This window comes from Mesorhizobium sp. WSM4842 (genome assembly GCF_055901575.1).
Genome location: NZ_CM148372.1, coordinates 4,546,882 through 4,658,676, shown reverse-complemented (window position 1 = coordinate 4,658,676; position 111,795 = coordinate 4,546,882). Strand labels below are relative to the sequence as shown.

117 protein-coding genes, 1 tRNA gene and 2 pseudogenes (2 of these 120 cut by a window edge) are annotated in these 111,795 nt (G+C 61.0%); 61 read left to right on the top strand and 59 right to left on the bottom strand.

The genetic code is table 11. The features are described from left to right. The 13 genes from kdsA to AC0NIE_RS22520 all read left to right on the top strand — a co-directional run. Positions 1-162: the 3' portion of a 3-deoxy-8-phosphooctulonate synthase gene (gene kdsA, locus AC0NIE_RS22580; protein ID WP_473487449.1), read on the top strand. The gene continues 669 nt to the left of window position 1, outside the view; only the last 162 of its 831 coding nucleotides appear in the window; its start codon lies beyond the left edge, outside the window; its stop codon occupies positions 160-162. 102 nt (positions 163-264) lie between these two features. Beyond that, positions 265-468: a dodecin family protein gene (locus AC0NIE_RS22575; protein WP_095494875.1), complete on the top strand. Its 204-nt coding sequence runs from the start codon at positions 265-267 to the stop codon at positions 466-468. 95 nt (positions 469-563) lie between these two features. Beyond that, a complete protein-coding gene (locus AC0NIE_RS22570; RefSeq protein ID WP_095494874.1) occupies positions 564-929 on the top strand; it encodes a PRC-barrel domain-containing protein in 366 nt (121 codons plus the stop codon). A gap of 404 nt (positions 930-1,333) precedes the next feature. Continuing rightward, on the top strand, positions 1,334-2,608 hold the full coding sequence (eno, locus tag AC0NIE_RS22565) for a phosphopyruvate hydratase (protein ID WP_473487450.1): 1,275 nt from the start codon (positions 1,334-1,336) through the stop codon (positions 2,606-2,608). Between the two features lie 170 nt (positions 2,609-2,778). After that, on the top strand, positions 2,779-3,102 hold the full coding sequence (locus tag AC0NIE_RS22560; protein WP_473487451.1) for an FtsB family cell division protein: 324 nt from the start codon (positions 2,779-2,781) through the stop codon (positions 3,100-3,102). Positions 3,103-3,275: 173 nt separating this feature from the next. Next, positions 3,276-4,322, top strand: coding sequence for a pyruvate dehydrogenase (acetyl-transferring) E1 component subunit alpha (gene pdhA, locus AC0NIE_RS22555; RefSeq protein WP_473487452.1), 1,047 nt, complete (start codon positions 3,276-3,278; stop codon positions 4,320-4,322). A 15-nt stretch (positions 4,323-4,337) separates the two neighbouring features. Beyond that, positions 4,338-5,723 (top strand): pyruvate dehydrogenase complex E1 component subunit beta, encoded by a 1,386-nt coding sequence (locus AC0NIE_RS22550; protein ID WP_473487453.1) that lies wholly within the window; start codon positions 4,338-4,340, stop codon positions 5,721-5,723. Between the two features lie 18 nt (positions 5,724-5,741). Next, positions 5,742-7,112, top strand: coding sequence for a pyruvate dehydrogenase complex dihydrolipoamide acetyltransferase (locus tag AC0NIE_RS22545; protein ID WP_473487454.1), 1,371 nt, complete (start codon positions 5,742-5,744; stop codon positions 7,110-7,112). Between the two features lie 145 nt (positions 7,113-7,257). Beyond that, positions 7,258-7,896, top strand: a complete 639-nt coding sequence (locus tag AC0NIE_RS22540; RefSeq protein ID WP_473487455.1) for an SGNH/GDSL hydrolase family protein — start codon at positions 7,258-7,260, stop codon at positions 7,894-7,896. Positions 7,897-7,913: 17 nt separating this feature from the next. Further along, positions 7,914-9,377, top strand: a complete 1,464-nt coding sequence (gene lpdA, locus AC0NIE_RS22535) for a dihydrolipoyl dehydrogenase (protein WP_473487456.1) — start codon at positions 7,914-7,916, stop codon at positions 9,375-9,377. A gap of 96 nt (positions 9,378-9,473) precedes the next feature. After that, the gene (locus tag AC0NIE_RS22530) at positions 9,474-9,731 is read left to right on the top strand and encodes a GlsB/YeaQ/YmgE family stress response membrane protein (protein WP_473487457.1); all 258 of its coding nucleotides are present in this window, start codon (positions 9,474-9,476) and stop codon (positions 9,729-9,731) included. 133 nt (positions 9,732-9,864) lie between these two features. Further along, the gene (gene lipA / locus AC0NIE_RS22525) at positions 9,865-10,830 is read left to right on the top strand and encodes a lipoyl synthase (RefSeq protein WP_473487458.1); all 966 of its coding nucleotides are present in this window, start codon (positions 9,865-9,867) and stop codon (positions 10,828-10,830) included. A 12-nt stretch (positions 10,831-10,842) separates the two neighbouring features. After that, positions 10,843-11,301, top strand: coding sequence for a type II toxin-antitoxin system RatA family toxin (locus AC0NIE_RS22520; RefSeq protein WP_123151468.1), 459 nt, complete (start codon positions 10,843-10,845; stop codon positions 11,299-11,301). Here AC0NIE_RS22520 and AC0NIE_RS22515 read toward each other — a convergent pair. Both AC0NIE_RS22515 and AC0NIE_RS22510 read right to left on the bottom strand, forming a co-directional pair. Next, positions 11,277-11,786 (bottom strand): CinA family protein, encoded by a 510-nt coding sequence (locus AC0NIE_RS22515; RefSeq protein ID WP_473487459.1) that lies wholly within the window; start codon positions 11,784-11,786, stop codon positions 11,277-11,279. The two genes, AC0NIE_RS22520 and AC0NIE_RS22515, sit on opposite strands and share 25 nt — an antisense overlap. Continuing rightward, a complete protein-coding gene (locus AC0NIE_RS22510; RefSeq protein ID WP_473487460.1) occupies positions 11,783-13,012 on the bottom strand; it encodes a bifunctional 2-C-methyl-D-erythritol 4-phosphate cytidylyltransferase/2-C-methyl-D-erythritol 2,4-cyclodiphosphate synthase in 1,230 nt (409 codons plus the stop codon). Before AC0NIE_RS22510 ends, AC0NIE_RS22515 begins: the two co-directional genes overlap by 4 nt. A 236-nt stretch (positions 13,013-13,248) precedes the next feature. Here AC0NIE_RS22510 and dusB point away from each other — a divergent pair, with 236 nt between their 5' ends. From dusB to hflX, 8 genes are all read left to right on the top strand, one after another. After that, positions 13,249-14,277: a tRNA dihydrouridine synthase DusB gene (dusB, locus tag AC0NIE_RS22505; RefSeq protein WP_473487461.1), complete on the top strand. Its 1,029-nt coding sequence runs from the start codon at positions 13,249-13,251 to the stop codon at positions 14,275-14,277. After that, positions 14,274-15,416 carry a two-component system sensor histidine kinase NtrB gene (locus tag AC0NIE_RS22500; protein WP_473487462.1) on the top strand — a complete coding sequence of 381 codons (1,143 nt, stop codon included), beginning with the start codon at positions 14,274-14,276 and terminating at the stop codon, positions 15,414-15,416. The genes dusB and AC0NIE_RS22500 overlap by 4 nt, the downstream gene beginning before the upstream one ends. Continuing rightward, positions 15,413-16,873: a nitrogen regulation protein NR(I) gene (gene ntrC, locus AC0NIE_RS22495; RefSeq protein ID WP_023799224.1), complete on the top strand. Its 1,461-nt coding sequence runs from the start codon at positions 15,413-15,415 to the stop codon at positions 16,871-16,873. The genes AC0NIE_RS22500 and ntrC overlap by 4 nt, the downstream gene beginning before the upstream one ends. Before the next feature lie 222 nt (positions 16,874-17,095). After that, on the top strand, positions 17,096-19,381 hold the full coding sequence (locus AC0NIE_RS22490) for a sensor histidine kinase NtrY-like (protein WP_473487463.1): 2,286 nt from the start codon (positions 17,096-17,098) through the stop codon (positions 19,379-19,381). After that, the gene (ntrX, locus tag AC0NIE_RS22485; RefSeq protein WP_123151463.1) at positions 19,371-20,732 is read left to right on the top strand and encodes a nitrogen assimilation response regulator NtrX; all 1,362 of its coding nucleotides are present in this window, start codon (positions 19,371-19,373) and stop codon (positions 20,730-20,732) included. Before AC0NIE_RS22490 ends, ntrX begins: the two co-directional genes overlap by 11 nt. A 190-nt stretch (positions 20,733-20,922) precedes the next feature. Then, positions 20,923-21,783 carry a D-amino-acid transaminase gene (locus AC0NIE_RS22480; RefSeq protein ID WP_473487464.1) on the top strand — a complete coding sequence of 287 codons (861 nt, stop codon included), beginning with the start codon at positions 20,923-20,925 and terminating at the stop codon, positions 21,781-21,783. 145 nt (positions 21,784-21,928) lie between these two features. Beyond that, positions 21,929-22,174 (top strand): RNA chaperone Hfq, encoded by a 246-nt coding sequence (hfq, locus tag AC0NIE_RS22475; protein WP_006202172.1) that lies wholly within the window; start codon positions 21,929-21,931, stop codon positions 22,172-22,174. Next, on the top strand, positions 22,175-23,566 hold the full coding sequence (hflX, locus tag AC0NIE_RS22470; RefSeq protein ID WP_473487465.1) for a GTPase HflX: 1,392 nt from the start codon (positions 22,175-22,177) through the stop codon (positions 23,564-23,566). Between the two features lie 6 nt (positions 23,567-23,572). Here the strand turns inward: hflX and mazG are convergent, their stop codons facing one another. From mazG to AC0NIE_RS22455, 3 genes are all read right to left on the bottom strand, one after another. Further along, on the bottom strand, positions 23,573-24,397 hold the full coding sequence (mazG, locus tag AC0NIE_RS22465) for a nucleoside triphosphate pyrophosphohydrolase (protein WP_473487466.1): 825 nt from the start codon (positions 24,395-24,397) through the stop codon (positions 23,573-23,575). Positions 24,398-24,533: 136 nt separating this feature from the next. Then, a complete protein-coding gene (locus AC0NIE_RS22460) occupies positions 24,534-25,718 on the bottom strand; it encodes an amino acid aminotransferase (RefSeq protein ID WP_473487467.1) in 1,185 nt (394 codons plus the stop codon). Between the two features lie 202 nt (positions 25,719-25,920). Next, complete coding sequence (locus AC0NIE_RS22455) at positions 25,921-27,075, bottom strand: OpgC family protein (protein WP_473487468.1); 1,155 nt, start codon at positions 27,073-27,075, stop codon at positions 25,921-25,923. 386 nt (positions 27,076-27,461) lie between these two features. Between AC0NIE_RS22455 and AC0NIE_RS22450 the strand changes: the two genes are divergently transcribed. The 4 genes from AC0NIE_RS22450 (at position 27,462) to AC0NIE_RS22435 (ending at position 30,154) form a co-directional block, all read left to right on the top strand. Beyond that, entirely contained in the window at positions 27,462-27,980 is a 519-nt protein-coding gene (locus AC0NIE_RS22450) for a sigma-70 family RNA polymerase sigma factor (protein ID WP_473487469.1), read from the top strand. An 8-nt stretch (positions 27,981-27,988) separates the two neighbouring features. Then, positions 27,989-28,762 (top strand): anti-sigma factor family protein, encoded by a 774-nt coding sequence (locus AC0NIE_RS22445; protein ID WP_473487492.1) that lies wholly within the window; start codon positions 27,989-27,991, stop codon positions 28,760-28,762. 21 nt (positions 28,763-28,783) lie between these two features. After that, the gene (locus AC0NIE_RS22440; RefSeq protein WP_029352369.1) at positions 28,784-29,500 is read left to right on the top strand and encodes a Bax inhibitor-1/YccA family protein; all 717 of its coding nucleotides are present in this window, start codon (positions 28,784-28,786) and stop codon (positions 29,498-29,500) included. A gap of 123 nt (positions 29,501-29,623) precedes the next feature. Continuing rightward, positions 29,624-30,154, top strand: coding sequence for a DUF2076 domain-containing protein (locus AC0NIE_RS22435; protein ID WP_473487470.1), 531 nt, complete (start codon positions 29,624-29,626; stop codon positions 30,152-30,154). A gap of 188 nt (positions 30,155-30,342) precedes the next feature. Here the strand turns inward: AC0NIE_RS22435 and AC0NIE_RS22430 are convergent, their stop codons facing one another. Then, on the bottom strand, positions 30,343-31,290 hold the full coding sequence (locus tag AC0NIE_RS22430) for a homocysteine S-methyltransferase family protein (protein WP_473487471.1): 948 nt from the start codon (positions 31,288-31,290) through the stop codon (positions 30,343-30,345). A gap of 245 nt (positions 31,291-31,535) precedes the next feature. On the opposite strand from AC0NIE_RS22430, the gene AC0NIE_RS22425 reads away from it, so the two are divergent. Beyond that, positions 31,536-32,189, top strand: coding sequence for a TetR/AcrR family transcriptional regulator (locus AC0NIE_RS22425; RefSeq protein ID WP_473487472.1), 654 nt, complete (start codon positions 31,536-31,538; stop codon positions 32,187-32,189). A 58-nt stretch (positions 32,190-32,247) separates the two neighbouring features. Here AC0NIE_RS22425 and AC0NIE_RS22420 read toward each other — a convergent pair whose 3' ends face one another. From AC0NIE_RS22420 to AC0NIE_RS22385, 8 genes are all read right to left on the bottom strand, one after another. After that, entirely contained in the window at positions 32,248-32,718 is a 471-nt protein-coding gene (locus AC0NIE_RS22420) for a YbaK/EbsC family protein (protein ID WP_473487473.1), read from the bottom strand. Between the two features lie 15 nt (positions 32,719-32,733). Continuing rightward, a complete protein-coding gene (locus tag AC0NIE_RS22415) occupies positions 32,734-33,552 on the bottom strand; it encodes an MBL fold metallo-hydrolase (RefSeq protein WP_473487474.1) in 819 nt (272 codons plus the stop codon). Positions 33,553-33,555: 3 nt separating this feature from the next. Then, the gene (locus AC0NIE_RS22410; protein WP_473487475.1) at positions 33,556-34,350 is read right to left on the bottom strand and encodes a TatD family hydrolase; all 795 of its coding nucleotides are present in this window, start codon (positions 34,348-34,350) and stop codon (positions 33,556-33,558) included. Then, on the bottom strand, positions 34,350-35,903 hold the full coding sequence (gene metG, locus AC0NIE_RS22405) for a methionine--tRNA ligase (protein WP_473487476.1): 1,554 nt from the start codon (positions 35,901-35,903) through the stop codon (positions 34,350-34,352). Before metG ends, AC0NIE_RS22410 begins: the two co-directional genes overlap by 1 nt. 81 nt (positions 35,904-35,984) lie before the next feature. Continuing rightward, positions 35,985-37,040, bottom strand: a complete 1,056-nt coding sequence (locus AC0NIE_RS22400) for a DNA polymerase III subunit delta' (protein WP_473487477.1) — start codon at positions 37,038-37,040, stop codon at positions 35,985-35,987. Continuing rightward, positions 37,037-37,708, bottom strand: a complete 672-nt coding sequence (tmk, locus tag AC0NIE_RS22395) for a dTMP kinase (RefSeq protein WP_473487478.1) — start codon at positions 37,706-37,708, stop codon at positions 37,037-37,039. The genes AC0NIE_RS22400 and tmk overlap by 4 nt, the downstream gene beginning before the upstream one ends. A 62-nt stretch (positions 37,709-37,770) precedes the next feature. Then, complete coding sequence (locus AC0NIE_RS22390) at positions 37,771-38,937, bottom strand: D-alanyl-D-alanine carboxypeptidase family protein (protein ID WP_473487479.1); 1,167 nt, start codon at positions 38,935-38,937, stop codon at positions 37,771-37,773. 116 nt (positions 38,938-39,053) lie between these two features. Beyond that, positions 39,054-40,274: a septal ring lytic transglycosylase RlpA family protein gene (locus tag AC0NIE_RS22385; protein WP_473487480.1), complete on the bottom strand. Its 1,221-nt coding sequence runs from the start codon at positions 40,272-40,274 to the stop codon at positions 39,054-39,056. 36 nt (positions 40,275-40,310) lie between these two features. On the opposite strand from AC0NIE_RS22385, the gene AC0NIE_RS22380 reads away from it, so the two are divergent. Further along, positions 40,311-40,583 (top strand): hypothetical protein, encoded by a 273-nt coding sequence (locus tag AC0NIE_RS22380; protein ID WP_473487481.1) that lies wholly within the window; start codon positions 40,311-40,313, stop codon positions 40,581-40,583. Between the two features lie 445 nt (positions 40,584-41,028). Here the strand turns inward: AC0NIE_RS22380 and AC0NIE_RS22375 are convergent. The 6 genes and pseudogenes from AC0NIE_RS22375 to AC0NIE_RS22350 form a co-directional block, all read right to left on the bottom strand. Next, positions 41,029-41,233 (bottom strand): annotated as a pseudogene (locus tag AC0NIE_RS22375) (cation efflux transmembrane domain-containing protein); the annotation flags it as partial. A gap of 237 nt (positions 41,234-41,470) precedes the next feature. Beyond that, the gene (locus tag AC0NIE_RS22370; RefSeq protein ID WP_473487493.1) at positions 41,471-41,674 is read right to left on the bottom strand and encodes a hypothetical protein; all 204 of its coding nucleotides are present in this window, start codon (positions 41,672-41,674) and stop codon (positions 41,471-41,473) included. Next, positions 41,625-41,993 carry a GFA family protein gene (locus tag AC0NIE_RS22365; RefSeq protein ID WP_473487482.1) on the bottom strand — a complete coding sequence of 123 codons (369 nt, stop codon included), beginning with the start codon at positions 41,991-41,993 and terminating at the stop codon, positions 41,625-41,627. The genes AC0NIE_RS22370 and AC0NIE_RS22365 overlap by 50 nt, the downstream gene beginning before the upstream one ends. A 77-nt stretch (positions 41,994-42,070) precedes the next feature. Beyond that, on the bottom strand, positions 42,071-42,463 hold the full coding sequence (locus AC0NIE_RS22360) for a hypothetical protein (protein ID WP_473487483.1): 393 nt from the start codon (positions 42,461-42,463) through the stop codon (positions 42,071-42,073). A 226-nt stretch (positions 42,464-42,689) separates the two neighbouring features. Beyond that, positions 42,690-42,968: pseudogene (locus AC0NIE_RS22355) on the bottom strand (hypothetical protein); the annotation flags it as partial. Positions 42,969-43,017: 49 nt separating this feature from the next. Further along, on the bottom strand, positions 43,018-43,200 hold the full coding sequence (locus AC0NIE_RS22350; RefSeq protein ID WP_473487484.1) for a hypothetical protein: 183 nt from the start codon (positions 43,198-43,200) through the stop codon (positions 43,018-43,020). Positions 43,201-43,441: 241 nt separating this feature from the next. Here AC0NIE_RS22350 and AC0NIE_RS22345 point away from each other — a divergent pair, with 241 nt between their 5' ends. After that, complete coding sequence (locus AC0NIE_RS22345; protein ID WP_473487485.1) at positions 43,442-43,588, top strand: hypothetical protein; 147 nt, start codon at positions 43,442-43,444, stop codon at positions 43,586-43,588. A gap of 235 nt (positions 43,589-43,823) precedes the next feature. On the opposite strand, the gene AC0NIE_RS22340 is transcribed toward AC0NIE_RS22345, so the two are convergent. Next, complete coding sequence (locus AC0NIE_RS22340; protein ID WP_473487486.1) at positions 43,824-44,093, bottom strand: hypothetical protein; 270 nt, start codon at positions 44,091-44,093, stop codon at positions 43,824-43,826. Between the two features lie 16 nt (positions 44,094-44,109). Here AC0NIE_RS22340 and AC0NIE_RS22335 point away from each other — a divergent pair, with 16 nt between their 5' ends. Then, positions 44,110-44,451 (top strand): hypothetical protein, encoded by a 342-nt coding sequence (locus AC0NIE_RS22335; RefSeq protein ID WP_473487487.1) that lies wholly within the window; start codon positions 44,110-44,112, stop codon positions 44,449-44,451. Positions 44,452-44,493: 42 nt separating this feature from the next. Then, a complete protein-coding gene (locus AC0NIE_RS22330) occupies positions 44,494-45,147 on the top strand; it encodes an outer membrane protein (RefSeq protein WP_473487488.1) in 654 nt (217 codons plus the stop codon). Between the two features lie 68 nt (positions 45,148-45,215). Here AC0NIE_RS22330 and AC0NIE_RS22325 read toward each other — a convergent pair whose 3' ends face one another. The 5 genes from AC0NIE_RS22325 to AC0NIE_RS22305 all read right to left on the bottom strand — a co-directional run bounded on the left by AC0NIE_RS22325 (position 45,216) and on the right by AC0NIE_RS22305 (position 48,683). Next, on the bottom strand, positions 45,216-46,067 hold the full coding sequence (locus AC0NIE_RS22325; RefSeq protein ID WP_474044063.1) for an ATP-dependent DNA ligase: 852 nt from the start codon (positions 46,065-46,067) through the stop codon (positions 45,216-45,218). Positions 46,068-46,302: 235 nt separating this feature from the next. Continuing rightward, positions 46,303-46,602 (bottom strand): DUF982 domain-containing protein, encoded by a 300-nt coding sequence (locus AC0NIE_RS22320; protein WP_473487305.1) that lies wholly within the window; start codon positions 46,600-46,602, stop codon positions 46,303-46,305. Positions 46,603-47,450: 848 nt separating this feature from the next. After that, positions 47,451-47,651 (bottom strand): hypothetical protein, encoded by a 201-nt coding sequence (locus AC0NIE_RS22315; RefSeq protein ID WP_473487403.1) that lies wholly within the window; start codon positions 47,649-47,651, stop codon positions 47,451-47,453. Between the two features lie 75 nt (positions 47,652-47,726). Then, positions 47,727-48,026, bottom strand: coding sequence for a DUF1236 domain-containing protein (locus tag AC0NIE_RS22310; protein ID WP_473487306.1), 300 nt, complete (start codon positions 48,024-48,026; stop codon positions 47,727-47,729). Positions 48,027-48,317: 291 nt separating this feature from the next. Further along, positions 48,318-48,683 (bottom strand): hypothetical protein, encoded by a 366-nt coding sequence (locus tag AC0NIE_RS22305; protein ID WP_473487307.1) that lies wholly within the window; start codon positions 48,681-48,683, stop codon positions 48,318-48,320. 226 nt (positions 48,684-48,909) lie between these two features. Here AC0NIE_RS22305 and AC0NIE_RS22300 point away from each other — a divergent pair, with 226 nt between their 5' ends. Continuing rightward, positions 48,910-49,794, top strand: a complete 885-nt coding sequence (locus AC0NIE_RS22300; protein WP_473487308.1) for a class I SAM-dependent methyltransferase — start codon at positions 48,910-48,912, stop codon at positions 49,792-49,794. 155 nt (positions 49,795-49,949) lie between these two features. Here the strand turns inward: AC0NIE_RS22300 and AC0NIE_RS22295 are convergent, their stop codons facing one another. The 4 genes from AC0NIE_RS22295 to AC0NIE_RS22280 form a co-directional block, all read right to left on the bottom strand. Beyond that, complete coding sequence (locus tag AC0NIE_RS22295) at positions 49,950-50,078, bottom strand: hypothetical protein (protein ID WP_473487309.1); 129 nt, start codon at positions 50,076-50,078, stop codon at positions 49,950-49,952. Positions 50,079-50,086: 8 nt separating this feature from the next. Next, entirely contained in the window at positions 50,087-50,335 is a 249-nt protein-coding gene (locus AC0NIE_RS22290) for a DUF982 domain-containing protein (RefSeq protein ID WP_473487310.1), read from the bottom strand. An 83-nt stretch (positions 50,336-50,418) separates the two neighbouring features. After that, complete coding sequence (locus tag AC0NIE_RS22285; RefSeq protein ID WP_473487311.1) at positions 50,419-51,354, bottom strand: hypothetical protein; 936 nt, start codon at positions 51,352-51,354, stop codon at positions 50,419-50,421. Positions 51,355-51,374: 20 nt separating this feature from the next. After that, complete coding sequence (locus AC0NIE_RS22280; protein ID WP_474044060.1) at positions 51,375-51,734, bottom strand: hypothetical protein; 360 nt, start codon at positions 51,732-51,734, stop codon at positions 51,375-51,377. Between the two features lie 266 nt (positions 51,735-52,000). Between AC0NIE_RS22280 and AC0NIE_RS22275 the strand changes: the two genes are divergently transcribed. From AC0NIE_RS22275 to AC0NIE_RS22255, 5 genes are all read left to right on the top strand, one after another. Beyond that, positions 52,001-52,369 carry an HAD family hydrolase gene (locus tag AC0NIE_RS22275; RefSeq protein ID WP_473487313.1) on the top strand — a complete coding sequence of 123 codons (369 nt, stop codon included), beginning with the start codon at positions 52,001-52,003 and terminating at the stop codon, positions 52,367-52,369. A gap of 140 nt (positions 52,370-52,509) precedes the next feature. After that, positions 52,510-52,875, top strand: a complete 366-nt coding sequence (locus AC0NIE_RS22270; protein ID WP_473487314.1) for a VOC family protein — start codon at positions 52,510-52,512, stop codon at positions 52,873-52,875. Positions 52,876-52,970: 95 nt separating this feature from the next. Beyond that, complete coding sequence (locus tag AC0NIE_RS22265; protein ID WP_473487404.1) at positions 52,971-53,567, top strand: tyrosine-type recombinase/integrase; 597 nt, start codon at positions 52,971-52,973, stop codon at positions 53,565-53,567. 73 nt (positions 53,568-53,640) lie between these two features. After that, positions 53,641-53,730 (top strand) — tRNA-Ser (locus AC0NIE_RS22260). A 288-nt stretch (positions 53,731-54,018) separates the two neighbouring features. Then, positions 54,019-54,180, top strand: coding sequence for a hypothetical protein (locus tag AC0NIE_RS22255; protein ID WP_473487315.1), 162 nt, complete (start codon positions 54,019-54,021; stop codon positions 54,178-54,180). A gap of 384 nt (positions 54,181-54,564) precedes the next feature. On the opposite strand, the gene AC0NIE_RS22250 is transcribed toward AC0NIE_RS22255, so the two are convergent. From AC0NIE_RS22250 to AC0NIE_RS22200, 11 genes are all read right to left on the bottom strand, one after another. Next, positions 54,565-55,365 carry an endonuclease/exonuclease/phosphatase family protein gene (locus AC0NIE_RS22250; protein ID WP_473487316.1) on the bottom strand — a complete coding sequence of 267 codons (801 nt, stop codon included), beginning with the start codon at positions 55,363-55,365 and terminating at the stop codon, positions 54,565-54,567. Positions 55,366-55,519: 154 nt separating this feature from the next. Next, entirely contained in the window at positions 55,520-56,980 is a 1,461-nt protein-coding gene (locus tag AC0NIE_RS22245; RefSeq protein ID WP_473487317.1) for a phospholipase D-like domain-containing protein, read from the bottom strand. A gap of 224 nt (positions 56,981-57,204) precedes the next feature. Beyond that, complete coding sequence (locus AC0NIE_RS22240) at positions 57,205-57,423, bottom strand: DUF3072 domain-containing protein (RefSeq protein WP_473487318.1); 219 nt, start codon at positions 57,421-57,423, stop codon at positions 57,205-57,207. 245 nt (positions 57,424-57,668) lie between these two features. Then, positions 57,669-58,256 (bottom strand): ATP-dependent DNA ligase, encoded by a 588-nt coding sequence (locus tag AC0NIE_RS22235; protein WP_474044056.1) that lies wholly within the window; start codon positions 58,254-58,256, stop codon positions 57,669-57,671. A 377-nt stretch (positions 58,257-58,633) separates the two neighbouring features. After that, a complete protein-coding gene (locus tag AC0NIE_RS22230; RefSeq protein ID WP_473487320.1) occupies positions 58,634-58,972 on the bottom strand; it encodes a slr1659 superfamily regulator in 339 nt (112 codons plus the stop codon). 18 nt (positions 58,973-58,990) lie between these two features. Then, positions 58,991-59,551 (bottom strand): slr1658 superfamily regulator, encoded by a 561-nt coding sequence (locus AC0NIE_RS22225; RefSeq protein ID WP_473487321.1) that lies wholly within the window; start codon positions 59,549-59,551, stop codon positions 58,991-58,993. A gap of 2 nt (positions 59,552-59,553) precedes the next feature. Continuing rightward, positions 59,554-61,938 carry a SpoIIE family protein phosphatase gene (locus AC0NIE_RS22220; protein ID WP_473487322.1) on the bottom strand — a complete coding sequence of 795 codons (2,385 nt, stop codon included), beginning with the start codon at positions 61,936-61,938 and terminating at the stop codon, positions 59,554-59,556. Further along, positions 61,935-63,113 carry a class I SAM-dependent methyltransferase gene (locus AC0NIE_RS22215; RefSeq protein WP_077383357.1) on the bottom strand — a complete coding sequence of 393 codons (1,179 nt, stop codon included), beginning with the start codon at positions 63,111-63,113 and terminating at the stop codon, positions 61,935-61,937. The genes AC0NIE_RS22220 and AC0NIE_RS22215 overlap by 4 nt, the downstream gene beginning before the upstream one ends. Further along, positions 63,110-63,631, bottom strand: a complete 522-nt coding sequence (locus AC0NIE_RS22210; RefSeq protein WP_123151430.1) for a ubiquinone biosynthesis methyltransferase UbiE — start codon at positions 63,629-63,631, stop codon at positions 63,110-63,112. The genes AC0NIE_RS22215 and AC0NIE_RS22210 overlap by 4 nt, the downstream gene beginning before the upstream one ends. 172 nt (positions 63,632-63,803) lie before the next feature. Further along, positions 63,804-65,471, bottom strand: coding sequence for a putative bifunctional diguanylate cyclase/phosphodiesterase (locus AC0NIE_RS22205; protein WP_473487405.1), 1,668 nt, complete (start codon positions 65,469-65,471; stop codon positions 63,804-63,806). Positions 65,472-65,774: 303 nt separating this feature from the next. Next, on the bottom strand, positions 65,775-66,917 hold the full coding sequence (locus AC0NIE_RS22200; RefSeq protein ID WP_473487323.1) for a helix-turn-helix domain-containing protein: 1,143 nt from the start codon (positions 66,915-66,917) through the stop codon (positions 65,775-65,777). A 230-nt stretch (positions 66,918-67,147) separates the two neighbouring features. On the opposite strand from AC0NIE_RS22200, the gene AC0NIE_RS22195 reads away from it, so the two are divergent. From AC0NIE_RS22195 to nuoG, 19 genes are all read left to right on the top strand, one after another. Continuing rightward, on the top strand, positions 67,148-67,450 hold the full coding sequence (locus tag AC0NIE_RS22195) for a hypothetical protein (RefSeq protein ID WP_473487324.1): 303 nt from the start codon (positions 67,148-67,150) through the stop codon (positions 67,448-67,450). 1,489 nt (positions 67,451-68,939) lie between these two features. Next, positions 68,940-70,988 (top strand): family 16 glycosylhydrolase, encoded by a 2,049-nt coding sequence (locus tag AC0NIE_RS22190; protein ID WP_473487325.1) that lies wholly within the window; start codon positions 68,940-68,942, stop codon positions 70,986-70,988. Between the two features lie 520 nt (positions 70,989-71,508). Continuing rightward, a complete protein-coding gene (locus tag AC0NIE_RS22185; RefSeq protein WP_123151427.1) occupies positions 71,509-73,095 on the top strand; it encodes an adenylate/guanylate cyclase domain-containing protein in 1,587 nt (528 codons plus the stop codon). Positions 73,096-73,415: 320 nt separating this feature from the next. Continuing rightward, the gene (locus AC0NIE_RS22180) at positions 73,416-73,778 is read left to right on the top strand and encodes a ParB/Srx family N-terminal domain-containing protein (RefSeq protein WP_342211006.1); all 363 of its coding nucleotides are present in this window, start codon (positions 73,416-73,418) and stop codon (positions 73,776-73,778) included. A 424-nt stretch (positions 73,779-74,202) separates the two neighbouring features. After that, positions 74,203-74,634 carry a CBS domain-containing protein gene (locus AC0NIE_RS22175; protein WP_473487326.1) on the top strand — a complete coding sequence of 144 codons (432 nt, stop codon included), beginning with the start codon at positions 74,203-74,205 and terminating at the stop codon, positions 74,632-74,634. Between the two features lie 278 nt (positions 74,635-74,912). Then, entirely contained in the window at positions 74,913-75,413 is a 501-nt protein-coding gene (locus AC0NIE_RS22170; protein WP_473487327.1) for an NADH-quinone oxidoreductase subunit J family protein, read from the top strand. Then, the gene (gene nuoK, locus AC0NIE_RS22165; protein WP_473487328.1) at positions 75,413-75,715 is read left to right on the top strand and encodes an NADH-quinone oxidoreductase subunit NuoK; all 303 of its coding nucleotides are present in this window, start codon (positions 75,413-75,415) and stop codon (positions 75,713-75,715) included. The genes AC0NIE_RS22170 and nuoK overlap by 1 nt, the downstream gene beginning before the upstream one ends. Before the next feature lie 4 nt (positions 75,716-75,719). Then, entirely contained in the window at positions 75,720-77,183 is a 1,464-nt protein-coding gene (locus AC0NIE_RS22160; RefSeq protein WP_473487329.1) for a monovalent cation/H+ antiporter subunit D family protein, read from the top strand. Further along, positions 77,180-77,434, top strand: coding sequence for a hypothetical protein (locus AC0NIE_RS22155; RefSeq protein ID WP_473487330.1), 255 nt, complete (start codon positions 77,180-77,182; stop codon positions 77,432-77,434). The genes AC0NIE_RS22160 and AC0NIE_RS22155 overlap by 4 nt, the downstream gene beginning before the upstream one ends. Then, positions 77,427-79,187, top strand: coding sequence for a Na(+)/H(+) antiporter subunit D (locus tag AC0NIE_RS22150; RefSeq protein WP_473487331.1), 1,761 nt, complete (start codon positions 77,427-77,429; stop codon positions 79,185-79,187). Before AC0NIE_RS22155 ends, AC0NIE_RS22150 begins: the two co-directional genes overlap by 8 nt. 6 nt (positions 79,188-79,193) lie before the next feature. Continuing rightward, positions 79,194-80,669, top strand: a complete 1,476-nt coding sequence (locus AC0NIE_RS22145; protein ID WP_473487332.1) for an NADH-quinone oxidoreductase subunit M — start codon at positions 79,194-79,196, stop codon at positions 80,667-80,669. Beyond that, entirely contained in the window at positions 80,666-82,105 is a 1,440-nt protein-coding gene (locus AC0NIE_RS22140) for an NADH-quinone oxidoreductase subunit N (RefSeq protein ID WP_473487333.1), read from the top strand. The genes AC0NIE_RS22145 and AC0NIE_RS22140 overlap by 4 nt, the downstream gene beginning before the upstream one ends. A gap of 152 nt (positions 82,106-82,257) precedes the next feature. After that, positions 82,258-82,623, top strand: a complete 366-nt coding sequence (locus tag AC0NIE_RS22135; RefSeq protein WP_023800384.1) for an NADH-quinone oxidoreductase subunit A — start codon at positions 82,258-82,260, stop codon at positions 82,621-82,623. Then, the gene (locus AC0NIE_RS22130) at positions 82,611-83,114 is read left to right on the top strand and encodes a NuoB/complex I 20 kDa subunit family protein (protein WP_027152448.1); all 504 of its coding nucleotides are present in this window, start codon (positions 82,611-82,613) and stop codon (positions 83,112-83,114) included. Before AC0NIE_RS22135 ends, AC0NIE_RS22130 begins: the two co-directional genes overlap by 13 nt. Then, a complete protein-coding gene (locus tag AC0NIE_RS22125) occupies positions 83,111-83,647 on the top strand; it encodes an NADH-quinone oxidoreductase subunit C (RefSeq protein WP_128179632.1) in 537 nt (178 codons plus the stop codon). Before AC0NIE_RS22130 ends, AC0NIE_RS22125 begins: the two co-directional genes overlap by 4 nt. A 28-nt stretch (positions 83,648-83,675) precedes the next feature. Then, on the top strand, positions 83,676-84,890 hold the full coding sequence (gene nuoD, locus AC0NIE_RS22120; RefSeq protein WP_473487334.1) for an NADH dehydrogenase (quinone) subunit D: 1,215 nt from the start codon (positions 83,676-83,678) through the stop codon (positions 84,888-84,890). Positions 84,891-84,908: 18 nt separating this feature from the next. Next, the gene (locus AC0NIE_RS22115) at positions 84,909-85,421 is read left to right on the top strand and encodes an NADH-quinone oxidoreductase subunit NuoE (RefSeq protein ID WP_065007026.1); all 513 of its coding nucleotides are present in this window, start codon (positions 84,909-84,911) and stop codon (positions 85,419-85,421) included. Between the two features lie 5 nt (positions 85,422-85,426). Beyond that, a complete protein-coding gene (gene nuoF / locus AC0NIE_RS22110; protein WP_128245415.1) occupies positions 85,427-86,692 on the top strand; it encodes an NADH-quinone oxidoreductase subunit NuoF in 1,266 nt (421 codons plus the stop codon). A gap of 31 nt (positions 86,693-86,723) precedes the next feature. Beyond that, complete coding sequence (nuoG, locus tag AC0NIE_RS22105) at positions 86,724-89,330, top strand: NADH-quinone oxidoreductase subunit NuoG (RefSeq protein WP_473487335.1); 2,607 nt, start codon at positions 86,724-86,726, stop codon at positions 89,328-89,330. Positions 89,331-89,359: 29 nt separating this feature from the next. Here nuoG and AC0NIE_RS22100 read toward each other — a convergent pair whose 3' ends face one another. Genes AC0NIE_RS22100 through nuoH form a run of 3 tightly spaced genes read right to left on the bottom strand, consistent with a single transcriptional unit; the run spans position 89,360 to position 91,421 of the window. Then, positions 89,360-89,800 carry a CBS domain-containing protein gene (locus AC0NIE_RS22100; protein ID WP_473487336.1) on the bottom strand — a complete coding sequence of 147 codons (441 nt, stop codon included), beginning with the start codon at positions 89,798-89,800 and terminating at the stop codon, positions 89,360-89,362. 39 nt (positions 89,801-89,839) lie between these two features. After that, positions 89,840-90,406 (bottom strand): NADH-quinone oxidoreductase subunit I, encoded by a 567-nt coding sequence (locus AC0NIE_RS22095; RefSeq protein WP_292396800.1) that lies wholly within the window; start codon positions 90,404-90,406, stop codon positions 89,840-89,842. A 28-nt stretch (positions 90,407-90,434) separates the two neighbouring features. After that, on the bottom strand, positions 90,435-91,421 hold the full coding sequence (nuoH, locus tag AC0NIE_RS22090) for an NADH-quinone oxidoreductase subunit NuoH (RefSeq protein ID WP_123151391.1): 987 nt from the start codon (positions 91,419-91,421) through the stop codon (positions 90,435-90,437). 757 nt (positions 91,422-92,178) lie between these two features. Here nuoH and AC0NIE_RS22085 point away from each other — a divergent pair. Further along, positions 92,179-93,429: a hypothetical protein gene (locus tag AC0NIE_RS22085; RefSeq protein ID WP_473487337.1), complete on the top strand. Its 1,251-nt coding sequence runs from the start codon at positions 92,179-92,181 to the stop codon at positions 93,427-93,429. On the opposite strand, the gene AC0NIE_RS22080 is transcribed toward AC0NIE_RS22085, so the two are convergent. The 6 genes from AC0NIE_RS22080 to AC0NIE_RS22055 all read right to left on the bottom strand — a co-directional run bounded on the left by AC0NIE_RS22080 (position 93,410) and on the right by AC0NIE_RS22055 (position 97,037). Continuing rightward, entirely contained in the window at positions 93,410-93,970 is a 561-nt protein-coding gene (locus AC0NIE_RS22080; RefSeq protein ID WP_473487338.1) for a hypothetical protein, read from the bottom strand. The two genes, AC0NIE_RS22085 and AC0NIE_RS22080, sit on opposite strands and share 20 nt — an antisense overlap. Beyond that, a complete protein-coding gene (locus AC0NIE_RS22075; protein ID WP_473487339.1) occupies positions 93,946-94,539 on the bottom strand; it encodes a hypothetical protein in 594 nt (197 codons plus the stop codon). The genes AC0NIE_RS22080 and AC0NIE_RS22075 overlap by 25 nt, the downstream gene beginning before the upstream one ends. Continuing rightward, entirely contained in the window at positions 94,536-95,117 is a 582-nt protein-coding gene (locus tag AC0NIE_RS22070; RefSeq protein WP_473487340.1) for a hypothetical protein, read from the bottom strand. The genes AC0NIE_RS22075 and AC0NIE_RS22070 overlap by 4 nt, the downstream gene beginning before the upstream one ends. Positions 95,118-95,385: 268 nt before the next feature. Next, positions 95,386-95,742 carry a VOC family protein gene (locus tag AC0NIE_RS22065; protein WP_473487341.1) on the bottom strand — a complete coding sequence of 119 codons (357 nt, stop codon included), beginning with the start codon at positions 95,740-95,742 and terminating at the stop codon, positions 95,386-95,388. A 29-nt stretch (positions 95,743-95,771) separates the two neighbouring features. After that, a complete protein-coding gene (locus AC0NIE_RS22060) occupies positions 95,772-96,170 on the bottom strand; it encodes an SRPBCC family protein (RefSeq protein WP_292178882.1) in 399 nt (132 codons plus the stop codon). Positions 96,171-96,239: 69 nt separating this feature from the next. Continuing rightward, a complete protein-coding gene (locus AC0NIE_RS22055) occupies positions 96,240-97,037 on the bottom strand; it encodes a helix-turn-helix domain-containing protein (RefSeq protein ID WP_473487342.1) in 798 nt (265 codons plus the stop codon). A gap of 271 nt (positions 97,038-97,308) precedes the next feature. On the opposite strand from AC0NIE_RS22055, the gene AC0NIE_RS22050 reads away from it, so the two are divergent. Next, positions 97,309-97,995 carry a TerC family protein gene (locus AC0NIE_RS22050; protein ID WP_473487343.1) on the top strand — a complete coding sequence of 229 codons (687 nt, stop codon included), beginning with the start codon at positions 97,309-97,311 and terminating at the stop codon, positions 97,993-97,995. A gap of 151 nt (positions 97,996-98,146) precedes the next feature. Beyond that, on the top strand, positions 98,147-99,460 hold the full coding sequence (rimO, locus tag AC0NIE_RS22045; RefSeq protein ID WP_473487344.1) for a 30S ribosomal protein S12 methylthiotransferase RimO: 1,314 nt from the start codon (positions 98,147-98,149) through the stop codon (positions 99,458-99,460). A 170-nt stretch (positions 99,461-99,630) separates the two neighbouring features. Here the strand turns inward: rimO and AC0NIE_RS22040 are convergent, their stop codons facing one another. The 8 genes from AC0NIE_RS22040 to AC0NIE_RS22005 all read right to left on the bottom strand — a co-directional run bounded on the left by AC0NIE_RS22040 (position 99,631) and on the right by AC0NIE_RS22005 (position 107,925). Further along, positions 99,631-100,698, bottom strand: coding sequence for a BMP family ABC transporter substrate-binding protein (locus AC0NIE_RS22040; protein WP_473487345.1), 1,068 nt, complete (start codon positions 100,696-100,698; stop codon positions 99,631-99,633). 51 nt (positions 100,699-100,749) lie between these two features. After that, entirely contained in the window at positions 100,750-101,670 is a 921-nt protein-coding gene (locus AC0NIE_RS22035; protein WP_029352466.1) for an ABC transporter permease, read from the bottom strand. Continuing rightward, entirely contained in the window at positions 101,670-102,782 is a 1,113-nt protein-coding gene (locus tag AC0NIE_RS22030; RefSeq protein ID WP_473487346.1) for an ABC transporter permease, read from the bottom strand. Before AC0NIE_RS22030 ends, AC0NIE_RS22035 begins: the two co-directional genes overlap by 1 nt. Continuing rightward, positions 102,779-104,356: an ABC transporter ATP-binding protein gene (locus tag AC0NIE_RS22025; protein WP_473487347.1), complete on the bottom strand. Its 1,578-nt coding sequence runs from the start codon at positions 104,354-104,356 to the stop codon at positions 102,779-102,781. Before AC0NIE_RS22025 ends, AC0NIE_RS22030 begins: the two co-directional genes overlap by 4 nt. A 229-nt stretch (positions 104,357-104,585) precedes the next feature. Beyond that, the gene (locus tag AC0NIE_RS22020) at positions 104,586-105,563 is read right to left on the bottom strand and encodes a quinone oxidoreductase family protein (RefSeq protein WP_473487348.1); all 978 of its coding nucleotides are present in this window, start codon (positions 105,561-105,563) and stop codon (positions 104,586-104,588) included. A 35-nt stretch (positions 105,564-105,598) separates the two neighbouring features. Continuing rightward, positions 105,599-106,366, bottom strand: a complete 768-nt coding sequence (gene pcsA / locus AC0NIE_RS22015; protein ID WP_246684285.1) for a phosphatidylcholine synthase — start codon at positions 106,364-106,366, stop codon at positions 105,599-105,601. Between the two features lie 35 nt (positions 106,367-106,401). Continuing rightward, entirely contained in the window at positions 106,402-107,016 is a 615-nt protein-coding gene (locus tag AC0NIE_RS22010; protein ID WP_473487349.1) for a DUF1326 domain-containing protein, read from the bottom strand. Between the two features lie 12 nt (positions 107,017-107,028). Beyond that, complete coding sequence (locus AC0NIE_RS22005; RefSeq protein ID WP_473487350.1) at positions 107,029-107,925, bottom strand: DUF2182 domain-containing protein; 897 nt, start codon at positions 107,923-107,925, stop codon at positions 107,029-107,031. A 102-nt stretch (positions 107,926-108,027) separates the two neighbouring features. On the opposite strand from AC0NIE_RS22005, the gene AC0NIE_RS22000 reads away from it, so the two are divergent. Both AC0NIE_RS22000 and hspQ read left to right on the top strand, forming a co-directional pair. Beyond that, positions 108,028-109,239, top strand: coding sequence for a UbiH/UbiF family hydroxylase (locus tag AC0NIE_RS22000; RefSeq protein WP_473487351.1), 1,212 nt, complete (start codon positions 108,028-108,030; stop codon positions 109,237-109,239). Positions 109,240-109,459: 220 nt separating this feature from the next. Next, positions 109,460-109,783, top strand: a complete 324-nt coding sequence (hspQ, locus tag AC0NIE_RS21995; RefSeq protein ID WP_473487406.1) for a heat shock protein HspQ — start codon at positions 109,460-109,462, stop codon at positions 109,781-109,783. 110 nt (positions 109,784-109,893) lie between these two features. Here hspQ and AC0NIE_RS21990 read toward each other — a convergent pair whose 3' ends face one another. Next, positions 109,894-110,523, bottom strand: a complete 630-nt coding sequence (locus AC0NIE_RS21990) for an invasion associated locus B family protein (RefSeq protein WP_473487352.1) — start codon at positions 110,521-110,523, stop codon at positions 109,894-109,896. A 231-nt stretch (positions 110,524-110,754) separates the two neighbouring features. Here AC0NIE_RS21990 and AC0NIE_RS21985 point away from each other — a divergent pair, with 231 nt between their 5' ends. Beyond that, positions 110,755-111,795 carry the 5' portion of an extracellular solute-binding protein gene (locus tag AC0NIE_RS21985; RefSeq protein ID WP_473487353.1) on the top strand. 780 nt of this gene lie beyond the right edge of the window, so only the first 1,041 of its 1,821 coding nucleotides appear in the window; it begins with the start codon at positions 110,755-110,757; the stop codon falls past the right edge of the window.

The window sequence follows — 111,795 nt, the reverse complement described above, 5'->3', positions numbered from 1 at the left end:
CTGGCGCGCGCCGCGGTTGCGGTCGGTGTCGCCGGCGTCTTCATCGAGACGCATCAGGATCCCGACAATGCCCCCTCCGATGGTCCCAACATGGTACCGCTGAAGGACCTTCGGGCGCTGCTCGAAAGGCTGATGGCATTCGATCGCGTCGCCAAGGGCTGAGCAAGCTGAGGGGCCGGGCCTAAGTCCCGGCCCCTAAACTTGTGGTCAACAGGTGCCGGTTGTACGCTGCCCAGGCAACAGAGTGCATTGGAGGAGGAAGCCATGTCCGTCGCCCGCGTCACCGAGATCACATCATCGTCTAATAAGAGTTTTCAGGAAGCCATCGAACTGGGAATTGCGCGCGCCGCAAAGACCTTGAAGAACGTCGAAGGCGCCTGGATCCAGGACCAGAAGGTGGTCGTCGAGGACGGCAAGATCTCCGCGTATCGCGTCAATATGAAGGTCACCTTCATCCTCGCTGAGTGATCAGCCCTGCACGTATGGCCGCGTTCATAAAGTCGGGAACCTTCGCAGCCCTCTCCTCATTGTCGACCTGAAGTGAACGACAAAAGGAGCACATCATGACAACCCAGACAGGACACACTGAAGCCATCGCTGCCTCGCGGGTCATCGGCACATCCGTCTACAACACGGAAGGCACGCACATCGGCGACATCGAGGATGTCATGCTCGACAAGTTGTCGAATGGAATCATGTTTGCCGTGATCGGCTTTGGCGGATTTCTCGGCATCGGCGAGAAGTACCACGCCATTCCGTGGGCGAGCCTCGACTATGACGAGAACAAGGGCGGCTATGTCGTGCCGTTCACGAAGGAGCAACTGAAGGCTGCTCCCGCCTATTCGATCAACGAATTGACGGGCGCCGACGGCGAGGCCGCGCGTGATGCTTCATACAGCTACTACAAGGTGGAGCCTTATTGGCATTGACCTTGCTCTGCCGGAATCAAAAAAAGCCCCCGGTTGGACCGGGGGCCTTTTTTTGGGGATATCTACTCCGCCGCAAGGGTCGACAACTCTACCGCGCCCTGCTGAGGCTGCTGAGTGTCACACGACGTGAGAAACGCCGCCGCGATCAGGAACAAACTCACGATACCGCTCAACTGAGACATGGCGAAACTCCTCCTGTTTCGCCCCGCGCAGCGCGAGCATAAACCAGAAAGCCGTATGCCGCCAAGACTTATGACTGACATGACTTATGATGACAGCAATTCGTGCTTCGTGAACCGGCATGGCGGAGGTGGCGGCACTATTTGCGGACGCCCCGATTGCGTTTTGCAGCGCTTTGGCTAAGAGGTGCCCGACGCTTCGTCGGATCAATCGGGGACATCGCAATGACTGCCATCATCGACATTGTCGGGCGTGAAATCCTGGACAGCCGCGGAAACCCGACCGTCGAGGTCGACGTCGTGCTCGAAGACGGCTCGATGGGCCGCGCTGCGGTGCCCTCCGGCGCCTCGACCGGCGCGCATGAGGCGGTCGAACTGCGCGACGGCGGCGCACGCTACCTCGGCAAGGGGGTCCTGCGGGCGGTAGAGGCCGTCAATGGCGAGCTGTTCGAGGCGATCGGCGGTATGGAAGCCGAGAACCAGATCCACATCGACCAGACCATGATTGAGCTCGACGGCACGCCCAACAAGAGCCGGCTCGGTGCCAATGCCATCCTCGGCGTCTCGCTGGCTGTCGCTAAGGCTGCGGCGGAAGCGGCCGGCCTGCCGCTCTACCGCTATGTCGGTGGCAGCAAGGCGCATGTGCTTCCAGTGCCGATGATGAACATCATCAACGGTGGCGCGCATGCCGATAACCCGATCGACTTCCAGGAATTCATGATCCTGCCGATCGGTGCGCCGACACTGCGCGACGGGGTGCGCTGGGGCTCGGAAATCTTTCACACATTGAGGACGCGGCTGAAGGACGCCGGCCATAACACCAATGTCGGCGACGAGGGCGGCTTCGCTCCTAACTTGAAAAGCGCGCCCGCTGCGCTCGATTTCATCATGGAATCGATCGAGAAGGCTGGCTTCAAGCCGGGCGAAGAGGTTGCGCTCGGCCTCGATTGCGCCGCGACCGAATTCTTCAAGGACGGCAACTACGTCTATGAAGGCGAGAAGAAGACCCGCGATCCTAAGACCCAGGCCAAGTATCTGGCCAAGCTCGCCGCGGACTATCCGATCATCACCATCGAGGACGGGCTGGCCGAAGACGATTGGGATGGCTGGAAAACGCTGACCGACCTCATCGGCAAGAAGACGCAGCTGGTCGGTGACGATTTGTTCGTCACCAATACGGCGCGGCTGCGCGACGGCATCCGCATGGGCGTCGCCAATTCTATCCTGGTCAAGGTCAACCAGATCGGCTCACTGACCGAAACGCTCGACGCCGTCGAGACCGCGCACAAGGCCGGCTACACCGCTGTCATGTCGCACCGCTCGGGCGAAACCGAAGATTCGACCATCGCCGATCTCGCCGTTGCCACCAATTGCGGACAGATCAAGACGGGCTCCCTGTCGCGCTCGGATCGCATGGCCAAGTACAACCAGCTCATCCGCATCGAGGAAGAGCTCGGCAAGCAGGCGCTCTACGCCGGCAAGTCGATCGTGAAAGGCTGAGTCCACATAAATAACCCGAATGAAAAGGCGGGGCATTCCCCGCCTTTTCAAATCCGGTCGTCCGTAACCGTCCATTAAGCACAATCGAGCGAGAAAGGGCGAGGTCGCAGAGTGTTAGAGCGTCCTTTGCGCGTCCAAGAGGACGCGCGGCGCTCTAAGGGATTTGGATCATGTGGACACGTCAGCACAAGCAGAGAAATACCGGTCGGCTGATCATTCCCTCGCTCTGTGTGGCATTCCTCGCCTATTTCGGCTTCCACGCCTATCACGGCGAATTCGGCATCTATTCCAAGTATCGGTTGCAAGCCGAAACCGTCGATTTGCAAAGTAAGCTCGATGCCGTCAAGGCGCGCCGGATCGACCTGCAGAGACGCGTTCAGCTGATGCATCAGGGCACGATGGAGAAGGACATGCTCGACGAGCAGGCGCGTAAGGCGCTCAATATGTCCCATGCCGACGAAATCACCATCATGTTACCGCCACCGGCAAGATAACCATTTTCAAGTTAATCGTCGATATTTTCAATGATTTTAATCGCTTAGATGCATGTCAGCCATGCATTTTTCAGCATGGCGAAACGCTTTCCCGCGTGTTAGCCTTTCCCAAATCGGTGGGGAGAACTGATCTTCCCTCAGTGTCCGCAAGAGACGCCAACAGGGAGTGATGCATGGCCACCGCCGCCAGAAAAGCGCCTGCCAAAACCAAATCCAGATCCGACGGCAAATCAGTGGGGCTTTCAGCCCCCAAACCTGTCGACTTCACCAAGGACGAGGAGCTTGACGCCTACCGGCGCATGCTGCTTATCCGCCGCTTCGAGGAAAAGGCCGGCCAGCTCTACGGCATGGGCTTCATCGGCGGCTTCTGCCATCTCTATATCGGCCAGGAAGCAGTTGTCACCGGCATGAAGATGGCGCTGATCGACGGCGACCAGATGATCACCGCCTACCGCGACCATGGTCACATGCTGGCGATGGAACTGTCGCCGCGCGGCGTCATGGCCGAATTGACCGGGCGCCGCGGCGGCTTGTCCAGGGGCAAGGGCGGCTCCATGCACATGTTCTCCAAGGAGAAGCATTTTTACGGCGGCCACGGCATTGTCGGCGCGCAGGTTTCGCTCGGCACCGGCCTCGCCTTCGCCAATCGCTATCGCGGCAACAACAATGTGACACTGACCTATTTCGGCGACGGCGCCGCCAATCAGGGTCAGGTCTATGAGAGCTTCAACATGGCCTCGCTGTGGAAGCTGCCAGTGATTTATATCATCGAGAACAACCGCTATGCCATGGGCACCTCGGTATCGCGTTCGTCGGCCGAGACGGATTTTTCGCACCGCGGCGCCTCCTTCAAGATCCCCGGCATCCAGGTCGATGGCATGGACGTCCGTGCAGTCAAGGCAGCCGGCGATCTCGCAACCGAATGGTGCCGTGACGGCAAGGGGCCGCTGATTCTCGAAATGCAGACCTACCGCTACCGCGGTCACTCGATGTCCGATCCGGCAAAATACCGCTCCAAGGAAGAAGTGCAGAAGATGCGCTCCGAGCGTGACCCGATCGAGCAGGTCAAGGCGCGCCTGCTCGACAAGAAGTGGTCCGACGAGGACGAGCTCAAGACCGTCGACAAGGAGGTTCGCGACATTGTCGCCGACGCCGCCGAATTTGCCCAGAATGACGCAGAGCCGGATCCGTCCGAGCTCTGGACCGACATCGTATTGTAACGAGAGGGCAAGGACATGCCGATCGAAATTCTCATGCCCGCTCTCTCGCCGACCATGGAAGAGGGCAATGTTTCCAAATGGTTGAAGAAAGAGGGCGATAAGGTTGTCGCTGGTGATGTCATCGCCGAGATCGAAACCGATAAGGCCACGATGGAAGTCGAGGCCGTCGACGAAGGCACGCTAGCCAAGATCGTGGTTCCTGCCGGCACCGAAGGTGTCAAGGTCAACACGCTGATCGCCGTGCTCGCCGTTGATGGTGAAGACATCGACAAGGCAGGCGAAGGCATCGGCGAGGAACCTGCCAAGGCTGAAACAGCAGCGCCAGCGCCTGCTGCGGCCAAAAGCGAGGGCGCAGCACCTGTCGCCGCGGCGCCGAGAACCGAAATCGCCGCCGATCCCGACATCCCGGCCGGCACGGAAATGGTCTCGACCACCGTGCGCGAAGCGCTGCGTGACGCGATGGCCGAGGAAATGCGCCGTGACGACGACGTCTTCGTGATGGGCGAGGAGGTCGCCGAGTACCAGGGCGCCTACAAGATCACGCAAGGGCTGCTGCAGGAATTCGGGGCGCGGCGCGTCGTCGATACGCCCATCACCGAACACGGTTTTGCCGGCGTCGGCGTTGGCGCGGCGATGGCCGGCCTGAGACCGATCGTCGAGTTCATGACCTTCAACTTCGCCATGCAGGCGATCGACCAGATCATCAACTCCGCCGCGAAGACGCTCTATATGTCCGGCGGCCAGATGGGCGCGCCCATCGTGTTTCGCGGGCCGAACGGCGCGGCCGCCCGTGTCGCCGCCCAGCATTCGCAGTGCTATGCCGCCTGGTACAGCCACATTCCCGGCCTGAAAGTGGTGATGCCCTACACCGCCGCGGACGCCAAGGGGTTGCTGAAGGCCGCGATCCGCGACGCGAACCCGGTCATCTTCCTCGAGAACGAAATCCTTTACGGCCAGTCCTTCGACGTGCCGAAGATGGACGATTTCGTGCTGCCGATCGGCAAGGCGCGCATCCACAAATCAGGCAAGGATGTTACCATCGTCTCATTCGGCATCGGCATGACCTACACGGTGAAGGCCGAGGCTGAATTGCGCGGCATGGGCATCGATGCCGAGATCATCGACCTCAGGACCATCCGCCCTCTCGATTTCGACACCATTATCGCCTCGGTCAAGAAGACCAACCGTCTCGTAGTGGTGGAAGAAGGGTTTCCGCAAAGTTCGGTCGGCGATCACATCGCCAACCAGGTGTCGCAGCGCTCCTTCGATTTCCTCGACGCGCCGGTCATCACCATTGCCGGCAAGGACGTGCCGATGCCCTATGCGGCGAACCTCGAAAAGCTGGCGCTGCCCAATGTCGGCGAGGTCGTCGAGGCGGTCAAAGCCGTCACATATCGCTGAGCAGGGCGGGAGGAAAACATGCCGATCAACATCACCATGCCAGCCCTGTCGCCCACGATGGAAGAGGGCAATCTTTCGAAGTGGCTGGTCAAGGAGGGCGACAAGGTTTCGCCGGGCGACGTGATCGCCGAGATCGAGACCGATAAGGCGACGATGGAAGTCGAAGCCGTTGATGAGGGCACGGTGGCCAAGCTGGTCGTTCCGGCCGGCACCGAAGGCGTCAAGGTCAACGCGCTGATCGCCGTGCTCGCAGCCGAAGGCGAAGATGCGGCGGCTGCCGCGAAAAGCGGCGACGGCGCGGCGCCGGCAAAGGCCGAGGCTCCGAAAGCGGATGCCCCCAAGGCTGAAACACCAAAGGCCGAAGCGAAGCCGGAACCTGCCGTCGCACCTGCGCCTAGGGCGGAAGCGGCTCCGGTCGGCAACGGCCATGCAAGCGAGCGCATCTTCGCCTCGCCGCTTGCCCGTCGCATCGCCCGGGAAGCCGGTGTCGATGTCTCCGCGGTGACCGGCTCCGGCCCGCATGGCCGCGTGGTCAAGGCCGATGTCGATGCAGCGATTTCCGGTGGCGGCGCCAAGGCGGCACCAGCCGCGAAAGCCGCACCTGCCGGCGCTCCGGCTCCGGCTGTCGCGCCAAAGCCAATGTCGGACGACCAGGTGCTAAAACTGTTTGCCGAAGGCTCCTACGAACTTGTCCCGCATGACAACATGCGCAAGACCATTGCGCGCCGGCTGGTCGAGGCCACGACCACCATCCCGCATTTCTACCTGACGCTCGATTGCGAACTCGATGCACTTCTGGCGCTGCGCACGCAGATCAATGCCGCCGCCCCGGTGAAGAAGACCGACAAGGGTGAAACGCCGGCCTACAAGCTGTCGGTCAACGACATGGTGATCAAAGCGATGGCAAAGGCGCTGATGGCGGTGCCGGATGCCAACGCCTCCTGGACCGAGAGCGCGATGGTCAAGCACAGGCATGCCGATGTCGGCGTTGCCGTATCGATCCCCGGCGGCCTGATCACGCCGATCATCCGGCGCGCCGACGAAAAGACGCTGTCGGTCATCTCGAATGAGATGAAGGATCTTGCCAGCCGTGCCCGCAGCCGCAAGCTGAAGCCGGAAGAATACCAGGGCGGCACCACGGCGGTGTCCAATCTCGGCATGTTCGGCATCAAGGACTTTGCCGCCGTCATCAATCCGCCGCATGCGACGATCCTGGCGGTCGGCGCCGGCGAGGAGCGCGCGGTGGTCAAGAACGGTGAGATCAAGATCGCGACAATCATGTCGGTGACGCTGTCGACCGATCACCGCGCCGTCGACGGCGCGCTCGGCGCCGAACTGCTCGGCGCCTTCAAGCGCATGATCGAAAATCCGATGGGCATGCTGATCTAGAGAGGAAGAAGGCGGTGCGGAAATTCTTCACCAGCCTTTTTCCCTTCAGCCTTCCAGGCATCGTGACGATCATCGTGCAATGGCTGTTCATGTGTTGGCGGGTGAAGCGCACACAAGCAGGCTTTGGCAGGAGCGGGGCAAGTGCATGAAAACAGTCCTTTGCTACGGCGATTCGCTGACCTGGGGCTATGATGCGGCAAGTCTGGATCGCCACCCACTCAAGGACCGCTGGCCGAGTGTGCTGCAGGCGACGTTGGGAGGCGATATCGAGGTCATCGCCGAAGGCTTGAACGGCCGCACAACGGCTTTCGACGACCATCTGGCCGGCGCCGACCGTAACGGCGCTAGAGTGCTGCCGACGGTGCTGATGACACATGCGCCGCTCGACCTGATCATCATCATGCTCGGCGCCAACGACATGAAGCCGTGGATCCACGGCAATCCGGTCGCTGCCAAACAGGGCATGCAGCGCCTGATCGAGATCGTGCGCGGCCACGACTACCCGTTCGACTGGCCGGCGCCGCAGATCCTGCTCGTCGCGCCGCCCGCGGTCAGCCGTACCGACAATGCTGAGTTCAAGGAAATGTTCGCCGGCGGCGACGAAGCTTCGAAGCGGCTGGCGCCGCAATATTCCGCCCTTGCCGACGAGGCCGGCTGCGGCTTTTTCGATGCGGGCTCGGTGGCCGAGACCACGCCGCTCGACGGTGTCCATCTCGACGCGGAGAACACGCGGAAAATCGGGCAAGCATTGGCGCCAATCGTGCGCGTCATGCTGGAACTCTAGAGAATTGGGAGAAATCCGTGGCTGAGAACTACGACGTCATCATCATCGGCTCCGGCCCCGGCGGCTACGTCACGGCGGTGCGTTCCGCCCAACTCGGCTTCAAGACGGCGATCGTCGAGCGTGAGCATCTCGGCGGCATCTGCCTTAACTGGGGCTGCATCCCGACCAAGGCGCTGCTGCGTTCGGCCGAGATCATGCACTATTCCGATCATCTGAAGGACTACGGCTTGAAGATCGACGGCAAGGTCAGCGTCGATACCGCTGCCGTGGTCGACCGCTCGCGAAAGGTCTCGCTGCGGCTCAACGGCGGCGTCGCCTTCCTGATGAAGAAGAACAAGGTCGACGTGATCTGGGGCGAAGCCAAGCTCTCCAAGGCGGCTTCCGGCGATAAACCGGGCGAGATTGTCGTGTCGAAATCGTCGAAGAAACCGATGGAGCCGCAGCCGCCGGCGCCCAAGGGCGTCAAGGGTGAGGGCACTTATACCGCCAAGCACATCATCCTGGCGACCGGCGCCAGGCCGCGTGCGCTGCCCGGCATCGAGCCCGACGGCAAGCTGATCTGGACCTATTTCGAAGCGATGGTGCCGAAAGAGATGCCGAAATCGCTGCTGGTGATGGGCTCGGGCGCAATCGGCATCGAATTCGCCTCATTCTACCGCACCATGGGCGCGGAGGTGACAGTGGTCGAGCTGTTGCCGGCGGTGATGCCGGTCGAGGACGCAGAGGTCTCGAAATTCGCGCAGAAGCAGTTCGAGAAGCAAGGCATGAAGATCATCCTCGAGGCCAAGGTCACCAAGGTCGAGAAGGGTGCGAATTCGGTAACCGCGCATGTCGAGATGAAGGACGGCAAGGTTGAGAAGATCACCGCCGACCGGATGATCTCGGCCGTGGGCGTGCAGGGCAACGTCGAGAATCTCGGCCTCGAAGCGCTCGGTGTGAAGACCGAACGCGGCTGCGTCGTGGCCGACGGCTACGGCAACACCAATGTGCCCGGCATCTATGCCATCGGCGATGTCGCCGGCCCGCCCATGCTCGCCCACAAGGCCGAACATGAGGGCGTGGTCTGCTTGGAAAAGATCGCAAATTTCCCTGGCGTGCACGCCACTGACAAGCTGAAGATTCCGGGCTGCACCTATTGCAACCCGCAGGTCGCCTCCGTCGGGTTGACCGAAGCGAAAGCGAAGGCCGAGGGCAAGGACATCCGTGTTGGCCGCTTTCAGTTCGCCGCCAACGGCAAAGCCATCGCGCTCGGTGAAGACCAGGGTTTCGTCAAGACCATCTTCGACAGGAAGACCGGGCAGTTGCTCGGCGCGCATATGGTCGGCGCCGAAGTGACCGAGCTGATCCAGGGCTTTGTCGTGGCGATGAATCTGGAGACCACCGAGGAAGAACTGATGCATACGATATTCCCGCATCCGACGCTCTCGGAGATGATGAAGGAAAGCGTCCTCGACGCCTATGGCCGCGCGCTGAACGCGTGATAAATTGACCGCGTGAGACTCGACACGTGAAAGCCAAGGAACTCAACGGCAAGGTAATTCGTTTCCGGATGCATTCATCACACAAGGAGAGGGCATATGGACGTGAATGGCGTGGGCTGGATCGCAGCTATCATCATCGGCGGTTTAGCGGGGTGGCTTGCCGAGATGTTCATGAAAAGCAACATGGGCATCTTGATGAACATCGTTCTTGGCATCGTCGGCGCGATCGTGCTGAATGCCATCCTGCAGGCGCTCAATATCGGCGCTTTCGGCGCCGGCTGGATCGCTTATCTGATCACCGGTTTCATTGGCGCCTGCCTGTTGATCTGGGCAGGGCGCATGGTGCGCCGTTAGTTGCTGAACTCTTGCCATGCGAAAACGGCTGTGGCGGCATGCGCCGCCGCGGCCTTTTTCTTTGCTGCGAAAAGTCCTAGATGACTTGTGAAAGCGAACGCCGGAAGGCGATCGCGAATGAACTGGATTTCTGATGGTCACCGTCCTCGACACGATCGCCAATGCGCCGCGCCTGCGGCACCCTGAAAAGGCGCACAAGCCTGACCAGGATGTGCTGCGCAAGCCCGACTGGATCCGCGTCAAGGCGCCGATGTCGAAAGGCTATGCCGAGACGCGCGAGATCGTGAAGTCGCACAGACTGGTGACGGTGTGCGAAGAGGCCGGTTGCCCCAATATCGGCGAGTGCTGGGAGAAGAAGCACGCCACCTTCATGATCATGGGTGAGATCTGCACGCGCGCCTGTGCCTTCTGCAACGTTGCCACTGGCATTCCGACCGCGCTTGATCCCGATGAACCGGCGCGCATCGCCCACGCCGTCAAGCAAATGGATCTGACCCATGTCGTCATCACCTCAGTCGACCGCGACGATCTCGCCGATGGCGGAGCTCAGCACTTTGCCGAGGTCATCCGCGCCATCAGGGCGGCAACGCCTTCGACGACGATCGAAATCCTGACGCCCGACTTCCTGCGCAAGGAAGGAGCGCTGGAGATCGTGGTGGCGGCGAAGCCGGACGTATTCAACCACAATCTGGAGACCGTGCCGTCGAACTATCTGACGGTCCGGCCAGGGGCCCGCTATTTCCATTCGATCAGGCTGCTGCAGCGGGTCAAGGAACTCGATCCGTCGATCTTCACCAAATCCGGCATCATGGTTGGCCTGGGCGAGGAGCGGAACGAGATCCTGCAGTTGATGGACGATCTGCGTTCGGCCAATGTCGACTTCATGACCATCGGCCAGTATCTTCAGCCATCGAAAAAGCACCATCCGGTGATCCGCTTCGTCACGCCGGAGGAATTCAAGTCCTTCGAGACAATCGGCAAGACCAAGGGCTTCCTGCTGGTGGCGTCAAGCCCGCTGACGCGCTCGTCGCACCATGCCGGCGACGATTTCGCCAGGCTGCGCGCGGCGCGAGAAGCGTTTCTCAGGAAATCCGCCTAACAAACTGGTTTCATGCCACAATTCGAAGCCCATCGCCGCGTCACGCATACGCCTGAACAGATGTTCGCTCTGGTCGCCGATGTCGAATCCTATCCGCAATTCCTGCCGCTTTGCGAGGCACTGACGGTTCGCTCGCGCAAGGAACGCAACGGACGCACCCTGCTCATCGCCGACATGAGCATTGGCTACAAGGCGATCCGCGAGACTTTCACGACGCAGGTGTTTTTGAAGCCTGACGAGAACGCCATCGACGTCAAATACATCGACGGCCCGTTCAAATATCTGAGCAATGTCTGGCGCTTCGAGCCGGCCGATGGCGGCTGCAATGTCCGCTTCTTCATCGACTACGAGTTCAAGAGCCGTATTTTGGGCGCGGTGATGGGAACGATGTTCGATCGCGCGTTCCGCATGTTCTCCGAGGCGTTCGAGAAGCGCGCCGACATCATCTATGGGCCAGCGCCGGCAGCCTGATCCGCAGCGAGCGCGCGCAAGCCCAGTTCAAGCGCATGCCTGACCGTCTCCCGGCGGATGAAATTGCGGCCCTTATCGGCGAACAACTGGCATTCGCTGACGACCGGCCGGCCAGTCAAGGCGACACCGAACCAGACCAGGCCGACGGGCTTTTCCGTCGAGCCGCCGCCTGGACCGGCAATACCGGTGACGGCAAGGGTGAGTCCGGCGCGCGAACGGGTCAGGGCGCCCTGCGCCATCTCCACCGCCGTTTCCCGCGAGACCGCGCCGTGCCCCTCAAGCGTGGCGGCGGAAACACCGAGCATCTCCGTCTTGGCCTCGTTGGAATAGGTGATGAAACCCCGGTCGACCACCGTGGACGAGCCGGCGATGTCGGTCAGGGCGGCGATGATCATGCCGCCGGTGCAGCTCTCGGCCGTCGCCAGCAGGATGCCGCGCTGCTGGCAGGCTTGAAGCAGGGCATCTGCGAGGTCGCTGTTGCTCATTCGGGGACGTCCCCTGGAAACACGACACTGGCGGTCGCGATGGCGGCTATGCCTTCCTCGCGGCCGATAAAGCCGAGCTTTTCGTTGGTTGTCGCCTTGATCGAGATACGGTCCCGGGAAATTGCCAGCATTGCCGAAAGGGCTTCGGTCATTGCTTCGCGATGCGGACCGACCCGTGGCGCCTCGCAGATCAGCGTGACGTCGGCATTGGCGATGCGCCCGCCGCGCGCGCGCACCAGTCTTGCCGCATGTTCGACGAAGATCCGCGAGGCCACGCCTTTCCACTGCGGATCCGACGGCGGGAAATGCGTGCCGATGTCGCCGGCGCCGCAGGTGGCGAGCAGCGCATCGGTCAAGGCGTGGAGACCGACATCGGCGTCCGAATGGCCGGCCAGTTTCTTGTCGTGCGGGATGGAGACGCCGCACAGGACGACATGGTCACCGGGCTCGAAGGCATGGACGTCGTAGCCATTGCCGGTGCGGATGTCCGGAAAACGCGGCTGCTCGCCGGAAAGCCGCTGATCCGCCATCGAAATATCCCTTGCCCAGGTCAGCTTGACATTGTCCGGCGAACCCTGAACTATTTTCACCGGAATACGCGCCCATTCGGCAATCGCAGCATCGTCGGTGAAGTCCGTCTTGCCCAGATGATGTGCCTTTTCATGGGCGGCCAGGATCGGCCAGAACGGAAAGCCTTGCGGCGTCTGGGCGGCATGAAGCCCGTTCCTGGAAACCGTCTCGCTGATCATGCCGGCGGCCGACTCACGTTTCAGCGTGTCGGCGACGGGCAGGGCAGGCAGCGCTCCCTGGCGCTCGCCGATGCCGGCGATCGTACGGTCTATCAATTCCGCGTCGACGAACGGGCGAACGGCATCATGGACCAGAACCTGGCTCGGTGCATAGCCTCTCAGCGCAAGCAGCCCGAGCCGGACGGAGTCCTGCCTGGACGCGCCACCGGTCACCGTGATGACCCGATCGGCGTTGGCTCCGGCGGCGCTGCGAAAAAGCGCGCTGTCGTCGGCGTGGATGGCGACGACGACAGGACCGATTCTCGGATGCGCCAGAAACATGTCCAGTGTGCGCGCGATGACGGCACGGCCACCGATCCTTTGGTATTGCTTCGGTCCGTCGGCCTGACCGGCGCGCGCGCCGCGGCCAGCGGCGACGATAACAACCGCAACCTTGTCGTCCGCAGCCAAGGCCTGCTTTTCGCTTGCATCTGTCATGCCGAGACGCTTAGCGCATGATCCTGAAAAGTGGAATCGCTTTTCGGAAGAGATCATGCGCAGATGCAAAGCGCCAAAGCTTCCTTTCCCAAGAACGCACGGCGCTTTGGACGCGGTATGGGCCGAACGCCAGCATTTTTCCCAAATGCGCCTTAATGTGACGTCATTGCGCGTTGCACATTGCTGTCATTCTGGCTAGAGAATGTGCAGCAATTAGAAATGCTTGGTTTTTGTGCATGCTTGACCTGACCAAATTGGCTTCGCCGCTGGATGTGGGTCGTGTGAGAATCCGCAATCGCGCTTTTCTCGCGCCCATGTCGGGTATATCAGATGAGCCGTTCCGGCAGCGTGCCTATGCGCATGGCGCCGGATTGGTCGTGTCGGAGATGGTGGCGAGCGGCGAGCTTGCCAGGGGCAGGACCGGTTGCGGCCTTCGCATCCGCCATTCCGGGCTGCCTGTGCACATGGTCCAGCTTGCCGGCCATGATGCAGCGCATATGGCCGAGGGCGCTCGAATCGCCGCGGGCGAGGGCGCCGACATCATCGACATCAACATGGGTTGCCCGGCCAAGAAGGTGACGGGCGGCTATGCCGGCTCGGCGCTGATGCGCGATCTCGATCACGCTTTGTCGCTGATCGAGGCGGTGGTCGGCGCCGTCGAGGTGCCGGTCACGGTCAAAATGCGGCTCGGCTGGGACGAAAGCGCGCTCAACGCGCCGCTGCTGGCGCGCCGCGCCGAGCAGGCGGGCGTCAAGATGGTGACGGTGCATGGCCGCACGCGTTGCCAGTTCTACCAGGGCAAGGCGGACTGGCGCGCCATCGCGCGCATAAAGCAGGCTGTGTCGATCCCGGTCGTCGCCAATGGCGATGTCAGCTCGCCGGCGGAGGCAGCAATGATCCTCGACCAGTCGGGCGCCGACGCGGTGATGATCGGCCGCGCGCATTATGGCGCGCCCTGGACGGCAGGCAGCATCGCGGCAGCCGCGGCAAAAGAGGCGGCGCCTGATGTGCCCGAAAGTCCGCAAGCGCTGGCCGACTACATCGTCGCCCACTACGAGGACATGCTAACGCTCTACGGCATCGAAAGCGGCGTGCGCCAGGCGCGCAAGCATCTTGGCTGGTATCTCGACCGCCACGCCGCTGGCGTCGTTGATGAGCGGCGAAAGGCCATCCTCACCTCCTTCGAGCCCGTCCGCGTCGTTGCCGCGTTGCGCGAGGTTTTTTCACGCGCTGCCGAGGCGATGAACCTGCGGAGTGCAGCATGAATGCCACCATCGCACAGAGCATGGGTATGGCGGACGCCGCCCACATCGTACTCAACACCATCCGCCGCCCGGTGATCATGGTCGATGCTGAAGGGGTCATCACCTTCGCCAATGCCGATGCCGAAGATTTCTTCCGCTCGAGCGCGACCATGCTCGCCCGCAACACATTGCCCAAGCTCATTCCCTTCGGCAGCCCACTGCTGACGCTCGTCGACCAGGTGCGCGAGCGCCGGGCACCCGTCAACGAATACCGGGTCGACGTATCGTCGCCGCGCCTCGGCATCGAGAAGGTCGTCGACCTCTATGTCGCGCCGGTGTCGGAATTCCCGGGCTCCGTCGTGGTGATGTTCCAGGAACGATCGATGGCCGACAAGATCGATCGTCAGATGACGCACCGCGGTGCGGCACGCTCGGTGACCGGCCTTGCTGCGATGCTCGCCCACGAGATCAAGAACCCGCTATCCGGCATCCGGGGTGCTGCCCAGCTGCTCGAACTATCCGCTTCCGACGAAGATCGCGCGCTGACCCGGCTGATCACCGACGAGACCGACCGCATCGTCTCGCTGGTCGATCGCATGGAGGTGTTTTCCGACGAGCGGCCCATCGACCGCTATCCGGTCAACATCCATGTCGTGCTCGACCATGTGAAGGCGATTGCCAAGAACGGTTTTGCCAAGCGGATCAAGATATTGGAGGATTATGATCCATCGTTGCCTCCAGTTTTCGCCAACCGCGACCAGCTCATCCAGGTGTTCCTCAACCTGGTCAAGAATGCGGCCGAGGCCATTGGCGGCGATCCGCAAGGCGAGATCACTCTGTCGACCGCGTTCCGGCCGGGCATCCGTGTTTCCGTTCCGGGAACGCAGGGCCGCGTGTCGCTGCCGCTGGAATTTTGCGTGCGCGACAACGGTTCTGGCGTCTCCGAAGATATCCTGCCGATCCTGTTTGATCCCTTCATCACCACCAAGCCTAACGGGTCGGGGCTTGGTCTGGCGCTGGTCGCGAAAATCGTCGGCGAGCATGGCGGCATCATCGAATGCGATTCAACGCCGCGCGCAACCACCTTCCGCATCCTGATGCCAGCCTGGAAAGAAACGCCGTTCGGCACAGACGACGATGGTGAAGGAGACCGCAAATGACGGTTCGCGGCAATATTCTTGTCGCCGACGACGATGCGGCCATCCGCACCGTCCTCAATCAGGCGCTTTCGCGCGTCGGCCATGAGGTGCGCGTGACGTCCAACGCCTCGACGCTGTGGCGCTGGGTGGCGGCGGGCGAGGGCGATCTCGTCATCACCGACGTAGTCATGCCGGACGAAAACGCTTTCGACATGCTGCCGCGCATCAAGAAGGCACGGCCGGAACTGCCCGTCATCGTCATGAGCGCCCAGAACACGTTCATGACCGCGATTCGCGCCTCCGAGACCGGCGCCTACGAATATCTGCCGAAACCGTTCGACCTGACCGAGCTTCTCAACATCGTCAACCGGGCGCTTTCCGAGCCCCGACGGCCGAAGATCGATGCGCGGGCCGACGAGCCGCCGGAAACGATGCCGCTGGTCGGCCGCTCGGCCGCCATGCAGGATATCTACCGGATGCTGGCGCGCATGATGCAGACCGACCTGACGGTGATGATTTCAGGCGAATCGGGCACCGGCAAGGAACTGGTGGCGCGCGCGCTGCACGAATACGGCCGCCGCCGCGGCGGCCCGTTCGTCGCGATCAACATGGCGGCGATCCCACGCGACCTGATCGAATCGGAACTGTTCGGGCACGAGAAGGGCGCCTTCACCGGTGCGCAAAACCGCTCCACCGGCCGTTTCGAGCAGGCCGAAGGCGGGACGCTCTTCCTCGACGAGATCGGCGACATGCCGATGGAAGCGCAAACGCGCCTGCTGCGTGTCCTGCAGCAGGGCGAATATACCACCGTCGGCGGCCGTACGCCGATCAAGACCGACGTGCGCATCGTCGCCGCCACCAACAAGGATCTGCGCACGCTGATCAATCAAGGGCTTTTCCGCGAGGATCTGTTCTATCGCCTGAATGTCGTGCCGCTAAGGCTGCCGGCGCTGCGCGAGCGGTCCGAGGACGTTCCGGATCTCGTCCGGCACTTCTTCAAGCTCGGCGCCAGCGAAGGCCTGCAGACCAAGCGCATTTCCACAGGCGGCATCGAGTTGATGAAGCGCTATCCGTGGCCAGGCAACGTGCGCGAGCTCGAAAATCTTGTCCGCAGGCTGGCCGCGCTCTATTCGCAGGATGAGATTTCCGCCGAAGTCATCGAGGCGGAACTGAAGACCGGCGAGAGGCCGGTCGTTCCCGGTGGCGGCAACCTCATACCCGACGATCTGTCCATCGGCCAGGCGGTGGAACATTTCCTGCAGCGCTATTTTGCTTCGTTCGCCGGCGATTTGCCGCCCGCCGGCCTCTATCAGCGTATTCTCTCCGAGGTCGAATATCCGCTGGTCCTGGCCTCGATGACGGCAACCCGCGGCAACCAGATCAAGGCTGCGGAACTCCTCGGGCTAAACCGCAACACGCTGCGCAAGAAAATTCGCGAACTCGGCGTCAACGTCTATAAATCGACCAGGCAGGCTTAGAGCGACGTCCGTCCGTTCGGACGTACAAAGTTCGCTCTAGCACTTTGAGTAGTCGCATCGTGCTTTCCGAAAAATCGATTCCGATTTTTCGGGCTGGTGCGACAGAGCGAAGCCTTTTCGGGGGATCGATCGCCGAAACATTTCCGTACAGGCCACACTTGTTGCATAATCGCCACAATGCGTTGCATACATCCGACGCAATCACTGGCTCTAGACGGCGACATGGCTTCACAGGCACCGACACCGAGCGAAACGCTTTTCAGCGAACCTGGCACACCGGACGGGCGCCGGCTGCTCGCGCTGCCGGGCGTGGTGGCAATTGCCGGTGCGCTGGTTACGGCAGCGATCTCCTTCGCCATTCTCGTCGGCGCCACGCCGATCACGCCGGACGAGAGAACGACGCTGGCGCTTATCGCCCTCAATGCGGCGTTCATCCTGTTCCTGATCGCGCTGGTCGGCCGCGAAGTGCATCGCATTTTGATGGCGCGCCGGCGCGGCAAGGCGGCGTCGCGGCTGCATGTGCGGATCGTCGCCATGTTCGCGCTGGTCGCCGCGATTCCCGCCATCATGGTGGCGATCATCGCCTCGATCACACTCGATATCGGCCTCGATCGCTGGTTCGAGATCCGCACCAAGACGATCGTCAATTCGTCGCTTTCGATCGCCGACGCCTATGTGCAGGAGAACGCGCGCAATCTCCAGGGGACGACCCTGTCGATGGCTTACGATCTCGACGCCTCCCGCACGCTCTACGGCCTCGATCGAACCGGCTTCCTCGATCTCATGAACAAGGAAGCCGTCGGACGCTCCTTGGCCCATGCCGCACTGGTCAGGCCCGACGGTTCATTCGTCATGAGCGCCAAGACCGACGCCGATTTTGCCATGCCGGAGCCGCCGGAAGGCGCCATGAGCAGTGCCGCCGACGGCAGGCCGGTGCTGATCGAGCCGAAGACGCGCAACATCATGGGCGCCATCGTCAAGCTGCGCGAGATCGAAGGGCTCTATCTCTACACCATCCGGCTCGTCGATCCCGAGGTGATCAAGGCGCGGCAGATTGTCAGATCCAACACCGACGAATATCGCGGTCTGGAAGACAATCGCCGCACCTCGCAGGTCGCCTTCGCACTTCCCTACCTGTCGCTGACGCTGATCATCATTCTGTCCGCCATCTGGACCGGCATCGCCGTGGCAGACCGCCTGGTGCGGCCGATCCGCCAGCTCATCGGCGCGGCCGACGAGGTCGCGACCGGCAATCTTGACGTTGCCGTGCCGGTTCGGCCCTCCGACGGCGACGTCGCCTCGCTCGGCGACACCTTCAACAAGATGCTGCTGGAACTGAAATCGCAGCGCAACGAGATTCTGTCCGCCAAAGATTTGATCGACGAGCGGCGGCGCTTTTCGGAGGCCGTGCTTGCCGGTGTCACCGCCGGCGTCATCGGGGTCGATCCATATGGCATCGTCACCATCGTCAACCGCTCGGCGGAAACGATGCTGGCCATATCCGCCACCGCCGCACTCGGGCAAAACCTCTCCGCGGTGCTGCCGCATGTCGGCCGCGTCTTCGAGATCGGCCGCAAGTCGGGCAAGCCTGTCCACCGCGAGCAGGTGACCTTCTATCGCGCCGGTACGGAGCGCACCTTCAACGTGCAGATCACGGTCGAGGCCGGCGATGACGGTGCGGAGGAGAAATCCTATGTCGTGACGGTCGATGACATCACCGATCTGGTCCAGGCGCAGCGTTCTTCGGCCTGGGCTGATGTTGCGCGGCGCATCGCCCACGAGATCAAGAACCCGCTGACACCGATCCAGCTATCCGCCGAGCGCATCAAGCGCCGCTACGGCAAGGTCATCACCGAAGACCGCGAGGTTTTCGATCAGTGCACCGACACGATCATCAGGCAAGTGGAGGACATCGGCCGGATGGTCGACGAGTTCTCCGCTTTCGCACGCATGCCCAAGCCCGAAATGAAGGCCCTCGATTTGCGCGAATCGTTGCGCGAAGCCTCGTTCCTCGTCGAAGTGAGCCGCGCCGATATTACCTTCGAGCGCGTGTTCGGCAACGAACCGCTCAAAGGCACTTTCGACAGCCGCCTGATGGCGCAGGCTTTTGGCAATGTCATCAAGAACGCGGCCGAGGCGATTGACGGACTTGATCAGAAGGACCGCTCGCACGGCATAATCCGGATCCAAGCCAGGCGCCAGAATGGTGCGATTCGCATCGATGTCATCGACAACGGCAAGGGCTTGCCGCGCGAGAATCGTCAGCGATTGCTCGAGCCTTACATGACGACACGCGAGAAGGGCACTGGGCTCGGCCTCGCTATCGTCAAGAAGATAGTGGAGGACCATGGCGGCCGGCTCGAATTGCATGACGCGCCGGCGGATTTCCACGACGGGCGAGGCGCGATGATCAGCATCATCCTGCCGCTCGCCGCCACCGTGCCGCCGCGCGGCGAAGGCAGGACGGAACACGAAAGACAAACTGAAAAGGTCGGTAATGGCGTCTGACATTCTCATCGTCGATGACGAGGAAGACATCCGCGAACTTGTCGCCGGTATCCTGAGCGACGAAGGTCACGAAACCCGCACGGCATTCGATGCCGACAGCGCCCTGGCGGCGATCGCCGACCGGGCGCCGAGGCTGATTTTCCTTGACATCTGGCTGCAAGGCTCACGTCTGGACGGACTGGCGTTGCTGGACGAGATCAAGACGATGCATCCGAGCCTGCCCGTGGTGATGATCTCGGGCCACGGCAACATCGAGACGGCGGTCTCGGCCATCCGCCGCGGCGCCTATGACTTCATCGAGAAACCGTTCAAGGCCGACAGGCTGATCCTCATCGCCGAACGTGCAATTGAAACCTCGAAACTGAGACGCGAGGTTTCTGATCTCAAGCTGCGCAGCGGCGAGACCTTCGACCTGATCGGCATGTCGTCGGCGATGAGCCAGTTGCGCCAGACCATCGAGCGCGTCGCGCCGACCAACAGCCGCGTCATGATCATCGGCCCGTCCGGCTCGGGCAAGGAACTCGCGGCACGCGCCATCCACACGCTGTCGGCGCGCAAGAGCGCCCCATTTGTCACGCTGAGCGCTGCCAACATCACGCCCGAACGCATGGAAGTCGAGCTGTTCGGCACCGAATCCAACGGTGTCGAACGCAAGGTCGGCGCGCTTGAGGAAGCCCATCGCGGCATTCTCTACATCGACGAAGTGGCCGACATGCCGCGCGAAACGCAAAACAAGATCCTGCGCGTGCTGGTCGAACAGCAGTTCGAGCGGGTAGGGGGCACCAAACGGGTCAAGGTCGATGTCCGTATCATCTCGTCGACCTCGCAGAACCTGGAGGCGATGATCGCCGACGGTCGTTTCCGGGAGGATCTCTATCATCGTCTGGCGGTGGTTCCGGTCATGGTGCCGGGATTGGCCGAGCGGCGGGAGGACATCCCCTATCTTGTCGACAATTTCATGAAGCAGATCGCCCGCCAGGCCGGCATCCGGCCGCGGCGCATCGGCGACGACGCGCTGGCGGTGCTGCAGGCACACAACTGGCCAGGCAACGTCCGCCAGTTGCGCAACAATGTCGAGCGGTTGATGATCCTGGCGCGCGGCGACGATATCGATGCACCGATCACCGCCGATCTCTTGCCTGCCGAGATCGGCGATGTCATGCCGCGCACGCCCAATCAATCCGATCAGCACATCATGGCGCTGCCGTTGCGTGAAGCGCGCGAACAGTTCGAGAAGGACTATCTGATCGCCCAGATCAACCGTTTTGGCGGCAACATCTCGAAGACGGCCGAGTTCATCGGCATGGAGCGCTCGGCGCTTCACCGCAAGCTGAAGTCGCTGGGCGTCTGATAGCCAATCCAATCGTGGCTTACGCAATTATCGGTTACGGCGGCGGCGGAATCGCATAAGAAAGCGCTACAGCGCCGCGCGTCGCTTGGGACGCGCAAAGGACACTGTAGCATTCGATTTTTGTGCATGACCCCGAAAAAAATCGATTCCGATTTTCGGGGTCATGCGCTGACTTCTCCAGGGGTGACCCATGCCGCGCATTGCCTTTGTGAACGGGCGCTATGTCGCTCACGCCGACGCTTTCGTGCATATCGAAGACCGCGGCTATCAGTTCGCCGATGGCGTATACGAGGTTTGCGAGGTGGCGCGCGGCTTCATCGTTGATATGCCTCGCCATCTCGGGCGGCTGAACCGTTCGCTGACCGAATTGTCGATCGACTGGCCGGTCACGCGGGGCGTGTTGCCGATCATCATGCGCGAGGTGGCCCGTCGCAACCATGTCACCGATGGCCTGGTCTATCTTCAGGTGACGCGTGGCGTCGCCAGCCGTGACTTTGTTTTTCCGGCAGGCACGAAGCCGTCGCTGGTGGTGACCGCCAGGAAAGCCGACCCCGCTGCTGCCACGAAGAGAGCCGAAAGCGGAATCAAGGTTATCACCGTGCCGGAGAACCGTTGGGATCGGGTCGATATCAAGTCGGTCGGCCTGTTGCCAAATGTGCTCGCCAAGCAGAAGGCCAAGGAAGCCGGCGCCCAGGAAGCTTGGTTCGTCGATGCCGACGGCACGGTCAAGGAAGGTGGATCGTCGAATGCCTGGATCATCACCAGGGATGGCGTGCTGGTGACGCGTCCGGCCGAGCACGGCATCCTGCGCGGCATCACGCGCACCACGCTGTTCGAAGTGGCCGCCAAGCTCGGCCTGAAGATCGAGGAACGGGGCTTTTCGGTCGCCGAAGCCAAGGCCGCGCGCGAGGTTTTCATCAGCTCCGCCACCACAATCGCCATGCCGATCGTGGCGATCGACGGTGCTCCCGTCGCCAACGGCCATCCGGGCTCCATAACACTTTCCTTGCGGCACGCCTTTTTTGACGTTGCGGAAAAAAGTCCAGCCTGATAACCGCACAGGTGGAATGAACATCAATATATCTCGTTCTGCTTGTCGTTATTGACGGCAAGACGGTGTTTGCGCGCTTGACATGTGCCAGGTAATTTGGCGCATTGGCCTGCAAACCGAAGGGGATCGGCGAAAGACAAGAACAATGGCGGAACGATCGCAAAATCTTCAGGACCTGTTCCTGAATTCAGTTCGCAAAAGCAAAAACCCACTCACCATCTTCCTCATCAACGGCGTGAAGCTGACCGGCGTGGTCACTTCGTTCGACAATTTCTGTGTTCTGCTGCGTCGAGACGGCCATTCTCAGCTCGTATACAAGCACGCCATTTCCACGATCATGCCGAGCCAGCCGGTTCAGATGTTCGATGGCGAGGAAAGCCAGGGCGCCTGATTGGCACGTAAGAAAGACGCGGACCGCAGCGTTCGCGAAAAACCAGCATATCAGCCGGGGACGGAAGCCGAAGGCTCGACCCGGGCCGTGGTCATTGTGCCCGTGCTTACCCGCCAGCCACGAGGCGACGAAGACACGAATCGTCCGCGCCTGACGCGTTCTGCCGAGGCCCGCCACGACGAGGCGGTTGGCCTTGCCCAAGCCATTGACCTCGACCCGATCCATACCGCGGTTGTGACCGTCAACGATCCGCGGCCTGCAACCCTGCTCGGAAGCGGCAAGGTCGCGGAGTTCGCGGAGATCGTCAAAGAGGGCCGTGCCGAACTGGTCATTGTCGACCATCCGCTGACGCCGGTGCAGCAGCGCAACCTGGAAAAGGAATTGAACGCCAAGGTGCTGGACCGCACCGGGTTGATCCTGGAAATTTTCGGCGAGCGCGCACGGACCAAGGAAGGCACGCTGCAGGTCGATCTGGCTCACCTCAACTATCAGAAGGGCCGGCTCGTGCGAAGCTGGACCCACCTCGAGCGCCAGCGCGGCGGCGCCGGTTTCCTCGGCGGTCCTGGTGAAACACAGATCGAGTCGGACCGCCGTGCCCTGCAGGACAAGATCAAGAAGCTCAAGCACGAGCTGGAAACCGTGCGGCGCACCCGTGACCTGCACCGCGCCAAGCGCAAGAAGGTGCCGTTCCCGGTGGTGGCGATCGTCGGCTATACCAACGCCGGCAAGTCGACGCTGTTCAACAGGCTGACCGGAGCAGGGGTGCTGGCCGAGGACATGCTGTTTGCCACGCTCGACCCGACACTGCGTCAGGTGCGACTGCCGCACGGCACGCCGGTCATCCTTTCGGACACGGTCGGTTTCATTTCGGATCTGCCGACGCATCTGATTGCAGCCTTCCGGGCAACGCTGGAAGAGGTGGTCGAGGCCGATCTCGTCATCCACCTGCGCGATATTTCGGACCCCGACACGGCCGCCCAGGCCGAGGATGTCGAGCGCATCCTCGCCGATCTCGGCGTCGATGCCGGCGACACCAAGCGTGTCATCGAAGTGTGGAACAAGATCGACCGGCTCGATGAAGGCAACCGGGCGCGATTGCTCGCCGACGGCATCGACGGCAACAAGGCGCCGCCGATTGCCATATCGGCCGCCACCGGCGAGGGCATCGATGTGCTGAAGGCGATCATCGAGACAAGAGTGTCAGGCGAACTGGAAACGCTGACCGTCACGCTCAAGCCTGAGCAGCTCGGGCTCGTCGACTGGCTCTACCGCAATGGCGACGTCGTCTCGCGCACCGACAATGAAGACGGCGGCGTAACCGTCGCGCTCAAGGCGACGCAAAGCGCGCATGAAGAGATAGAAAGCAGATTGCGCCGTAAAAACAGCGGGTAATTTCTATTACTTCGCGCTTTTGGCCCGCTGCCAAAGCGCCTCCATCTCATCGAGCTTCGCCTTTTCCAGGGTGTTTCCCGACGCTTCCAGCGCGTGCTCGACATAGTGGAACCGCGACCGGAATTTCTCGTTGGTGCCGCTGAGCGCCGCTTCGGAATCGACCTTGAGATGACGCCCGAGATTGACGACGGCAAACAGCATGTCGCCGAACTCGTCCTTGATCGACGCCGTATCGCCCTTGGCAAGGGCCTGGCGCAACTCGCCGATCTCTTCCTCGATCTTGTCGAGGATCGGCGTGGCCTCGCTCCAGTCGAAGCCGACGCGGGCCGCTTTTTCCTGTAGCTTGAGCGCCCGGGTCAAAGCGGGCAGGGCGACCGGTACGCTGTCCAGAAAACCCTTGCCATGATCCTCCGGATCGTGCCCGCGGGCGAGGCGGGCGTTTCGCTTTTCCGCCTTTTCCTCGGCCTTGATCTTCTCCCACATGCCCTTAGCCATGCCGGCGCTGCGCGCCTTCTCGTCGCCGAAGACATGCGGATGGCGGCGGATCATTTTTGTGGTGATGGCCTGGACCACGTCGCCAAAGGCGAATTCACCGGCTTCCTCGGCCATCTGCGCATGGTAGACGACCTGCAGCAGAAGGTCGCCGAGCTCGTCGCGCAGATCGTCCAGGTTGCCGCGCGCGATCGCGTCCGCCACCTCGTAGGCTTCTTCGATCGTGTAGGGCGCGATGGTCGAGAAATCCTGCTCGATATCCCACGGGCAGCCGGTTTCCGGCGTCCGCAGCGCCGCCATGATTTCGATCAGCCGGGAAATGTCTTTCGAGGGTTTCATCTGTCGAATGTTATCGTGCACCGATCACTCGGCAAATCCTGTCAGCCGGCAAGGGCGCATTGTCCACAGTTGCGCGGGACATGATCCCGAAAAGTGGAAGCCGGTTTTCGGAAAAGTTCATGGTCAAGCAAAGTGTTCAGTCGAGCACGGAGACGATCGCCTTGGCGAGCGCGTCCATCCCGTCCTCCGGCAGGCCAGCGACGTTGATGCGGCTGTCGCCGACCATATAGACGCCGTGCTCGGCGCGCAGCCGCTCGACCTGCGCTTCGGACAGGCCAAGCCGGGAAAACATGCCGCGATGGCTGGCGACGAAATCGAAGCGGTCGGAATTGGACTGCCGCCGCAGCGCTTCGGCGAACTGGACACGGAGCCGCAGCATACGCAGGCGCATCTCCTCGAGCTCAGCTTCCCAGTCGGCGCGCAGCGTGGCGTCTTCGAGCACGATGCGCACCGCGGCCGCGCCGTGGTCAGGCGGCATCGAGTACATGGCGCGGGCGGCCGACAGCATCTGGCTCATTGCCACATCCGCCTGCGCGCTGTCTTTGGCCAGGATCATCGCCGCGCCGACACGGTCACGATACACGGCAAAGTTCTTCGAGCAGCTCGAGGCAACGACCATTTCCGGGACTTTCGCCGCCAGCAGGCGCAAGCCGACGGCGTCAGCGTCGAGGCCTTCGCCAAAGCCCTGATAGGCAATGTCGACAAAGGGCAGCAGGCCGCGCTCGACGACGAGTTCGGCTATTTCAGCCCACTGCGCGGTGTCCAGATTGGCGCCTGTCGGATTGTGGCAGCAACCATGCAGCAGCACCACGTCGCCGCTCTTGGCGGTCGCCAGCGCACTCATCATGTCAGCGAAGCGAACAGCACCTGAGGCGGCGTCGAAATAGGGATATTCGCGTATGTGCAGGCCAGCGGCGCGCATCACCGGCATGTGGTTCGGCCAGGTCGGGTCCGACAGCCAGATCGTCGCGTCCGATCGCGTCCTCTTGAGCAGCTCAGCCACCAGTCGCAGCGCGCCCGAGCCGCCGGGCGCCTGCGCCGCACGGATTCGCGTCAGCTCGGCCGCATGGCCAAAGACCAGCCTCGCCATCGCCGTGTTGAAGCCGGTATCGCCGGCAAGGCCGAGATAGGTCTTGGTATCCTGGCTCTGCAGCGATCGCTTTTCGGCTTCGCGCACGGCGCGCATCACCGGCGTCTTGCCATCGCGATCCTTGTAGACGCCAACGCCGAGGTCGACCTTGCCGGGGCGGGGATCGGCGCGATAGAGGCCGATCAAGGCGAGGATCTTGTCGGCTGGGGCAGGCTGGAGGTCTTCAAACATCGGCGCGGTTCCGTTGGCGGCGGAGTGATACGCAAATCGGCCGTGCTGCGCCAGCGGTTTCATTTGCACCAGGCTGAAAACCGCCAAACCGGGAGAAAAGCCTCGATTGGCGCGGCTCATCGTACTCGTCATTTCCACGACACGGCGAGGAGGACGCAGCAGGCAAATGTGGCTTTCCGCATGTCAGTTCGTCGACGCCGTTCTATGACGCCAGCTTGAGGGCGGCCGACGGCAAGGCGGCGACAGGTTGCTGTTTCTTGCCGCCCCAACCGATCCGCGGCAACCATTCGAGGTAATAGGCGAAGCCGAATTGCAGCGCGATGCCTGTCGAGATCAGGATTGCATCGTAGAAGAGCCCGCCCGGGCTGACGACCTTCATGACCTGCGCGATCATGGCAAAGATCGTTCCGGCGATGAAGACCGGCAGCGAATGCTTACCGAGAACCGCGAGCGGGTGTCCGGGCCTGGTCCTCGCCAGGTTGGAAAGCGCCGGGATTGCCACGATCAGATAGGCGATCGCCAAAATGTGCATGAGGCGCGACAGCGACAGGAACGTCTTGTCGAAGCCGGTCAGCACGGTAGGCAGGCCGGAGGCCGTCTCGATGCCCCACAGCGGCAGCCGCACCCAAATCAGCGCACCGACCAGATACCCGACAGCCGCGCTCGCCATCATCCAGTTGAAGCGGATTTCGCCGCCGCGCTTGACATGCAGCATGCCGGCGATCCCGATGACGAAAAGAAACTGCCAGGAGAGCGGGTTCAGGAACCAGAAGCCGTCGCCGGGAAAATTCGAAGGCGCGATCTGGAAAATTCCGGCGATGAGCCAGAGGAGAGCGGACGCAGCAAGCATAAGGCGCAGGCTGAAAGTGCCGATCCACAAGAAAAGCGGCATCATCAGAAGTACGACGGCATACATGGAAAGAATGTTGTTATAGCCGATCTGATGCCCGAGCGCCGCGATGCCGAGCAGCGCTTCCGGCGTGTCCTCGATGATCATCTGGATATTGATCAGCTTCAAAAGGTCGGGCCGCGAAAAATGCAATGCAGCCGCCGAGAAGATCGCCAGCGTCGCGACAGTGGTCATGACGTGGGTGACATAGAGGACACCGGCACGCCGCCAGGCCTTCAGGGTGATGAGCAACCGGTTCCCCGGCTGGAACTTCAGTCCGTAGGCGAGCCCAACGGCAATCCCTGAAATCAGCACGAAGGCTTCGGCCGAATCGGAAAAGCCGAAATTCTTATGCGTGAAATACTCGAAGATCGTCCCCGGCACATGGTTGACGAAGATCGTCAGTAGCGCTAGCGCGCGGAAGACATCGATGCGGGTATCCCGCTGGGTTGGCACATTGCCTGTCATGTGGGGGCTTGTCATGTCGGGTCGATAACTTGTCATGTCGGGTCGATAATTCGTTGAACAAAGCGGGCCCAAAGGGCCGTCGGCGAAGCGAAGATTCGGCGGTGAATGTTTCCTGCCTATAACTCGCACGTGCCCTGAGAAAGATGACACCTTCGCGATTTTCCGCGTCACAAATTAATTCAGGTATAAACATCGAAATCCCCGGTGCGCTAAAACCGCGCTCCGAATTGTGGCGGCTGAGGGGAGGGCTGCTCGTTCGCGGACAAACGAGCCGTACGCGCGATGGTGGCGTTATACCGGTGATGCCTGATCTTCCCGGATCGCAAAAAACTCAAAGAGCGGGATTAAAACCTGTCATGCTCCGTAAACAGGACATGAGAGGGTCGATGCCAAGCTTCGATATCATAGGACAGCTTGGTTCCCTGCGGCGCTACGCGCGTTCGCTGGCGCGCGACAGCGCAGAAGCAGAGGATCTGGTGCATGACGCGCTGGTGCGTGCCTATGAGCGGCGCGGCACATTCCGATCCGGCGGGAACCTGCGCGCATGGCTGCTGTCGATCGTCCACAATGCTTTCATTGACGGTTTGCGGTCCCGCAAGTCTGAAGCGGTGCGCGTCGAGCAGGCCGGATATCTTGTCGACGCCAGCGTGCAGGCTCCCCAGGAGCATTCCGTCCGGCTGGCACAGGTGCGCGAAGCTTTTTTCAAATTGCCGGATGAGCAGCGTTCGGCGCTGCATCTCGTCGCCATCGAGGGACTTACCTACACCCAGGCGGCCGAGGCCAGCGGCGTACCGCTGGGAACGCTGATGTCGCGCATCGGCAGGGCGCGCGCAGCGCTCCGCGAGATGGAGGACAAATTGCCGGCACATGCGAAAAGCCACCTCAAGATCGTAGGAGGCCCGTGATGTCCATGATGAGCGAACTGCGCGACCCGGCGACCGATGCCGACCTCGACGCCTATGTCGACGACCAGCTGGACGTTGCCCGCCGCATCGAGGTCGAGGCGTTTCTTTCCGCCCGTCCGGAGGCGGCCGCTCGCGTGATGTCCGACCTCAGGACGCGCGACGAACTGCGCGTGGCGCTTGCCGGATCCAAGGGCATGGCGCGGCCGGCAACGGCCGATGCGGCACGGCGGCTGGAGCGGGGACTGGCCCGGGGGCGCGCCTTACGCACGGCGCAGCGGGCTGCGGCGGTCGCAGTCCTGGTGGCTGCGGGCTGGTTGGCGAACGGGATCGTCGGGCCGATATCGGTGACGAAAGTCGTCGCCTCGACCCAGCCGCCTGTCTATCTGGAGGAAGCGATCCGGGCACACAGGACGACGATCATGCGCGAGGCCATGTCATCCCAGCCCGAAGCGCCGAACTACGATGCGGACGAAATCCGCGCCGCCACGGCGATCGTCATGCCGTCGCTGCCGAAGGACTGGAAGGTGCGTGACGTGCAGATCTATCCGTCGCAGTTCGGCCCGAGCGTCGAGATGGCTGTCGAAACAGGGGACCTGGGGCTGGTCTCACTGTTCGCGATCAGGCCCGGAACGTTCGACGTGGTCCAGCCGACCGTCGCCCCTTCGGGCGAAATTTCCTCGGCCTATTTCCAGATCGGCGAAGTTGCTTACGCAGTCGTCGCCCGAAGCGGTGTCCGCGATCTCGATCGCACCGCAGAAACGCTCGCCAACACGCTTTACTGACCTTCACAAAGGAGAACCGGCATGAACACCCCCAATCTAGGATACCGCACCGGCGTCGGAGCCCAAACCGGCGCCGTCTACGACGAGGGCCTGCGCCAGCACATGCTGCGCGTCTACAATTATATGGGCGTTGGCCTCGTCGTTACCGGCGTGATCGCCTTCGTGGTGGCTTCCACGCCAGCCCTCTACGTGCCGATCTTTTCCAGCCCGTTGAAGTGGGTGGTGATGCTGGCACCGCTCGCCTTCGTGCTGCTGTTCTCGTTCCGGATACAAACGATGTCCGCGGCCGGCGCTCAGGCGATGTTCTGGGCATTCTGTGCGGTCATGGGCCTGTCGCTGGCTTCCGTGTTCCTGGTGTTCACCGGGACCAGCATCGCGCGCACCTTCTTCATCGCCGCCACCATGTTCGGCGCAACCAGCCTTTACGGTTACACGACCAAACGCGACCTGACCCAGTTCTCGTCCTTCCTGATCATGGGTCTGATCGGCGTGGTGATCGCCAGCATCGTCAATATCTTCCTCGGCTCGACCGCGCTCCAGTTCGCCATCTCGGTGATCGGCATCGCCGTCTTCATCGGTCTCACCGCCTGGGATACCCAGACGATCAAGGAGCAGTTTGCGGAAAACTTCGGTGCGGAATCGCAGCAGAAGCTCGCCGTGTTCGGTGCATTCTCGCTCTATCTGAACTTCATCAACATCTTCCAGCTGCTGTTGAACTTCACCGGCGAGCGCGAATAGCCGCGTCAAATCAATGCATGTCGCGGCAGCGTTTTTGGGGCTGCGACATGCATAAACAGAGACTTGAAGCGCGTCGCGAAAATCTCTTGGAACGCGGCGCGCCTGGATGTCGGAGTGCTTCCCATGGACAGGAACGACCAGCAGGCGATCGGCAACCTTTTCGAGAAACTTGCGAACGTCGAGCGGCAGACGCCGCCGCGCGATGCCGAAGCGGAACGCTTCATCAACGATCAGATTGCCCGGCAGCCCGGCGCGCCATACGACATGGCGCAAACGATCGTCGTGCAGGAGCAGGCCATGAACGCGGCGCAGTCCCGCATCGAGGAACTGGGACAACAGGCACAGCAGTCTGCCGGCGGCGGATTGCTTGGCGGGCTCTTGGGCGGCGGCGCCAGGCGCTCGGGTTCGGTCCCGCGCGTCGGGCGCACCGCTGCCACCGCGCCGCAGGAGCCGCTTTCGGGCGATGATCGGCAGAGGGCAGGCGGTTTCCTCGCCGGAGCCGCCAGGCATGTTTGGCGGAAGCGAAGCGCAGGCAGCCGAACAGGTCGACCGTTAGCAGCCGGATCCAAGGCGTACTCGACGTTGATCAGCTTGGCATTTGCCAGTTCATGGTCACAAGGCAGGGCTCGGTCCAGCATATGCACTGCTTGCTAGGCGGCGAGCCGGGCGGTCATCAGCCGCGACTGCATCTGGCCACCTATCCGGAAGTCGCATAAGATAGATTATGGAACTGAGATGCGGTTTTGATTGCATGCATTCGGCCCAACCGCAGCTCCTTGTTCCTTGGAACTAAGCGGAATTGCGGTTGATAGCGTAGCGTCTCCTGGGACGCACACAGGCTCCTACGCCGCTTGCGGCACGCAGGCTTCGCAGATCGCCGCGATGTGCCGGTGGTCAGTGCCGCAGCAGCCGCCCAGGATGCGCATCGTCGGAAACGAGGCTGTCAGCCTGCTGTAGCGCCGCCCGAGATCGTCCGGGTCGCCCGCGTCGAGCGTCTCCGATTCGTCCAGTTCGGCATGGCTTTTGGCCGAAGCATTCGCCTTCACGCCATAGACGCGATCGAGCCAGCGCTCGCGCTTGTTCAGCGCCTGCATGAAATGCGTTGGATGGGCGCAGTTGATCATATAGTAGGCCGGCGCACCGTCTGTCGCGTCGTCGACCCTGTCGATCGCCTCGCCGAGCGCCATGCCGGTCACCAGCTTGCCGTCCGTTTCCACCGTGAACGAGATCATGCACGGCATGGCATGCGCCTTGGCCGCCCGCGCCACGCCGATTGCCTCGTGGAAATTGGTGAGCGTATAGGCCGCAACCATGTCGGCCTCGGTCCGCGCGAAACTCTCGATCTGCGGCGCGTGATAGGCTTCCGCCTCGTTGGCGTCCATCTTGCCGGCTTTGTAGCCGTCGCCGCGCGGCCCGATCGCGCCGCTGACGACGCACGGCGTTTCGGCGGTCTCGAACTCATTGCGCAGGTCGAGAAGAAGCTCGATCGAGCTCTCGTTGACGGCCCGCAACGCTTTCGGCCCGTAGCCGAGCAAGGTTCCCCAATCGGGGTTGGCTCGCCACGTCGGCGTGTCGAGGATGAAGCCGGTCCCGCTTCTGCGCGCAATGGTCAGATAACGGACGTAATATTCCCTCAGCTTCTGCCGGCCTTCAGGCGTTGCCATCAGCGTGAATGAAGCAAAGTGCGGAAGGTCGAGGCCTTCGTGAAAGATGAAAGTCGTTTCCATGCCGCCATCGCTCAGGAATGTTCTGTTGGCGAGTTGCGGCAGATTCTGGCGGTACTTGGCCATGTTTGTCTCCAGTGGTAAGATGACACCGTGCTGCCCCTGGTGGCGGCCGGTTCGGAATAGCCAAGTTTTAGCAGCGCGTGCCGCCGGTGCGATAGAAGGCTTGTGGTCCGGTACTCCACCTGAAGCGGGAACCGCAGTAATTACAGACGGATAGCCGCGCCGGGCCGGTCGTATTGCTATCGGTGCCGATGCTGGTGGGTGTGAAAACCATACCGCCGGTACAGTGGATTTGAGGGCATTCGGTCATGCGCAAGGGTGCGGAAACGCGCGAACGCATTCTGGAGATCGCCGAGGCCTCGGTGCTCGCCAAGGGGTTCGGCGCGACTTCCATCGAGGAGGTGATTGCCGAAGCCGGCATCACCAAGAGCGGCTTCTTCTATCATTTCAAGGACAAGAACGAACTCGCCCGCGCCTTGATGCTGCGCTACGTCGAGGAGAACGACCGCATCTTCGATGATGTGTTTCACCGCGGCCGGCAATTGTCCGATGATCCGTTGCAGTCGTTCCTGATCACGCTCAAGCTGCTTGCCGAGTTGATGGGTGATCTGCCGAACGGCCACCCCGGCTGCCTGATCGCGACGTTCACCTATCAGGAGCGCCTCTTCGACCGCACCGTTCGCGACATCGCCGCCGCCGCCGTACGCTCCTGGAACGGGCGGTTTCGCGATGCGCTGAACGAGATCGCGGCCGTTTATCCTGCCCGCAAAGGCATGGACCTCGAAGACGTGGCCATCATGTTCTCCTGTGTGATCGATGGCGGCATCATCATGTCGCGGGGGCTCGGCGACCCGCGTGTCCTCGAACGCCAGATCCTCGCCTTCCGCAACGTCGTAAAGATGTTGTTCGCGCCGGCGGCGCCTGACGTCATGCTGCCGCCCACCGCCATCGCCGCCGAATAGGAGTGCGCCGGGCGGCGCTCGCTGCAGCCCCGAGGCTGCGATATCAGGCGCGATCGATTCAGACTGCCAGCGTCGCTACGACAGCCTGCGCTGCCCTGACCATTGCGTGTGGCTCGGCGGCGAACACCGCGTCGTGCGCGCCGGCCGCTGCCCAAACGCGATCGAAACCGAGCAGCGTTTCGTCGGCGAACGCCGGGATTGCAATCAGATGGCCGATCGGGGCTACGCCGCCGATTGCAAAGCCGGTCTCGTCGCGGATCTGCCGCGGGTCGGCGCGCTTCAGCGGCTCGCCGGTCAGTGCGGCAGCCCTGGCCAGATCGAGCTGATTGGAGCCGGAAACCAGGAAGAGAAACAGCTTTCCGCTGGTTTCCCCCTGGAACACCAAGGATTTGACGATCTGGGCGACTGTGCAGTCGCATTGCGCGGCGGCTTCCTCGGCGGTGCGTGTCGAGGCACCCATGCGCGTGATTTCGATCTCGAGGCCGGTATCGGCCGCTGCCCTGGTCACACGATCAATGCTTCCAGCCATGAAGAACCGAACCTATCATGCAGATTCATAAGGGATTTCGATCGTCATGCCGTCATAGGCCGGCTCGACATCGACCGGCGTCTCGGCCATCACCGCAGCGTAGTCGAGCGGCACATGCATGTGCGTCAGAACGGCCTTTTTCGGCGTCAGTTTTTCGATCCAGCCGAGTGCCTGGCCGAGCGACAGATGGCTCGGATGTGTCCTGTACTGCAGCGCGTCGATGACCAGCACGTCCAGGTCGCGCAGCCGTTCGGCGGTGGCGTCGGGGAAATCACTGACATCGGGGCAATAGGCGAGCCCGCCGATGCGAAAACCAAGCGATATGATATCGCCATGGATCTGCGGCAGCGGCTCGAGGGCGAGGGTACCCCCCTCGCCTTCGATCACCACCGGCCTGGCGTGGTCGATGATATGAGGCTCTACGATAGGCGGATAGGAACTACCTTGCGGTGTTTCAAAACAGTAGGCGAACGCCTGCCGCAACCGCAGCATGGTGGGCTGGTCGGCGTGGATATCGATGCGATGACGCTGCTCGAGCACGAAGCCGCGCAAATCGTCAATACCGTGGATATGGTCGGCATGCGGATGCGTATAGACGACCGCATCGATGCGCCTGACCGATGCCAGCAGCATCTGCGCGCGAAAATCCGGTCCGGTATCGATGACGACTGTGGTCCTGTCGCCGTTTGCCGCGATCCGCTCGATGAGCGCTGCGTTGCGCATGCGCCGGTTCCTCGGATTGGCCGGATCGCAATTGCCCCAGTCGCCGGTGATGCGCGGCGTGCCCGGCGATGAGCCGCAGCCGAGTATGGTGAGGCGCAGCCGGTCGCTCATGCGTCAGGCGCTCAGCGCGGTCGGGCGCGGCATCTTGCTGAACAGCCGGAAGAAATTGTCGGTGGTGACGGCGGCGATTTCGGCCTCGCTGACGCCGATCGTTTCGGCCAGCACCTTGGCCGTATGCGCGACATAGGCAGGCTCGTTGCGCTTGCCGCGAAACGGTATCGGCGCGAGGTAGGGCGCGTCGGTTTCGACCAGCAGGCGGTCGTGTGGCACATCGGCGGCGATGGCGCGCAGCTCGGTCGAATTCTTGAAAGTCACGATGCCGGAAAAGGAAACAAAGCCGCCGAGCCCCACCCCGACTTCGGCCAACCTGCGCCCGGACGAAAAACAGTGCAGGACGAAGGGGAAGGCGCCCTTCCCTGTTTCGTCCTCGAGGATATCAGCCATGTCGCTGTCGGCGTCGCGCGCATGGATGACCAGAGGCAGGCCCGTCTCGCGCGCTGCGGCGATGTGCGTGCGAAAGCCCTGCGCCTGCGCATCGCGCGGCGCATGATCGTAGAAATAGTCGAGCCCGGCCTCGCCGATCGCCACCACTTTGGGATGAGCGGACAGCCGGACAAGCGCCTCGACAGTCACGTCCAGCTCCTCGGCAGCGTTGTGCGGATGGGTGCCGACCGAGCAGTAAACCTCGTCGAAAGACTCAGCGATCTCAAGCACTTGCTGGAACCGCTTCACACGCGTCGAGATCGTCACCATGCGGCCGATTCCGGCGGCTAAAGCGCGGGCGACGACGGCCGCCCGCTCCTCTGCGAAGTCCGGAAAGTCGAGATGGCAGTGACTGTCCACCAACATCAGATGTTCGCGTCCGGCTGCTCGACGTAACGCGGAAACACGCCCTCCGGCGCGGGCAAAGCAACCCCTGATACCAGCGCATGGTCCGCGTGGACATGTACGAAATCGCGGCTGTCCGCCGGTACGGCCAGCAGGTCGAGCATCTTAGCGGCCGATCCCGGAATGAAGGGCTGGCACAGCAGCGCCACGCGTCGGACGACTTCCGCGGTCGTCCACAGCACCGTTTCCATGCGCGCCGGATCGGTCTTTCTGAGCGCCCAGGGTTCCTGCGAGGCGAAGTAGCGATCGGCCTCCGCCACGACGCCGAAGATCGCCGCCAGCGCTAGGTGGATGCCCTGCTCCGCCATCACCTTGCGTGCAGTAGCAAGCGCCTCCACCGCCTGGTCGAGGATCGCCCTGTCGACCTCCGCCAGATCGCTGCGTTTCGGCACTACGCCGCCGCAGTTCTTGGCGATCATCGACAGCGAGCGCTGCGCCAGATTGCCAAGGCCATTGGCGAGGTCGGCATTGGTGCGGTTGACGATGGCCTCGTGGCTATAGCTGCCGTCCTGGCCGAACGGCACCTCGCGCATGAAGAAATAGCGTACCTGATCGAGACCATAATGCTCGATCATCGCAAACGGATCGACGACATTGCCGACCGACTTCGACATCTTCTCGCCGCGGTTGAACAGAAAGCCATGCGCGAATACGCGCTTCGGCAGTTCGATCCCTGCCGACAGCAGGAAGGCCGGCCAGTAGACGGCATGGAAGCGGACGATGTCCTTGCCGATGACGTGGACGTTCGCCGGCCAGAAGGACCATCTGTCATCGGCCGCATCCGGATAACCGGCAGCCGTGATGTAGTTGGTCAGTGCATCGACCCAGACGTACATCACATGCTTGTCGTCGCCCGGCACCGGCACACCCCATTTGAACGTGGTGCGCGAGATCGACAGGTCCTTCAGCCCGGATTTGACGAAGCTGACGATTTCGTTGCGCCGCTCCGCCGGTCCGACAAATTCGGGGCTGCTCTCATAGAGCGCGAGCAGCCTGTCCTGATAGGCGGAAAGGCGGAAGAAATAGCTCTCTTCCTCGGTCCACTCGACGGGCGAGCCGAGCGGTTCGCGACGTATGCCGTCGTCGCCGACCTTGGTTTCGGCCTCGTCGAAATAGGCTTCCTGCCGCACCGAATACCAGCCGCTATAGCGGTCGAGGTAAATGTCGCCATTTTCCGCCATGCGCGTCCAGATCGCCTGGCACGCCTTGTAGTGGCGCTCCTCGGTGGTGCGGATGAAAACGTCGTTCGAACAGCCGGTCGCTTCAAGCATCGAGCGGAAGATCGCCGAATTGCGATCGGCAAGCGCTTTTGGCGTCAGGCCTTCGGCGTCCGCCGTCTGCTGCATCTTCAAACCGTGCTCGTCGGTTCCCGAGACGAAGAAGACGTCCTTGCCGTCGAGCCGCTGGAAGCGGGCCAGCGTGTCGCTGGCGATGACATTGTAGGCATGACCGATATGCGGCTTGCCGTTCGGATAGAAAATCGGCGTCGTGAGGTAGTATTTTTCGCGTGCCATGGATGAGCCGTCATGAATGTCTGAATGAAAGATGCCGGTGAGATATCGTATCGAAACGGCGATTGCCATCCCGATGGGCCGTCACATTCGCATTGCAGAATTCAGGCGGTCGATCATGGTCAAGGCGTGCTGCTTCTTGTCGAGATTGTAGGTGTCGGTCTCAGATATAGCGTTCAAAGCCTCGTGCCAAGTATCCGACAGCGTTTTGGCCCGCGCCAGATCGCCCGCCAGCGCGGCCTGGCTTGCACCGGTCGAGAGCAGGTCGAGCGCACGGCGATTGAAGATATCGAACTGGATGGCCCGGTCGCGCCCGGCGACCGCCTCCGCGAGGCGATAGGCGCCGGCAACATCGCTCTTTCCCGCTGTCGCCAGAGCGTCGAGCGTTTCGGCGATTTCCAGCCCGCCATACTGCGTCAACAGGATTGCGGTGCGCGCGCTGCCCCCTGCCCGCTTGGCCAGTGCTGCGCGCGCCGCGGGATCGTCCGGTGGCGGTGGTTCGACGCTCTCCAGAACCGTCATCAGGCTCTCGGCATCGAGCGGAGTCAGCCGCACCATCTGGCAGCGCGAGCGGATCGTCGGCAGAAGGCTGCCCGGCGCATGGACAATGAGGATGAACAGTGTGCGTGCCGGTGGTTCTTCAAGATTCTTCAACAAAGCGTTGGCAGCATTGGTATTCATGTCGTCGGCCGGATCGACGATCACCACCCGGTAGCTGCCGTCATGCGAGGTCAGCGACAGGAAGCGGCTGACCTTGCGGATCTCGTCGACGGTGACGACCGTCTTAAAACTCTTCGTCTTGTCGTTCGGCGGGCGGGTCAGATGCAGCACCGAGGGATGCGCGCCGGTGGCGATCTGGCGAAACAGCGATGACGCCGGATCGGGAACGGCAAGGACCTCCGGCGCCTGTTCGAACGCCGGATGCTTCAATAGATGATGCGCCAGGTGAAAGGCGAGCGTCGCCTTGCCGATGCCGACCGGTCCGACAAAGATCAGCGCATGCGGCAGCTTCCCGGAGCGATAGGCGGTGGCGAGCATGTTCGCCGCCTGGCCATGCCCGACCAGACGCGGCGTCTCGGATGGCTCCGGGACGCCGTCCAGCGTGTCGTGCTGTTCTGGTGCGATCCGTTCGAAAATCATCCCGGCGCCTCCTTCCTGTGCGCCGGCGTCATCGTCTCCAGGGCCGCGAATACGGCGGCGGTGACGACATTCTCCACCGTGTCGGGGTCGGCGGACGCGTCGACGACGATGCAGCGCTCGGGTTCTGCCGCGGCGATTGCCAGAAAGGCTTCGCGGCGGCGCTGGTGGATATCAAGTGTTTCCTTTTCGAAGCGGTCGGCGCCGGCATCGGTGCCCCGCCGCGCCGTGGCGCGCCGCAGTCCTTCGGCCGGGTCGATATCAAAGATCAGCGTTATGTCGGGCACCATGCCATTGATGGCGACCTTTTCCAGCGCTCCCATAAACGCCGGGTCGAGGCCTCCGGTGACGCCCTGGTAGACGCGCGAGGAGTCCATGAAGCGATCACAAAGCACGATCGAGCCGCGTTCGACCGCCGGCCGGATGACCTGCTCGACATGGTCGGAACGCGCGGCGGCGAAAAGCAGCGCCTCCATCCGGGGGCCGAATGGCTCGGCAGCCCCGGAAAGCAGGACATGCCTGACCGCCTCTGCGCCCGGCGAGCCACCCGGTTCACGCGTGACAAGGACATCGTATTTCTTGGCGCGCATCTTACTGGCCAGCCGCTCGATCTGCGTCGACTTGCCTGCCCCTTCTCCGCCTTCGAAGGTGATGAAAAATCCGTACGCCAAAGCCCTTATCCATGCTGCGGGACCGTAATAGTCCTGACTTGAGAAAAGATCCACGCATGGTGCTAACGCAGCCAGCCGACGGCCAGTTCCTTGGCGGCATCGAGCGCGCGTTGCGGCAGCGTGCCGACGCCAACCGATTCGGCCGCGAAAAGCGGCGTCTCCTGGCTCAGCGTATCACCGATCCAGACCTGCAGCGCACCCACTGGTTGTCCCTCCTCCACGGGAGCTGCAACCGGCCCGTCATAGACGATCTTGGCGGTCAGCTTGTCGCGGTTGGCGATGGGCAGGAAGATGACCACGGGCGCTTTTGCCTTCAGCGCCACACCGGATTTCGCACCGCCGAAAACCTGGGCCTCGCCGACCACCTCGTCCTTGGCGAAAATCTCGGTCTTCTGGAAGGAACGAAGGCCCCAATCGAGCAGCTTTCGCGCTTCCTCGGCGCGCTCGCGGTCACTTGCCAGGCCGCTCATCGCCGCAATGACCCGCCTGCCACTGTGGCTGACCGAGCCGACGACGCCAAACCCGGATGCCTCGCTCCTGCCGATCGCCAGGCCGTCGGCACCGATATCCATCGCCAGCAGCGGGTTGCGGTTCCTCTGGGTGATCTTGTTCCAGGTGAAATCCTTTTGGCCGTAATAGCGATAGAGGTCCGGGTACTCGCGCCAGATATGCAGGGCCAGAAGCGCAAGCTCTCGAACCGTTGTCTGCTGACCGTCGGCCGGCAGACCGGTTGCATTGACGAATGTCGATTTTTCGAGGCCAATCTGCCTTGCGCGCTCGGTCATCTCAGTCGCGAAATTCGCCTCCGATCCCGCAAAACCTTCGGCGATGATGATGCAGCCGTCATTGGCGGCCTGAACCGTCACGCCCTGGATCAGGTCTTCAAGCCGGATCGTTGACTTCAGTTTGGCAAACATTGTCGACGTGCCGGATGGCGCGCCGCCGGTGCGCCATGCGTTCTCACTCACCACGAATGTATCGTTGAGGGTCACGCGGCCCGATTTGATGGCGTTGAACACCACCTCCATCGTCATCAGCTTGGCCAGCGATGCCGGCTGAATCGGCCTGTCGGCATCCTTGGAAAACAGCACCGTTCCGGTTTCGGCATCGATCATGAAGGCCTGCGCGGACTTGGTTTCGAAAAGCTGCGCCGCGGCCGGAGCCAGCGAAAGCAGCACGAGGCCAAAACCCAGGAGCCCGGCGAGAGGCGCGGCGAAGCGAAATTTCATGAGAGGTTCGACCTGTCAGCCGGCATTTCTGGGGCAAGCTCTACAAGCTATCAGGCTTTGTCCCGGCCGATCAACCGCGCGATGGACAACAGGGCAAAACTTCAGGGTTTTGCCGGTCAGTTCCTAACCACGAGCGCGTCTGGCGCGCCATGCGACCATGCCGCCTGCAGCATCTCGTCCAGGCTGGCATGGCCGTCCGGATAGAGATCGACCGAATACCAGTTCTTGCCCTCGAATTCGGAGCGCTGGATTTCGGTCCTGCCGAAGCCGGAAAGCTGGCTCGCCACACGCTGCGCCTCGGCGGCATCATCGAATGAGCCCGCCGCGATATACTCAGCGGGCGACGGAGCCTGCCGCTTCCACGATTGAAGGATTTCGGCAGGCGACATTCCGGCGCTATCCAGCGCGGCAAAGACATTGCGGGCGCGCTGCACGCGTTCGTCCGCGTAAGACAGCGACGCTACGCTGAACGGCGATTGCGCCGGCAGATTGATCTGCGGGCGTTCCGGCACGATCGGCCCGAAATCGGGCAGCGTCACATTGCCGGAGGCCGGCGCCTGCGCCGCAATGACAGGCTGTGCCGATGCGGAATTCGTCAACTGGCCGGGAAATGGAGCGGCGGCGGCCAACGCCGTACTCGGCGATGGTCCATTCATGGCGATCATGACACCGGTGGGCAAGCCGTCCGACGGATCCGGCACCCTGTTGCCTGGATTATAGGAGGCCATCAGGTACCGATCGTCATTGCCGTCAAGCGGCGCCCTGCCGACATATTCGACCTTCACCTTGGCCGTGCCGATATTGGCATAGTCGAGCATTTCGGCGGCGCGCTTCGACACATCGATGATGCGGCCGTCATGGTAAGGGCCGCGATCGTTGACGCGCACGATGACCGAGCTGCCGGTCTTCAGATTGGTGACGCGCGCATAGCTCGGCAGCGGCATTGTCGGATGCGCGCCGGTCAGATGTGTCATGTCGTAGACTTCGCCGTTAGCGGTCAGCCTGCCGTGGAAGGCTTCGCCATACCAGGAGGCGAGACCCATCTTGGCATAGCGCTTGTCTTCCTTCGGATAATACCACTTGCCGCGCACCTGATAGGGCTTGCCGAGCTGGTCGCGTCCGCCGCCACGCTGCAGGCCCGACATCTTGAAGGTGACGCGCGGGCTGGCCTTCACGCCGTATTCGGATTCGGAAAAATATTCCTTGGAGCGGGGTTTCTTGTTGATCATCGCCTTTGGCTGTGGCGGCGCGGCGCAAGCCGCCAGCAAGGCAGCCGACAGGGCAAACAACGCGAAAGCGGAAGCGCGACGAAGACGCGGGCGCGCCGTGCTTTGCATTTTTCGATTGTCCCCTCTCAACAAAGGCACCGCAACTTGACCGTCGGCAGGGCCAAAACCCACTCGACAAATGCCAGCGCCACCTTGATTCGCAATCCCTTGTGCACAGGAATTGTTTATCACCGTATTAACCGATTGTGGTCGGAACCGGGCGAGATTGTGGCGCAAACCGTCCCGGCGATTGTTGTGAAAAACCACCGCTTTTCAATCTTCGTCGCAGCGATGTTCGTCCTGGTTCAGTTCCGCCGTCAAACGCCCATGGCAGGAACAGGCAACGGCTGGTTGACAGGACTTCGTCGGGCGCACTAGAGCAATGAAGCGCGAACGATCTCCGGGTGGCGCAGCAGTGCCGACAGGTATGAGTTGAGATCAGGACGAGCATCCAAGTGATTGAAAAATCACGATGGAGGGATGGCCGAGCGGTTTAAGGCACCGGTCTTGAAATTCGGTGCCAGCCATACCGAGCCATCCCGCAGCGTCCCTGCAAAGCCTTGTCTGTCAAGCATTTGAAGACCAACCAGCGCCGTTCGTGCCGCGTCGTCCCCTCCGACACCGTAGCATTGCGTTGCAAAAAGCGTAGCAGCACGTTCTCAGCATGTTCGCGCGTTGCTTTCCAGGCGTTTCCTGCGAGTATCGGCAGATCCACGCGATGGAAGCGACATAGGGAGTTTTGGCGAACGCCGGAAACACCATCCGATCCAATTGCAATAAGTGTGGGGACCAATCATCGCCTCCATCCAGCAACAGGACATGGCAAGCCGTGCCCGATTGCGGGCCGTCCAGCCCAGCCCTAAGGCGATCAGCAGATTGATCGAGGTATCCTCGAGGAAATCCACGCTGTCGGCGAAAAGCGACACCGAGCCGATGGCCAGCGCCACGGCGAACTCGATGCCAAAATAACTCAGATTGAGGGCCGCCACGACGATAACGGCACGGCGGAGCGACGCATTCAAATCCATGATCCCATTGTTGCGGAGGGCACCTTACTTAAGCGGAACGATCTGACGGAACTTGCCGCCCTTGGATTGCTCCGGTGGCTCGGCGCCGCGCTCCAATGAAACATGCTCGAGACCGTGCTCGGTGTGGCGCGCGGCCCTCAGCAGATAAGGGTTGAGAGGAGGCAGCGTTGAGCCGCGCCGAACACCGCCCAGTACGTCTAGGCGTCGCTAAAGTTAGGGCCCGGCCCGGCGAGATTGTCAGCCACGCGGATTGCGCTCAGTTGCAGCGTCGGGATCTGGCTGCTCAGGTGGTTCCACCTCGGTTTCTTTTCCGGGGTCTTCTCTGTCTTTTTCGAACTGCGTTGCGGATGGCAGAGGATTAAGCCAGCTCTCGCGATGTCCGATCCAAAGTTCATATTCGGGCGTCAGGTCCGTTGGTACTTCGTCGAGGCTGCCGATCATAATCCACTTCGTCGTCGCGGATCGAGGTGACACGTCCGCCGCAAGTCAAACAGAAGCTCCTCTCCGCATATGTGCCGGTGAAGCCCGTCCTTTGTTCATATGCCTCCAGTGGCCACACCGCAAACGCAGAGAAAGTCGACCCGCTGGCCTTGCGACAGTCTGTGCAGTGGCAAATGCCAACCCGGAGCGGATCGCCGGTTACGCGAAACGTCACGCCACGGCAAATGCAGCTGCCGGATCGAAATGGCACATTTTGGTCGGCCACGGGCGTTCTCCTTCCCGCTTCAACGGTAAGGAGCAGCGAAACGTTCCACTTCATCCCAAGCGGGATATGTTGGCGGTTTTGATGGCCTTCACACGCGCAGGCCGCCGCGACCGCGAGGCGCGCCCGTCGTCCTACTTGGCGATACGAGCATGAAGCGCAGCTTTATCAATCTTGTCCTCGAACCTCGAAATCAATGTATATGAATCTGCCTTTATCGCGACTATCAAGGGCATCGATTTGTCGCGATAGAGAGCGTTGGCTTCGTCGATCTTGCCGTCCTCAAGCAGGTCATGCACGTCATTTGCCACCGCGAACAAAGTCTCGACATTAAGGTAGATATCTGAAAACCGTTTCAGTTCGTCCTCAGACATGCTTTTGTTTCTCTGTACTGCTTTCTTTGCATAAATGATTGACAGCTTAAATCGCGCAACGGCTTCGATAAGCTTAAGGTTTTCTATCCTCTTGCTGCCAAAAGTGATTTCTGGGTCACCGCGTCCAGCCGCCATAGGCTGCGAGAAGCGCAAGAGTTTCCAGATACATGACCCCCTCGCCGGCCCTTTCCAGTTTGTATATTTGACTGATCACTTTCTGCTGCTGAGCAATGACTTGGATCGTGTCGTCGGGCGCCGTGGTTTGCGAACTGACTGGGCGTGCAAGTGTGAGAGCCAGCAGTAGGAGTGCGAGGGTTCGAGCAGTCCGTAGAGCGAATGGAGAGAATAAGCGCATTTGCCACCTCCCAACGTTCAACCATCACCCGTCAGCATAATGCAATGACGGGTCATGAATAATAACCCTCGACGTGGGGGAAATGACAATATCAGATTTTTGCTTTTTGTATGGCCCGCGAGCGGCCGGTTTTTCGGCCTCCTTGGCCTCGATCAGCGCCACGATATCGCCAATCTCCCAAAGCTTGCCGGTGACGCCAGCGGCCATCGCGGGGGTCATGCGAAGCGAAGCATGAATGCGGACAAAATTGTAGTACATGAAGTGGAGGCCAACCGCGTTGGCGTGCGCCTCGACCTTTTTTGAATCCCCCGCTCATCGTGCCGATGTTGCGGAGGCGCGCATGAGCGCGGCCCTACTGCCAGTCCGTGAGCGCGTTGGCTTCAGCCAGCCTGGCCAGCGCTTGCTCGACTTTCTGCGCCGAGGCGTCCGTGCGCTTGATGTGCCGCATCATTTGCTGCCTTAGCAGCACGAGCCTTGCGGCGCGATAAACGTCCCCGTATCTCGCAGTTTCAAGGTGGAGGGTCGCGAGCCTCATGGGCGACGATTCCGATTATCTAGCAGTAGAATTCGCGGAGCCGCCTTTCGTTCCGACGTCCGACCTACGCTGTCGCAAATGGGCACGCGGCATGACCAGGGGCGGGAGGGCAACAATCTCAGGCGCCGCGCAAGCGGACACCGCTGGGGCCAACACCTGCGCAATTCGTCTAGAAAAGAGTTCGCGACCCCGGAAAAAAGCGCCGCATTTCGTGCGGCCGCGGCCTGGATTGAAACGGCCCTTGCCTGCTTCGCCGAGGCCGGAAGCGGTGTTCCTCGCAGAGCACCAGACCGCGCATGACGCGCCACGATCGCCGTCTGTCGACATGGTGGCCGCCGTGCTCGATCGCGAGTTGTGGCGCTGCTGGCCGGAAGGGCGCGCGGAATGAGGTCGAGCGTTGTCCGTCTCCCTGCCAAAACTGCGCCTGAAACAGGCGAGCGCGTTCGGCCGCTCTACATCCCACGGGCCGAGGCCATCACGGTTCAAAGGGCGGTGGATCTGTTCAAGCACGACTACAGGCCCGGATCACCGCTTCATGACTCAAAGGCCGGCGTTTCGCCGGCCTTTTTCGTCCAATGCCATCCACGGCCCGATTGGCGGCCGGCCCTCGCGTCGGATTCTGATCACTTCGGCTCGCGAGCCTTTACATTCGCATGGTCGTTAGCTGCTTCCGTGTCCGTGGCCGGGGTCTGTGTATCATGACCGGTGAACGGGCTGCCCTGCCCGGGCGCAAGATCGCCGTTGTGGCCAGCCTTGTTGGTCTGGAAGGGTTGGCTATCCGGACTGAGACCATGCTGAAGGGCATCGAACAGATGGTCGTCTGCCTTGGCAACGCCAGCAAAGGCAAGGAGCGATGCGCATGTGACGGCAAGGATAAGTGCGTGCGTTTTCATCTCTGGACTCCTTTGAGTGGCCAGAACGAGCCGCAGCCATTCTGGCGGCTTCAACGAAGGGATGTCTCGAAATATCCCTTTTGCCTCACCCGCCGTCTATGAGGAGATAACGTTCCTCCCGCCCGATTTATTCCGGCTGAAAAAGCGTCCGATTTTGGGATCCCTGGCTGCGGCAAGAACGCAGGATGGGGCTTTGCCAAGCCGCGGCAGCCATCGCACTGGTTCTGTTTCGAGCACCGCGCCGACGGCGAACAATTTCTATGAAGAGGCGTGGATGATCAGACCGCCAAGGCGACCAACGGTCATGCTAATTAATCAACTGTGTGGCTATTCTGACACAGCAATTTTCAACATTTGAGTTACAACCCATACGAGAGTGGTTTGACCGAGGGGCGAATTTATGCGGATTTTTTCAGGAATTTTCTTGGCTGCGGCCATGAGCGTAACCGGGGCCTATGCAGCAGATGTGGTAGAACCGGTGGCCTCCATGGATCTCCCATATTCATGGACAGGCTTCTATGTCGGCGCAAACGCGGGCGGGGCCTTCGGGGATGTTGACGGCGACTTCATCGGTGTTCTCGGAAACGCCGACATCAGCAATTTCACCGGCGGTGTCCTGGTGGGTGCGAACTATCAGTACGGGCAATGGGTCTTTGGTATTGAAGGCGATATCAACTACCTCGGCTTCGAGGAAGAATTCTCGCCAGGCCTCGGCGGCGGGCTTAGCGCTGAAGCAAGCTTGGATGCTTTCGGGACGATCCGTGGCCGTGTCGGCTATGCCTTTGATCGCTGGCTACCGTACTTCACCGCAGGCGTCGCGATGGGCGAAGTGAAGATTGATGAGCACGTCTTTGCAGCGAGCGAGAGCAAGTTCCAGACAGGCTATGCGGTCGGCGGCGGCCTTGAGTATGCGTTCAATAGCAATTGGACTGCTCGCGCAGAATATCTCTACGTCGATCTTGGCAAGGAAGATTTTGGTTTTTCGCCGGGGACGCCTTATGACGTGGAGACGAACTTCAGCGTCGTTCGCGCCGCCATTGCCTATAAATTCTGACAAGGGCAAGAATCGCATAGCAGTATGCTAACTGGGGCTGATGGTTCAGCCTACCAAGAGCTGACGGCCTAGCCGTCGTCAGCCGATTCCTCCCAAAAATCCTGCAACGACGCGTGCCGAAGGTCGTCCTCGCCTCGAAGGTGCTTCACACGAGCTTTGATTCCCGGCTTGACCCACTGCGTTGCCGGCCGCTTTGGCATGCCCTTGGGCGGTGGCCCGGCATGTTCCTGGACCCGCTTCCAAAGCCGCTCGCGCATCTCGCGGTTGACGCTGACGAAGGCGCTGCCAACATATTTGCGGGTCCCCGGCTCGGCCATCAGGGCAAACGCCGGCTTGCCCCGCTCTCGTTCGACGCCAAGAAGCTCGAACGCGCTTTCGGTGAAGGACTTGGTTTTCAGCCAATTGGTGGTCGGGCCGTTGCGATATTTGCCGTCTCGACGCTTCGATACCATCCCTTCCAGGCCGGCCCCGTCGATCAGATGATAGATCGCATTAGCCTCGCCCGGCATCGTCTCGCTGAACTGGATGCGGCTGTCAGACCCTATAAGGCCGGCCAGGATTTCCCGCCTGTCCTCCAGCACCATGTCGCGCAAGTCGTGGCCGTTGAGATGCAGCAGATCGAATGCGACGAAATAGAGGTCGTGCTGGCGCCTGGTGATTGCCTTGCGCAGCGCGGCAAAGTCCGAAAGGCCAGCCTCATTCAGAACGACGACTTCGCCGTCGATGATGGGATTCTCGACGTCCAGCGTTCGCGCCGCCGCAGCTAGGTCGCGGTATTTGGAGGTCCAGTCGAGTCCGCGGCGGGTGAAAATCCGAGCGCCGCCGGCGTCGATGATGATCTGGGAGCGGTAGCCGTCGAATTTGGCTTCATGCATCCAGTCATCGCCTTGGGGCGGCTTGGCGACCAAGATGGGCATCATCGGAGGAATAAATTCTAGCCGGCGGTCGGCACTCACTCGTTTAGGCACCAAATTGACTCTAGGCTCATCCGATTTGACAGCCAGGGGAACGGCACGTGACCATTTTACTAAATTAGCAATGTTGCATGTAGAGCTTATGGTAGAACCAGCTGGCGACCGCCCCCCGCAAGATACCCCCGCCGGTTAGGCCCGGCGGCTTCTCGTGATCCTTGAGGGGCTGTCGGGCCGCTCGAACTTAATGAGTGGAGCGTAGCAACCCCTCCTCCTCGGCAGCGGCCTCGAACGCCTTTCTTACATCGTCGGGCGTGCGCTCGCCTTTAATGAGAGCGACGCAGGCCTCGATGGCCTCCTTCCACTTAGGTCCCCGCTTGGTCCACTTCATGAGTTCCGCCGCGGCGCCCTCGACATTGGTACATACGTAGGTGAACCCAGGTCGGTCGGTTCCGATGTAGACCGGAGGGTGAAACCAATGGATGCCCATGAGGGTGCCGCCGCCATTTTCGCCTGAGTTAAGAACGGTTGGATCGCCAGCCATGGACTACCTCTCCTACCTCTGAATTATCATTGGCCGGCAAACGGGGCGGGCAGCACTCGGTTCCGCCGCTGGGCTATGGTCGACAAGCGGTAAGACTGAAGTCCCTGCGTCATGGACATAGGGCTGAGGGCCGGCAACCAAGACATTACCATTGCATTGGTATTGGGCCGCCGAGCAAAGTCCCTTCATCGGTGGTTCACCGGGTGCCCGCGGTTTGCCCCCCGAACAGCGGGCACCCGAAATCACGGAGAGAACTGTGACCCTTATCCAAAGCAGACAGAACGTCGATGAGGTCGCAGGGCGACCCGCAAACGACAATCAAACCCCTAGCCCAACGGATTTCTCGGTGGTTGATCTCGTTTCGTCGAGCGACGATGAGGTTGCTGCCCTTGTCAGGCGAACAGAGAACCTGGCCCTTGCCGTTATTATAGTAATGGCGATCTTCCTGATCTTTGCACCGGTGGTCTTCATTGCTCTGAGGTATGGGATCTAGGATGAGATCTGAGATGTCCCGATTAGCGCCAGTAACTCCCAATTTTGCGCGCTAATTCGGTTCTAGCGGCCGGCTTACATTAGCCAGAGTGAACGGAACGTGGTTCCGCGGCTCCCGGCGGGGTCGTGGCCAAGTGCGCGTGCTTCTGGAAGACAGCAATCTTGTCGGGGTAGGTAATCCGAATCTCGCGTCCGCATCCCTCACACTTGTAATGGGAAACGACCTGAAACCAGCTGCCGTTCTTGATGACGGCGAAGTCGCATTGCGGGCATTGGAAAGTCAGGCCAACAGAGAAGAGACTGGGGGAGAGGGACATTGCAACGTTTCGCTTTCTGAAGAGCTAAAGCCAGTTTGGCTAGTCCAGCGGCTCGACGACGAAGGATGCGGCAATCAAATCGTCGGCATCGATTCTGCCCTTGCCGTCCTCCATGACGGCTGCGACCTTTTGAAAGGTCTTCAGTTCACTTTCGGTAATCCGGGCGCCGCGCATCCTCTCATTGAGGTCGGCCACGCGCATTCGAAGCGCCTGGGACGCTTCAATCTCACGGTTCGACATGGTGATCACATTCCTCCCTTGCTGACTTCCCGCCGCATCTTTCGGCACGGCGGGCTGTGCTCCCAGTCGCTTTGGTCAGTCGATAATTTTGATGATCTTACGTGTGCCCGGATCAACGACAACGGTCCTGTTGTCGACGACTACGTAGCGGTATTCGGTGTCGGGGACTTCATGAAGCTCGACCGTCTCGGGCAAGGTTGAGCCGATATTGAGTTCTACTCCAGGGATTTTCACCGAGGCGAGCGGCTGTTTCTTCACATATTCCCTGATGACCGTCTCCTGTTCAGGCGCGATGACAACGTCCTGAGCGGTAGCGGCGCCAATACCTGCCAGCAGCAGAAATCCCGCGGCGAAAGTTGAAAGACGCATTCTCATAATTGCCTCCTTGCGTGAGTTCTGTTGCGCTGCACGACATCGTCTTCGCGCCAGCCCCACCCAACCTCGGGCGGCCGCAAACGTTCCTTGATTGGGCTTCGGTCTTCTCAAAGATAGGACCTAAGTCTGACCTTGCTGGCAAAGGACGAGGGCCGAGTGCAGCCCGGAACCGCGACTGCCGGTCACTCGTTGCACCGGAGGAGACCATGGAGAATAGTGTCCACCAAGCTCGCTGGTTACTCGCTCCGGTCTTTGCCGTCTCCGTCGCATTCCGGGCGATAGGGATCATCGTTAGCTAGGGGCCGCCCGATTTGAGATCTGCGCAGCTAAGTCCCTTCCTGCGCTGATAAGGGGATCACCCGCCATTCCTCGATTTGGCGGGTGGTCCGCAGAAAAGAACGGCTGACCAAGTCCGCCAACTGTTGAAGGCTGAACCGGTAGCCGGTCCTTAGCGCCCAAGGGCAGTTTGGAAGACGAGACAAGCTCGTCCTCGTCCGTAATACCAGCCGAATAGTTTGCAATGAGTCGGGATGCGAGCGCTTCGGGCCGCTGTTCGGATTGCCCCTCGATCTTGAGCCGGTCGAACACGCGACCCAGCAAGGCGACATCGGACGGATTGAAGACGCCAGCTTCTTTAGCTTTCCGATAAATCGGCATGTGACCCTCCGGATGGACTTGCGGAGCTAACCTGACTTAGCGAATTGCACAACGCAAAAAAGCCCGCCGCACCTTTCGGCACGGCGGGCGAGACGCGTCAGTCGTTCACCAGGCACGGGGTGCGGGCGGGGGGTGGTGTGCCCGGTGCGCAGAATCCTACGCGCGCCGTCGGCCGCACGTCTACCAACCGGCGGTTGGCCCGGTTGCTTGTTTGACAGACACGCTTATGCTGCTCAAAGCGCCGATTGGGCCTTTTGCCGAGCGGCTGTTGTGCGGGAGGGACGCGGTGGGCCAGCAGGAGCAGTGGCAGCTGGAAGGCAGCGCCGCGGAACTCTACGAGCGCTACCTGGTCCCGGCAATCACAGCCCTGTGGGCTGCCGACCTCGTGGATCGTGCCGCGCCTCTATCTGGTGAGCGGGTTCTGGACGTAGCTTGCGGCACCGGCGTGGTGGCACGCTCGGCGGCCGAGCGTATGGGAAGTGGGCAGGTCGTCGGCCTCGACATCAACACGGGCATGCTTGCCGTTGCTCGATCACTCCCGAGAGGCGCTGGACCGCGTATCGACTGGCACAAGGGAAGCGCGCTCGAAATGCCGTTCCCTGACTCCACCTTCGATCTGGTTCTTTGCCAGCTCGGGCTGCAGTTTTTCCCGGACCGGTCGAGTGCGCTACGTGAGATGTTCCGGGTGCTGGTGCCTGACGGCCGACTGGCCTTAAGCGTTTTCAGCGCTATTGAGCGCACTCCTGCGGCAAAGGCGCTGGTGGACGCCTTGGATCGACACCTCGGTCCAGGCGCTTCGGCAACGAAACGGTCCGAGCATTCACTTGCCGATGCGGACGAGCTCTACCGATTGGTGGCCGGGGCGGGATTTCGTCAGGTGACCATCCACACGACGACACAGAACATCCGATTCCCCTCGTCAAAGGAATATGTGCGATTACAGCTGGCAGCGACTCCGCAGGCTGGGCTGGTCAGCGGAATGGATGCCGGACAGCGGGACGCAGTCATCGCAGCGATCATGAGTGATGTAAGTTCCTCGCTGGCAATCTATTCAACTGGAGGAGAGCTGATGGTCCCCCAAGAGGCTCACGTCGTGCTCGCACGCAAATAGCGCAGCTGACTCTGCGGCATCCGGTGTTCAACAGCGTCCACGCAAAGTGAGCCTAATTAGAGGAGGAGCGTAGCAAACCCTCCTCCTTGGCAGCAACCTCGAAGGCCTTCCTTACGTCGTCGGCTGTGCCCTCGCCTTCAATGCAGGCCTTAACCTCACTTGGGTCCCCGCTTGGTCCACTTCATGAGTTCCGCAGCGGCCCCCTCGACGTTGTTGCAGCCGTAGGTGAGCCCAGGTCGGTCCGTCTCGATGTAGACCGGAGGGTGATACCAGTGGAGAGCCATGATACCTCCTACTCGGGCGAGAGATACATCTCCGCCTCCTTAGCGGCAGCCACGAAAGCCTTTCGGATCACATGAGGGTCGATCGGATCGCCCTCCAGTGCTGACAGGCAGAGGGTCCACGCCTTGTGCCAGCGAGGCCCTCTCCGGGTCCACCTCTTGAGCTGCTCAAGAGCTGCCCTCGTATTGTTGCAGCCGTGCCTGACACCGTCCGTTTCACTCTTCACGAACACCGGAGGGACGAACCAAAGAGTTGCCATGGCACCTCCTACTCAGGCGAGAGATACACGCTCGCCTCCCTGGCAGCCGCCTCAAAGAAGCGCTGGCGCCGTCGAATGCCGGATCAGATCGATTTGAGGTACTCGATCAGATCACTCTTTTCCTGATCGGTCAGATCAAGGCGAAGATGGCCGTCATAATGCTTGACAACATCATTGAGGGTGGCGAACCGGCCGTCGTGGTAAAATCCGCCCTTGTGGATCTTTTCCACGTCCCACAAGGCCCGCAAGGACGCCGTCCTGTAGCGCTCGTCTGGGGACCGCATCGCCTGGAAGTCGTCAATCCCTATCTCGTCGGCCGTATGCAGGTTCCAGCCCGGTTCCGTGAAGAGCGGCGGCACGTGGCAAGTGCCGCATTTGGCCTTGTCGTTGAAGAGAACCTCTCCTTTCTCCGCAGCGGCGCTGTCAAAGGCGCCCTTTGGCGGTTTCGGTGTCGGCAGCGAGAGCTGATAGAAATGGAGCGCCGGCAACTTGGCTGTAATCCGGTCCTGCTTGTCCTGTTTGTGGCCCTGCTTCGTTCGTGCTGCGACCGGATACTTCTCGGCGTCATCAAGGCGCGGATCGTAAAACACGCCTTTCCCGTGCATCTCGAGATTGCCGACATACGCGTTCCAGTAGCTCACCGTGCCCCAGGCTCCGGTCCATGTGTGATTGTTTACACCGGCCAATCCGAACGCCGGCGGATTGAGCGTGGCGGCCGTCTTGCCGTCCGGCCGGAATGCTTTGCCATCGAGGTTCAGTTCGGCATCGAACTTCCCGGGACCCCACGCCTCAACCGCCTTCTTCACCTCCGCTTCGGATATCTGCAGCATCTCGGTGAACGCCGTGAGATCAGGTGCGAGGGCAACGATCGCCCCGATATTGAGGTCACGGTTGGGCCAGCCGTCCAGCCGGTGCCCGATCCCGGGTGCGTAGGTGTCGTCGACGGTTGAATGGCACACCGCGCATTGGATGCCCACCGAAGTCAGCGTCTTTCCGTCCTCAGCGAAGAACCCGGTCACCCCGACAACGGCATTGGCTTTCAGCAGAACAAGCGTGCTCGCGGGATCCGCGAGGTCGACCGCGCCCTTGTTGAGACCTTGAGGCCGAGTTCGAGGGCTTTCTCCGGGCTCAGGCCGGGTCCCATGCCGCCCAGCTTCTCACCTGCGATTGCCTCGTGGAGTTTCAGTTTGCCGCCCCAGAAATCCTCGCTGCCGAAGGTGTCGAAGCGGAATGTCTCGCGGCCTTCCTCGAGATATCGCTTGGCCTGCTCGGCGGCAGCGTTGTCGAAATCCTTCCCGCTTGTTTTTCCTTTCGCGCTCATTTGAGCCGCGGCGGGGATCAAGCTTGAAGATAGAAGAAGAGCGAAAATTGTTGCTGTACCGTTGAAACGCAAGGGCATGTCACGTCCCTCCCAAAGATGATTGCCAATCGGCGGTCATCTCGGGTTCGCGGGTTCTGGCCGCGCGAAACGGAATGCAGCCGAATGAATATAAACGTTGCAGGCGATCAAAAAATTCCGTCACCCGGACCGCTGGGCGTCTCCAGTAACGGTTGGGATGAATCCAGACCATCCGATACCGCGCCCCAGAGTGCGCGGTCTTGTCCCGCAGAACGCGACGTCGACCCTGGCGACGAACCAGGAGCATATGAGAGCCATCTACCTGATTGCAGGTTCTTGGGCTCGCCGAGCACATTGACGGGATCTTCTACCCCGCAGAGATGGGCTGCCGAAAACCCGAAGGGCATTTCTTCCAGAAGATCGGCCTGCGCATGGGCCGCGTTCCGAACGAAATCTTGCTCGTTGAAGACACTCTTGCGAACGTCGCCGCGGCAGAAAATGCGGGCTGGAAAGCTGCTCACTGGACGGGCGAGTCGTCTCTCCCGGCTATTCTGGCCGGCTTCTCCGAGCATTCTGCGCCATCATCCCCTGTCGATTCGGCTGTTCCAGTTGGGGCCGTAAGCAGGTCGGAAGCTTTCGAGCATCCAGTTGGCAAAAGCAGCCATTCAGCTAACGACCCAATCTCGGTCGTATAGGGTGTCATAAACGTCCAAAAACCCTCAATCCGACTACTTCGGCTGGCACGCAGACAGCCCGCTTCTGCACTCAGCGCCACCGACAGGAAACCTTTTGCACGAGTTGACCGTTGTGGCCACAAGACAGAGGAGAAGGTTGAATGGCATCCGTCCGATACATCGTTGCGGACGTTAACGAGGCGGTCGCGTTCTATCGAGACAATCTCGCTTTCAAGATCGACAAGCACAATCCGGGCAAGTTCGCCGCGCTGCTGCGCGACGACTTGACGCTGTATCTCAGCGCCCCCGGTGCGGGGAGCGGTGGTCAGGCGGGCGGCGATCCGAAGCCGGGCGGGTGGAACCGATTTATGATCGTTACGAACGAGATCGATGTCCTCATTGAGCGGTTGCGCCGGGCTGATGCAAGATTCCGCGGCGAAATCAGCGACGGCGGTGCCGGACGCGCCATCTTGCTCGAAGACCCGTCGGGCAACGTCATCGAGCTATTCGAGTTCAAGAAGGACTGAGAGCCTGACGTAAAGCTGATCGCGGCTGTTGGTTTTGATACGTCTGCTTTGGTCATGTGTCGCGTTCCGCCACCGACGGCAGATTTTTGGCCGGTATGCGCGCTGGCGAACAGACAATCATTAGAGATCTTGTCGGCGCCTTCGAGCCTCTCATTCAAGTCACAAAGAATGAGGCTGCCGTAAGTTCAACCCGTGCGAACTCCGTCAGCGCTGGTGGGATCGATCCTCGTCAACCGCGATCTGACGGGGTGCGGTACAAAGAACCGAAGTCAGGCAGAGCGCGAACAGTGGCACTTTCAGCCAGCACCGTTGCAGAGCTGAAAGCGCATCGAGCCCGGCAAGCCGAGGAACAACTGCGGCTTGGACTGCGGCCGGACGGTGACAGCTTCGTAATTGCCCAAGTCGACGGCTCGCCATTGCAGCCAAGGTCGCTTACGCATGAGTGGGTGCGCGTCTTGGGAAAGACCGCCCTGCCTCGCATCCGCTTTCACGACCTTCGGCACACCCACGCCACGCAGATGCTATCGGCCGGCGTTCATCCAAAGGTCGCCAGCGAACGCCTTGGGCACTCGACTATCGGAATCACGCTCGACCTTTATTCGCATGTTATGCCCGGCATGCAGGCCGACGCTGCCGAGCAAGTTGACGCTGCGCTCCAGGCCGCTATAAGCAGCGAGCGAAAAGCCAAATAGTTGCAAAGCGCGTAGCAAAGGGCATTTTCAGACCCGTTGCTTGTTGGAGATAGCGCAATGAAAACAACTACTTGGAGGGATGGCCGAGCGGTTTAAGGCACCGGTCTTGAAAACCGGCGTGGGTGCAAGCCCACCGTGGGTTCGAATCCCACTCCCTCCGCCAGATATTAAGCTATGTGTCTGATTTAAGTTACCTTTTCCATTTTTATCAAGGCTAGTTTCCTAACTCCGTTCCTAACGTCCACAAACGATGAAGGCCCAAATCAACGCCGCTAACAACCGTGCTTGGCCTTTGATGGTCCGCATTGTCGCAATTTGCGCTGCACCGCCACTGATCATTCGGCCCTCTGAATGACCGCCTGTCTTTTGCGGGAGAGCTTGAAAGCGCCGCCGACCGATCGCAGCTATGTCGCGGGGCGGAACTGCAGATCATCCTGCGCCGCACGCATTGATGCTCAGAAACGTTGCCGGCGTGCCGCTGGAGCCCGCGACGGAGGACGCTCTAAACTCCATCGCGGCCGAAATGAAAATTGGCCGGTCGGACCTCATTCAGATCGTGCCGCGCGAGTGGCTGGAAACCAACGCCTATCTGCCAGTCCGAACGAACGATTGATGAGGAAAGCGAGACGGCAGCGCGTAGGCTGGGACGCGACCTCTATGCAGAAGACCCGCCGCTACATTTGCGAAGCGACGGGCCTCCGCCCCGTTTCCCCCATACCTGACCAAGCAACTGCCGTGCCAGACTTATTGACCCATTGCGGGGCACCTTATGGCTTCTGCGCAGCGGAATTACCGACACGTACTTCGTTCGCATGTTTCGATTGCATTAGCTTTAATTCACGTATTCACCAGCCACGTGAGCACGCCCCCCGAAGGCTCGCTGGTCAGGCCCAGCGGCCTCCCCCCGCAACAAAGCCGCTGGGCCGCCCCCGCTCCGCTAGTCTAGACTAGAACTTCCCTTTGAACCGATCTCCATCCATGGGGCTGGGCAGCTACATCATAGGCGAATGAATCCTATAAGCGGTAGATGATCGGAGGCGACCCGCGAAAGCGGCGTGTCATGGGCTTCGACGGTTGAGATCATTCCGTGTCGATTTGCCATGATCCGGTCGAGCGACAGCAGCGGCAGACTCGATGGAAAGGTGGGGACCGCCGGCGGCGCGGGACCGAAAGTCGTGTGCAGCGTGTTCAGCGCGGAACGGTTTCCGAGTCGCCATTCGTTCAAATCGCCGAGCAGCAGTGTTGGTTTTTCGTCCGGTCTGTTCATGATTTCGAGCACGACACGGGCCTGTTCGGAGCGCGATCGGCGCAGCAAGCCGAGATGGGCTGCGATAATGCGCAGAGTTCGTTTCTCGTCCAGATCGATTTCGGCAACCAGGGCTCCGCGCGGCTCCAGCCCCGGGAGCTTTATCTGATGGACATTGCGAACGATGCCCCGTTTGAAAAGCAGAACGTTGCCGTGCCAGCCGTGCCCTTTGCCGTTTCCGGACACCGGCACCGGCACCAGGCCTGTTTCCAATTCGAGACGCAGCAGATCCAGAAGGCCGGCACGATCTCCAAAGCGATTGTCCGCTTCCTGCAACGCAATGACATCCGGGGCGATTTCCCGGATGACGCGACCGATTCGTTCGGGATCGAACTTTCTGTCGACGCCCACGCATTTGTGAACGTTGTAAGATGCGACCAGAGTCCCCGCGGGGCGTGTCCCTTCGGACGGCGCAGCCTTCGCCTTCTGCTTTTTTCTGTCGCGAATGGATTTGAGCACACTTGCAGGAAAGCTATGTCCAGTTCTTTGCATGAGTCTGCTGCTCGTCCTCACTACCTTCAAGACTTAGCTTTGTCTCACTCAAATAGGATCTGCAATCGCTGCTTCCCTGCCCTGACGAGATGCGGCGCTTAAAAGGAGCGATGGCTGCGTCACCCGAATTCCCCCCGGCAGAACGAGAAAGCCTCTAAAGGTAGGGCGATCCCAGCCACAACACTCGGTCAAACAGGCGGACGATAAATGGCCGGGCTCTCAAGGTTTCGATCGTTACAGACGCGGCGGAGGCGATTGCCGATCCGATCCGCGCTTCAATCTCCGCGGCAAAGCCTGCATCAAGAACCTCTATATCAATCTCAAAATTCAGCCGCAGGGACCGGGCATCAAGATTGGAGGATCCTATATAAGCCCAAACTCCATCGACCGACAGCAGCTTCGAATGATCGAACGAGCCCTCCGTGCGCCATACGCGGCAATAGTGCTTCAGGACCTGATCGAATTGCGCCGTCATCGCCCGGTCGACGAGGAAGAGATTGTTCACCGCCGGTACCACGATGTCGATCTCGACGCCTCGCCTGGCCGCGGTCGTCAGCGCGCTGATCAGTTCCCGATCCGGCAGGAAATAGGGCGACATGATGCGGATCGATTTGCGGGCGACGGAAAATGCCCCGATCAGCAAGTTGTGGTTCGTTTCGATGCTGGCATCCGGCCCGGATGCAACCGCCCGCGCCAGCATCGGATGACCGGGAGCTGCGGGAAGCGTGGCCACTTGCCAGGTGTCGCCTTTCAGGAGCTCGCCGCTCACGAAGCGCCAATCTTCGGCGGCAACCGAAAAAAGGTCGGCTACGACCGGCCCGGTGACCTGAAAATGCGTGTCCCTCGCGCTGGAGGAGCCGGCGAACTCGGCTGAGAATCCCTTTCGGATGTTCATCCCTCCGGTGAACGCAATCGTGCCATCGACGACCAGGATCTTCCGGTGTGTTCTGAGGTTGGCGTAGGGAAGACGCAGGCCCATGACAATGTTGCCGTTGAAGAGGTCTGCTGTGATTCCTGCCTCTCGCAGACGCCCAAGAATGCTGGGGACGGAGTAACGCGCCCCGACGGCATCGATCAGCACGCGAACGCTGACACCCCGCTGGACGGCTCCGGCGAGAGATTCCACGAAAAGCCGCCCGACATCGTCATTGTCGAAGATGTAGGTCTCGAGAAGGATAGCGCGTTGAGCGCCATCAATCGCTCGGCACATTGCGGCATAGGCCTCGTCACCTGTCTCCAATATCGCAATCGCGTTTGCCGAGGTCAGGGCACGCCGGGCCACCCTGTCGCCCAATGTCTTCAGGCCGGTGAAGCGTTGGCCGTACCGCTCGGCAATCAATTCCTCGGCGGCAATGTTGCGCTCATGTTTTGCGGAAGCCGCCTCGCTGGAAAGGGGCCGCATGGCGCTGATCGTTGCACGACGGATGCGGTTTATGCCGGCAACGGCGTAGATGATCGCGCCAAGGAATGGCGACAGGAACATCACGCCAACCCAACCTGTGGCGGCGCGGACGTCTTCCTTCGTCATTATGGCGTGGACAATGCCGATGGCCGCCATCACCAGCGGAATGATCGCGAGGATCTGGGGCCAATGAGTCATTAAGGTCTGCAACATCGCCAGGACTATCCAGCGAGCGGTTGCAGAACGCAATGCAGCTCATGCCCGGCGTTGATTAGCACCTCTTTGACCAAGTTTTGGCCGCAGTCACCCAATTCGTAATGCAGAGCACCGCAAGCCTCCAGACCACGGTAACAAAACTGGACAGAGCCGCTGCCTGGTTCGATGGAACGGCCCCAGGAACGGCCCCCGTCACTGGAGACCAGGAGCCACAGCGGGCACTACAGGCCTAACTTCTCCCGGAGTGCATCAATGCGTTTAGAGGCTTCCGCCTTGCTGAGGCCGTCAGCATAGGCGTCAGGGTCGTCGGCCTGTTCGGCCAAAGTTTTCAAATAGGAGGCTTGTGCGGGGGTCATGGGGTCATCTCCGCTGATCCAATCTTCCGGGTCCTTTTTGACAGTTGCCGGTGCCTCGATTTTTGGGTTGTGCCGGTCGCCCATGATCAATCTCCCTTGATGATCATCACAATGAGAATGATCATGATTTGTTCCGCCAGATTGTGTCGCGTCCGCCCGCCCAGGCCGGTTACGCGCAAGCGGAGCGAATCTCTTCTTGGCTATTTCATAGCGTGGATACCTATGGTTGTAATCTTGCACGATCCTCAAATCGGTGAGGACGCCCCTTGAGCAGCGATCAGGGCCATTGGAGCCGTACTTGGCTCAACTCGGGAGTCGGCTTCTTCGAATTATTTGGCCTTCAGCCATGTGTTCGACAGTCCGCTCCTGTAGCGGCTGTCGGCGCGCTTCGAGATAATTCCATTGAGCCCGATCTTCTCGACGGTGCGGAAGAGCGCCAGCGCACTGCCCTCGAAGTGCTCACTGTATTGGATCTTGCCGAGGCCAGGCTCAACCAGTTGCCATAGCGCCTGCTTGCGCTGCAGCAGCGGCAAGGAGCCTAGATCACGGCCGTCGAGATGGAGGATATCGAAAGTGACGAACACCAGCCGGCTCGGCTCGTTCCAGATCGCGGCTTCCAGCGCAGGGCAATCGGAAGCGCCCTGCTCGCCGGGAACAATGACCTCGCCGTCGAGAATGGCAGTCCGGCATCGCAGATCGACGGCTAGTGCGATGGACCAGTATTTCGTGGTCCAGTCACGGCCGTTTTTGCTGTAAAGACGCACGCCGCCATTATCGATGATGATCTGGGTTCGATAGCCGTCGAGATTGGCCTCGTGGACCCAGCCCTCATCTTCAGGCGGCCGCTCGACCCGAGTCGGGATCTGCGGCGGAAGAAACTCCAGCCGGCCGCCATCGACCTTGGCACGCTTACTCAATGACGCCACCTTTGACCGCGCAGCGGCGGCTAATCGGCACAGGCAGCACGACATCACCCCAACAGGATGCCTGCCACCTGTGCCGAGCCCCCGCCAAGCCATTGCAAGCATCTACGCACGAGGCCGATCTGTCGTTAGCTTTGCATCCTAATACTTATCCTGGCGTACATATCTTGCTCGGCGCGGCGCTCTTGCACCGTTCCCGACCGGCTTATTGCTGTCCGGGATTGCCGCCAGCCTACGCAGCCCTTGGCTAGAGCGGTTCGTCATTTCACGGAACCGCAGAACCGCTCTATCTCTTTATTTTTTGACTGCAATTCCGGACGGAAAACCGTTCGCACTTTTCCTGGAATTGCTCCGATTGCGGACTACCTTGGTCAGTCCATCAAAAGCACCACAGCGGGATGCAGCTTCTTCAGATTCGGCAATGATTTCGACTGCCAGGGTATGTCGGGCGTTCCACGCACGACGAGTCGAACATCGGGATGCTTGCGCACCTCAATGGTAAATTTCGCCAGCAGGTTGATGCCGGAAGAGTTGAGAAAGTGAAGGTCCTTCAGATTGAGCGTAATGGAAGCGGGATTCGAGGCAAGAACACGGGTCGCCAACGCCGTGATAGGCGCACCGTCGTCGGAACTGGCAAGCCGCATTGCACCGTCGAAGAAAATTTCGCTTCCTTCAGTCCACACGCGGTAATCGTCTGTCTTGATTTCCATAGCCTGGCTTCGTTTTATTTAGTTGTGAATTTGCGAGATCGGAATGGAGGCATATGTCTCCACGCAAATCCGATCGCTTTCGTCTGCGGCGCTGAATATCCAAGCCAGGCGTGCGCCGTAGTCGCTCATCAACGTCAGCAATCCAAGTCCGGAGCCTCCTACGCCGGCGTTGGCGGCATTGGCTTCAATTCGCTGTATCAGCAGGTCCATGGGGTCGCCAACCGTGATGTCCGCCAGGAGACTTTGGAACTCAGACGCATCTTCACCATCGACTTCATTCGACACTTTGAGCTTGAAGCACTCCGAATCCATCGACGCCTCGATCACGATCTCACCCGGTGCGCGAAACTTGACGGCATTTTCGATGAGTTCGTTGACCAGATATCCGATGCTGTGCCGCACTTCCATGTAGTCATTGCGGGACGACCGGAAGCGCAACGCGAAAAGATCGGCGATGAAGTCCGAGGTGGTGGCACAATGACGCCAACTCAAGTCGAGAGGTCCGTCGAACAGCCGCACGCGACTGACGCTCTCCTTCATCCCGATCGCAATATCAGGGGTACCGAACAGCGTTGTCATTGCTATGTGTGCCTTATGATCACGAGGGTGATGTCATCGTGGATCTTCTGGATCCCGATATGGGCCATCAGATCGTCGATGATCCCAGTCTTGATGTCCTCGGCGCTGCTGCCGTGACGTCTTTGTACGCTCTGGCTGAGGCGCTCGAACCCGAACAACTTTCTTTCGTGGTTTTCCGCCTCGGTCACACCGTCGGTGTGCAGCACGATCACGTCGCCGCTTCCGAACAGGATGTCACGCGTGGCAATGAACTTCGAGATGTCATTCTCCAGGCCAACCGGCAGACCCAGATCAATCGTATCGATACGTTCGACTTCCCCATCCGCACGCACGACAAGAACGTCCTCATGCTGGCCGGATAGCGTTACCCGCTCATCTTCGAAGTCAAGAAAGGCCAGCGAGAGATGCTTGTCGGTGTTCGTCCGCTCGATGTTCTTGTAGATCGCTCTGTTCAGCCGATCCAGAAACTGGTGCGGATTCGCTTCGTCGGTCTCCTGCAGCGCGCGTGCAACGGATTGGACCATCAGCATCAGCACGCCGCTCTCAAGACCATGACCGGTCACGTCGCCGATGCCGATCTTGACCCGTGATCCGTTCTGCAGGACGTCATAGTAGTCGCCGCCAACCTCGTCAGCCGGACGCATGTAGGCTGCGATCTCCAGCCCAGGAATCGCTTCGAGTTCGAATTGTTTCGGCAGGACCATCATCTGGATCTGCCTGGCAACCGCGAGCTCGGCACCGAGGCGGACGTTCTCGTCTCGCAGCTTTTCGTTGAGTGCCGAAATCTCCTGGTTGGCGTCCCCGAGCTCCCTGGTTCGTTCGTCGACGAGCTGCTCGAGGTTTTCCGTGTGAAAGCTGATCTGCTCAGCCATCCGGTTGAAAGCGACCCCCACCGCTCCAACCTCGTCGCGCGTCGGAATGCTTACCCGGACTGAATAGTCTTTCGCCTGCAACCGCTTGGCGGCCCCGGCAAGCGCACTGAGGCCTGCAGTGATCCGCTTTGAAATTCCGAAGACAGCCGCAAAGACGATCAGGAGCGAAACGATAACTGCGATGACCTGGGTTATCAGGATCCGGTTGGTTGCGCTGGAAATGCTCTGCTGCGCTGCAAGGAGGGAAGCATAAATTTCCTGTTCGGGGACGACGAAGCCAAGCAGCAGGGTTTCGGCCGTGATGGACCCAGTACTATTCCAGAGATTGACTGGGTTTAGTCGGCGAAGTGCGACGATGTACGGTTGGGCTTTACCGTTTTCCTCAATCGAAATATGCTTAATGACTGTCTTGTCGTCGGCGGGAAGTTCGAGCGCTGCGACGGTCGCGTGCGTGCTCTTTTTGAGCGAGCGATCGAGGCCGGTAACGCCTTGACCTGCCGCACCACTTGCGATCTTGAGCCCGAGCATTTTCTCGCCTTCAGGCTTGATCGCGAGCACATTGCCGTTCGACATGGTGAGAAAACCGAAGCCCGTATCGGCGACCTTCACGCTTTCGACGATGTCAGCGAGTTGATCGAGCGTAACGTCGGCAGCGACCATGCCGGCGACATTACTGCGGTCTTTCGTCCAGAGTGGGTGGAAGAAGCTCACTATGAGCTTGCCGGTAATCGCGTCGATATAAGGAGCAGTCGCAGTGATGTCATCGCCCTTTACGGGGCGCGAATCGGGCTCCCTGATCCAGCCTTCCCAGCCTTCATAGACGCCAGGAAAGAAGAAATCCCAGAAATTCGCTTTATCGTGGCCTGGATAAAGCTTGTCGAAGGTCTGCGCCTGATCGGAATAAGGAATCGTGCGCATGATCGGCCCTGCCTTCGGCCCTACGTAGTAGACCTGCAGCTTCTTGGCGCCAGTTGACATCTGGCTTGTGCCAAAAATATCGAAGATCGCACTCTCCTGAATGTCGCGGAGAATTTCGGGCTTCGGTTGGTGATCAGCGGAGAGGAGATATCCCCAGACACTCATGACCGAAGGTGACCCTTGCCGGGTCTGTACCCAGTTTCCCGTGGCGTCATATGCAAGCGGCGCATTAAAATAGGGGTTCTTCGCCAACGCCTTGCCGATCGCATCTTTTGCTTCCGGATAATCTATTAATCTCTGCATGGAGGCTGCAAGTGCGGTCACCTCGGAGTGCATGCGGCCGAACAGGAGATCGGCGCGCAGCGCCGTCGTCTCGATATAGTTCTGGAGGTATTCCTGGCTTGCCTTGGTGAGGCCGCTCTCGATCTGGTGCGTCGCGTCCCGGGAAAGCCGGTTCACATTCCACAGCGCGACGCCGCCGCCGACGAGGAGGTCGAACAGCACCGCCCCACCCACAACGATCAAGAATTTAGCGCGGAAGCTGTTAAGCCGGAGGACAGGCCAGGGTCTGGGCGGTGTTGCATCCAAATCGGTCATAGCGGCTTGCGTCCCGATGCAACCCAGATCGGCCAGCCGGCATAGCCCTTGGAGTGGAGCGCAGCGAAGATGTGGTCCTGGAAGCCCTGTCGGAACCGCCTGATAAACGCCGGTGTGTCACCTCGCTTGGTAGCCATCTCGCCTGCATAAACATTCTCCCATGCCGCTATGACGTCCGCGAAGTCCTGTGGATCGCCGTCGTGGTTGGTGACCATGAAGGACTCGACCCGAATGTCTTCGAGCCCCGCTTCGGTCAGGTAGCGTTTGCTCTTCGGGCCGAGCTCAATATCCATCTGGAAGTGCGCCCACAGCTTGGCGACCTCGTTATAGGTCCACTGGATGCTGTCGGCGCGTGGTTCGCCCAGGCAGTGCGAATTTTTTTCATTGGTGATGTAGACACGTCCGCCCGGCTTGCAGATGCGAAACAGTTCCCTGAGGATCAGTTCGGGCTTGTTGAACACCTGCAGCGAATGGCGGCACGTGACGAGGTCGAACTGATTTTCCTCGAGCAGCATTTCTGATGCATCGCCATAAGTGTACTCGATGCCCTTGATATCGAACTCCGCAGCCACGTTTCGCGCATAGGCGAGACTCGACCTGGAGTGGTCGAGGGCGACGATCCGCGATGGCTGGAACTCCTTCTGCACGAGCACGGCGAAATCACCTATGCCGCAACAGATGTCGGCCATCACGATCCCGGGCCTCATGCCGTGTCGGGGCAAGATTGCGCGCTCGTGGCGCCAGGTCATCTTTGTTTGTGTGCGCAGGATCGGCACGAACCCGCCTTCCTCAAGGAAGCCCTGCCCCGGATAGAATTCGCTGTCATACTCCTCGACCGTGATGTTCGGTTCGATTCCGCTCAAGCGACCGAACTTTCGTGACGTCCATCCGACGACGCTTGACGTGATGACGATGAATTTGAGATCGGGTCGAGCCCGACAAGCGTCGAGAATGATCCTCGAAAAGGCGTGAAACGCAGCATTGTTCATCTGAGTCAGACGTCTGACATTGACGTAGAGAACGCCGCGCACACGGCCGATCGCATCGCGAAGCAATGCTATGCTGGGTCCAAGTTCATCGATTGCCTGAGGCCGGACCACCCCCGATATGGAGAACTCCTGATTGTTGGCGTCGTATTGCGCCTTGAAACGCGGGAGAAGGTCGTAAGGGTTCAATTTTGCAAGCCCTCGAGCGGGAGATCCACGACAAGCTTGATCGCATCACCGTCGGCTTCCTCGACCCTGAGTGTCGCGTTGTAGTCGATGGCCAGTTCCAAAAGAACCACCTCCCGGCTCGGGGCGAGATCCCCGGATACCGAATTGAGATATCGCTCCCGGACCTCGGATCCTGCGACCAGCGACACGGCTTGTTCGTAGAATTGACGCTCCTCTGGCACGCAAGGGAATGTCAACTCGATCCTGTCCGTCGCGCCATGGCGAGACACCCTGCATGCCAATTCGCCGTCGGCATGGCGCGTACGAAAGGCGACTTCCAGCAATTCGTTAAAGGCGGAAGAAAAGAGATTTGAATGCCGAACCGAGTCTGACCTGTTTCGGCTGATCATCCGGGCCATGTATGTCGAGACATAGTCGCAATGTTTCCAGGCGGAGACGAAAGCTTTGATTTCCATGTCGATCTGGATCATCGGTTCAAAAGTCGGCTCGCCAGCCAGGTGATGATGAACAGTTCCCATCGGCATCCTCACTTTTCCATCGTATTGAGCCCTCGCGGGGTGATGACCTCCGCGACAAAAAATGTCACCGCGTCCTGATGGGTCAGTCTCGCACCGACTCGAAAAATTGCGCGGTATCTGCCTTGATCGTTCTACAAATCTCCACTTCACGGTTAACAAAGGGTGCACGGCGCTAGAGCGCCCGATTTGATTCCTCCATCGCTCGTACCACCCTCAGCGGGGACCGCCTTATGAAATCGCCGATCGCCTCGACTCCAAGCGGCCGCCCCAGGAAATTGCCTTGCAGGCAATCGCAGTTTTCCTTGATCAGCCACCGTGCCTGTGCCGACGTCTCGACCCCCTCGGCAGTGACATTTATTCCCAGGCCGTGTGCCAGGTTCATGATCGATCGCACGATCGTTTGGCTTTTGAGATCGGTCTCCAGGTCCGCAATAAAGTACTGATCGATCTTCAAAGTATCGAAGGGAAAGTTCTTAAGGTAGCTCAACGACGAGTAGTATGTTCCAAAATCGTCAAGAGAAATTCGTATTCCCAAGACGTTCAGAGTGTTCAACGTGTCGATATTGTCGATGGTCTTTTCAAGCAGGACCGTCTCGGTTATCTCAAGTTCAAGTCTGTCGGCTTCGATTCCAACTGCATCGATGATCTGGGCGACGGTGTCCGTCAGCGAACCGCTAAGGAACTGAGCTGGTGACAGGTTTACTGCGACTGTCAGCGAGGAGGGCCACGTCAATGCCTGGCGACAGGCTTCCTCGAGTACCCATCGTCCAATCTCTTCCATCAGACCGTCGGCTTCGGCGATCGGTATGAACACGTTGGGTGGAATGACTCCGACCTCGGGGTGCCGCCACCGCAGCAGCGCTTCGAAACCGATCACCGACGCGGGAGGCCGAATGAGCGGCTGATATTCCAGATAAAGTTCGCCGCGCTCCAGCGCGGTTCGAAGGCTGCGTCTCAGATTCTCGCGTTGCTCGAGCAAGAGCAGCATCGAACGGTTGAATGTTCGAGCGCAACCGCGTCCATCTGTCTTGGCCGCGTAAAGGGCAATATCAGCGGCTTTCATCAACTGTTCGCCATCGGTCCCGTGCTCCGGCCCGAAAGCAATTCCGATGCTCGAGCCGACGAAGACGGGAATGCCGTTGATGACGAACGGGTTCTTGAACGCGTCGACCAGCGATCCGGCGAGGCGCTCAGCCTCTGCTGGCTGCTCCTTTCCCAATTGGATGACAGCGAACTCATCGCCGGCATACCGGTATGCGGATTCGCCGTCCTGCAGGGCGTCGCGGATACGGCCCGCCGCGAGTTGAAGAAGAGTGTCGCCTGCTCCATGGCCGAGCGTGTCGTTGACCGCTTTGAAATCGTCAAGGTCGATTTGCAGAAGGGCTGCTTTCGGCTTTGATCCGCCGAGGGCGGCCATTGCCTGCTGCAGCCGCTCGCCGAATCGCCGCCGATTCTGCAGTCCGGTCAGCACGTCGTGCGTCGCCTGATGGAGCAGAATTACATGCTCTTGCTCCTCCACGACGCTTCGCCCATCGCGCCCCCTTGATTCGATGATTCCCACACCATTCGCAGTGGCGAAAACGAAAGCGGACCGTGGCGCTTCACCCGATGATCGCGGCAAATCAATGCTTGCCGGTGAGCCGCCGTGGAACACACGAAGAAATTCGTCACGATACCTCGCATCGAGGAAGCTCGGGTAGATCTCCCAAACGGCGGCACCCGGCACCACCGCGCCTCCGTACACGCCTTTGAGCTTGGTTGCGTAGTGCGTCAGACAGAAGTCGCGATCATAGAACGACAAAAGTTCGGTCGTGTTCGCCAAAAGGTCAGCGAACAGCACTTCGCCGGGACGTGGTGCATCGCTTGAGGAAGGCCCCTCACTCTCCGTGCCGAAGCCTGATGCCTCCGGGTGCAATAGCGATCTCCATAGGCGTTGAGAATCCACGTCCCCCACCCCGAAATAGCATAACTGTCAAGCTTGGCAAACATACAACTCGCAGTCTCAACAAGTGTCTCATGCTGCGCAGTTGCAATGTATGCTCCGCCGTGATTGGCAGCGACAAATATTCTGGTCCATGAGGCGGCTGATCTTCCCCGCCCCTGTTTTGAGCCCGCCCCACTTCAACCATCCGCGATCCTGTACTCAGCTTCCGAGCGCTTTGAGCCAATGTTCAAAGGAAGAGACCTCCTCGTGTCCGGCATGCGAAACAGAGTGGGCGGGGCGCGGCAACACCACGGAACTTCGGACTTCGCGGGGGCTGTAACCGAATTCCTTGCTAAATGCTCGGCTGAAATTAGCCGCTGAACTAAACCCGACGGCTTCGGCAATATTAACAATGCGCCGGCTGTCCGCCGGATCGCTAAGCGCAACATGGGCTGCCAGAAGTCGGCGACTTTGTATGTAGTGGAGAACACCACCGCTCGGTTCGAACAACTGATAAAGACGAGAGCGCGAGACGCCGAGCGCCCGGCACATTGAATCCGGCGTCAGATGAGCCGCATCCAGATTGTTGTGGACGTATCGACGGGCTCGCTCCATCAGCGCGACACTCACCAATTGTTCGGTGGCCGCGGCATGTTCTGCCGGTGGCGAGAGGCAGGCAATGATCATGCTGCGTGTTGCGTGCACGATGCGGGGCAGATCGTCAGCCGTGAGACTGCGCAGTCTTGCTTCGATGCTGTTGAGGTAGTCGAGCAAAAGGTTGGCAAAGTTGCCGGACAGAATTGAATTATTCTTTGCGTCCAGGGTTGCCGCCGCATCGGCGAACAAATCACGCGGCAAATAGAGAAAGAGACTTTGGGATTCCGTTGCCCTCCCGCGAAACGGGTAGCCAAGCGATCTAATCTCCAATTTGCCCGGCTGGTTTTCCGCTACGCGGCGATCGACCTCCGTCCACGACCGGCCAGTATGCGGCAAAGCGATATACCAGTGATCGATCGAGCTGGACCGAAGCTTCGCAGCAGAACGCATATAACTATGTGCCGGTGCGCGCTGTTGAACGATCAGCATCCCGCCGAGGTTCCAAGCCGTGTGGTTGGCGGGAAAGCCATCGTCGAGCGATTTGTCATCCGGCAACTTGATCTCGACAAGCGGAGCCATATGCGCCTGCCAGGCGACAAATTGATCCTCTGGCGCCAGTTCGAGCGTCGAAAAGGGCAAAGGTTCGAGCGCCGGCGCAAGTGACGGGGCAGCCTCATTGTAAGGTTGAGCTTCGCGCGGCCAACGACGTCGATCGCGCTCAAGCGCCTGCCTCGCAAGCGCCTTGTCCTGCCTCTTAGCGTCCATCGCGTAGTGCCGTATCCGATTCCGGTATGCCCATCTCCACCTCAATCATGTGGTGTATCACAGGCATCTGGCAAGACTAGCGGAACGCGAGTCCACAGGAGCGCCATCACGCTGGGTTACAGCAAGAAATGCATTCCGAGATAAGTTTCTGGATGCGACGATAACGACACTCTTCAACCTGGCGCGTATAGAGTCTTGCACGGTGAAAGCGTAGTTGAGGAGACAACGAAATGAACGCAAAGCTCAAAGCAGAAGATCGTCGCAAGATAATTCTTGATGGATATTTTAATAACGAACCTTTGAAAGATATAGCAGCCAAGGTCGGATGCTCACTGGCGAGTTTGAAAGTCACTGCTAGTAAACTCGGTTGCACTCGAACTCCGAAAGAGGCGGCGGAATTTCGGCGAGGATTTCATGTCCCAGAACAAAAACTGCGAGATTACCGACAACTTATGATTGCTGGACAGTATAGAGCTCGCGAGTGCGCGCTGATTTTGGGACTATTGAAAGACCAATTATCAGTCAGCGAGTAAACTTATTCCAATACACGCCTCAGCGGTTCATCGGCAAAAAAAGGCCCGCCGCAAACACGGGCAACGGGCCCTGAAAGGTTCGCACAGATGCTGCGTCGGCGTTTCAATCGCACCTGCCTCAGCCCTCATGATCTGGCTATTTGCGAACGCGTGTTCGATCAGGTTTGCGCAGATGAACACATTGACTCTTCAAGCCGGGATGCCGAGGCCTTAGCGGTGGCGATTGTCGCAATCTTCCGAAACATTACTACCAAGGAGCGCGAACTGCTGGATGAAGTTAGGTCTCTTCGTCTTTCAAAGGGCGCAGAGCGGACTAGCTTGGCGCCGTTCCGAGGCGAATTGTTCTAGTCCCGCGTTGGCACAGCCGGATTGGCATCTGCATTGCCCCATTGAGTCCCGCCAGAGTGTAGCCACAGCGCTTGCGAAGGGGACGGAAATGGGCTTAGCCGAAGACTTGTCTGATGTTGCGCTCACATTCGAATGTCCGGATTGCTCGCATCCGGCGGTAAGGAAGGGCTCTGCGCTAAGAACGATCGCGCACTTCAGATGCGACGGGTGCAACGCCAACGTACGGATCACCTATCCGCAGAAGCTGGCGATCTTCGAAAAGTACAGGCTATTAGCCGCCCAAGGGGCATTGCGATAAGACGATCCGGAAGCGCGTCGCCAATGGCCGTCACGTGGACCAGATGCAAGAGGTCGATGCCCTGGTGGGCCTCGCTAAAGAAATGGCCGACCGGCAACTGGCCGGGTTAGAAAGCCCGGCAGATAAAAACGATGGCTCTGTGCAAGACGGTGACGATGCAAAGGACTGGGCGTCGTCGACCGCCTCCTCACATTCCGCGATCACGGAATTACTCGAATCGCCAAGTTTGGTACTATCCAACGGCGGACCCCAATCCGCCAGGCCGGCGCCCTACAGGCATTCTACCCCAACGCCCCCCAAGCGGCGCCGGCCTTCCCCTTGTATGGCGTTGCCAATCAGCAATCTTCGGTGGTCTTCTTCATTTGCCCGGGGGCGGCGGTCTCGGCGTCCGTGTCCTGCTGACCAGGGGCGGCCTCCTGCGCGCTGCCGGCCTGCTGGCCAGGCGCGCAATCCTTGGCCGAGTTCGGGTTCGTGCCGCTGGTGGTGGTGGTGTCAGTCCCCTGATCGGTGCTAGGCGTGGTCGTGGTTGTGGTCGTGGAGGTTCCGCCCGAAGTTCCGCTCGTCGTCTGGGCAAAGGAAAGCCCGGCGGAAAGCGCCTACACGGCCGAGGCCAAAAGGATTCGTTTCATATTCTTTCTCCTGTCTTAACACGACGCGCGCAGTATCGTGTGCCGGCTACGTCAACCGATTTGCGACTTCTCCCAAATCTCGTGAAGCGTTGGGGATAACCGCACTGACCCCATTTGCGGCGGAATCGGTGTCCATTACCGTTCCGTTAACAAATGCACGATTAGATCTTGGTGGGGTCACCGCGAAAATGTTGCGCGAACGAGGAGCCCATCAATGGCTGCGATTGCTCTTCCTGGCGATTGGACCGGACAGTACAAGGGATCGGAGCTGAACCTCTCCGGTTTCAACCTCTCCTTTTCTGACGAGTTCAATACGATGGATGTCGTGCCGAACAACGGCACCGGCAAGTGGTTCGCGCCTGTGCATGCCCCCTATGGGGCTGCCACGTTCATGTCCCCGGTGGGGGCAACGAATCCATTCTCCGTCTCTGACGGGCAGCTGACCATTACCATGAAGCAGGTGGACGGCGTCTGGCAGTCTGGAACGATGCAAACGGTTAACAGCGCCGGCCAGGGTTTCGCGCAAGAGTACGGGTACTTCGAGATGCGCGCAGCCTTTCACGGCGGGGCGGGAGCCTGGCCGGCTTTCTGGATGCTGTCGCCCGATCAGACTGTGCCACGCGTCGAGATCGACATCGTTGAAGCGTATGGGGGCGATCCCGATGGTCATCACCAGGCGGTGCACTTGAGCAATAGGGAAAGCCACGCTTGGGAAAGCAACTATACGGGCCTCGCCGGTTCGATGTTCGACGGGGCGTTTCACACCTACGGCGCGAGGATCACGACGGACTGGATCACCGTGTACTATGACGGCAAGGAGCTGAGCCGCTTTCCAATGAGCGAGTCATTCCGCACGCCGCTCTATATGTTGGCCTCGCTTGCCATGAATCCCCTTGAGGTCGAGCGGGCGGCCGGCACCTACAAGATGGTCATCGACTACGTGCGCGCCTATGCCGCGCCGGACGTGATGGAGCAGCACCTGACCGGGACGGATGCGGCGGATATCCTGAACGGCGGCAGCTTTGATGACGTTCTGGACGGCGGAGCTGGTGCTGACAAAATGTCCGGCGGTTTCGGCAACGATACCTACCGCGTCGACAACGCATTCGACGTAGTCATCGAGGCTGACGGCGCCGGCATCGATCTGGTCATCACCTCGATGACGTATTCGCTGTCCGGCCAGCAAATAGAGCAGCTCACACTCTCCGGCGTTGCCGACATCGACGCGATGGGTAACGAACTCGACAACACGCTTGTCGGCAACGCTGGCAGCAACCTGCTCGACGGCGGGGTCGGAATCGACAGCATGGAGGGCGGCGCGGGCGACGATACCTACTATGTCGACAATGTGCTCGACCGCCTGGTCGAGGGCGATGCGGCGGGCAACGATTGGGTGTTCAGCTCGAGCACCTATTCACTGCCACGCTATGTCGAAAATCTGACTCTCATCGGCCTTGGCGCTATCAATGGTCGCGGCAATTCTTCCGACAATGAGCTGACCGGGAACAATGGGAACAACACGCTGGACGGCCTTGCCGGCAACGACACCATATGGGGCGGGGCGGGTAGCGACCGGTTATCTGGCTATGATGGCGCCGACCTTCTCGATGGCGGGACCGGGGCCGACCAGATGAATGGCGGAGCCGGCAACGATACCTATTATGTGGACAACGTACTGGACACCGTCATCGACGAAGCGGGCCTCGACCAGATTTTCAGCTTGGTCACGTACTCACTGGCGGTCGATCGCCGGCTGGTAGAAAATCTGCGTCTGACCGGAAACGCCAACGTCGGAGCCACGGGGAATTCCCTCGACAACGTGCTCGACGGCAACGACAGCGACAACAAACTGGACGGCGGCCGAGGCAATGATTCCGTGTTTGGGTGGGGTGGCAACGATACACTAAATGGCGGCCTGGGCATTGACTGGCTTACTGGTGGCGCCGGCAACGATTCCTTCGTTTTCAGCGCGCCGCTCTCAGTGGCCAACCGCGACATCATCGCGGATTTCGACCATACGGCCGATGCATTCAGGCTCCAGAATTCGGTAATGCAGGGGCTTGGAGCCACCACCGGAGCCCTCGAGCCAAGGTACTTCTTCGCTGGGACTGGCGCGCACGACGCCGACGACCACATCGTCTATGACGAGGTTACGGGTGCGTTGTTTTACGATTCCAACGGAAACGTCGCAGGCGGCGTGACACAGCTCGCGACGCTGACGAACAGGCCGACGCTGCTGGCCGACGATTTTTTCGTGATCTGATCCGGCGCTACAGCGGTGCGCGTGAAAAAGAGATCAAGCGCACCGTTGTAACTTCTTGTTTGCGCATCGCTTTGTTCGAAAACCGGTGACCTCTTTTTCGAGCGATGCTCTAAATTAGTTCTACTGCGTCATAAACTGTGTTGGGTGTCGCCCCGGCATTCGTCACAGTCCGCAGTTGGCCGGGCGCCGAAGGATACGCTTCGCGGGACACTTTCTTTTCCGACGCGCTCTCCGGCCGCAGAAGTCTCAACCTTGCCAATGGTGAACCTCTGACCCTGAGCGGTTATCGCGGAGCGCATTCCGGGCCACAACCGACTTCGCGACATCCCCTTCACTGATTCACGGCCCGTCTAGCGCGAGAATGCGAAATCCGCTGTGACGGTGGGGGCTTAGCAACAACCGCTCAAGGTCGATCCGTCGTTGCAGGGCTGACGTGTTTTCATCGAGCCAAGACTGACGCTAGTACCGTGCCGGGAATGAGCTATAATTCAGATACTAATGACTGCCGGGCGCTGGCACAATGGCTGGACTGGGTGAACAGATTGCGCGTCAGCAGCGAACCATGGGACCGCTCCTGGTGGCGGCAGTGGTCATCGGCCTTATAGGTCTGCCCGTCGCAGCCTGGCTCGACCTGCGAGACCTATCGGAACGGATGCTGCGCACGCAAGCCAGCGAAATCAGCCGGATCATCGACGAAATGCGCGGATTCTACGGCAGCGACGTTGTGGGACGCGTGCTGCAAGCAGACGACGCCGTGACCGCGACGCACAACTACCGGGATGTGCCAGGTGCGATCCCTATTCCAGCAACCCTCTCGATCGAACTCGGCAAGCGCATCAGCGCTCACGACGGATCCGTCAAATATCGGTTCGTCTCGGATCTACCTTTCAAAGGTCGCGACCCCCACCAACTCGATGTATTCGAGCGGAATGCAATCCTTGCTTTGCGCGCCAACCCGAGGGAGCCGATCATCGAAGTCTCGGGTTCGCTGTTTGACCGGCACGTCCGCGCCGCGGCCCCTGTTGTAATGGGACAAGTCTGCGTGACCTGCCATAACTCACACCCGGACAGCCCCAAGACGGACTGGAAGGTAGGGGATGTCCGAGGGATCCAGGAGATATCAGTCAATCAGCCTATCGCTGCGAACGTCCTCACCTTCAAGTATCTGCTCCTATATTTCGGCTTCGCGGCGGCGGCGGGCCTGACGTTCATTCTCCTGCAGCGTCGGCAGTCCGCCTTGGTTCAGGGCATCAATAAGGAGCTTTCCGAGGCAAACGACTTCCTGGCCGCGATTTCATTGAAGATCGCCAAATATCTTTCGCCTCAAATTTACAAAAGCATCTTCAGCGGCCAGAAGGACGTCACCATCGCGACCGAGCGCAAGAAGCTCACGATCTTTTTCTCCGACGTGAAGGATTTCACGGCGATCGTGGAACGGCTCCAGCCTGAGGACTTGACGCTTCTCCTCAACGAGTACTTCACCGAGATGTCGACAATCGCGCTCAAGCACGGCGGCACCATCGACAAGTTCATCGGCGACGCGCTTCTTGTGTTCTTCGGAGACCCCGAGACGCAAGGCGTCGAGGAAGACGCGAGAGCCTGCTTGCGCATGGCTGTCGACATGCAGCATCGGCTGGAGCAGTTGAACAGGGTGTGGCATGACCGCGGAGTTGAACGGCCCTTCCGAGTTCGCATGGGCATCAACACGGGCTATTGCAATGTTGGGAACTTTGGTTCCGATGATCGGATGGACTACACGATCATTGGGGCCGAAGCGAACTTGGCGGCCCGTCTGCAGTCGATTGCCGAGCCCGGCGGCATCTGCCTCAGCTATGAGACTTACGCGCTCGTCCGCGACCTTGTCCGGGCGCGTCCGTTAGCACCGATTGCCATGAAGGGGATCAGCCGGGAGGTCGTCCCCTACGAAGTCGAGGGCCTCCTGGGTGAACTGGCCCAGCGCCCTCAGGTCATCAGCGAGCACGCGACTGGCCTCGACTTGTTCCTCGATGTCGAGGCAATCGACGAGAACGGGGTCGAGCGGGCGAAGAAACGACTTTCGGAGGCGCTCCTGGCCTTAACCATCCGAAACAAGCCCGCGGCTTTATAAATTTGAAGCGGCGGGACTGGCGCAGGACTCCCCGTTGCATGGGCCGATCGAAGTTCTTCGCAAACAATTGTTCTCCCACGAGAACAGCAGAGATTACAGACACATAGCGGCCCTGCTATAATCGGGACTTGAAGCAGGCGGACGTACTTGGCCGATGAGCCTGCACGGAAAGGAACTCCGATGCAGGTGGACCACGGCGATGAAGCCCTTATAATTTCGCGCCTGTGGCGGGTGGGGCTGCTATCTCTCCGTCTGCTGTCGGTCAAATCGGCGGCGTCGAGAATGCTCCTCCTCGCCTCGCAGTGGAGTACCGTCCGGCGGTGGCTCTGATCCCTTACGAGAAGAACGCCCGCACCCACTCCGATGCCCAGGTGGCGCAGATCGCCGCCTCGATCCGGGAATTCGGCTGGACGAACCCGGTCCTGGTCGACGGCGCGAACGGTATCATAGCTGGCCACGGCCGCCTCCTGGCAGCGAGAAAGCTCGGGCTGCAGCAAGTACCCGTTATCGAACTCCTTGGCCTGAGCGAGGCGCAGAAAAGAGTCTTGGTCATAGCCGACAACAAGCTGGCGCTCAATGCCGGCTGGGACACCGAACTGCTGGGTCTCGAACTGGCCGACCTGGGCGAGCTTGGCTTCGATCTGTCCCTCACCGGCTTCGACGATTTGGAAATTGCCGCCTGACCAACATTGGTAAACCTGGCCTTACCGATCCAGATGACGTGCCTGACCCGCCGGAGCAGCCAACCACCCTCCCCGGCGATGTCTGGACGCTCGGCAAGCATCGGCTGATTTGCGGCGATAGCACCAATGCGAGGGATGGCCCCTGAGGGTCTTTAGTCGCTTTGCGAAGTTGTAGGCATCGAGGAAGGAGTCTGGCGCTCGGCGCTCTCGGCTGATCGATGAGCATCGGCGCCGGCAAGGCGACCCCTGTAGCAGGCGGCGGTTTGTGTGAGCCAATCATGAAGGCCTACCGCCAGGAAGCACTGGTGCCTGAGCGCGCAAATCGGACTTGAAATATGAAGGCGCGCGGCGCACGATGGCGCAGAAATGCACCGAGAGGGAGACGGGGTCGAGGGCTGGAGCGTAGCAGCGCTTGGAGGAAGCCATGAACGTCAAAGCGATTCTCGAGGACAAGGGTCGAGCCGTCGAGACGATCGGCCCGAACGAGACGCTCGCCGTGGCGATCAACAGGCTCGCCGAACACAGGATCGGCGCACTGGTCGTTACCAATGATGATCGCAAGGTGGTCGGCATCGTGTCCGAGCGCGACATCGTCTGCGCCATGGACAAGTATGGGGCTGCGGCCCTGCAGCAGAGTGTCCGTCACGCAATGACCGCCAAGGTCAACCTCTGCACCGAGAACCACACGATCAACCAGGTCATGGAGATCATGACCACAGGCCGCTTCCGCCACCTGCCCGTGGTAAAGAACGGCCAACTCGACGGCATCGTCTCGATCGGCGACGTGGTGAAGAAGCGCATCGAGGAGGTCGAGCGCGAGGCCGAAGAGATTATTCACTACATCTGGGCGGGGTAAGCTCGCCAAAGGCCCGCCGTCTGGCCGCGACGTCCTTTTTTCAGGGTTTCTGATCCCGTGCCGAACCTCCTTCGGCAGCCTGAATAACGGATAGGCAGGCTGCGGGATCGCACACCATATCAGATGCTGAGACTTGGGCATAACGTAGCGCCAAACCATGCAATCTTGAGAAAAATTCGATACTAGGGCACAATTTGTAGACGCATCTGAAGTGCGCAGCTATCTCAAACCCGGCCGTCTTGCGCCGAGCGACAGATCGCGGCGGAGGGTCGGCGTCGATGGATCAGGCGTTCTTTCTTCTGTTCGCTGCGGCGTCCGTGATCACGGCACTGACCGTGGTCCTGGCGCGGAATCCGGTTCACAGCGCATTGGCGCTGATGGCGTGTTTCCTGCAGATATCGGCAATCTTCGTCTTGCTCGAGGCGCCGTTGCTCGCGGTCATCCAGATATTTGTCTATGTCGGCGCGATCATGGTCCTGTTCCTGTTCGTGATCATGATGATAGATGTGCGCGAAGCGGTGTTGCAGCGCTTCGTGCCGGGCGGCAACCTGCCGGCCATGGTGCTGCTCGTCCTGCTTGGGGTCGAGATGCTTGTGCTGGTGCTCTGGAGCGACCGCTTTTCGGTCACGGAGCCCGTCGTTGTGCGCGGCGGCGATCAGATCAGGCAACTCAGCACGACACTTTTCGCCGACTATCTCCTGCCGTTTGAAGCCGCCTCGGTCATCCTGCTGGCCGCCCTGGTCGGCGCCATCGTGCTGGCGCGGAAGGAGCAGGAGTGATGGTTCCGCTCTCGTGGTATATTTTGCTCGGAGTGGTCCTGTTCGTGATCGGAGCAGCAGGCGTACTGCTCAGGCGCAATATCCTGGTCGTGCTGATGTCGCTGGAGCTCCTGCTCAACTCGGTCAACATCAATTTCATCGCTTTCGGGCATTACGGCGACGATTTCCGCGGGCAGATATTCGCGATCTTCGTCATCGCAATCACCGCGGCGGAGGTTGCCGTCGCCCTCGGCATCTTGGTTGCCCTCGTAAGGAACAAGTCCACTCTCAAGGTCGACGACGTGACCATGTTGAAAGGATAGCGGCTTGGAACCGGTGATATCGATCCGGCCGCTGCTTGCCGTCGGCGTTGCGGGCCTGGCGGCCCTGGCCGTTCTCCTTCTGAACAACCGCGAGAAACTCCGCGATGTCGTCTCGCCGTTGGCCGCGATCGCCATGTTCGCAATTGTCGCCTCGATGGCGCCCACGGTGCTGGCGGGCGGGACGGTCGATTTGCGCCTGTTCGAGATTCTGCCGGGGATCGACTTCGCTTTCCGGGTCGATGCGCTCGGCATGGTGTTTGCCACCGTCTCGTCGCTCTTGTGGATCGTGGCGGCGATCTATTCCATCGGCTACATGCGCCACTTGAACGAGCACGCGCAGACCCGGTTCTTCGCCTGCTTCGCCGCCAGTCTCGCGGCGGCCGTCGGGGGCGCCTTCGCCGCCAATCTGTTCACGCTGGTGATCTTCTACGAGGTGCTCAGCCTCGTTACCTATCCGCTCGTCTATCACCACGAGGACGAAGAGGGATGGACGGGTAGCCGCAAGTACCTCGTCTATTTGATGGGGGCGTCGAAAAGCGTGCTTCTCGCCGCGCTGGCGCTGACCTACCATCAGGCGGGGTCGCTCGACTTCGTGCCAGGCGGGCTGCTGGCCGGGGTCGATGCCTCGCCGGCGCTGCTGACCGTGGTCTACTTCTGCTATCTGTTCGGCTTCGCCAAGGCCGCGGTGATGCCGATGCACGCCTGGCTGCCTGCCGCGATGGTCGCGCCGACACCGGTCAGCGCACTCTTGCATGCGGTGGCCGTGGTCAAGATGGGCGTGTTCTGCGTGCTGCGGGTGGTGTTCCATGTCTTCGGCACGGGGCTGGTGGACGGGCTGGGGCTCGGCATCGCAACGGCCTATCTGGTCTCGTTCACGATCCTGATGGCGTCCATCTACGCCCTGACGCGGGACGACCTGAAGGCGCGGCTCGCCTATTCGACGGTCAGCCAACTCTCCTACATCGTGCTGGGCGCGGTCCTGCTGTCGCCGGTCGCGATGGTTGGCGGGATCATCCACATTGCGGCGCATGCGTTCTCCAAGATCACGCTCTTTTTCTGCGCCGGGTCGATCTATTGCGCGTCCGGCAAGCGGAACATCAGCGACATGGCCGGCATCGGCCGCAGGCTGCCCTGGACGATGGGCGCGTTCTTCGTGGCCTCGCTCAGCATGATCGGGGTGCCGCCGACCGCGGGCTTCGTCAGCAAGTGGTATCTGGCGCTGGGCTCGGTGGAGGCGGGGGAGATTGCGTTCCTGGTCGTGCTCTTGGTGAGCTCGGTCCTGAACGCCGCCTACTTCCTGCCGGTCAGCTATGTCGCTTTTTTCGGAACGGAGACACAGGAAAGTCCGGCGACGGTCCGTGAAATTCCGATGATGACGATCCCGCTGGTCGCGACCGCGATCCTGTCGGTGTCGATGGGTATTTTCCCCGGCTATTTTCTCACCCTGGCGGAAGGAGTGGTCAGATGATCAGGCGTGTCGTCGATTTCTTTGGTGGGGCGAGATACGCGGAGCAACGCCGCCGGCTGTTTTATCTGGCGCTCGTTCTGATCGTCATCGCCGATTTTCTGGTCCCCCGCGAACACGCTGAATACCTGTGGGACCGCTTGCCGGGCTGGTCGGCCGTCTATGGCTTCTTGTCCTGCGTCCTGCTGATCTTCGTCTCCAAGTTCCTCGGCCATCAGGGCGGGTTGATGCGGCGCGAGGACTATTATGACTGACTTCGTCCATCCCGCCGTCCTATTCATTCTCGGCGCCCTGCCGATCCCCTTCCTGAAAGGGTCAATCCGCAAGGCTTATCTGCTGCTGATCCCGGCGCTGGCGATCCTCGCCGTTTTCACGATGCAGCCTGGCAGCTACGGTGCGGCGCAGTTCATCGGGCAGGAACTCCTGATTGCGAAGGTCGACAAGTTGAGCATCGTCTTCGCCACCGTTTTCACTATCATGGCGCTGATCGGCATGGTCTACGCGCTGCACCTGACGCGCGCCGGAGAGCATGTGGCGGCGTTCGTCTACGTCGGCAGCGCGCTCGGCGTGGTGTTTGCCGGCGACTACCTGACCCTGTTCCTGTTCTGGGAAGGTATGGCGTTTGCCTCTGCCTATCTGGTCTTTGCCCAGGGAGGCGGGCCGGCGGTCCGTGCCGGGTTTCGGTATCTCATGGTCCATATCACCGGCGGCGTCGCCCTGCTCGGCGGCGTCATTCTCCACGGGCTCGCCACCAGCTCGCTGCTCTTCGGCCCGATCGAGGGGGGGATGGGCGTCGCCGCCTACCTGATCCTTGCCGGGTTCATGCTCAACGCCGCGGTGCCGCCGCTCAACGCCTGGCTGACCGACGCCTACCCGGAGGCGACCGTCACCGGGGCGGTGTTCATGAGCGCCTTCACCACCAAGACCGCCGTCTACGTGCTGGCGCGGACGTTTCCGGGGACCGAGATTCTGGTCTGGCTCGGCACGGTGATGGCGCTTTACGGCGTCATCTACGCGGTGTTGGAGAACGACTGCCGGCGGCTCTTGGCCTATCACATAGTCAGCCAGGTGGGCTACATGGTGGCGGGCGTCGGCATCGGCACCGAGATGGCGGTAAACGGGGCCACTAGCCATGCCTTCGCGCATATCCTCTACAAGGCGCTCCTGTTCATGGGCGCGGGGGCGGTGATCCATGTCACCGGGCTGCGCAAGCTCACCGAGCTCGGCGGGCTCTACAGGACCATGCCGCTGACCGTGGCGCTCTACATGGTCGGCGCCTTCGCGATCTCGGCATTTCCGTTCTTCTCGGGCTTTGTCACCAAGTCGATGGTGGTCGCCGCCGCCGGGCAGGACCACCGCGCGCTGGTGGTGTTAGCGCTCACCATGGCGTCGTCGGGAACCTTCCTGCACACCGGGCTGAAGCTGCCCTACTACATGTTCTTCGGCACCGACCGTGGGCTTCAGGCGCGCGAGCCGCCCCGCAACATGCTCGTTGCGATGGGCATGGCGGCGGTGCTCTGCATTGCGATCGGGGTTTTCCCCCAGCCGCTTTACGCGCTTCTGCCCTATCGGGTCGACTTCGAACCCTACACCGGCGTCCATGTCACCGAGAGCCTCGGTGTGCTGATGTTCACCGCACTGGGCTTCGTGCTGTTCCTCAGGGCGCTCGACCCCGAGAACACGATCAGCCTCGACACCGACTGGTTCTACCGCAAAGGCGCGCGGCATTTCATGTGGCTCGCCGAAAAACCGTTGGCGCGCTACGAGCAGGCGGTGAGCGACGTGTCCGAGACCGCGGTGCTGCCCTTCCTGCACGGGACCGCACGGGCCGGACTGCGGATCGATCTCAACGGTGTGGACGCCGTCGTGAGCGGCGTCGCCCGCTCGATCCTGCGCGGTGGCGGCGCGCTGCGCAAGCTGCAGACCGGCGTCGTGACCCATTACGCGCTGGCGATGATCGTCGGTGTGATCGCAGCCATCGCCGTCTTCGCCGTGGCGTGGCAGTAGGGTGCGATGGCGTTCCCGCTGCTTAGCGTCATCGTGTTCATGCCCGCCGCCGGGGCAGCGGTTGTGATGTTTCTCCGCAACGACGATGCGGTGCGGTGGACGGCGCTGGGCGTCACCGTCCTCGACTTTGCTCTCTGCATCGTGATGCTGGCCGGCTTTGACACCACTACCCACGAGATGCAGTTCACCGAGACGCGCCCGTGGGTGCCCGCGCTCGGAATCACGTACGCGCTTGGCATCGACGGAATCAGCGCGCTCTTTGTATTCCTGACTGCGCTATTGGGCTGGATCTGCGTGCTCGCCTCGTGGGTCGCGATCGACCGCAAGGTGAAGGAATTCATGGTCAGCCTGCTGGCCATGCAGGCGCTGATGCTGGGGGTGTTCTGTGCGCTCGACCTGTTCCTGTTCTACGTCTTCTGGGAGGCGATGCTGATCCCGATGTACGTGATCATCGGCGTCTGGGGCGGCGACGGCCGGGTCTATGCGGCGTTCAAATTCTTCCTCTACACGCTGGCGGGCAGCCTTCTGTTCCTGATCGGGGTCATCGTGCTCTATCTCCACGGCGGCGAGACCTTCGACATCCTCGCCCTGACGGCGCAGGATTTGCCGTTCCGGGTTCAGTCCTGGCTGTTCTTTGCTTTCCTGATCGCTTTCGCAGTCAAGGTGCCGATGGTCCCGGTCCATACATGGCTGCCGGACGCCCATGTGCAAGCGCCGACGGCGGGCAGCATCATCCTCGCCGGAGTGCTCCTGAAGATGGGCGCCTACGGGTTCCTGCGGTTCTCGCTGCCGATGCTGCCGGAGGCGTCGGTGCATTATTCGACGCTGATGCTGGCCCTTTCGGCGCTTGCGATCGTCTATGGCGGGTTGCTTGCCTTGGCGCAGGATGACCTCAAGAAGCTGGTGGCCTATTCCAGCATCAGCCACATGGGCTTCGTGACGCTGGGGATTTTCACGTTGAACCTCCGCGGGCTCGAGGGCGGCATCCTGCAAATGTTCAATCATGGCGTAACGACGGGCGCGTTGTTCCTGTTCGTCGGCCTGATCTACGAGCGGACCCATACCCGCAGCATCGCGGATTATGGCGGGCTGATGAAGGCGGCGCCGGTCTATACCGCGTTTCTTGCGCTGTTCACCCTGTCGTCGATGGCGCTGCCGGGAACGAATTCGTTCGTGGGCGAGTTGCTGGTGCTGTCAGGCGCGTTTGCGGCCAATCTGGCTGTCGGCGCCGCCGCCGTTCTGGGGGCTCTGTTGGGCGCGGCCTACCTGCTTGGCATGTATAGGAAAGTCGCGCTCGGTCCGGCCAGCGTCGGCGCGCGGTTCAAGATACGCGACGTGAACGCCCGCGAACTGGTGGCGATCCTGCCACTGGCCGTCTTCGTGCTGTGGGTCGGGCTTTATCCGAAACCCTTTCTCGACGTCATCGACGCTTCGGTGAGGCATCTGCTCACGCAGGTACATTCTAACGGGGCCGGCCAATGACCGCTGCCGCGCTTTTCCAGTCGATCCTAGCGAGCCTGCCCGAGATCGTGGTGGTCACTGGGGCCTGCATCTTGCTGATTCTGGGACAGCTTGTGCCAAAGGGGCGGGGGCATTTCCTCGTCTGGGCTTCTACTGCAACCGTGCTGGTTGCGGCCCTGGCGACACTGTTACTGGCGGGCGAGGTGCGGCCGGCCTATTCGGGCATGTTTATCGCCGACCGCTTCGCGGTCTTCTTCAAGATGGTGTTCTACCTTTCGACCATCCTGACGTTCCTCCTGTCGCGAAAATATGCCGAGATCGAGGAGATCGCGTTGAGCGAATACTATGTCCTGCTGCTCTTTGCGCTTTCCGGCATGATGATCATGGCCTCGGCAACCGATCTTCTGTCGATCTATGTCGGCCTCGAGCTGATGGCGCTCTCGACCTATGTGCTCACCGGCTTCCTCAGGAAGGAGCGGCGGTCGAACGAGGCGGCGCTGAAATACGTGGTTCTCGGCGGGGTCTCGACGGGAATCTTCCTCTACGGCGTCTCGCTGATCTACGGGATCACCGGCACGACGCAGCTGGACGGGATGGCTGCGGCGGTGACCGGCGACCCGCTCGATCCCGGATTGCTCCTGGCGGTGGTCTTCATCGTCGCGGGGCTGGTCTTCAAGGTCGGCGCGGTGCCGTTCCACATGTGGGTGCCGGACGTCTATGAAGGCGCGCCGACGACAATCACGGCCTTCATGTCGGTCGCCCCCAAGGCGGCGGGGTTCGCGGTGATCCTGCGCGTGTTCCTCAACCCGCTGGTCGCCGCTTCCGACGCCTGGATCATCGTCGCGGTGATCGCGGTGGTGACGATGGCGCTCGGCAGCTTCGTGGCGCTGGTGCAGGACAATTTCAAGCGCCTGCTCGCCTATTCCAGCATCGCCCATGCGGGCTTCGCGCTCTTCGGCGTGGTGGCGGGTGGCGCCGACGGGATTGCCGGCGTGATGCTCTACCTGCTGATCTACGCCTTCATGAATCTCGGTATCTTCGGCATCGTCATCATGATGCGGAATGGCGATTTCTCCGGCGAGGTCATCGAGGACTACGCCGGCTTCGCCAAGTCGCATCGCGGGTTGGCGCTTCTGATGCTGCTCTACCTGTTCTCGCTCGCCGGCATTCCGCCGACAGCCGGGTTCTTCGCCAAGTTCTACGTGCTGGTCGCGCTCGTCGAGCGGGGTTTCGTCACGCTGGCGGTGATCGCGGTGCTGCTGAGCGCCGTCGCCGCCTACTTCTACATCCGCATCGTCATGGTGATCTACATGCGCGAGCCGGAGCGCGCGTTCGAGCCTGCCCTGACGCCGTCCGTCCGCGCCACGCTCGCCTTGACCGCCGCCGGCACCATCGGCATCGGACTGTTTCCGGCGTGGTTTCTGAGGCTTGCCCAGAGTTCCGTGTTCGGCGGTTGACTACGATTGGATTTGCAATGAACCGGCCAACCGAATAGTCTTGGCGCTACGAAAGGATGCCCTAGTCGCTGCACGAGGGCCGCACCGCCGGCCAGAAGATTGGTCGGTCGCAGCTTGAGCAAGCCCTCGGTGGGTGACCGGGGCAGCGCGACATGACTGGAATGGAATTCCTGCCGGTTCTCTTCATGGTCGCCGGAATTGTGCTGGTGGCCGTGGCGACGCTGTTCGTCTCCTCGCTCCTGCGCCCGTCCAACCCCTATCCCGCGAAGAACATGCCCTATGAGTGCGGTATGGACCCGGCCGGCGAGGCCGCCGGGGGCCGCTTCAGGGTGCAGTTCTTCATCCTCGCGATCCTGCTGGTGGTGTTCGACGTCGAGGCGATGTTCCTGTTTCCCTGGGCGGTCGTGCTGAAGGAGATCGGGCTCGTCGGCTATGTCGAGATGTTTGTCTTCATGCTGCTGCTTATCGTGGGCTTCGCCTACGCCTGGCTGAAAGGAGCGCTGGAATGGGAGGAGTAGGCGAAACGATCCGCGACAGCGTGCTGTTCACCACCGCCGACAGCGTCATCAGCTGGAGCCGGCGGTCGGCGCTCTGGCCCGAGACCTTCGGGATTGCCTGCTGCGCCATCGAGATGATTTCGGCCGGCTGCGCCCGCTACGACCTCGACCGCTTCGGCGTGGTGTTTCGGCCTTCGCCGCGCCAGTCCGACGTGATGATCATCGCCGGCACGGTGACGCGGAAGTTCGCTCCGGTCGTGCGCCGGCTCTTCGACCAGATGCCGGAGCCACGCTGGGTCATCGCCATGGGCACCTGCGCGATCTCGGGCGGGGTCTACAACACTTACGCCGTGGTGCAGGGGGCGGAGACTTTCGTGCCGGTGGACGTGCATGTGCCCGGCTGCCCGCCGCGGCCCGAGGCACTGATGCATGGCATCCTTCTGCTCCAAGAGAAGATCAAGAGGTCCCGCGCGCTGGCCGGGACGCCTCTGGATCGGGTTGCAGCCTCATGAGCGTGGAGACGTCCCTCATCCGCACCCTGATCGCGGAACGTTTCGGGGGGGAAATCGAGGAGCTTGGCTTCTCGCATGGGGTTCACGCTTTCGCCTCACCGCCTGACATGATCGTCGAGCTTTGCCAATTCCTGAAGGGCCATCCGACGCTGCGGTTCGATTTCCTGTCCGACATCTGCGGGGTCGACCATTATCCCGAAACGCTGCGCTACGAGGCGGTGTACCACCTCTATTCGCTGCCGAACAAATGGCGCGTTCGGATCAAATGCCGCCTCGGCGATCCGCCGCGGGTCCCGTCGGTGACGGGGGTCTGGCGGACCGCCAACTGGCACGAGCGCGAGGCCTGGGATATGTATGGCATCCGGTTCGAGGGCCATCCCGACCTGCGCCGGATCTACATGTGGGAAGGCTTCGAGGGCTTTCCGCAGCGCAAGGACTTTCCGCTCCGGGGCTACAAGGACACGCTGAACCCGTTTGGCGCGGAAGGCCCGCCGCCGACGCAGCCCGATCTCGCCACCAAGGACATTCCATAAGGGAGGCCGTTCGACGCCGGGAAGTGAGATGACCGAAGTCACGGAACTGAGCAGGCAGGCAGGTGAAGCGCTCGACACAAAGGAGGTGCTTCTCAACCTCGGCCCGCAGCATCCCAGCACGCATGGGGTGCTGCGGCTCGTCCTTGAGCTGGACGGCGAGTATGTCGCGCGCGTGGACCCACACATCGGCTACCTCCACCGCGGCACCGAAAAGCTGGCCGAGAGCTTCACTTACACCCAGATTTTTCCGCTAACCGACCGGCTCGACTACCTCTGCCCGCCCTCGAACAACCTCGCTTTCGCGCTAGCGGTGGAGAAGCTCCTGGGCATCGAAGCGCCGATCCGCGCGCAATATATCCGCGTGCTGATGGCCGAACTCGCGCGGATCTCCGGTCACCTCCTGATCACCGGCGCGTTGCCGATGGACCTGGGCGCCATGACCGCGTTGGTTTACGCCATGCGCGAGCGTGAAATGATCATGGACCTGTTGGAGATGATCAGCGGGGCGCGTATGCACACCTCTTTCTGCAGGGTCGGCGGCGTGCGCGAGGATCTGCCTGACGGATTCTTCCCCAAGATCAGGGAGTTCTGCGACATCTTCCCGAACCGGATCCGCGACTATGAACGGCTGGTCGAGAACAACCGGGTGTTCCTGAAGCGCACGCAGGGGATCGGCGTGATCTCCGCCGAGGACGGCATCGATCTTGGCCTGAGCGGCCCGAACCTGCGGGCCTCGGGCGTCGACTGGGACATCCGCCGCGACGAGCCCTATGAGATCTACGACCGGTTGGCTTTCAACGTCATTACCCGCGATGAGGGTGATTGCTACGCGCGCTGGCGATGCCGCGTCGAGGAGATGCGAGAGAGCGTCCGGATCATCGAACAATGCCTCGACCAGATGCCTGATGGGCCGTTCCAGATCGATATGCCGACAATCGCTTTCCCGGTGAACAAGGACAAAGTACACTGCTCGATGGAGGCGCTGATCCAGCATTTCGACCTCTCGGCCTATGGCTTCAAGGTACCGAAGGGCGAGGTCTATTCGGCGATCGAGGCGCCAAAGGGCGAGCTCGGGTTCTACATCATCAGCGACGGGTCGCAAAAACCGTTCCGGATGAAAGTGCGGGCACCGTCATTCGTCAACCTTCAGGGACTGTTCGGGGTCGGCAATGCCCGCTACCTGGCGGACATGATCGCCGTGCTGGGCAGCCTCGACCCTGTGATGGCCGAGGTGGACAAGTAGCAGGAGATTTTGGACGCGATGAACATGCGTGAACAGATCGAGGCGGCGGCGGCGCGGTATCCCGACCAGCGCTCGGCGATCATGCCCGCGCTTCTGATCGCGCAGAAGGAACATGGCCACCTGCCGGGCCCGGTGTTGGAAGAGGTCTCCGACATCCTCGGTGTCGAGCGGGTCTGGGTCTACGAATTGGCGACCTTCTACACCCTTTTCCACACCGAGCCGGTGGGTCTGTTCCACCTGCAACTCTGCGACAACCTCTCCTGCATGCTGCGCCGATCCGAGGACCTGCTGAGGCATCTGGAGACTGTGCTGGGGATCGAAAAGGGCGGCACGACCCCGGACGGGCTGTTCACGCTTTCGACCGTCGAATGCCTCGGCGCTTGCGAGATGGCCCCGGTGATGCAGGTCGGCGACGACTATCACGGCGACCTCGACATTGCGCGGATCGACGCGCTCTTGGACAGGCTGCGCGCGGCGGCAGGGCAAGCGACTGGCGCCGAACTCGCCGCCGCAGGACCGCCGGGTGAATAGCCGCCATGTTCGAACCGGTCCTTCTCAGAAACATGGACGTGCCGGATGGCCATCTGCTTTCGAGCTATGAGGCGGGCGGCGGCTACCAGGCGCTGGCGAAGGCGCTGCGCGAGCACACGCCCGACGAGATCATCGACCTCGTCAAGCAATCGAACCTGCGCGGTCGCGGCGGCGCCGGATTCCCGACCGGGTTGAAATGGAGCTTCGTGCCGAAACGGGCCGACAAGCCGAAATACCTGTGCTGCAACGCCGATGAGGGCGAGCCCGGCACGTTCAAGGACCGGATCATCATGGAGCGTGATCCGCACCAGCTAATCGAGGGCATGGCGATCAGCGCCTACGCGATCGGGGCGGAAACCGCCTATGTCTACATCCGCGGGGAATACGTGCTGGCGATCCACCGGCTGGAGCAGGCGATCGCCGAGGCCCATGCGAAGGGTTATCTGGGAACACGGATTCTGGGCTTGGATTTCAATTTCGTCGTGCACATCCATTGCGGCGCCGGCGCATATATCTGCGGCGAGGAGACGGCGATGCTCGACTCGCTCGAAGGCAAGCGGGCGCAGCCCCGTCTGAAACCGCCATTTCCGGCGGTCGCGGGGCTCTACGCCAGCCCGACCGTGATCAACAATGTCGAGACTCTGGTCTGCGTGCCGCATATTGTGGCGCGGGGGCCGGACTGGTTTCGCGGCATCGGCCCTGACAAGAGCCCCGGTCCGAAGCTTTATTGCCTCAGCGGGCACGTGCGGAAACCGGGCCTTTACGAACTGCCGATGGGCATATCGCTGCGTGAACTGGTCGAGGACCGCGCGGGCGGGCCGCCGCCGGGGCGCAGGATCAAGGCGGTGATCCCCGGCGGGGTCTCGGCGCCGCTGATCCCGGAGCGCGGGCTGGATGTCGGGATGGACTTCGACTCGCTGGCTGCGGTCGGCTCGATGCTTGGCTCGGCCGGGGTGATCGTGATCGACGACTCGACCTGCATGGTCAAGGTCGCCACCCGGATCATCGAGTTCTTCCACCACGAGTCCTGCGGCAAGTGCACGCCGTGCCGCGAAGGGCTCAACTGGGTTGTGAAAGTGCTGCGTCGGGTCGAGGCGGGACAGGGCGTGCCGGACGATCTGGAACAGCTGGAGGCGCTCTGCAAGGGCATTTTCGGCAACACGTTCTGCGCTCTTGGCGACGGCGCGGCTATGGGGCTGCGGGCGGCACTGGCGCATTTCGAGCATGAATTCGTCGCCCATATCGAGGAGGGCAGGTGCTCGTTTCACTAAGGAGCGCGCAGGGAGAAGGCCGCAAGAAGTCATGGTTAGCGTCACGATCGATGAACAAACGCTGGAAGTGGAGGCAGGCTCTACGGTGCTGCAGGCCGCCGAGCGTTTGGGCATCGAAATCCCGACCTTCTGCTATCTGAAGCGGCTGCCGGCGCTGGCCTCCTGCCGCATGTGCCTGGTAGAGATCGAAGGGCAGCGGCGGCTGCAGCCTTCCTGCGCCGCCGCGGTCACCGACGGCATGGTAGTGCGGACTAACACGCCGCTGATCGACGAAACGCGCTCTTCCATGCTCGACATGCTGCTCGCCAACCACCCCCTCGACTGCCCGATCTGCGACAAGGGCGGCGAGTGCGAGCTTCAGGACATGGTGATGGCATACGGGCCCCGGGAAAGCCGGTTCCGCGATGCCAAACGTGTGTTCCACTCCGAGGACATCCGTCTCAGCCCGGTCATCATCATGAACGTCAACCGCTGCATCCAGTGCCAGCGCTGCGTCCGGATGTGTGAGGACGTGGTCGGCGCAGTCGCCTTGGGCACCGTTGAGAAAGGCATGGATACCGCCGTCACCGGCTTCGAGGGCAGTCTCGCGAGTTGCGACCAGTGCGGCAATTGCGTCGAGGTCTGCCCGGTTGGCGCACTGATGAGCTTCCCCTATCGCTACAAGGCGCGGCCCTGGGATCTGGTCGAGACCGACACGGTCTGCCCGCATTGCGGCACCGGTTGCCAGCTCACCGTCGGCGCGCGCAAGGGCGAGTTCATGCGGGTCCGCTCGAAGTGGGAGCATGGCGTCAACCGCGAAACGCTTTGCGTTCGGGGGCGCTTCGGCCTCGACTTCGTCGGGAGCCGGGACCGGATCAAGCGGCCGATGATCCGTCGTGACGGCGCACTGGTTCCGGTTTCCTGGGACGAAGCCGGGGACTACCTGCGCCGAGGCCTGTCGGCCGTTGAGAGCAAGGCTGCGGGCGGGCTGGCCTCGCCGCGCCTGCCCAACGAGGTGCTTTATCAGTTCCAGAAGCTGATGCGGATGGTATTCCGGACCAACAACATCGACTGCTCGTCGCGCTGGTCCACGCCCTTCGAGACGCTCGGCCCGTTGGTGGCGGGCTTCTACACCCGCGCGCCGCTGGAGGAGGTGATCGGCAACGACTGCGTGCTTGTCGTCGGTGGCAACGTGACCGACGAGAACCCGGTCACTGAATACCTGCTGCGAGACAGCGCCCGGCGGCGGCAGACCGGGTTGCTCATGCTCTCGGCGCGGCCATCCCGTCTGGACGCCGATGCCCGGGTGGTCGTTCGCGTTCGGCCGGGCGGTGAGGCAGCGAGCCTTGCCGCGGTAGTGGCCGGGCTGGTGGCGGCGGCTGGTCAGGCCTTGCCGCGTGACGTTTTTGCCGACAGGGGCGCGACAAGCGGTGGGCCGGAAGCGACCGCAGAGAGTAACGGGCCGGACCGTCTGGTCGCCGCGCTGCTGGAAGGCCGCAGCGTCACCGTTCTTGTCAGCGCCGACCTTCTGAGGCTTTCCGAAGCGCGCGCAACGCTGCAGCAGCTCACCAACCTGTTGCGGGTTCTCCGCGTGCTCGGCAAGGGCCCGGCGATGCAGTTCCTCTTCGACCGAGCCAATCAGCTGGGCGCCTGGGACATGGGGGTTCTGCCGGCGGCCCTGCCGGGGCTGCGCCCGGTCGGCGATCACACGGCGCGCACAGCTCTCATACGGGCCTGGGGCGCCGAAATTCCGCCTGAGCCGGGCGCGGATCTCGACGCAATGCTGGCGCTTTGTGACAAGGGGCGGGTAGGCGCGCTTTATATCGTCGGAAGCGACCCCCTGATGACCTATCCCGACCGGGGATTCGTCAAGCGGGCGCTTGATGCCACCGATCTCCTGATCGTGCAGGACACCTTCCTCACCGATACCGTGGGTCTGGCCGATGTCGTCCTGCCTGCGGCGGGTTATGGAGAGGAATCCGGCACCTTCACCAACAACGAGGGCCGGATCCAGGCGGTCCGCAAGTTCCGCGAACCCGCCTTCGAGGCGCGGGGCAATCTGGCGATCTTGGACTTCGTCGCAGCGCTCCGCAACCAGGCAATGCAACCGTCGATGCAAGGCGAAATCTTCCGCGAGATTGCCCGGCTGGTTCCGGCCTACCAAGGGCTGACGCAGGACGGGCTTGGCGCCGACGGAGCATTCACCACGGCGGACCCGACGCCGCCGGCTGGCGAGTTCTTCGCCCTTCCGCCTAACCCGAATGCGGCCGACCGGCTCATGTTGGTCACCGGCAACTGCCTGTTCCACAATGGATATCTCTCCGAACGCTCGGAGATCCTAAATACGGTGGCGGATGACCCATATGTTGAGATGAGCGCGTGGGACGCCGCGCAGCTTGGCCTTTCGGATCGCGATCAGGTGATCGTACGATCCACCCAGGGCGAACTGAGGGCGCAGCTCAAGGTCAACAGGCATTTTCCCGGGGGGCTCGTGTTCGTGCCGGAAAACTATAGAGACCTGCGTCTCAACAGCCTTATGCGGCGGGGCGAATACCCTTGTCCGGTGGAGGTTCAAAAGGCGCACGCTGCCTTCGCCACCGGAGTCGAGGCGCGCCCTGAAAGTCGCGGCCGAGGCATTGCCGAGCTTCCGGGCAGTTAACCCTAACCGGCTCCCCCGGGTTTGTATCCTCAGTGATAAGGGGTCCCGGCAATGTAATCGCTCAACGCTTGCTCGGTACGGAGCAATTCGTCGAGCCGGTGCTTGACCACGTCGCCGATGCTCACCACGCCGACAGAAGCGTCGCCGTCCATGACCAACACATGGCGCGTGCGTCGGTCGGTCATGAGCGACATCACAAAGGGCAGCAAATCCTGTGTCGAACAGGTCACCACACTGCGGTTCATGATGTCGGCGACCCGCATTGTGGGCGCCTCGATTCCGTATTCAGCCACCGCATAGCAGCAGTCCCGCTCCGACAGCGTGCCCAAGCATTCCCCGGGCGAACGGCTGACGACCACGAATCCGATGTTGTTGTCCCGAAACAGCCGCAGGACTTCTACGACCGTCTGATCTGGTGTGACCGAGATGAGCTCGGGAGATTTGGTCTTCAAGATTTGGTAGACAAGCATCTGAGCCTCCTGTGCTCCGGCTTGACGGCTACCGCGCGTTCACGTTCGGCGGATATTCCGCCACCAGTTGTATCCCTGCGGCTCACTCGTCTCGACCAGCACGTCCTGTTCGGTGTTCAGGCGCGCCGCGACCACACCGCCGCCGGTCGTCGCCTTGCCCGGTTTGCCGAGCAGATCGTCACGTCCGACCACCAGGTCACGCGAGGAAAAACTCGAGAATTCGTACTCTTGGCCAAGCGCGATCGCGTCGGCCGGGCAGGCGTCCTCGCACAGCCCGCAGAACAGGCAGCGGGCCATGTCGATCTCGAATTTTGCTGGATGCCGGTTGCCCTTCTCGTCCTCGTAGGGAATGACTTCGATACAGTCGCAGGGACAAATCCGCGCGCAGAGCTCGCAGGCCACGCACTTGATCTCGCCCTCTTCGTCGCGCGTCAGGAAGTGATGCCCGCGGTAACGCGAATAGGGCAACCATTTTTCCTTGTCAGGATACTGCATGGTCACGGATCTGGAGAACATGTAGCCGAAGGTCAGCGCCAAGGCGCCCGCCAGATCGGCGAAGAACGCCCAGCCGATCCATGCTCCACTTCTGTCCAGTGCGCGCGACATAGCGCCTCGCTACGAGCCGCTGCTATCCCTAAAGGAAAGCAACACCAGTTATAATTATGTTCCCCAGTGACAGTGGAAGCAAGACTTTCCAACCGATCGCCATCAGTTGGTCGTATCGATAGCGCGGGAAGGTGAAGCGGAACCACATAAACACATAGAGGAAGAACGCGACCTTGAGCGCGAACCAGAGGAGCGGTGGCAACGGGATCAGCACGCCGTTCCAGCCGCCGAAGAACAGGATGACCGACAGGACCGACACCAGCAGCATGACGGCGTATTCGCTGACCATGAAGAACGCAAAGCGGATGCCGCTGTATTCGGTATGGAACCCGGCCCCCAGATCGCCTTCCGCCTCCGCTAAGTCAAAAGGTATGCGCTGCGCTTCGGCCAGCCCGGCGACGAAGAATACGAAAAACCCGACCGGTTGGTAGACGATGTTCCAGACATCGGCCTGCGCCCGTACGATCTCGAGCAGGCTCATGGATTGCGCCAGCATTACCACGCCGATGACCGCGAACCCCATCGGGATCTCGTAGCTGATCATCTGCGCGCAAGTCCTGAGGCTGCCCAGGACCGCGTATTTGCTGTTCGCGGCCCAGCCGCCGAAGATGACGCCATAGACCTCGATCCCGATCACCGCGAAGACGAAAAGGAGCGCCACGTTCATGTTGGAGACGTAGAGCGTGATCTCGGCGCCGAGGACCGAGACGCTTTCGCCGAAGGGGATCGCGACGAACACCACGAAGGGCGGGGCGAGCGCCAGGATCGGCGCCAGTTTGAACAGGAAGCGGTCGGCTTCGGCCGGGATGTGGTCCTCTTTGGTCAAGAGCTTGATGCCGTCCGCCACCGGCTGCAGCAGCCCGTGCCACCCCACGCGCATCGGCCCCATCCGCTGCTGGATGTGCCCGGCGATCTTGCGTTCGAGCCACGTCAGCGGCAAGGGCAGCAGCAGCAGGATCGCAATCAGCAACGCGACCTTGAATGCGATCAGGCCAAGGGCGAAGACAAGTTCCATAATCCGCAGCTACGTGTTCAACGGGTTGAGACTTACGACACTGAGCACTTGCGCTTGTCCGGCTTCGCGGGAACGGCAGTCTGCCGGCGGCGACGCAACTTGTGCAATGGTATCACAGTCTTACCGTTGCTGGCCACGGTGTGTGTCGCTTGGGACCCAAACGGGCTCTGTCGCAAAGCTTTCTTTGCCCCTCTATCGCGTCGCGAGAAGTGGTTAGCTGATGGCGTGGGTCGCCACGCTCTCCGGCGAAGCCGAAATGATCCGCGCGCCACGGCTGGCAGGGGGATGAAGAAATTCGCTCCAAGAGCGATGGTTTCGGCGATGCGGTGTGCTGGCGCGCCGAGTGGAAGTGCTACCGCCCGCCGGTTTTGCCGGCGCACGGAGAATGTTGGATTGCAGTTCCCTCCCCTCCGCCATTTGCACCCTGCCCTAAGTTTTCCTTTTGAATTTGTAGGTGCACGAACCTTTCAGAAGTACGGGTTTTGAAGAAATGCTGTCGCTGCCGTTTCGGATGAAAGAGAGTCTCATCGCGTTATTCTCCAAACTTGGGAGCCTGTGAATCTTGGTTCACAGGTTTTGGGACATGCCCGTCGGGTCAGGCCCGGAAAAGCGGATGAGGTAAACTTGCGTTACCTCCGATCAAATTCAACCTCAGGTGGTTTGAATTTTGACGAACCGCCTACAGGAATGGAGGAGGACCGACCGGCGAACGCGGTCTTAAAGTCCAGGACCGGAGCACGAAAGCCACCCCGACGCAATGACCACGACGATTGAAGACATATACCGGCCACTGGCGTTAACCGGGCGGTTGCTTGTCCAGTGCTGGCCGCAGCTTTTGCTTGTCGGCTGCCTCGGCATGATCGCTCATGATCTGCTGCTTCAGGGCGCCGTGACGATTGGCCTCCAATTCCCACTGGGCGGGATGGCCATACTGTCGCTGGTGGTTCTCGCTAAGCTGACGGTATTGGTCATGATGTTCGTGGTGCTCCGGCCGCACATGCCGGCGGTCGCGGCACTGAGACAAAAAGCAAAAAAGCAAGCGGACGAAACAAAACGCGAGCCGATCCTGGCGATTACCGCCGCCGCGATCCTGCCGTTCTTCGCCTACTATGCCGCCTGGGGTTTCCTTGGCGATACGGTTCGCGAATATTCGCGCATGGCGCTGGCCCAGGCCGATCTCGGCAAAAGCGTCGATATCTTCGCCATTCTTCAGTCAAGCGGCGTGGTACTGTCGATCGCCACATGCTGGCTGGTGCGTTTTGCCGCCAAGCGACTGAATGCGCGCGCCTCGCACCCCTACTGGCGGCTGCTGATCGTAGGGACGGACGCAACTTGGGTCTTCATCGGTCTCTACGCGCTCGGCGTATGGAAAGACCAGCTCATCCGCTGGCTCGGCGCAGGCGCCGCGCTGCAACAGCTCAGCCTCGATTTGCTTGCGCCGGTAAGCCAGGCGGCTGCGGCCGGCCAGTTCGTTCCCGTGGAATTCCGGCCGCTTTCCTTCGGCGAGCAGCTTCAGAATCTTTTCTTTTTCGCGTTGCTGCCGATTGTCTGGCTGGTGATGGCGGCGATCATCAACGGCTATGAACTTTCCGCGCCGGCCGCTCCCGGTCCTGCGCCCTCGCGCGCGACCTCCTGGCAGAAGTGGCTCAAGGATTTCACGGCTCACTTCGTTGGCGGCTACCGCAGCTGCTACTCGCCGGTCTGGACTTGCCTCAAGCTGACGCTCAGTGCCGGCCTTGCCACGCTTGTCACCTTCGTCATCGCCTATCAGGCCATCTCCTGGGCCGGCGCCTGGATATGGTATGGCCTGACAAGGCTGATCGGAGCGCATGATCTCGGGACCTGGCAGATCTTCGCCGATACCATCAGCCTGTTCATCGGCAGCCCAAGCGAACTCGACGGAGGAATCCTGCTCGACGCGGTCCGGGTCGCGCTGCTTGCAGCCGTGCTCGAGACTACAGTCGCCATGGCTGGCGAGGCGCGTGGCGTCAGGTCTGCGGCTCGCTGACGCTGAGATAATTCGGCAGTGCCGAGTAGAGGGCAATCGATAGCGTGAGGCTGCTCGCCGCATGTGGGATCGAAAAGCTGGCAGCCATCCGTGCCGGTTTGCCGGGTTCCGTCGCCGCGAATGCCATGCCGCCACACAGGGACCGTTGCTCGGCCGCCGGATATTGCGTCCTGACCACCGGATCGGCAAATAGGGTTGGCCGCCATTCGCGACCGCTCCCATCGGAAAGCCGCACCTCGCATGGAACGGCGCCGAGCGCTTTCGGGTCAGCAGCGAGAGCTTCGAATTCGGCAAGGACGACGGCGCTTCCCTCACTGCCTGCCAGTCTGATGAGGCGCGTCACGGTCCAGCTTGCGCCGGCATAATCGATCGGCTGCCGCAACGTCCCAGATAGCGGCTGGCGCAAATGTTGGGAGCGCCAGTCCTTGATGCTTCCCCAGGTCTGCGCGGCTAGCGCGGCAGGCAGTGCGACCACCAGCGCCATCATGCTCAGCCAGTAGCCTCGCCGCGTTGACGTCACCTTTGCGGGAGAACTGTCCATGGCGGCCTTTCTTCGTTGCGGCGGATGGTGATCGCGGGCTCGATGTCTTTGCCGGAAACATCCGCGGTGATACGGATCTCATCGTCGAGCGGCAGCAATTTTGTGCGTGCGACCACGACGGTCCCGCCGGCGACGGCATCCTCCGGCACTTCAAACACCAGAAGGACGCGGCGTGGGAGGCCGGGCTGGTAGGCATTGCCCGGCATCATTTCGATCGTCGCCGGCAACCGGTCGGTCAGGACATAACGGATGCCGCTGCGGCTCAGCCACTCGCCCGATGTGAGACCCAAGGTCTCGAATTTCGCCTCGGCCTCGCCTTCGGCCACAATCCATACGCCGGAACTCGTATAGGTCTTTGACTTCCCGAAGGTCTCGACGTTGAGAACACGCGCCACCCGGGCGCTGTCCAGCGAAAGCGCGAAGGCGCGGGCCTCCACACGCTTGTTCATGCCGCCCGAAGAGACGATCGGCGATGTAATGTCGCTGTACAGCGGTCGCGTATGCTGCATGCCGTAGAGCACGGCGGCAGCGAACAGTACCGCAAGCGCCGAACGCACCATGTGCATCATGGCGCCTTCTCCACCGGCAGATCGACCGTCGCAACGGGATCACGGTCGTACCACCCGCTTGCGCCGTAAAGATTGTCGCGCAGCTTGTAGATCTGGCCGGTGACGGTGACCGTCACCTCGTTCGGCACGGGCACACCGGCCGGCCACTCCCAAGCCATCGTCAGGCGTTCCGGCATGTTGGGATTGAAATATCCCGCCAGATACTTGTCGCGATCGAGATAAACCGTCGGCATCGGCAGCTTTTGCGCCGGCACGCTGAGTGTGACGACGCGGTAGAGCACGTTGTTCGGTGTGGCGGAACGGTTCACCACATCCAGATCCACCATCACAAGCTGTACGGGTTGCGATGGGGGAACGCCTGTCGGCGGCACTGTTCCGACACGTGCCGTTTGCAAGGTCACAAACCAGCGACCGGTATCGATCTGCTGGCCCGCTTGCACAACCGGCACCTTTGGCGGATGGGCAGCTTCGTAGAGCGTCATCGAAAACGAGATTGCCGATGCGGCCAGCCCGCCCAGGCCTGCAATTAAAAAAGCATACAGCCTTTGCCGTATTGTCGTTCGTGTCTGTTCCGTCATGCGCGGTGCGGTATGCGATGGTTCTCAGGCCAGGCTTATACGATGCGAGCTACGCCATCGGACAATAATTGTTACATCGTTTAAACAGCAGCGCTGTCATTCTTAAGGTGGTTCAGTGCAGGGACAACCAGCCGCGCAATCGGACCTTGGTGGCTCGTCGAGTCAGTGTTCAATATTCGCTCCTGGCGCTAGGAGCGGCATTAGTCCCCCTGGCCCGCGCAAACCATGCGAAAGAGGCGCCGGGCTCGGCTCGGCGCCCCTCACCTCTTCACTTATCCGACCACACCGCCAGCTCGTAGCCGTCCGGATCGGAAAAGTGGAAGCGGCGGCCGCCCGGGAACGAATAGGCGGGCTTGACGATCTTCCCGCCGGCCTCCTCGACGCGGCGCTGGGTCTCGTCGAGCTTGTCGGCATAGAGTATCACCAGCGGCCCGCCTGCCGCCTTGCTTTGGCCGCCGAGAGCGAAACCGCCGGTCAGCCGGCCGTCGTTGAACTCGCAATAGCTCGGCCCGTAGTCCTTGAAGGACCAGCCGAAGGCCTTGCCGTAGAAGCCACGCGAACGCGCGATGTCGCCGACGGAAAACTCGACATAGTCGATGCACTTGTCGTTGCTGGATTTGGCCATGATCTTCTCCTTTCGTGGTCTTTCGAAGCTCAGCGTTCGAGCATTGCCTTCAGGGTGTTGAGGTCGCGCTGCACGGCTTCGGCGTCGGCAGCGAATATCTCCTCCGTCATGTCCGGCGTCCTCAAGAGCACGAACATGACCTCCGCGCCGGTTCCATTGGGGACCACGCGCACCGCATTGCGGGTTTCCTTGCCCTCGGCGAAGACGATGTGATCGAGGACACCGAGTTCGTTGGGCCGGGAGAAGCGGATGCGGATGAGCCGGCCGTCGGGGTCCTCCGCGGTCCATTCCTCGCCCGACCTTTCGAAGCGCCTGCCGAGGCCTGCCGCCCAGCGTTGGAAATTCTCAGGGATGGAGGCGAAGTCATAGACTTCGCGCCAGTCCCGGTCGATGGACACGGTTATGATGCGGGATTTGTAGATCGTCATATCTGCCTCCTTTCAACGAAGGCAGACTAGGGCGGAGTTAGCGGTGGCGTATTGAACGAAACGGCCAGCTCAGGCGCCGAGCTGTCGCAGAACTGTCGCGGGCGAGAATCCCGACAGGCGCCGCACCTCGCGCGTGAGATGCGCCTGATCGGAATAACCCGCCTCGAACGCAAGATCGGCTAGGCGCGGCCCGGCGGACTGCCGCGCCAGGTTCAGAAACCGCTGGAAGCGGAGAATGCGGTCGAGCGTCTTCGGGCCATAGCCGAAAGCCTCCTGGCAGCGGCGGCGAAGCGTTCGCGGGCTGACGTCGAGCCGGTCGAGGATCACCGCCATGCCCGGACCGGCGGATTCCGTTTTCAGCGCGTTGAAGGCAAATCCCATGTCCGGAGGCGGCGGCTCGACATCGGGCGCAAGCCTGGAGAATGCCGCTTGCATCGCCCGCATCCGCTCCGCCGTGGAGGACGCATCGCCAATTCTCTGGGCGATTTCGCGCGCCAGCGCCCCCCAGAAGTGGCTGAGCGCCACCCGGCCGCCAACGATCTCCGACATCGGCAGGCCGACCCACCGGCTTGCCGCACCCGGTCGGAAGCGGGTGCCGATTACGGTAGAGCCGGGTGTCAGCGCAGAGAGGGCAACCGCCACGTCGGGACCTGCTACGACCAGATCGCCGTCGATCCAGGTGATGTCGACGCAGCCGTCGGGGACCACCGCCGACAAGCTCCCCGCGTCCGGGCGCAATGTATTGGACCAGACACACTGGAAATGCCCTTCGAGTGCGGCCGGAGGATCGAACTCGCGGTATTCCCCAATCGCCCCGGAAAGGATTGGCGCCCCGGAAAGGACGGGTGTGTTGTCGTCAGACGTCACGAGCTCTCCTGTGAGGAACACTTTCGCAGGCATCGTACGCAGGCATCGTACTGTTCGGCCCCCGAAATCTATTGCGACGGCGGCCTGCTTCAACCCTATCCTCTGCTAGTGTATCTCAATCATCGCAGCTTTCACCGGCTGCCGGCGATTTCCACCCCGATCAGGCGGTTTGCCGGCCTTGTTCTCAAGCCGTCTCTTGACGCGCGGGAACCATACACGTTAGGGCGTCCGGGCACGAACGATTGGCGACCAAGCAAGGAAATTCCAACTGATGGAAATTTTTACCGCCGCCGGCCTCGCGGCCCTGTTCCAGGTCATCGCCATCGACCTTGTGCTTGCCGGCGACAATGCCATCGTCATCGGCCTTGCGGCGGCGGGCCTGCCGTCGGATCAGCGCAAGAAGGCGATTCTCGTCGGCATTGCGGCGGCCACCGTGCTTCGCATCTTCTTCGCTCTGATCACCCAGTGGCTCCTCACCATCGGCCCCATTCTCCTCATAGCCGGCGGCCTGCTGCTGCTTTGGGTGTGCTGGAAGATGTGGCGCGAGTTGCGTGTCAGCTACGAGCAGGAACATGACGCGACGGAATCGTTGTCAAATCTCGATTACGACAAGAATGGAACGATTGGCGGCAAGGGACCGCGCAAGACCTTCGCACAGGCAGCCTGGCAGATCGTCATTGCCGACGTTTCGATGTCTCTCGACAACGTCCTTGCAGTCGCCGGCGCGGCGATGGACCATCCGACGGTCCTGATCATCGGCTTGGCGCTGTCGATTGCGCTGATGGGCTTCGCCGCTTCTTTTGTCGCACGCCTCCTGCATAAGTACCGCTGGATCGCCTATATCGGCCTGGTGATCATTTTCTATGTCGCCGTGAAGATGCTTTTGGATGGTGCTGTGCAGCAGTTCCCCGAACAGTTTTCGTTCCTGGCGCCCTGGTTCGGGCCGGGCGGTCATTGAATCCTTAGCAGCGTAGGCCCGCCCGGGCGGCGCCAGGTCGTTCCTCGGTTTGCTTGATTGCGGAACTATGCTATTGCGCCGTGAAAATTGAGCATCGAGACTTCCGGGCCGGGCCTCAGGGTTTCCGGCCCGCGTCCATTGGAAACCGCACATGTCTGCCCCTCGCGTCAGTTTCGTCAGCCTTGGATGCCCCAAAGCCCTCGTGGATTCGGAGCGCATCATCACCCGCCTGCGCGCCGAGGGCTATGAGATCGCGCGCAAGCATGACGGCGCCGATCTGGTCGTCGTCAACACCTGCGGCTTTCTCGATTCGGCTCGCGATGAATCGCTCAATGCCATCGGCTCCGCCCTTTCGGAGAACGGCAGGGTCATCGTCACCGGCTGTCTCGGCGCCGAACCGGACGTCATCCGCGAAAAACATCCCAACGTTCTCGCCATCACCGGTCCGCAGGCTTACGAGAGCGTGATGGCTGCGGTGCATCAGGCCGCGCCCCCGAGCCACGATCCCTATGTCGATCTTTTGCCGCCGCAAGGCGTCAAGCTCACGCCGCGCCACTATGCCTATCTCAAGGTTTCGGAAGGCTGCAACAACCGCTGCACCTTCTGCATCATCCCGGCGCTGCGCGGCGATCTCGTCTCGCGGCCGGCGGCCGACGTGCTGCGTGAGGCCGAGAGACTGGCCAAGGCCGGAGTCAAGGAAATCCTGGTCATTTCGCAGGACACCAGCGCCTACGGCATCGACATCAAGTACCAGAGCAGCATGTTCGGCGATCGCGAAGTGCGGGCGAAATTCCTCGATCTGTCGGAGGAACTCGGCAAGCTCGGCGTCTGGGTACGCATGCACTACGTCTACCCCTACCCGCATGTCGCCGATGTCATCCCGCTGATGGCCGAAGGAAAGATCCTTCCCTATCTGGACATCCCGTTCCAGCACGCCTCGCCGCAGGTGCTGAAGAACATGCGCCGGCCCGCCCATGGCGAAAAGACGCTCGACCGCATTCGCGGCTGGCGCGAAATCTGTCCGGATCTCGCGATCCGCTCCACCTTCATCGTCGGCTTTCCCGGCGAGACGGACGACGATTTCGAGATGCTGCTCGACTGGCTGGACGAAGCCAAGATCGATCGCGCCGGCTGTTTCAAATACGAGCCGGTCAGGGGCGCCCGCTCCAATGATCTCGGCCTCGAACAGGTACCGCAGGGGATCAAGGAAGCGCGCTGGCACCGCTTCATGCAGCGCCAGCAGAAGATCTCGGCGACGCAGCTCGCCAGGAAGGTCGGCAAGCGCCTGCCAGTCCTGATCGACGAGGCCCATGGTACCTCGGCGAAGGGCCGAACCAAATACGACGCACCCGAAATCGACGGCTCGGTGCATATCCAGTCGCGGCGCCCGTTGCGCGCCGGCGACATCGTCACGGTCAAGATCGACCGCGCCGACGCCTACGATCTCTACGGCTCAGCGGTCTGACCGCAACTCGCTCTACGGCGCCGCGTGTCCTTTTGGACGCAAAAGGACGCCGCAGCACCTGATTTTTTGCGCATGACCCTTTCCGAAATCGATCCCGATTTCGGGCTCTTGCTAAACGAAAGGGCGCCGTGTGGCGCCCTTCTTTGTCAAGATTTTGGCCCCGCTTGCGCTTACTGCGGCAGCTTGTCGTCGACGCCCTTGATGTAGAAGTTCATGCCGAGCAGCGTGGCGTCGTCGGCGACTTCGCCGTCCTTCAGCCACGGCGTTCCGTCCTGCTTGGCAATCGGCCCGGTGAAAGGATTCCATCCGTCGATAATCTTCTTCTCGGTGGCTTCCGCCATCGCCTTCACGTCGTCGGGCATGTTGGTGTAAGGGGCCATCTTAACGGCGCCGTCCTTGATGCCCAGCCAGACATTGCCGGGCTTCCAGGTGCCGTCGAGTGCAGCCTTCACCCGGCCGATATAATACGGCCCCCAATCGTCGACGATCGAGGTCAACTGTGCCTTGGGAGCGAACTTGATCATGTCCGAAGACTGGCCGAAGCCCTGCAGTGCGCGCTCTTCGGCGACTTGCAGGGGAGCGGTCGAGTCGGTGTGCTGGACGATGATGTCGGCGCCCTGGTCGAACAGAGCCTTGGCGGCATCGGCTTCCTTGCCCGGATCGAACCATGAATTGACCCAGACGATCTTCGCCTTGAAATCTGGCTTGATTGACTGGGCGCCGAGCATGAAGGAATTGATGCCCATCACCACCTCGGGAATCGGGAACGAAACGATGTAGCCGGCGACGCCCGACTTCGATTGCTTGGCGGCGATCTGGCCGAGGATGTAGCGGCCTTCGTAGAAACGTGCGTTGTAGATGCCGAGGTTTTCGGCCGTCTTGTAGCCGGTCGCGTGTTCGAACATCACGTCGGGGAACTTCTTGGCGACCTTTACTTCGGGGTCCATGAAGCCGAAGGACGTACCGAAAATGATTTTGCATCCTTCGCGCGCCAGGCGCTCGAAGGCACGATCGGCATCGGGACCCTCGGAGACGTTCTCCAGATATGCGGTCTCGACCTTGTCGCCGAGTGCGTTCTCTACGTCCAGGCGGCCCTGGTCATGCTGGTACGAATAGCCGAAATCGCCGATCGGGCCGGTATAGACCCAACAGGCTTTCAGCTTTTCCTGTGCTTCGGCGGTCGCCGCCAGCGACAATGCTGCCGCCGCGGTCATCAGCGCAATAAGCAGTTTTTTCATCGTGTTACCTCTCTGAGTTAAGCCTTGGAGCTTCCCGTTTGTCTTTTATTGTCAACGATCCGGAACGAATGGCTGCCCCAAGGAAGCCGGTGTGTTCATCATCGTCAAACGCTTGTTGCGCGAGATTAGAACGAGAACCACGATGGTTGCCAGATAGGGTAACGAAGAAAGCAGTTGCGAGGGAACCGGAATGCCAAAAGCCTGTGCATGAAGCTGGCCGATCCATACCGCGCCGAAGATATAGGCGCCAGCCAGCACCCGCCATGGCCGCCATGATGCGAACACGACCAGCGCCAGCGCGATCCAGCCGCGCCCGGCGGTCATGTTCTCCACCCACTGCGGCGTATAGACCAGCGACAGGTGGCCTCCGGCAAGGCCTGCACAGGCGCCGCCGAAAATCACCGCCAGATAGCGGTAGCGGATGACCTGTATGCCAAGCGCATGGGCCGATGTGTGGCTGTCGCCGATCGAACGCAGCGTGAGCCCGGTGCGGGTTTTGAACAGGAACCACATGACGGCGGCGGTCAATGCGATCGAGATGTAGAAGATCGGGTCCTGGCCGAACAGCAACCTGCCGATGACGGGGATCGCTGTCAGGCCGGGAATGTCGAGGTTTGGCAGCCTCGCGCCGGGCTGGCCGACAAAGCTGGTGCCCATCATGCCGGAAAGTCCGAGGCCGAGCAATGTCAGCGACAGGCCGGTCGCCACCTGGTTGGTGGCCAGCGACAACGTCATGACAGCGAACAGCAGCGAAAACACCGCACCCAAGGCGATCGCCGCCAACAACCCGATCCACGGCGATCCGGTGAGATAGCCGGCGCCGAAACCGCCGACCGCCCCCATGATCATCATGCCTTCGACACCGAGATTGAGCACGCCGGAACGTTCGACCACCAACTCGCCGATTGCCGCGATCAGCAAAGGCGTCGCCGCGGTTGCGATGGTCAAAAGAATGTTGACGGTGATGTCCATCAGCGGGCCTCCTCCAGCTTCGGCGCGGATTCAAGCTTCGGCGCGGCAAAGCCGATCAGACGAATACGGTAGTGAATGAGGGTGTCGCAGCCGAGCACGAAGAACAGGAGCATGCCCTGGAACACGCGCGCCACCTTGTCGGAGATGCCGAGCGCGCTTTGCACTGCCTCGCCGCCGAGATAGGTCAGCGCCAGCACCAGGCCCGCCGCGACGATGCCTAGTGGATTGAGCCGGCCGAGGAACGCCACGATGATGGCGGCAAAGCCGTAGCCGGGTGAAATCACCGGCTGCAGTTGGCCGATGGCGCCGGAGACTTCCGAGATGCCGGCAAGTCCGGCCAGTGCACCCGACAGCATGAAGGCGAAGAACACCATCCGGTTGATACCGAAGCCGGCGAAGCGCCCTGCCCTGGGGCTTGAGCCGAGCACGCGAACCTCGAAGCCTTTCAGCATGCGGCTCATCAGGATCCATACCAGCACCGCCGCGACCAGCGCGAACACGAAACCCCAATTGGCACGGCCGGAGGCCGGCATCAGTTCCGGCAATATGGCCGAGTCGTTGAACTGTATCGTCTGCGGGAAATTAAAACCCTTCGGATCGCGCCACGGCCCGCGCACCAGCCAGTCGAGGAACAGCTGCGCGACATAGACCAGCATCAGGCTGGTCAGGATCTCGTTGGTGTTGAAGCGCGTCTTGAGCAAGGCGGGAATGGCGGCGTAGGCGGCACCGCCGACCATGCCGAACAGCAGCATCAGCGGCAGAACCAGCGGCCCTTCAAACTGCGGAAACAGCACCGGAATGATCGAGCCGACGATGCCGCCCAGGATGAATTGGCCTTCCGCGCCGATGTTCCAGATGTTGGCCCTGTAGCAAACCGACAGGCCGACCCCGATCAGGATGAGCGGTGCCGCCTTGATCGCCAGTTCGTGCAGCTGCCAGACCTGACTGACCGGCTCGAGGAAATAAATTTGGAACGCCTTCAAAGGATTGACGCCAAGCAGTGCGAACAGGATGGCGCCGGCGATGATCGTCAACACGAATGCAATGAAGGGCGACAGCGCCGAGAACAGCATCGAGCGCTGCGGCCGTTTGACGAGTTCGAGGCGCATCATGACGTCTCCAGAGCGTGTTCGGCGTGGCCTGGCTCGGCCCCGCCCATCAGCAGTCCTATCTTTTCGAACGTGGCCTCAGCGATCGGCAAAGGCTTCGACAATTCGCCATTGTGCATCACCGCGATCGCGTCGGATATCTCGAACAATTCGTCGAGATCCTGGCTGATGACCAGCACTGCCGAGCCGCTGCGCGCCAATTCGATCAGCGTCTGGCGAATGTGGGCGGCGGCACCGGCGTCGACGCCCCATGTCGGCTGATTGACGACCATGACGCTTGGCCTGCGGTCGAGTTCGCGGCCGACAATGAATTTCTGCAGATTGCCGCCTGAAAGCGCTGCCGCCTCCGGGTCCAGGGCGCTCTTGCGCACATCCATCGCCTTGATGATGCGCTGGGCAGCGGCATAGATCGCATCGCTTTTGACCATTCCGCCGGCGCCGACAAACACCTTGCCGTCGGTGGCATGGCGCGACAGCAGCAGGTTTTCCGAAAGCTTCATGCGGGGTGCTGCACCGTGGCCGAGCCGCTCTTCCGGCACGAAGGCAGCGCCCATCAGCCGCCTGCCGGTGATGCTGAGGCCGCCGGCATCCTTGCCGCGTATGCGCACCGAGGCGGCATCCTGCTGCGGCACCTCGCCGGAAACGGATTCGAAGAACTCGCCCTGGCCGTTGCCGGCAACGCCTGCAATGCCGATCACTTCGCCGGCGCGTACCGTCAGGTTGATATTCCTGAGCGGGATCGAGAACGGCGTTGCCGGCCTGCGGCTGAGTGCACGGATCTCAAGCAGCGGCTGCGCGGTCTCAATACCCTGAACCGGCGCGCGCACCACGGCCTGAACGTCGTTGCCGACCATCATGCGTGCCAGCGATGCCGCAGTTTCCTTGCGCGGGTTGCAATGGCCAACCACCTTGCCGTGGCGCAGCACGGTGGCGCGGTCGCAGATGCGCTTGACCTCTTCCAGCCGGTGCGAAATGTAGAGGATGGACTTTCCTTCCGAGCGCAGCCGTTCGAGCGTCTCGAACAGCTTGTCGGCTTCCTGCGGCGTCAGCACCGAAGTCGGCTCGTCGAGAATGATGAGCTGCGGCGTCTGCAGAAGACAACGGATGATCTCGATACGCTGGCGCTCACCGACCGACAGATCGCCGACCAGCGACTGCGGATCGAGCGGCAGGCCGTAGCTGTAGGAAAGCGCCCTCGCCTTCGCGGCGATCGTGCTGATCGGCGAACCGTCGTCCAATGACAACGCGATGTTTTCGGCCGCCGTCAGTGCCTCGAACAACGAAAAATGCTGGAACACCATGCCGATGCCGAGCTTCTTCGCAAAGCCGGGATTGGTGATCGTGACCGCCTGATCGTTCCAGAAAATCTCGCCCGAATTGGGCTCCAATGTTCCGAACAGCATTTTGACGAGCGTCGACTTGCCGGCGCCGTTCTCGCCGAGCAATGCGTGGATTTCGCCTTTTGCGACGTTGAGATCGATATGGTCGCACGCTGTCAGCGTGCCGAACGTCTTGGTAAGGCCACGAACCTCAAGCAGGTCTGCGTCGTCCTGATTTGCACTCACAGTGCCTCCCATCTGGTTTGCCAGATATGTTCTGTGTTCCCGCAGGCATGGTATGCGCGGCCTGCTGTCATCGCAAAGCGGCACCCGTCTTGAAAGAGCTTCAAGAATTTCAGCGGAAACCTAACGCATCGGCCCGAAAATCGAAATCGATTTTCGGAAAGCACGATGCGTAGATTCAAACTGTTAGAGCGTGCTTTTGTGCGTCCAAGTGGACGCACGTCGCTCTAAGCGATAGCAAGGCTCAAGGGATAAGAATGGTTGTCCCGGTCGTCCTGCGGCCTTCAAGGTCGGAATGCGCCTTGCCGGCATCCTTGAGCGCGTAGCGCTGGTTGATCTTGATCTCGACCGCGCCGCTGAGCACGATTTCGAACAGCGCGGCGGCGGACGCCTCCAGGTCTTCGCGCTTGGCGTTGTAGACGAACAGCGTCGGACGGGTTGCGAACAACGAACCTTTCTGGGCCAGTAACGACAAGCTGAACGGCGGGATCGGTCCTGACGATTGACCGAAGCTGGCGAACATGCCGAGCGGCTTCAGGCAGTCGAGCGAGGCCGGAAAGGTGTCGTTGCCCACCGAATCATAGACGACGTCGCATTTCTTGCCGCCGGTGATGGCGAGGACGCCGGCGACGAAGTCCTGCTCGCGGTAGTTGATGACATGGTCGAAGCCGTGCGCCTTGGCGAGCTCGATCTTGTCGGTGGAGCTGGCGGTGCCGATCACGGTTGCCCCGAGGTGCTTGGCCCATTGGCCGAGAATCAGTCCGACGCCCCCGGCCGCCGCGTGAAACAGGATCGTGTCGCCCGCCTTCACCTTGAAGGTACGGCGCAGCAGATACTCCGCCGTCATCCCTTTCAGCATCATGGCGGCCGCCTGCTCGTCGCTGATGCCGTCCGGCACCCTCACCACGCGGTCGGCGGCGATCACGCGCTGCTCGGCATAGGCGCCAGTCGTCACGGCGTAGGCGATGCGATCGCCCGGCTTCAGCCAGTCGATATCCGCGCCCACTTCCACCACCACCCCGGCCGCCTCGCTGCCGGGGATCAGCGGAAAACCGCCCGGCGGCGGATAAAGGCCGGAGCGATGATAGACGTCGATGAAATTGAGGCCGATCGCCGTATGCTTGACTAGGATTTGTCCCGAGCCCGGTTGGCCCGGATCGGTGTCCTCATAGGTCAGAACCTCCGGACCGCCATTGGCGTGGATGCGTATTGCTTTGGACATTGATGAGGCTCTCTTGGGACCAGACTCTATTGGGATCAGGTTTTTTTGGCGCCGAGCGTTGGAAAGAGCTGCATGATACCGCCGATGCATGCGAGGTAAAGTCCGGTGACCGTGATGCCGATCTTGGTGAAGACACTCACCTGCTCGCCCAAGACGCCGATCTGGTCGTAGAAGGCGGCAAGAGCTGCCTGCGCCAGCGCCAGCGCTCCGAAAGCGCACCATAGCAGCGTCATCCCAAGGTTGATCGGGCGCAGCCGCACCACCCGCACCGGGTGGATGAAATTGATCGGCACGAAGGTCAGAATACCGGCCACCACGACGACGGCGAAGGAAACCCATTGTCCCGGATCGATGACGAACAGCGTGAACACCACCATGTTCCAGACCACCGGAAACCCCTTGAAGAAATTTTCCTTGGTCTTCATGCCGGTGTCGGCATAGTAGATCGCGCTCGACACGACGATGATCGCCGCCGACAGGAACGACAGGCCCTCACCCATGAAGCCGCGCTGGTAAAGCGCGAAGGCCGGTATCAGCACGTAGGTGACGTAGTCGATGATGTTGTCGAGGAGTTCGCCCGACCATGTCGGCAGGATTTCCTTGACCTCGAGTTTCCTGGCGATCGGCCCGTCGATGCCGTCGACGAACAGCGCCAGTCCCAGCCACCAGAACATCGCCGTCCAGCGCTGCTCGCTCGCCGCCACCAGCGACAGGAATGCCAGGAACGAGCCCGACGCAGTCAGCAGATGGACCGAAAACGCGCGCGCCTGCGGCCAGGTGACTTTCTTCTTCGGCCTCGGAATCCTGTCCGTGATTTTCCTGGCCGTTGTTTTTTTGCTCACGGGCCCCGCCAGTCCAGCTTGCAGATTTCGGCCGAGCGGCCGGCAAAATTCCAGTTGCGGCCGAAGGCCCGCATCTTGCTCTTGTCGGACCGGGCGACGATGATTTCCGGTGCGATCCAGTACTCTGAATTGCTGATCACCGTATCCTTGTCGCGGTCCTTGCCGACAATCGGCGTCACCGCCCCGTCAATGACCTTCGGAATCTGGAAAATCCGCGTCCTGTCGCGCGTCTCATAGGTGATCGGAGCTTGCTCGACGCCGAGGAACTTTCCGACCAGGATGGAGAGCAGCGAGGTGGTTCCGCCAGCCTTGCCGGTGAAAATCCTGGTCAGCGCCTTTACCGCGTAGACTGAGGCGCGCTTGTCGATGAACAGTCCGGCGGTCCAGTTGCCGCGGCTCATATAGCCGGGGATTTCCATGATCAACCCAAGGTTGAGGCCGGACAGGTCGACCTCGCCGAAATGGCCGGCATCGATGCGGAACCCCGCCCAGGTCTGACAATAGCCCTCGGTCGGCGGATGACTGCCGAGGGACAGCACGCAAGGGCAAAAAACCGTGCAATTGCAGGAGAGCACCAGCTCTCCCTTCATTGCCCAGTCTTGATCTGCCATCGAATTCTCTCCCTATGCCGAGACTACTAGCAGGGCGGCTGCCCAGACAAGCAGTATCGCACCGGCGATCCGGGTTGGCAGCCTGCCCGCCGTCTGTTTTTCGATCAAGGTGAACAGGCCGATCAGCGCCATCCAGAACACGTTCATCACACCGACGGCGAACATCACCAGCATCAGCGCCCAGCAGCAGCCGAGGCACCACACGCCCTGCTCCACGCCGAGCCGGAAAATGCGGCCAGGCCTCGCGCTCCAGTTCGAAAACAGGATCGAGAACGGGTTTTTGCATTTCGTCAGGCAGGCTTCCTTCAGGCCGCTGAACTGGTAGAGGCCGGCAACCAAAAGCGCGACTGCTCCTGTCGCTCCGACCACCGGATTGAGCATCTGCACAGGTGAGGCGAAGGCGTTGACGATGAGCGTCAGCGCCGCAAACACTGCCGACGCGGCCAACCACACGCTGAGGTAACCGGCGACCAGGACCAGCGGATGGACGACCGGTTCGCCCTTGATCCGCGCCGTATCGGCAATCTCGCAATAGGTGCGGATCATCGGCGCCGCCGAGGGCAGCATGGTGGCGATCGCCATCAGGAACCACATGACGGTGAGCGCTCCGGCCTGCGCGCTGACGCCTCCGTCGAGCGGCGCGGGTGCAAGACAAAGGGTGAAGAAGCGCTCGAGAAAATCCGGCAGCGGCAGCTGCGGCAGATATCTGAGCATCATGTCGCCGGGTGCATCGATGCCCGGAACCCGGCTTTCGGCGCCGCGAATCGCCATCGCGCCGAGAAGCAGCCAGGCCAGGAGGACGCCTGCGCCCAAAGTGATGTTCACCGCCAGTCGGGGATTGCGCGAGACGCTCGCCATGGCGCGGCCGACACGATCGAGATGGCTGAAATCATGGTCTTGGCCGATCATGGCAATCGAATGGGCCGAATCGCCGCGTTGATCAAGCCGTGATCTGACCTATATGCTTATCAGGTCGGACCGACCGCCTCGCATCACAATCCGGAAGCGAACTTGGACCATCAGCAAACAGCACGGATATTGGTTGCCGGCAGTGGCCCGGCAGGGCTGATCGCAGCGCTTGGCTTCGCGGATGCCGGCTTTCCGGTGACGCTCGTCGGACCTGAGGCAAATGGCCAAGACGGCCGAACGACGGCTTTGATGAACCCAGCCCTGAAGATCCTCGAGCGGTTGGGCGTCCTTGATGAGGTGAGGTCCAAGGCCGCACCGCTGAAGGTTATGCGCATCGTCGATGCAACCAACCGGCTGATCCGCAGCCCGGTGGTCATTTTTCGCGCCAGCGAAATCGGCGAGGAGCAGTTCGGGCTGAATTTACCCAACAGCGCGCTCAATCCCACACTTGCCGGGGCCGTAGCCGCGCATTCCGGCATTGAATGGCGAAAATCGATGGTGGCGACCTGGCGCCTCGACGCCGATCATGCCCATGCGATCCTGTCTGACGGCAGCGAGGTTGCAGCATCGCTGGCGGTCGCTGCCGACGGGCGTCTGTCGCCGGCCCGCGAGGCTGCCGGCATCTCGACATCCGCCCGGTCCTATCCGCAGGCGGCACTGGTTCTCAATTTCGGCCACCGCAGCGACCACGCTTTCACCTCGACCGAATTCCACACCGAGACCGGCCCGTTCACCCAGGTTCCCCTGCCCGGCAACCGGTCCAGCCTTGTCTGGGTGGTAGAACCGGAAACGGCGAAGGAACTCGTCGCGCTGGACGATGCGACACTTTCGATGCGGGTCGAACAGCGGATGCAATCAATGCTGGGCCGGGTGTCTGTCGAGCCGGGCCGGCAGATCTACGCGCTTTCGGGCGTGACGCCCCGATGCTTCGCGCGTAACCGGGTGGCACTTGTCGGCGAAGCCGCCCATGTGTTCCCGCCGATCGGCGCGCAAGGTCTCAATCTTGGTATCAGGGATCTCGACGATCTTGTTGGGATTGCTTGCGAAAACAGAACCGATCCAGGTGCCGTCAAGGCACTCGCGGCTTACGATTTCAGGCGGCGGCCCGACATTCTGGCACGCAGCGGCGCGGTCAACCTTCTCAACAAGTCGCTGCTCTCGGACATGCTGCCGGCACAGATGGCGCGCAGCGCCGGCCTCGGCTTGCTCGGCGGCTTCGCGCCGCTTCGCGCCTTTTTCATGCGCGAGGGGCTGCGGCCCGGCAGTGGTTTTGCGGCGCTCGCCGGTGGCTTAAGGAAACAGGTCCGGCGGTAGCACGCCCCCGGGCGGGCTGGCCCGTAGCTTGACGTGGCGTCAAGCGCTTCGGCAAGCACTTCGGCATTGAATTGATGCGGCGTCTGCGTCAAGGATGGCTAGGCATCAGCCATAAGTCGGGCTCGATTTTTTGAAGCGTAATGCGTAAATTCAAAGTCTTAGAGAGTCTTTGCGCATTCCAAGGACGCGGCACTCCTAGGACTTAGTGGTGAGTACGATGATGAAAACAGCCAAATTCTCGATCGGACAGGTGGTTCGCCACCGGCTGTTTCCGTTCCGCGGCATCATTTTCGATGTCGACCCGCAATTCGCCAACACCGACGAATGGTACGAGGCGATCCCCGCGGATGTGCGGCCGCGCAAGGACCAGCCCTTCTACCACTTGCTCGCCGAGAATTCGGAAACGGAATACATCGCCTATGTGTCTGAGCAGAACCTGCTCGAGGATCAGTCTGGCGAACCGGTGCGGCATCCGGAGATCGGTGAGATGTTCGACAAGAGGCCGGACGGGGGCTACGAGCCGAGACGCCAGTCAAGACATTGACCTGACGGGATTGGGGGCCTGATTGGGATCAAGAAATGGCCGGCCGCAACAAAAAAGCGGGGCATGCCCCCGCTTTTCTCTTGGCTTGAGAAATTGCCCCTGAGGGGCGATCAGTTGGCGCTCTTCGCCTTGTCCTGCTCTTCCTTGAGCTTCTTGGCGAAGTCCTGGTTGTTCTTGGCAACGAAATCCTGAAGCTTCTTCTGCCGATCCTCGATGTCCGACTGCTGCAGCGGCGGCCCGTCGAAGGCGCCGCTGAAGCCGGTCAGCGCGATCTTGATCGGGTTCGGCTGGTTCTGGAAATTGACCGAGGTCAGCGTCAGGTTCGAACCCTTCTTGAAGGAGGCGACGAGCTGGTCGGTCAGTGGCACTTCCGCCACGCAGCGGTCGGGGAAGCAGATCACATAATCGAGCTTCTGCGCCTTCCCGGTATCGATTTGAAGGCCAATGCCGGGAGGAACCAGGCGACCGGTCGGAACCGTCACCTGGAACACCTTGCGGTTTATCTTGCCCTTCAATTCGATCAGGCTGACGCCGGTGACGAGCTGGCCGTTACCGGCAGTGGTGATGTTCTGGACATTGCAGATGTCGACGTCTTCCTGCTTGGTGCAGGCTTTGAACCAACCCTGCGGAATCTGCTGTTGCTGCTGCGCAAGAGCTGCTGGAAGTTGTGCGCCCAGAAAGCCGACCACGCCGGCGGCCAGGACCGACAGGCGGTACGCGTTGCTGTTCAGGCTCGTCATATCGTGAACTTCCTCTCAAATGATCCCAAGACCGGCTTCTTCGCGCCGTGTGGTCCAGCTACCTGTTGCCGAAATGAGGCAACAGAATGACTCGGACGGCGTGTTACACCGCTAGCGGTGCCGAATCCAGCCCGATACTCGCAATTCTTGAACGCGCGATTGACCGGGAGGCGGCCGGCTCATGCTAGGGTGCGCTCCGAATCATCAAGCCGACCCAGTAAGGAGACGGTCATGGGCCGCGTTCTTGTTTGGCTGATCGCCGCGATCTCTTTTATCACACTTTCGCTTCAGCCAGCTGTATCGGAGCCGAAACACGCGATCGCCATGCAAGGCGAGCCGGCGCTGCCGGCCGACTATACGCACTTCAACTACGTCAATCCCGATGCGCCGAAGGGCGGCAGCATCACCTATTGCGTCGTCGGCAGCTTCGACAATCTCAACCCATTCATCCTGAAAAGCCTGCGCACGACGGCACGCGGCATGATCGATAGGATCTTCGGCAATCTCGTCTTCGAGCCGTTGATGCAGCGCAATGACGATGAAGCCTTCAGTCTTTATGGCCTGCTTGCCGACACTGCCGATATGGATCCAGAGCGCAAAAGCATCGAATTCCACCTCGATCCGAGGGCCAAGTGGTCTGATGGCCAACCGATGACTGCGGAAGACGTGCTGTTCACTTACGACGTCTTTACCGAGAAAGGCCGGCCACCCTACAGCGCCCGTATGAGCATGGTCGCCAGACTCGAAAAAATCGGCGACCACAGCGTGCGCTTTACATTCAATGACAAGGCCAACCGCGAGACTCCGTTGGTTATCGCGATGACGCCAATCGTACCGAAGCACGCTTTCGACAAGGAGACCTTCGACAGGACCACGCTGAAACCTGTGATCGGCAGCGGCCCGTACACCGTGGCGCACGTGGCGCCTGGCCAGCGCATCGTGTTCAAGCGCAACCCAAATTATTGGGGCAAGGACATCCCCGCCAAGCGCGGTTTCGACAATTACGACCAGATCACCATAGAATATTTCCTCAATGCCAACGCCAAGCTGGAAGCTTTCAAGAAAGGCATCTGCGCCATCGATGACGACAGCGATCCGGTCAAGCGCGAGCGCGATCTCGACTTCCCGGCCTTCCACAAGGGCGACGTGATCGCCGAAACGTTCGACACCGGCATCCCGCCAGTGGTGACGGGGTTCCTGTTCAACACACGGCTGCAGAAGTTTTCCAATCCGGTCGTTCGACGCGCGCTCGGCATGCTCTACGACTTCGAA

Bases quoted from the DNA above. Each gene is read 5' to 3' on its own strand.
- AC0NIE_RS22575 (WP_095494875.1), top strand. From the start codon at position 265: ATGTCCGTCGCCCGCGTCACCGAGATCACATCATCGTCTAATAAGAGT.
- AC0NIE_RS22570 (WP_095494874.1), top strand. From the start codon at position 564: ATGACAACCCAGACAGGACACACTGAAGCCATCGCTGCCTCGCGGGTC.
- eno (WP_473487450.1), top strand. From the start codon at position 1,334: ATGACTGCCATCATCGACATTGTCGGGCGTGAAATCCTGGACAGCCGC.
- AC0NIE_RS22560 (WP_473487451.1), top strand. From the start codon at position 2,779: ATGTGGACACGTCAGCACAAGCAGAGAAATACCGGTCGGCTGATCATT.
- pdhA (WP_473487452.1), top strand. From the start codon at position 3,276: ATGGCCACCGCCGCCAGAAAAGCGCCTGCCAAAACCAAATCCAGATCC.
- AC0NIE_RS22550 (WP_473487453.1), top strand. From the start codon at position 4,338: ATGCCGATCGAAATTCTCATGCCCGCTCTCTCGCCGACCATGGAAGAG.
- AC0NIE_RS22545 (WP_473487454.1), top strand. From the start codon at position 5,742: ATGCCGATCAACATCACCATGCCAGCCCTGTCGCCCACGATGGAAGAG.
- AC0NIE_RS22540 (WP_473487455.1), top strand. From the start codon at position 7,258: ATGAAAACAGTCCTTTGCTACGGCGATTCGCTGACCTGGGGCTATGAT.
- AC0NIE_RS22530 (WP_473487457.1), top strand. From the start codon at position 9,474: ATGGACGTGAATGGCGTGGGCTGGATCGCAGCTATCATCATCGGCGGT.
- lipA (WP_473487458.1), top strand. From the start codon at position 9,865: ATGGTCACCGTCCTCGACACGATCGCCAATGCGCCGCGCCTGCGGCAC.
- AC0NIE_RS22520 (WP_123151468.1), top strand. From the start codon at position 10,843: ATGCCACAATTCGAAGCCCATCGCCGCGTCACGCATACGCCTGAACAG.
- AC0NIE_RS22515 (WP_473487459.1), bottom strand. From the start codon at position 11,786: ATGAGCAACAGCGACCTCGCAGATGCCCTGCTTCAAGCCTGCCAGCAG.
- AC0NIE_RS22510 (WP_473487460.1), bottom strand. From the start codon at position 13,012: ATGACAGATGCAAGCGAAAAGCAGGCCTTGGCTGCGGACGACAAGGTT.
- dusB (WP_473487461.1), top strand. From the start codon at position 13,249: ATGCTTGACCTGACCAAATTGGCTTCGCCGCTGGATGTGGGTCGTGTG.
- AC0NIE_RS22500 (WP_473487462.1), top strand. From the start codon at position 14,274: ATGAATGCCACCATCGCACAGAGCATGGGTATGGCGGACGCCGCCCAC.
- ntrC (WP_023799224.1), top strand. From the start codon at position 15,413: ATGACGGTTCGCGGCAATATTCTTGTCGCCGACGACGATGCGGCCATC.
- AC0NIE_RS22490 (WP_473487463.1), top strand. From the start codon at position 17,096: ATGGCTTCACAGGCACCGACACCGAGCGAAACGCTTTTCAGCGAACCT.
- ntrX (WP_123151463.1), top strand. From the start codon at position 19,371: ATGGCGTCTGACATTCTCATCGTCGATGACGAGGAAGACATCCGCGAA.
- AC0NIE_RS22480 (WP_473487464.1), top strand. From the start codon at position 20,923: ATGCCGCGCATTGCCTTTGTGAACGGGCGCTATGTCGCTCACGCCGAC.
- hfq (WP_006202172.1), top strand. From the start codon at position 21,929: ATGGCGGAACGATCGCAAAATCTTCAGGACCTGTTCCTGAATTCAGTT.
- mazG (WP_473487466.1), bottom strand. From the start codon at position 24,397: ATGAAACCCTCGAAAGACATTTCCCGGCTGATCGAAATCATGGCGGCG.
- AC0NIE_RS22460 (WP_473487467.1), bottom strand. From the start codon at position 25,718: ATGTTTGAAGACCTCCAGCCTGCCCCAGCCGACAAGATCCTCGCCTTG.
- AC0NIE_RS22455 (WP_473487468.1), bottom strand. From the start codon at position 27,075: ATGACAGGCAATGTGCCAACCCAGCGGGATACCCGCATCGATGTCTTC.
- AC0NIE_RS22450 (WP_473487469.1), top strand. From the start codon at position 27,462: ATGCCAAGCTTCGATATCATAGGACAGCTTGGTTCCCTGCGGCGCTAC.
- AC0NIE_RS22445 (WP_473487492.1), top strand. From the start codon at position 27,989: ATGAGCGAACTGCGCGACCCGGCGACCGATGCCGACCTCGACGCCTAT.
- AC0NIE_RS22440 (WP_029352369.1), top strand. From the start codon at position 28,784: ATGAACACCCCCAATCTAGGATACCGCACCGGCGTCGGAGCCCAAACC.
- AC0NIE_RS22435 (WP_473487470.1), top strand. From the start codon at position 29,624: ATGGACAGGAACGACCAGCAGGCGATCGGCAACCTTTTCGAGAAACTT.
- AC0NIE_RS22430 (WP_473487471.1), bottom strand. From the start codon at position 31,290: ATGGCCAAGTACCGCCAGAATCTGCCGCAACTCGCCAACAGAACATTC.
- AC0NIE_RS22425 (WP_473487472.1), top strand. From the start codon at position 31,536: ATGCGCAAGGGTGCGGAAACGCGCGAACGCATTCTGGAGATCGCCGAG.
- AC0NIE_RS22420 (WP_473487473.1), bottom strand. From the start codon at position 32,718: ATGGCTGGAAGCATTGATCGTGTGACCAGGGCAGCGGCCGATACCGGC.
- AC0NIE_RS22415 (WP_473487474.1), bottom strand. From the start codon at position 33,552: ATGAGCGACCGGCTGCGCCTCACCATACTCGGCTGCGGCTCATCGCCG.
- AC0NIE_RS22410 (WP_473487475.1), bottom strand. From the start codon at position 34,350: ATGTTGGTGGACAGTCACTGCCATCTCGACTTTCCGGACTTCGCAGAG.
- metG (WP_473487476.1), bottom strand. From the start codon at position 35,903: ATGGCACGCGAAAAATACTACCTCACGACGCCGATTTTCTATCCGAAC.
- AC0NIE_RS22400 (WP_473487477.1), bottom strand. From the start codon at position 37,040: ATGATTTTCGAACGGATCGCACCAGAACAGCACGACACGCTGGACGGC.
- AC0NIE_RS22390 (WP_473487479.1), bottom strand. From the start codon at position 38,937: ATGAAATTTCGCTTCGCCGCGCCTCTCGCCGGGCTCCTGGGTTTTGGC.
- AC0NIE_RS22385 (WP_473487480.1), bottom strand. From the start codon at position 40,274: ATGCAAAGCACGGCGCGCCCGCGTCTTCGTCGCGCTTCCGCTTTCGCG.
- AC0NIE_RS22370 (WP_473487493.1), bottom strand. From the start codon at position 41,674: ATGATCGGCAGCCTCGACGAAGTACCAACGGACCTGACGCCCGAATAT.
- AC0NIE_RS22365 (WP_473487482.1), bottom strand. From the start codon at position 41,993: ATGAAGTGGAACGTTTCGCTGCTCCTTACCGTTGAAGCGGGAAGGAGA.
- AC0NIE_RS22350 (WP_473487484.1), bottom strand. From the start codon at position 43,200: ATGAGGCTCGCGACCCTCCACCTTGAAACTGCGAGATACGGGGACGTT.
- AC0NIE_RS22340 (WP_473487486.1), bottom strand. From the start codon at position 44,093: ATGAAAACGCACGCACTTATCCTTGCCGTCACATGCGCATCGCTCCTT.
- AC0NIE_RS22330 (WP_473487488.1), top strand. From the start codon at position 44,494: ATGCGGATTTTTTCAGGAATTTTCTTGGCTGCGGCCATGAGCGTAACC.
- AC0NIE_RS22325 (WP_474044063.1), bottom strand. From the start codon at position 46,067: ATGATGCCCATCTTGGTCGCCAAGCCGCCCCAAGGCGATGACTGGATG.
- AC0NIE_RS22320 (WP_473487305.1), bottom strand. From the start codon at position 46,602: ATGGCTGGCGATCCAACCGTTCTTAACTCAGGCGAAAATGGCGGCGGC.
- AC0NIE_RS22315 (WP_473487403.1), bottom strand. From the start codon at position 47,651: ATGTCGAACCGTGAGATTGAAGCGTCCCAGGCGCTTCGAATGCGCGTG.
- AC0NIE_RS22310 (WP_473487306.1), bottom strand. From the start codon at position 48,026: ATGAGAATGCGTCTTTCAACTTTCGCCGCGGGATTTCTGCTGCTGGCA.
- AC0NIE_RS22305 (WP_473487307.1), bottom strand. From the start codon at position 48,683: ATGCCGATTTATCGGAAAGCTAAAGAAGCTGGCGTCTTCAATCCGTCC.
- AC0NIE_RS22300 (WP_473487308.1), top strand. From the start codon at position 48,910: ATGCTGCTCAAAGCGCCGATTGGGCCTTTTGCCGAGCGGCTGTTGTGC.
- AC0NIE_RS22295 (WP_473487309.1), bottom strand. From the start codon at position 50,078: ATGGCTCTCCACTGGTATCACCCTCCGGTCTACATCGAGACGGACCGA.
- AC0NIE_RS22290 (WP_473487310.1), bottom strand. From the start codon at position 50,335: ATGGCAACTCTTTGGTTCGTCCCTCCGGTGTTCGTGAAGAGTGAAACG.
- AC0NIE_RS22280 (WP_474044060.1), bottom strand. From the start codon at position 51,734: ATGCCCTTGCGTTTCAACGGTACAGCAACAATTTTCGCTCTTCTTCTA.
- AC0NIE_RS22270 (WP_473487314.1), top strand. From the start codon at position 52,510: ATGGCATCCGTCCGATACATCGTTGCGGACGTTAACGAGGCGGTCGCG.
- AC0NIE_RS22265 (WP_473487404.1), top strand. From the start codon at position 52,971: ATGCGCGCTGGCGAACAGACAATCATTAGAGATCTTGTCGGCGCCTTC.
- AC0NIE_RS22255 (WP_473487315.1), top strand. From the start codon at position 54,019: ATGCTCAGAAACGTTGCCGGCGTGCCGCTGGAGCCCGCGACGGAGGAC.
- AC0NIE_RS22250 (WP_473487316.1), bottom strand. From the start codon at position 55,365: ATGCAAAGAACTGGACATAGCTTTCCTGCAAGTGTGCTCAAATCCATT.
- AC0NIE_RS22245 (WP_473487317.1), bottom strand. From the start codon at position 56,980: ATGTTGCAGACCTTAATGACTCATTGGCCCCAGATCCTCGCGATCATT.
- AC0NIE_RS22240 (WP_473487318.1), bottom strand. From the start codon at position 57,423: ATGGGCGACCGGCACAACCCAAAAATCGAGGCACCGGCAACTGTCAAA.
- AC0NIE_RS22230 (WP_473487320.1), bottom strand. From the start codon at position 58,972: ATGGAAATCAAGACAGACGATTACCGCGTGTGGACTGAAGGAAGCGAA.
- AC0NIE_RS22225 (WP_473487321.1), bottom strand. From the start codon at position 59,551: ATGACAACGCTGTTCGGTACCCCTGATATTGCGATCGGGATGAAGGAG.
- AC0NIE_RS22220 (WP_473487322.1), bottom strand. From the start codon at position 61,938: ATGACCGATTTGGATGCAACACCGCCCAGACCCTGGCCTGTCCTCCGG.
- AC0NIE_RS22210 (WP_123151430.1), bottom strand. From the start codon at position 63,631: ATGGGAACTGTTCATCATCACCTGGCTGGCGAGCCGACTTTTGAACCG.
- AC0NIE_RS22200 (WP_473487323.1), bottom strand. From the start codon at position 66,917: ATGGACGCTAAGAGGCAGGACAAGGCGCTTGCGAGGCAGGCGCTTGAG.
- AC0NIE_RS22195 (WP_473487324.1), top strand. From the start codon at position 67,148: ATGAACGCAAAGCTCAAAGCAGAAGATCGTCGCAAGATAATTCTTGAT.
- AC0NIE_RS22190 (WP_473487325.1), top strand. From the start codon at position 68,940: ATGGCTGCGATTGCTCTTCCTGGCGATTGGACCGGACAGTACAAGGGA.
- AC0NIE_RS22185 (WP_123151427.1), top strand. From the start codon at position 71,509: ATGGCTGGACTGGGTGAACAGATTGCGCGTCAGCAGCGAACCATGGGA.
- AC0NIE_RS22175 (WP_473487326.1), top strand. From the start codon at position 74,203: ATGAACGTCAAAGCGATTCTCGAGGACAAGGGTCGAGCCGTCGAGACG.
- AC0NIE_RS22170 (WP_473487327.1), top strand. From the start codon at position 74,913: ATGGATCAGGCGTTCTTTCTTCTGTTCGCTGCGGCGTCCGTGATCACG.
- nuoK (WP_473487328.1), top strand. From the start codon at position 75,413: ATGGTTCCGCTCTCGTGGTATATTTTGCTCGGAGTGGTCCTGTTCGTG.
- AC0NIE_RS22155 (WP_473487330.1), top strand. From the start codon at position 77,180: ATGATCAGGCGTGTCGTCGATTTCTTTGGTGGGGCGAGATACGCGGAG.
- AC0NIE_RS22150 (WP_473487331.1), top strand. From the start codon at position 77,427: ATGACTGACTTCGTCCATCCCGCCGTCCTATTCATTCTCGGCGCCCTG.
- AC0NIE_RS22145 (WP_473487332.1), top strand. From the start codon at position 79,194: ATGGCGTTCCCGCTGCTTAGCGTCATCGTGTTCATGCCCGCCGCCGGG.
- AC0NIE_RS22140 (WP_473487333.1), top strand. From the start codon at position 80,666: ATGACCGCTGCCGCGCTTTTCCAGTCGATCCTAGCGAGCCTGCCCGAG.
- AC0NIE_RS22135 (WP_023800384.1), top strand. From the start codon at position 82,258: ATGACTGGAATGGAATTCCTGCCGGTTCTCTTCATGGTCGCCGGAATT.
- AC0NIE_RS22130 (WP_027152448.1), top strand. From the start codon at position 82,611: ATGGGAGGAGTAGGCGAAACGATCCGCGACAGCGTGCTGTTCACCACC.
- AC0NIE_RS22125 (WP_128179632.1), top strand. From the start codon at position 83,111: ATGAGCGTGGAGACGTCCCTCATCCGCACCCTGATCGCGGAACGTTTC.
- nuoD (WP_473487334.1), top strand. From the start codon at position 83,676: ATGACCGAAGTCACGGAACTGAGCAGGCAGGCAGGTGAAGCGCTCGAC.
- AC0NIE_RS22115 (WP_065007026.1), top strand. From the start codon at position 84,909: ATGAACATGCGTGAACAGATCGAGGCGGCGGCGGCGCGGTATCCCGAC.
- nuoF (WP_128245415.1), top strand. From the start codon at position 85,427: ATGTTCGAACCGGTCCTTCTCAGAAACATGGACGTGCCGGATGGCCAT.
- nuoG (WP_473487335.1), top strand. From the start codon at position 86,724: ATGGTTAGCGTCACGATCGATGAACAAACGCTGGAAGTGGAGGCAGGC.
- AC0NIE_RS22100 (WP_473487336.1), bottom strand. From the start codon at position 89,800: ATGCTTGTCTACCAAATCTTGAAGACCAAATCTCCCGAGCTCATCTCG.
- AC0NIE_RS22095 (WP_292396800.1), bottom strand. From the start codon at position 90,406: ATGTCGCGCGCACTGGACAGAAGTGGAGCATGGATCGGCTGGGCGTTC.
- nuoH (WP_123151391.1), bottom strand. From the start codon at position 91,421: ATGGAACTTGTCTTCGCCCTTGGCCTGATCGCATTCAAGGTCGCGTTG.
- AC0NIE_RS22085 (WP_473487337.1), top strand. From the start codon at position 92,179: ATGACCACGACGATTGAAGACATATACCGGCCACTGGCGTTAACCGGG.
- AC0NIE_RS22080 (WP_473487338.1), bottom strand. From the start codon at position 93,970: ATGGACAGTTCTCCCGCAAAGGTGACGTCAACGCGGCGAGGCTACTGG.
- AC0NIE_RS22075 (WP_473487339.1), bottom strand. From the start codon at position 94,539: ATGATGCACATGGTGCGTTCGGCGCTTGCGGTACTGTTCGCTGCCGCC.
- AC0NIE_RS22070 (WP_473487340.1), bottom strand. From the start codon at position 95,117: ATGACGGAACAGACACGAACGACAATACGGCAAAGGCTGTATGCTTTT.
- AC0NIE_RS22065 (WP_473487341.1), bottom strand. From the start codon at position 95,742: ATGGCCAAATCCAGCAACGACAAGTGCATCGACTATGTCGAGTTTTCC.
- AC0NIE_RS22060 (WP_292178882.1), bottom strand. From the start codon at position 96,170: ATGACGATCTACAAATCCCGCATCATAACCGTGTCCATCGACCGGGAC.
- AC0NIE_RS22050 (WP_473487343.1), top strand. From the start codon at position 97,309: ATGGAAATTTTTACCGCCGCCGGCCTCGCGGCCCTGTTCCAGGTCATC.
- rimO (WP_473487344.1), top strand. From the start codon at position 98,147: ATGTCTGCCCCTCGCGTCAGTTTCGTCAGCCTTGGATGCCCCAAAGCC.
- AC0NIE_RS22040 (WP_473487345.1), bottom strand. From the start codon at position 100,698: ATGAAAAAACTGCTTATTGCGCTGATGACCGCGGCGGCAGCATTGTCG.
- AC0NIE_RS22035 (WP_029352466.1), bottom strand. From the start codon at position 101,670: ATGGACATCACCGTCAACATTCTTTTGACCATCGCAACCGCGGCGACG.
- AC0NIE_RS22030 (WP_473487346.1), bottom strand. From the start codon at position 102,782: ATGATGCGCCTCGAACTCGTCAAACGGCCGCAGCGCTCGATGCTGTTC.
- AC0NIE_RS22025 (WP_473487347.1), bottom strand. From the start codon at position 104,356: ATGGGAGGCACTGTGAGTGCAAATCAGGACGACGCAGACCTGCTTGAG.
- AC0NIE_RS22020 (WP_473487348.1), bottom strand. From the start codon at position 105,563: ATGTCCAAAGCAATACGCATCCACGCCAATGGCGGTCCGGAGGTTCTG.
- AC0NIE_RS22010 (WP_473487349.1), bottom strand. From the start codon at position 107,016: ATGGCAGATCAAGACTGGGCAATGAAGGGAGAGCTGGTGCTCTCCTGC.
- AC0NIE_RS22005 (WP_473487350.1), bottom strand. From the start codon at position 107,925: ATGATCGGCCAAGACCATGATTTCAGCCATCTCGATCGTGTCGGCCGC.
- hspQ (WP_473487406.1), top strand. From the start codon at position 109,460: ATGAAAACAGCCAAATTCTCGATCGGACAGGTGGTTCGCCACCGGCTG.
- AC0NIE_RS21990 (WP_473487352.1), bottom strand. From the start codon at position 110,523: ATGACGAGCCTGAACAGCAACGCGTACCGCCTGTCGGTCCTGGCCGCC.